At 32.1% G+C, this 115,343-nt stretch carries 110 protein-coding genes, 2 tRNA genes, 3 rRNA genes and 1 other RNA gene (2 of these 116 running past the window's edge); 44 read left to right on the top strand and 72 right to left on the bottom strand.

Annotated features, from left to right (window positions below; all coding sequences use genetic code 11):
* The 3 genes in view from ACY2IJ_RS04630 to ACY2IJ_RS04640 are tightly spaced (at most 3 nt apart) and all read left to right on the top strand, a layout consistent with a single transcriptional unit that may run on beyond the window.
* Nucleotides 1-433: the 3' portion of an aldehyde dehydrogenase family protein gene (locus tag ACY2IJ_RS04630; protein ID WP_476725988.1), read on the top strand. It extends 1,010 nt beyond the left edge of the window; the window shows 433 of its 1,443 coding nt (coding positions 1,011-1,443); its start codon lies off the left edge, out of view; the stop codon is at nt 431-433.
* Nucleotides 434-436: 3 nt separating this feature from the next.
* Nucleotides 437-1,378, top strand: a complete 942-nt coding sequence (locus ACY2IJ_RS04635) for a 2-dehydro-3-deoxygalactonokinase (RefSeq protein WP_476725989.1) — start codon at nt 437-439, stop codon at nt 1,376-1,378.
* Entirely contained in the window at nt 1,371-2,006 is a 636-nt protein-coding gene (locus ACY2IJ_RS04640) for a bifunctional 4-hydroxy-2-oxoglutarate aldolase/2-dehydro-3-deoxy-phosphogluconate aldolase (protein ID WP_476725990.1), read from the top strand. The genes ACY2IJ_RS04635 and ACY2IJ_RS04640 overlap by 8 nt, the downstream gene beginning before the upstream one ends.
* A gap of 39 nt (nt 2,007-2,045) precedes the next feature.
* Here the strand turns inward: ACY2IJ_RS04640 and recR are convergent, their stop codons facing one another.
* On the bottom strand, nt 2,046-2,663 hold the full coding sequence (recR, locus tag ACY2IJ_RS04645; protein WP_476725991.1) for a recombination mediator RecR: 618 nt from the start codon (nt 2,661-2,663) through the stop codon (nt 2,046-2,048).
* Between the two features lie 75 nt (nt 2,664-2,738).
* Here recR and ACY2IJ_RS04650 point away from each other — a divergent pair, with 75 nt between their 5' ends.
* From ACY2IJ_RS04650 to ACY2IJ_RS04670, 5 genes are read left to right on the top strand one after another with little or no spacing between them, the layout of a single operon-like run.
* Nucleotides 2,739-4,202, top strand: a complete 1,464-nt coding sequence (locus tag ACY2IJ_RS04650) for a sodium:solute symporter (protein WP_476725992.1) — start codon at nt 2,739-2,741, stop codon at nt 4,200-4,202.
* On the top strand, nt 4,195-4,842 hold the full coding sequence (gene pdxH, locus ACY2IJ_RS04655; protein ID WP_476725993.1) for a pyridoxamine 5'-phosphate oxidase: 648 nt from the start codon (nt 4,195-4,197) through the stop codon (nt 4,840-4,842). The genes ACY2IJ_RS04650 and pdxH overlap by 8 nt, the downstream gene beginning before the upstream one ends.
* 19 nt (nt 4,843-4,861) lie before the next feature.
* The gene (locus ACY2IJ_RS04660; protein ID WP_476725994.1) at nt 4,862-5,353 is read left to right on the top strand and encodes a SixA phosphatase family protein; all 492 of its coding nucleotides are present in this window, start codon (nt 4,862-4,864) and stop codon (nt 5,351-5,353) included.
* A gap of 32 nt (nt 5,354-5,385) precedes the next feature.
* A complete protein-coding gene (locus ACY2IJ_RS04665) occupies nt 5,386-6,285 on the top strand; it encodes a Ppx/GppA phosphatase family protein (protein WP_476725995.1) in 900 nt (299 codons plus the stop codon).
* Complete coding sequence (locus tag ACY2IJ_RS04670) at nt 6,266-7,048, top strand: peptidylprolyl isomerase (RefSeq protein ID WP_476725996.1); 783 nt, start codon at nt 6,266-6,268, stop codon at nt 7,046-7,048. The genes ACY2IJ_RS04665 and ACY2IJ_RS04670 overlap by 20 nt, the downstream gene beginning before the upstream one ends.
* Nucleotides 7,049-7,055: 7 nt before the next feature.
* On the opposite strand, the gene ACY2IJ_RS04675 is transcribed toward ACY2IJ_RS04670, so the two are convergent.
* The 3 genes from ACY2IJ_RS04675 to ACY2IJ_RS04685 form a co-directional block, all read right to left on the bottom strand.
* Nucleotides 7,056-7,892: an inositol monophosphatase family protein gene (locus tag ACY2IJ_RS04675; RefSeq protein WP_476725997.1), complete on the bottom strand. Its 837-nt coding sequence runs from the start codon at nt 7,890-7,892 to the stop codon at nt 7,056-7,058.
* Between the two features lie 75 nt (nt 7,893-7,967).
* A complete protein-coding gene (locus ACY2IJ_RS04680; RefSeq protein WP_476725998.1) occupies nt 7,968-8,129 on the bottom strand; it encodes a hypothetical protein in 162 nt (53 codons plus the stop codon).
* 88 nt (nt 8,130-8,217) lie between these two features.
* On the bottom strand, nt 8,218-9,534 hold the full coding sequence (locus ACY2IJ_RS04685) for an aspartate kinase (protein ID WP_476725999.1): 1,317 nt from the start codon (nt 9,532-9,534) through the stop codon (nt 8,218-8,220).
* 145 nt (nt 9,535-9,679) lie between these two features.
* Between ACY2IJ_RS04685 and ACY2IJ_RS04690 the strand changes: the two genes are divergently transcribed.
* The gene (locus tag ACY2IJ_RS04690) at nt 9,680-10,339 is read left to right on the top strand and encodes a hypothetical protein (protein WP_476726000.1); all 660 of its coding nucleotides are present in this window, start codon (nt 9,680-9,682) and stop codon (nt 10,337-10,339) included.
* Between the two features lie 94 nt (nt 10,340-10,433).
* Here the strand turns inward: ACY2IJ_RS04690 and ACY2IJ_RS04695 are convergent, their stop codons facing one another.
* Both ACY2IJ_RS04695 and ACY2IJ_RS04700 read right to left on the bottom strand, forming a co-directional pair.
* A complete protein-coding gene (locus ACY2IJ_RS04695) occupies nt 10,434-12,350 on the bottom strand; it encodes an FAD-dependent oxidoreductase (protein WP_476726001.1) in 1,917 nt (638 codons plus the stop codon).
* A gap of 13 nt (nt 12,351-12,363) precedes the next feature.
* Nucleotides 12,364-13,995: a sulfatase gene (locus tag ACY2IJ_RS04700; RefSeq protein ID WP_476726002.1), complete on the bottom strand. Its 1,632-nt coding sequence runs from the start codon at nt 13,993-13,995 to the stop codon at nt 12,364-12,366.
* Nucleotides 13,996-14,217: 222 nt separating this feature from the next.
* Here ACY2IJ_RS04700 and ACY2IJ_RS04705 point away from each other — a divergent pair, with 222 nt between their 5' ends.
* Nucleotides 14,218-15,753: a hypothetical protein gene (locus ACY2IJ_RS04705; protein WP_476726003.1), complete on the top strand. Its 1,536-nt coding sequence runs from the start codon at nt 14,218-14,220 to the stop codon at nt 15,751-15,753.
* A gap of 53 nt (nt 15,754-15,806) precedes the next feature.
* Here ACY2IJ_RS04705 and ACY2IJ_RS04710 read toward each other — a convergent pair whose 3' ends face one another.
* The 14 genes from ACY2IJ_RS04710 to ACY2IJ_RS04775 all read right to left on the bottom strand — a co-directional run bounded on the left by ACY2IJ_RS04710 (nt 15,807) and on the right by ACY2IJ_RS04775 (nt 28,287).
* Nucleotides 15,807-16,637, bottom strand: coding sequence for a prohibitin family protein (locus tag ACY2IJ_RS04710; protein WP_476726004.1), 831 nt, complete (start codon nt 16,635-16,637; stop codon nt 15,807-15,809).
* Nucleotides 16,638-16,639: 2 nt separating this feature from the next.
* Entirely contained in the window at nt 16,640-16,912 is a 273-nt protein-coding gene (locus ACY2IJ_RS04715) for a hypothetical protein (protein ID WP_476726005.1), read from the bottom strand.
* A 3-nt stretch (nt 16,913-16,915) separates the two neighbouring features.
* Nucleotides 16,916-17,380, bottom strand: a complete 465-nt coding sequence (locus tag ACY2IJ_RS04720; RefSeq protein WP_476726006.1) for a MaoC family dehydratase — start codon at nt 17,378-17,380, stop codon at nt 16,916-16,918.
* Between the two features lie 35 nt (nt 17,381-17,415).
* Entirely contained in the window at nt 17,416-17,994 is a 579-nt protein-coding gene (locus ACY2IJ_RS04725; RefSeq protein WP_476726007.1) for an NUDIX domain-containing protein, read from the bottom strand.
* A gap of 83 nt (nt 17,995-18,077) precedes the next feature.
* Nucleotides 18,078-18,827: a 3-oxoacyl-[acyl-carrier-protein] reductase gene (gene fabG / locus ACY2IJ_RS04730; protein ID WP_476726008.1), complete on the bottom strand. Its 750-nt coding sequence runs from the start codon at nt 18,825-18,827 to the stop codon at nt 18,078-18,080.
* A gap of 16 nt (nt 18,828-18,843) precedes the next feature.
* Nucleotides 18,844-19,728 carry a succinate--CoA ligase subunit alpha gene (gene sucD / locus ACY2IJ_RS04735; RefSeq protein ID WP_476726009.1) on the bottom strand — a complete coding sequence of 295 codons (885 nt, stop codon included), beginning with the start codon at nt 19,726-19,728 and terminating at the stop codon, nt 18,844-18,846.
* A 171-nt stretch (nt 19,729-19,899) separates the two neighbouring features.
* Nucleotides 19,900-20,685, bottom strand: coding sequence for a 3-keto-disaccharide hydrolase (locus tag ACY2IJ_RS04740; RefSeq protein WP_476726010.1), 786 nt, complete (start codon nt 20,683-20,685; stop codon nt 19,900-19,902).
* A gap of 11 nt (nt 20,686-20,696) precedes the next feature.
* Nucleotides 20,697-21,332 (bottom strand): gluconate 2-dehydrogenase subunit 3 family protein, encoded by a 636-nt coding sequence (locus ACY2IJ_RS04745; protein ID WP_476726011.1) that lies wholly within the window; start codon nt 21,330-21,332, stop codon nt 20,697-20,699.
* A 15-nt stretch (nt 21,333-21,347) separates the two neighbouring features.
* Complete coding sequence (locus ACY2IJ_RS04750) at nt 21,348-23,033, bottom strand: GMC oxidoreductase (protein ID WP_476726012.1); 1,686 nt, start codon at nt 23,031-23,033, stop codon at nt 21,348-21,350.
* Between the two features lie 45 nt (nt 23,034-23,078).
* Nucleotides 23,079-24,305 carry an MFS transporter gene (locus tag ACY2IJ_RS04755; RefSeq protein WP_476726013.1) on the bottom strand — a complete coding sequence of 409 codons (1,227 nt, stop codon included), beginning with the start codon at nt 24,303-24,305 and terminating at the stop codon, nt 23,079-23,081.
* Between the two features lie 6 nt (nt 24,306-24,311).
* A complete protein-coding gene (locus tag ACY2IJ_RS04760; RefSeq protein ID WP_476726014.1) occupies nt 24,312-25,112 on the bottom strand; it encodes a 6-phosphogluconolactonase in 801 nt (266 codons plus the stop codon).
* Between the two features lie 36 nt (nt 25,113-25,148).
* Nucleotides 25,149-26,066, bottom strand: coding sequence for a sugar phosphate isomerase/epimerase family protein (locus ACY2IJ_RS04765; protein WP_476726015.1), 918 nt, complete (start codon nt 26,064-26,066; stop codon nt 25,149-25,151).
* A 19-nt stretch (nt 26,067-26,085) separates the two neighbouring features.
* Nucleotides 26,086-26,838 (bottom strand): 3-keto-disaccharide hydrolase, encoded by a 753-nt coding sequence (locus ACY2IJ_RS04770; RefSeq protein ID WP_476726016.1) that lies wholly within the window; start codon nt 26,836-26,838, stop codon nt 26,086-26,088.
* Nucleotides 26,839-26,850: 12 nt separating this feature from the next.
* Nucleotides 26,851-28,287 carry a Gfo/Idh/MocA family protein gene (locus ACY2IJ_RS04775; RefSeq protein WP_476726017.1) on the bottom strand — a complete coding sequence of 479 codons (1,437 nt, stop codon included), beginning with the start codon at nt 28,285-28,287 and terminating at the stop codon, nt 26,851-26,853.
* A gap of 165 nt (nt 28,288-28,452) precedes the next feature.
* Between ACY2IJ_RS04775 and ACY2IJ_RS04780 the strand changes: the two genes are divergently transcribed.
* Nucleotides 28,453-30,093, top strand: a complete 1,641-nt coding sequence (locus ACY2IJ_RS04780) for a helix-turn-helix transcriptional regulator (RefSeq protein ID WP_476726018.1) — start codon at nt 28,453-28,455, stop codon at nt 30,091-30,093.
* A 106-nt stretch (nt 30,094-30,199) separates the two neighbouring features.
* Here the strand turns inward: ACY2IJ_RS04780 and efp are convergent, their stop codons facing one another.
* Genes efp through ACY2IJ_RS04805 form a run of 5 tightly spaced genes read right to left on the bottom strand, consistent with a single transcriptional unit; the run spans nt 30,200 to nt 35,247 of the window.
* Nucleotides 30,200-30,763 (bottom strand): elongation factor P, encoded by a 564-nt coding sequence (gene efp / locus ACY2IJ_RS04785; RefSeq protein ID WP_476726019.1) that lies wholly within the window; start codon nt 30,761-30,763, stop codon nt 30,200-30,202.
* A gap of 18 nt (nt 30,764-30,781) precedes the next feature.
* Nucleotides 30,782-31,564, bottom strand: coding sequence for an acyl-ACP--UDP-N-acetylglucosamine O-acyltransferase (gene lpxA, locus ACY2IJ_RS04790; protein WP_476726020.1), 783 nt, complete (start codon nt 31,562-31,564; stop codon nt 30,782-30,784).
* A gap of 4 nt (nt 31,565-31,568) precedes the next feature.
* Nucleotides 31,569-32,957 carry a bifunctional UDP-3-O-[3-hydroxymyristoyl] N-acetylglucosamine deacetylase/3-hydroxyacyl-ACP dehydratase gene (locus tag ACY2IJ_RS04795; protein WP_476726021.1) on the bottom strand — a complete coding sequence of 463 codons (1,389 nt, stop codon included), beginning with the start codon at nt 32,955-32,957 and terminating at the stop codon, nt 31,569-31,571.
* 22 nt (nt 32,958-32,979) lie between these two features.
* The gene (gene lpxD / locus ACY2IJ_RS04800) at nt 32,980-33,984 is read right to left on the bottom strand and encodes a UDP-3-O-(3-hydroxymyristoyl)glucosamine N-acyltransferase (RefSeq protein ID WP_476726022.1); all 1,005 of its coding nucleotides are present in this window, start codon (nt 33,982-33,984) and stop codon (nt 32,980-32,982) included.
* A gap of 30 nt (nt 33,985-34,014) precedes the next feature.
* Nucleotides 34,015-35,247, bottom strand: coding sequence for an HD domain-containing protein (locus tag ACY2IJ_RS04805; protein WP_476726023.1), 1,233 nt, complete (start codon nt 35,245-35,247; stop codon nt 34,015-34,017).
* Between the two features lie 75 nt (nt 35,248-35,322).
* On the opposite strand from ACY2IJ_RS04805, the gene porX reads away from it, so the two are divergent.
* Nucleotides 35,323-36,873 (top strand): T9SS response regulator signal transducer PorX, encoded by a 1,551-nt coding sequence (porX, locus tag ACY2IJ_RS04810; RefSeq protein WP_476726024.1) that lies wholly within the window; start codon nt 35,323-35,325, stop codon nt 36,871-36,873.
* A gap of 1 nt (nt 36,874) precedes the next feature.
* Complete coding sequence (locus ACY2IJ_RS04815; protein WP_476726025.1) at nt 36,875-37,363, top strand: acyl-CoA thioesterase; 489 nt, start codon at nt 36,875-36,877, stop codon at nt 37,361-37,363.
* Between the two features lie 105 nt (nt 37,364-37,468).
* On the opposite strand, the gene ACY2IJ_RS04820 is transcribed toward ACY2IJ_RS04815, so the two are convergent.
* The 12 genes from ACY2IJ_RS04820 to hisG all read right to left on the bottom strand — a co-directional run bounded on the left by ACY2IJ_RS04820 (nt 37,469) and on the right by hisG (nt 46,941).
* On the bottom strand, nt 37,469-38,125 hold the full coding sequence (locus ACY2IJ_RS04820; RefSeq protein WP_476726538.1) for a protein-L-isoaspartate(D-aspartate) O-methyltransferase: 657 nt from the start codon (nt 38,123-38,125) through the stop codon (nt 37,469-37,471).
* A gap of 84 nt (nt 38,126-38,209) precedes the next feature.
* A complete protein-coding gene (gene hisIE, locus ACY2IJ_RS04825; protein ID WP_476726026.1) occupies nt 38,210-38,803 on the bottom strand; it encodes a bifunctional phosphoribosyl-AMP cyclohydrolase/phosphoribosyl-ATP diphosphatase HisIE in 594 nt (197 codons plus the stop codon).
* 138 nt (nt 38,804-38,941) lie between these two features.
* Nucleotides 38,942-39,697, bottom strand: a complete 756-nt coding sequence (gene hisF / locus ACY2IJ_RS04830; protein ID WP_457829281.1) for an imidazole glycerol phosphate synthase subunit HisF — start codon at nt 39,695-39,697, stop codon at nt 38,942-38,944.
* A gap of 73 nt (nt 39,698-39,770) precedes the next feature.
* Nucleotides 39,771-40,202 carry a hypothetical protein gene (locus ACY2IJ_RS04835; RefSeq protein ID WP_476726027.1) on the bottom strand — a complete coding sequence of 144 codons (432 nt, stop codon included), beginning with the start codon at nt 40,200-40,202 and terminating at the stop codon, nt 39,771-39,773.
* A 56-nt stretch (nt 40,203-40,258) separates the two neighbouring features.
* Nucleotides 40,259-40,987, bottom strand: a complete 729-nt coding sequence (hisA, locus tag ACY2IJ_RS04840; protein ID WP_476726028.1) for a 1-(5-phosphoribosyl)-5-[(5-phosphoribosylamino)methylideneamino]imidazole-4-carboxamide isomerase — start codon at nt 40,985-40,987, stop codon at nt 40,259-40,261.
* A gap of 40 nt (nt 40,988-41,027) precedes the next feature.
* Nucleotides 41,028-41,378 (bottom strand): four helix bundle protein, encoded by a 351-nt coding sequence (locus tag ACY2IJ_RS04845; protein ID WP_476726029.1) that lies wholly within the window; start codon nt 41,376-41,378, stop codon nt 41,028-41,030.
* 24 nt (nt 41,379-41,402) lie between these two features.
* Nucleotides 41,403-41,984 carry an imidazole glycerol phosphate synthase subunit HisH gene (gene hisH, locus ACY2IJ_RS04850; RefSeq protein WP_476726030.1) on the bottom strand — a complete coding sequence of 194 codons (582 nt, stop codon included), beginning with the start codon at nt 41,982-41,984 and terminating at the stop codon, nt 41,403-41,405.
* 96 nt (nt 41,985-42,080) lie between these two features.
* Nucleotides 42,081-43,220: a bifunctional histidinol-phosphatase/imidazoleglycerol-phosphate dehydratase HisB gene (hisB, locus tag ACY2IJ_RS04855; protein ID WP_476726031.1), complete on the bottom strand. Its 1,140-nt coding sequence runs from the start codon at nt 43,218-43,220 to the stop codon at nt 42,081-42,083.
* A gap of 43 nt (nt 43,221-43,263) precedes the next feature.
* Nucleotides 43,264-43,539, bottom strand: coding sequence for a GIY-YIG nuclease family protein (locus tag ACY2IJ_RS04860; protein ID WP_476726032.1), 276 nt, complete (start codon nt 43,537-43,539; stop codon nt 43,264-43,266).
* Between the two features lie 40 nt (nt 43,540-43,579).
* A complete protein-coding gene (hisC, locus tag ACY2IJ_RS04865) occupies nt 43,580-44,623 on the bottom strand; it encodes a histidinol-phosphate transaminase (protein WP_476726033.1) in 1,044 nt (347 codons plus the stop codon).
* A gap of 89 nt (nt 44,624-44,712) precedes the next feature.
* A complete protein-coding gene (gene hisD / locus ACY2IJ_RS04870; RefSeq protein ID WP_476726034.1) occupies nt 44,713-45,996 on the bottom strand; it encodes a histidinol dehydrogenase in 1,284 nt (427 codons plus the stop codon).
* Nucleotides 45,997-46,083: 87 nt separating this feature from the next.
* Complete coding sequence (gene hisG, locus ACY2IJ_RS04875) at nt 46,084-46,941, bottom strand: ATP phosphoribosyltransferase (protein WP_476726035.1); 858 nt, start codon at nt 46,939-46,941, stop codon at nt 46,084-46,086.
* A 289-nt stretch (nt 46,942-47,230) separates the two neighbouring features.
* On the opposite strand from hisG, the gene rimK reads away from it, so the two are divergent.
* Nucleotides 47,231-48,601 (top strand): 30S ribosomal protein S6--L-glutamate ligase, encoded by a 1,371-nt coding sequence (rimK, locus tag ACY2IJ_RS04880; protein ID WP_476726036.1) that lies wholly within the window; start codon nt 47,231-47,233, stop codon nt 48,599-48,601.
* Nucleotides 48,602-48,856: 255 nt separating this feature from the next.
* Nucleotides 48,857-49,069 carry a hypothetical protein gene (locus ACY2IJ_RS04885; RefSeq protein ID WP_476726037.1) on the top strand — a complete coding sequence of 71 codons (213 nt, stop codon included), beginning with the start codon at nt 48,857-48,859 and terminating at the stop codon, nt 49,067-49,069.
* A gap of 304 nt (nt 49,070-49,373) precedes the next feature.
* Here the strand turns inward: ACY2IJ_RS04885 and rrf are convergent.
* From rrf to ACY2IJ_RS04910, 5 genes are all read right to left on the bottom strand, one after another.
* Nucleotides 49,374-49,483: ribosomal RNA gene (rrf, locus tag ACY2IJ_RS04890) — 5S ribosomal RNA — on the bottom strand.
* A gap of 151 nt (nt 49,484-49,634) precedes the next feature.
* Nucleotides 49,635-52,427: ribosomal RNA gene (locus ACY2IJ_RS04895) — 23S ribosomal RNA — on the bottom strand.
* Nucleotides 52,428-52,644: 217 nt separating this feature from the next.
* A tRNA-Ala gene (locus ACY2IJ_RS04900) sits at nt 52,645-52,718 on the bottom strand.
* A 110-nt stretch (nt 52,719-52,828) separates the two neighbouring features.
* A tRNA-Ile gene (locus ACY2IJ_RS04905) sits at nt 52,829-52,902 on the bottom strand.
* An 86-nt stretch (nt 52,903-52,988) separates the two neighbouring features.
* Nucleotides 52,989-54,510, bottom strand: a 16S ribosomal RNA gene (locus ACY2IJ_RS04910).
* The 16S, 23S and 5S rRNA genes sit together here with 2 tRNA genes alongside, the layout of an rRNA operon.
* Before the next feature lie 636 nt (nt 54,511-55,146).
* Here ACY2IJ_RS04910 and ACY2IJ_RS04915 point away from each other — a divergent pair.
* Entirely contained in the window at nt 55,147-56,490 is a 1,344-nt protein-coding gene (locus tag ACY2IJ_RS04915) for a glycoside hydrolase family 1 protein (protein ID WP_476726038.1), read from the top strand.
* Nucleotides 56,491-56,500: 10 nt separating this feature from the next.
* Here ACY2IJ_RS04915 and ACY2IJ_RS04920 read toward each other — a convergent pair whose 3' ends face one another.
* Nucleotides 56,501-57,454, bottom strand: coding sequence for a YihY/virulence factor BrkB family protein (locus ACY2IJ_RS04920; protein WP_476726039.1), 954 nt, complete (start codon nt 57,452-57,454; stop codon nt 56,501-56,503).
* Between the two features lie 18 nt (nt 57,455-57,472).
* Complete coding sequence (gene nadC / locus ACY2IJ_RS04925) at nt 57,473-58,333, bottom strand: carboxylating nicotinate-nucleotide diphosphorylase (protein WP_476726040.1); 861 nt, start codon at nt 58,331-58,333, stop codon at nt 57,473-57,475.
* Between the two features lie 161 nt (nt 58,334-58,494).
* Between nadC and ACY2IJ_RS04930 the strand changes: the two genes are divergently transcribed.
* Genes ACY2IJ_RS04930 through ACY2IJ_RS04955 form a run of 6 tightly spaced genes read left to right on the top strand, consistent with a single transcriptional unit; the run spans nt 58,495 to nt 62,972 of the window.
* Nucleotides 58,495-58,863 (top strand): SnoaL-like domain-containing protein, encoded by a 369-nt coding sequence (locus ACY2IJ_RS04930; RefSeq protein WP_476726041.1) that lies wholly within the window; start codon nt 58,495-58,497, stop codon nt 58,861-58,863.
* A gap of 58 nt (nt 58,864-58,921) precedes the next feature.
* Complete coding sequence (gene rlmH, locus ACY2IJ_RS04935) at nt 58,922-59,395, top strand: 23S rRNA (pseudouridine(1915)-N(3))-methyltransferase RlmH (RefSeq protein WP_476726042.1); 474 nt, start codon at nt 58,922-58,924, stop codon at nt 59,393-59,395.
* A gap of 40 nt (nt 59,396-59,435) precedes the next feature.
* Nucleotides 59,436-60,008: a non-canonical purine NTP diphosphatase gene (locus ACY2IJ_RS04940; protein ID WP_476726043.1), complete on the top strand. Its 573-nt coding sequence runs from the start codon at nt 59,436-59,438 to the stop codon at nt 60,006-60,008.
* A 1-nt stretch (nt 60,009) separates the two neighbouring features.
* A complete protein-coding gene (locus tag ACY2IJ_RS04945) occupies nt 60,010-61,035 on the top strand; it encodes a FecCD family ABC transporter permease (RefSeq protein WP_476726044.1) in 1,026 nt (341 codons plus the stop codon).
* Nucleotides 61,035-61,811: an ABC transporter ATP-binding protein gene (locus ACY2IJ_RS04950; RefSeq protein ID WP_476726045.1), complete on the top strand. Its 777-nt coding sequence runs from the start codon at nt 61,035-61,037 to the stop codon at nt 61,809-61,811. The genes ACY2IJ_RS04945 and ACY2IJ_RS04950 overlap by 1 nt, the downstream gene beginning before the upstream one ends.
* A 12-nt stretch (nt 61,812-61,823) precedes the next feature.
* Nucleotides 61,824-62,972, top strand: a complete 1,149-nt coding sequence (locus ACY2IJ_RS04955; RefSeq protein ID WP_476726046.1) for a glycosyltransferase 87 family protein — start codon at nt 61,824-61,826, stop codon at nt 62,970-62,972.
* A gap of 85 nt (nt 62,973-63,057) precedes the next feature.
* Here ACY2IJ_RS04955 and ACY2IJ_RS04960 read toward each other — a convergent pair whose 3' ends face one another.
* The 6 genes from ACY2IJ_RS04960 to holA all read right to left on the bottom strand — a co-directional run bounded on the left by ACY2IJ_RS04960 (nt 63,058) and on the right by holA (nt 71,971).
* Nucleotides 63,058-65,328: an aconitate hydratase gene (locus ACY2IJ_RS04960; protein ID WP_476726047.1), complete on the bottom strand. Its 2,271-nt coding sequence runs from the start codon at nt 65,326-65,328 to the stop codon at nt 63,058-63,060.
* A gap of 177 nt (nt 65,329-65,505) precedes the next feature.
* Nucleotides 65,506-68,280 carry a bifunctional aconitate hydratase 2/2-methylisocitrate dehydratase gene (locus tag ACY2IJ_RS04965; RefSeq protein ID WP_476726048.1) on the bottom strand — a complete coding sequence of 925 codons (2,775 nt, stop codon included), beginning with the start codon at nt 68,278-68,280 and terminating at the stop codon, nt 65,506-65,508.
* Between the two features lie 235 nt (nt 68,281-68,515).
* An RNA gene (gene rnpB, locus ACY2IJ_RS04970) (RNase P RNA component class A) lies at nt 68,516-68,856 on the bottom strand.
* 190 nt (nt 68,857-69,046) lie between these two features.
* On the bottom strand, nt 69,047-70,177 hold the full coding sequence (gene dnaJ, locus ACY2IJ_RS04975; RefSeq protein ID WP_476726049.1) for a molecular chaperone DnaJ: 1,131 nt from the start codon (nt 70,175-70,177) through the stop codon (nt 69,047-69,049).
* 60 nt (nt 70,178-70,237) lie between these two features.
* Nucleotides 70,238-70,807, bottom strand: a complete 570-nt coding sequence (locus ACY2IJ_RS04980; protein WP_476726539.1) for a nucleotide exchange factor GrpE — start codon at nt 70,805-70,807, stop codon at nt 70,238-70,240.
* 159 nt (nt 70,808-70,966) lie between these two features.
* Nucleotides 70,967-71,971 carry a DNA polymerase III subunit delta gene (gene holA / locus ACY2IJ_RS04985; RefSeq protein ID WP_476726050.1) on the bottom strand — a complete coding sequence of 335 codons (1,005 nt, stop codon included), beginning with the start codon at nt 71,969-71,971 and terminating at the stop codon, nt 70,967-70,969.
* Nucleotides 71,972-72,022: 51 nt separating this feature from the next.
* Between holA and ACY2IJ_RS04990 the strand changes: the two genes are divergently transcribed.
* From ACY2IJ_RS04990 to rluF, 4 genes are read left to right on the top strand one after another with little or no spacing between them, the layout of a single operon-like run.
* Nucleotides 72,023-72,472, top strand: coding sequence for a type I restriction enzyme HsdR N-terminal domain-containing protein (locus ACY2IJ_RS04990; RefSeq protein WP_476726051.1), 450 nt, complete (start codon nt 72,023-72,025; stop codon nt 72,470-72,472).
* A complete protein-coding gene (locus tag ACY2IJ_RS04995) occupies nt 72,469-73,449 on the top strand; it encodes a glycosyltransferase family 2 protein (protein ID WP_476726052.1) in 981 nt (326 codons plus the stop codon). Before ACY2IJ_RS04990 ends, ACY2IJ_RS04995 begins: the two co-directional genes overlap by 4 nt.
* 19 nt (nt 73,450-73,468) lie before the next feature.
* Nucleotides 73,469-75,034: a hypothetical protein gene (locus tag ACY2IJ_RS05000; protein ID WP_476726053.1), complete on the top strand. Its 1,566-nt coding sequence runs from the start codon at nt 73,469-73,471 to the stop codon at nt 75,032-75,034.
* A gap of 5 nt (nt 75,035-75,039) precedes the next feature.
* Nucleotides 75,040-75,768: a 23S rRNA pseudouridine(2604) synthase RluF gene (gene rluF, locus ACY2IJ_RS05005; protein WP_476726054.1), complete on the top strand. Its 729-nt coding sequence runs from the start codon at nt 75,040-75,042 to the stop codon at nt 75,766-75,768.
* 7 nt (nt 75,769-75,775) lie between these two features.
* On the opposite strand, the gene ACY2IJ_RS05010 is transcribed toward rluF, so the two are convergent.
* The 8 genes from ACY2IJ_RS05010 to ACY2IJ_RS05045 all read right to left on the bottom strand — a co-directional run bounded on the left by ACY2IJ_RS05010 (nt 75,776) and on the right by ACY2IJ_RS05045 (nt 83,094).
* The gene (locus tag ACY2IJ_RS05010) at nt 75,776-76,540 is read right to left on the bottom strand and encodes a hypothetical protein (protein WP_476726055.1); all 765 of its coding nucleotides are present in this window, start codon (nt 76,538-76,540) and stop codon (nt 75,776-75,778) included.
* Nucleotides 76,541-76,646: 106 nt separating this feature from the next.
* Nucleotides 76,647-77,942, bottom strand: coding sequence for an LVIVD repeat-containing protein (locus ACY2IJ_RS05015; protein ID WP_476726056.1), 1,296 nt, complete (start codon nt 77,940-77,942; stop codon nt 76,647-76,649).
* Between the two features lie 133 nt (nt 77,943-78,075).
* Nucleotides 78,076-78,792 (bottom strand): hypothetical protein, encoded by a 717-nt coding sequence (locus ACY2IJ_RS05020; RefSeq protein ID WP_476726057.1) that lies wholly within the window; start codon nt 78,790-78,792, stop codon nt 78,076-78,078.
* Nucleotides 78,793-78,797: 5 nt separating this feature from the next.
* Nucleotides 78,798-79,418: an L-threonylcarbamoyladenylate synthase gene (locus ACY2IJ_RS05025; RefSeq protein ID WP_476726058.1), complete on the bottom strand. Its 621-nt coding sequence runs from the start codon at nt 79,416-79,418 to the stop codon at nt 78,798-78,800.
* 47 nt (nt 79,419-79,465) lie between these two features.
* On the bottom strand, nt 79,466-79,693 hold the full coding sequence (locus ACY2IJ_RS05030) for a hypothetical protein (RefSeq protein ID WP_476726059.1): 228 nt from the start codon (nt 79,691-79,693) through the stop codon (nt 79,466-79,468).
* A 9-nt stretch (nt 79,694-79,702) separates the two neighbouring features.
* Nucleotides 79,703-81,100, bottom strand: coding sequence for an MATE family efflux transporter (locus ACY2IJ_RS05035; RefSeq protein WP_476726060.1), 1,398 nt, complete (start codon nt 81,098-81,100; stop codon nt 79,703-79,705).
* Nucleotides 81,101-81,161: 61 nt separating this feature from the next.
* Nucleotides 81,162-81,497: a tRNA-binding protein gene (locus tag ACY2IJ_RS05040; RefSeq protein ID WP_476726061.1), complete on the bottom strand. Its 336-nt coding sequence runs from the start codon at nt 81,495-81,497 to the stop codon at nt 81,162-81,164.
* A 1-nt stretch (nt 81,498) separates the two neighbouring features.
* Nucleotides 81,499-83,094, bottom strand: a complete 1,596-nt coding sequence (locus ACY2IJ_RS05045; protein WP_476726062.1) for an ABC transporter substrate-binding protein — start codon at nt 83,092-83,094, stop codon at nt 81,499-81,501.
* Between the two features lie 117 nt (nt 83,095-83,211).
* Here ACY2IJ_RS05045 and mtaB point away from each other — a divergent pair, with 117 nt between their 5' ends.
* From mtaB to ACY2IJ_RS05100, 11 genes are all read left to right on the top strand, one after another.
* Nucleotides 83,212-84,570, top strand: a complete 1,359-nt coding sequence (mtaB, locus tag ACY2IJ_RS05050; protein WP_476726063.1) for a tRNA (N(6)-L-threonylcarbamoyladenosine(37)-C(2))-methylthiotransferase MtaB — start codon at nt 83,212-83,214, stop codon at nt 84,568-84,570.
* An 8-nt stretch (nt 84,571-84,578) separates the two neighbouring features.
* A complete protein-coding gene (locus ACY2IJ_RS05055; RefSeq protein WP_476726064.1) occupies nt 84,579-85,229 on the top strand; it encodes an alpha/beta hydrolase in 651 nt (216 codons plus the stop codon).
* A 30-nt stretch (nt 85,230-85,259) separates the two neighbouring features.
* Nucleotides 85,260-86,153: a lytic transglycosylase domain-containing protein gene (locus ACY2IJ_RS05060; RefSeq protein ID WP_476726065.1), complete on the top strand. Its 894-nt coding sequence runs from the start codon at nt 85,260-85,262 to the stop codon at nt 86,151-86,153.
* 86 nt (nt 86,154-86,239) lie between these two features.
* Nucleotides 86,240-86,812, top strand: a complete 573-nt coding sequence (locus tag ACY2IJ_RS05065) for a Crp/Fnr family transcriptional regulator (RefSeq protein ID WP_476726066.1) — start codon at nt 86,240-86,242, stop codon at nt 86,810-86,812.
* A gap of 88 nt (nt 86,813-86,900) precedes the next feature.
* Nucleotides 86,901-87,515 carry a hypothetical protein gene (locus tag ACY2IJ_RS05070; RefSeq protein ID WP_476726067.1) on the top strand — a complete coding sequence of 205 codons (615 nt, stop codon included), beginning with the start codon at nt 86,901-86,903 and terminating at the stop codon, nt 87,513-87,515.
* A gap of 10 nt (nt 87,516-87,525) precedes the next feature.
* Complete coding sequence (locus ACY2IJ_RS05075) at nt 87,526-87,915, top strand: DUF6326 family protein (protein WP_476726068.1); 390 nt, start codon at nt 87,526-87,528, stop codon at nt 87,913-87,915.
* Nucleotides 87,916-87,974: 59 nt separating this feature from the next.
* Complete coding sequence (locus tag ACY2IJ_RS05080; RefSeq protein WP_476726069.1) at nt 87,975-88,670, top strand: ABC transporter ATP-binding protein; 696 nt, start codon at nt 87,975-87,977, stop codon at nt 88,668-88,670.
* 4 nt (nt 88,671-88,674) lie between these two features.
* A complete protein-coding gene (locus ACY2IJ_RS05085; RefSeq protein WP_476726070.1) occupies nt 88,675-89,904 on the top strand; it encodes an ABC transporter permease in 1,230 nt (409 codons plus the stop codon).
* Between the two features lie 3 nt (nt 89,905-89,907).
* Nucleotides 89,908-91,140, top strand: a complete 1,233-nt coding sequence (locus tag ACY2IJ_RS05090) for an ABC transporter permease (RefSeq protein ID WP_476726071.1) — start codon at nt 89,908-89,910, stop codon at nt 91,138-91,140.
* Between the two features lie 27 nt (nt 91,141-91,167).
* Nucleotides 91,168-92,292, top strand: coding sequence for an efflux RND transporter periplasmic adaptor subunit (locus ACY2IJ_RS05095; protein WP_476726072.1), 1,125 nt, complete (start codon nt 91,168-91,170; stop codon nt 92,290-92,292).
* 4 nt (nt 92,293-92,296) lie between these two features.
* Nucleotides 92,297-93,619 carry a TolC family protein gene (locus tag ACY2IJ_RS05100; protein WP_476726073.1) on the top strand — a complete coding sequence of 441 codons (1,323 nt, stop codon included), beginning with the start codon at nt 92,297-92,299 and terminating at the stop codon, nt 93,617-93,619.
* 40 nt (nt 93,620-93,659) lie between these two features.
* Here the strand turns inward: ACY2IJ_RS05100 and ACY2IJ_RS05105 are convergent, their stop codons facing one another.
* The 7 genes from ACY2IJ_RS05105 to ACY2IJ_RS05135 all read right to left on the bottom strand — a co-directional run bounded on the left by ACY2IJ_RS05105 (nt 93,660) and on the right by ACY2IJ_RS05135 (nt 102,907).
* Nucleotides 93,660-96,746 (bottom strand): beta-galactosidase, encoded by a 3,087-nt coding sequence (locus ACY2IJ_RS05105; RefSeq protein WP_476726074.1) that lies wholly within the window; start codon nt 96,744-96,746, stop codon nt 93,660-93,662.
* An 80-nt stretch (nt 96,747-96,826) separates the two neighbouring features.
* Entirely contained in the window at nt 96,827-97,342 is a 516-nt protein-coding gene (locus tag ACY2IJ_RS05110) for a hypothetical protein (RefSeq protein WP_476726075.1), read from the bottom strand.
* A 15-nt stretch (nt 97,343-97,357) separates the two neighbouring features.
* Nucleotides 97,358-97,831 carry a YehS family protein gene (locus ACY2IJ_RS05115; RefSeq protein ID WP_476726076.1) on the bottom strand — a complete coding sequence of 158 codons (474 nt, stop codon included), beginning with the start codon at nt 97,829-97,831 and terminating at the stop codon, nt 97,358-97,360.
* A gap of 5 nt (nt 97,832-97,836) precedes the next feature.
* Entirely contained in the window at nt 97,837-98,775 is a 939-nt protein-coding gene (locus ACY2IJ_RS05120) for an NAD(P)H-dependent flavin oxidoreductase (protein WP_476726077.1), read from the bottom strand.
* The gene (locus tag ACY2IJ_RS05125; protein ID WP_476726078.1) at nt 98,775-100,424 is read right to left on the bottom strand and encodes a S8 family serine peptidase; all 1,650 of its coding nucleotides are present in this window, start codon (nt 100,422-100,424) and stop codon (nt 98,775-98,777) included. The genes ACY2IJ_RS05120 and ACY2IJ_RS05125 overlap by 1 nt, the downstream gene beginning before the upstream one ends.
* Nucleotides 100,425-100,448: 24 nt before the next feature.
* A complete protein-coding gene (gene mnmA / locus ACY2IJ_RS05130) occupies nt 100,449-101,639 on the bottom strand; it encodes a tRNA 2-thiouridine(34) synthase MnmA (protein ID WP_476726079.1) in 1,191 nt (396 codons plus the stop codon).
* Between the two features lie 113 nt (nt 101,640-101,752).
* Nucleotides 101,753-102,907, bottom strand: coding sequence for a toxin-antitoxin system YwqK family antitoxin (locus tag ACY2IJ_RS05135; RefSeq protein ID WP_476726080.1), 1,155 nt, complete (start codon nt 102,905-102,907; stop codon nt 101,753-101,755).
* A 173-nt stretch (nt 102,908-103,080) separates the two neighbouring features.
* Here ACY2IJ_RS05135 and purB point away from each other — a divergent pair, with 173 nt between their 5' ends.
* From purB to ACY2IJ_RS05150, 3 genes are all read left to right on the top strand, one after another.
* On the top strand, nt 103,081-104,424 hold the full coding sequence (gene purB / locus ACY2IJ_RS05140) for an adenylosuccinate lyase (protein ID WP_476726081.1): 1,344 nt from the start codon (nt 103,081-103,083) through the stop codon (nt 104,422-104,424).
* A gap of 3 nt (nt 104,425-104,427) precedes the next feature.
* Nucleotides 104,428-104,799, top strand: a complete 372-nt coding sequence (locus ACY2IJ_RS05145) for a hypothetical protein (protein ID WP_476726082.1) — start codon at nt 104,428-104,430, stop codon at nt 104,797-104,799.
* 113 nt (nt 104,800-104,912) lie between these two features.
* Nucleotides 104,913-106,535 (top strand): M1 family metallopeptidase, encoded by a 1,623-nt coding sequence (locus ACY2IJ_RS05150; protein ID WP_476726083.1) that lies wholly within the window; start codon nt 104,913-104,915, stop codon nt 106,533-106,535.
* Nucleotides 106,536-106,585: 50 nt separating this feature from the next.
* Here the strand turns inward: ACY2IJ_RS05150 and ACY2IJ_RS05155 are convergent, their stop codons facing one another.
* Entirely contained in the window at nt 106,586-107,380 is a 795-nt protein-coding gene (locus ACY2IJ_RS05155) for a M48 family metallopeptidase (protein WP_476726084.1), read from the bottom strand.
* 94 nt (nt 107,381-107,474) lie between these two features.
* Between ACY2IJ_RS05155 and msrB the strand changes: the two genes are divergently transcribed.
* From msrB to ACY2IJ_RS05170, 3 genes are all read left to right on the top strand, one after another.
* Entirely contained in the window at nt 107,475-107,939 is a 465-nt protein-coding gene (msrB, locus tag ACY2IJ_RS05160; RefSeq protein WP_476726085.1) for a peptide-methionine (R)-S-oxide reductase MsrB, read from the top strand.
* A 229-nt stretch (nt 107,940-108,168) separates the two neighbouring features.
* A complete protein-coding gene (gene ffh / locus ACY2IJ_RS05165; protein WP_476726086.1) occupies nt 108,169-109,515 on the top strand; it encodes a signal recognition particle protein in 1,347 nt (448 codons plus the stop codon).
* A 106-nt stretch (nt 109,516-109,621) separates the two neighbouring features.
* The gene (locus tag ACY2IJ_RS05170) at nt 109,622-110,497 is read left to right on the top strand and encodes a bifunctional 5,10-methylenetetrahydrofolate dehydrogenase/5,10-methenyltetrahydrofolate cyclohydrolase (protein WP_476726087.1); all 876 of its coding nucleotides are present in this window, start codon (nt 109,622-109,624) and stop codon (nt 110,495-110,497) included.
* Nucleotides 110,498-110,571: 74 nt separating this feature from the next.
* On the opposite strand, the gene ACY2IJ_RS05175 is transcribed toward ACY2IJ_RS05170, so the two are convergent.
* The gene (locus ACY2IJ_RS05175; RefSeq protein WP_476726088.1) at nt 110,572-111,132 is read right to left on the bottom strand and encodes a hypothetical protein; all 561 of its coding nucleotides are present in this window, start codon (nt 111,130-111,132) and stop codon (nt 110,572-110,574) included.
* Between the two features lie 125 nt (nt 111,133-111,257).
* Here ACY2IJ_RS05175 and ACY2IJ_RS05180 point away from each other — a divergent pair, with 125 nt between their 5' ends.
* Nucleotides 111,258-111,884 carry a 7-carboxy-7-deazaguanine synthase QueE gene (locus ACY2IJ_RS05180; protein ID WP_476726089.1) on the top strand — a complete coding sequence of 209 codons (627 nt, stop codon included), beginning with the start codon at nt 111,258-111,260 and terminating at the stop codon, nt 111,882-111,884.
* Here the strand turns inward: ACY2IJ_RS05180 and cmk are convergent.
* The 5 genes from cmk to yajC form a co-directional block, all read right to left on the bottom strand.
* The gene (cmk, locus tag ACY2IJ_RS05185) at nt 111,881-112,570 is read right to left on the bottom strand and encodes a (d)CMP kinase (protein ID WP_476726090.1); all 690 of its coding nucleotides are present in this window, start codon (nt 112,568-112,570) and stop codon (nt 111,881-111,883) included. The two genes, ACY2IJ_RS05180 and cmk, sit on opposite strands and share 4 nt — an antisense overlap.
* Nucleotides 112,571-112,573: 3 nt before the next feature.
* Nucleotides 112,574-113,581, bottom strand: a complete 1,008-nt coding sequence (porQ, locus tag ACY2IJ_RS05190) for a type IX secretion system protein PorQ (RefSeq protein ID WP_476726091.1) — start codon at nt 113,579-113,581, stop codon at nt 112,574-112,576.
* 66 nt (nt 113,582-113,647) lie between these two features.
* A complete protein-coding gene (coaE, locus tag ACY2IJ_RS05195; protein WP_476726092.1) occupies nt 113,648-114,232 on the bottom strand; it encodes a dephospho-CoA kinase in 585 nt (194 codons plus the stop codon).
* Nucleotides 114,232-115,185, bottom strand: coding sequence for a YbbR-like domain-containing protein (locus ACY2IJ_RS05200; RefSeq protein WP_476726093.1), 954 nt, complete (start codon nt 115,183-115,185; stop codon nt 114,232-114,234). The genes coaE and ACY2IJ_RS05200 overlap by 1 nt, the downstream gene beginning before the upstream one ends.
* A 107-nt stretch (nt 115,186-115,292) precedes the next feature.
* Nucleotides 115,293-115,343: the final stretch of a preprotein translocase subunit YajC gene (gene yajC / locus ACY2IJ_RS05205; RefSeq protein ID WP_476726094.1), read on the bottom strand. The gene runs 243 nt beyond the window's last position; only the last 51 of its 294 coding nucleotides appear in the window; the start codon falls outside the window, past its right edge; the stop codon is at nt 115,293-115,295.

Consider the following 115,343-nt stretch of genomic DNA (forward strand, 5'->3'; position numbering starts at 1 on the left):
TAGAGTTCAAAATATTGTAAACCAAGCTGTTTCCGAAGGAGGTAAAATTATTACAGGAGGAAAAGCAATTGACAAGCCTGGATATTTCTTTGAACCTACAGTTATTAAATTAAGTAACCCAAAATCAGAAGTTTTAGAGCACGAAATTTTTGGACCTGTTGCTTTAATTGTTCCTTTTACCTCTAAAGAAGAAGTATTAGAATTGGCCAATAATACAGATGCTGGATTGGCATCGTATGTATTTACAGAAGACAAAGAAACTCAAACTTATTTCTCTCAAAAATTAGCTTTTGGAGAGGTACAAATAAACGGTGTAAAATACGATATCTACTTGCCACATGGTGGAATTAAAAATAGTGGTATTGGTGTAGATTGTTCTGAATTTGCCTTAGAAGATTATTTAATCAGAAAAAGAATTAGCGTACAATTATAACCTATGTCTTTACCAAAAACATTTATTAGTTGCGATTGGGGAACCTCTAATTTTAGATTGCGTTTAGTAAACACCTCTACTTTAGAAGTAATAGCTGAACATAGTACAAATGTGGGTGTAAAAAAACTACATCAACAATATACAGAAAATCATCAAGCAGAAACGCAAACATCCTACTTTGCTAATTATCTAAAAACTGAAATTAAAGCCTTAAAATTTACAGGGGCAACACCAATTATTGTTGCTTCTGGAATGGCTACTTCTAGTATTGGTATGGTTGAACTGCCTTATGTAGACATGCCTATTCATTTTGATGGAGCTAATTTACTTAGCAAAACAATATCAGAAAATGGATTGGAGCTTATTTTAGTATCGGGAGCTAAAACTACTGCAGATGTTATGAGAGGTGAAGAAATCCAAGCCATTGGATTGTCTAAACACATTCCAACAGATAAAGAGGGTGTGTTACTACTACCAGGAACACACAGCAAGCACATTGCTTTCAAAAATGGTGTTTTCACATCATTCACTACTCACATGACGGGTGAATTGTTTGATGTGATCAGTAAAAACACACTTTTAACAAATTCTATCATTAAAACAGATTGGAGCAAAGAATTGGAACCTGCCTTTATACAAGGAGTCCATAAAGGTTTGGAGAACCAACACCTTTCTTCTTTATTTTCTATTAGAGCTAATGATTTATTGAAAAATAAAACCAAAGAAGAAAACTTTTACTTTTTATCAGGTTTGTTAATTGGTGGAGAATTGGCTTATTTAAAAAACAATCAACAACAAGTGTACATTGCCACCACAGGTATTTTGTACAAATTATACAAACTAGCTTTAAATCAAACTCATCAAACAGTTATTTGTTTTGATGCAGATAGGATTGACAAAGCTTTATTAATAGGACACAAAAAAATAATCGCATCACATGTCTAAATCAACATTTTCTTGGGAAAAATATAACGAAACCCCTGTTGTAGGAATTATGAGAGGGTTTTCTATGGAACAAATTAGAGAAATTATACCTGTATACATAGATAGTGGTTTTTACACAGTAGAAATTACTATGAATTCTGAAAACGCAGAAGCATCTATTACTACTTTAATCAAAGAATACCCAACTTTAAATGTTGGTGCTGGTACGGTTTGCAATATGGATGATTTAAAACGTGCTTTAAATGCAGGGGCTCAATTTATTGTTACTCCTGTAATTGATGAAGACGTAATTCGTTACTGTGTAGCTCATAAAATTCCTGTTTTTCCAGGAGCTTATACTCCTACCGAAATTTACAAAGCTTGGTCTTTAGGGGCTAGTGCAGTTAAAATTTTTCCGGCAACACAATTGGGAACCAAATACATTAAAGATATTTTAGGACCTTTAAACACCATTAAACTATTGCCTACAGGTGGGGTGGACAAAAACAATATTGCAGACTTTTTTAACGTAGGTGTTGTTGGTTGTGGAATGGGAGGTTCTTTGTTTGATAAAAATATTATTGCTTCTGGAGACAAATCAGCTTTAAAAGCCCATTTTAATGCCATTAAAAAAGCTACTAAAATTTAATTTATAAAAAATCCTCTTTGTAACTAAAGAGGATTTTTTTTATTGTCTTAAACTATTTTCAAACGGAATTCTATTCAGAATACTTCTTCCTAAAGTAACCTCATCGGCATATTCCAACTCATCTCCTACAGAAATTCCTCTGGCAATGGCCGATATTTTTACATCTAAATCTTTTACTTGTTTGTAAATATAAAAGTTGGTTGTATCTCCTTCCATGGTAGAACTCAATGCAAAAACCAATTCATTTACTTTTCCGTTTTTTACTTTTTCTACCAAACTATCAATTTGCAAATTGTTAGGACCAATTCCCTCCATAGGAGATATTTTTCCTCCTAAGACATGATACATTCCTTGAAACTGAGCTGTATTTTCTATAGCCATAACATCACGCACATCTTCTACCACACAAATAGTGGTCTCATCTCTTTTAGGGCTTGCACAAATTTCGCAAAGCTCTACATCCGATATGTTATGACAGTTTTTACACAACTTAATATCATTTACCAAATTGTTTAACGCATTGGTTAAAAAACTAGTTTGTTCTTTAGGTTGTCTTAATAAATGTAGTACCAAACGCAAAGCTGTTCTTTTACCAATTCCTGGCAATTGAGAGACTTCGTTTACTGCGTTTTCTAAAAGTTTTGATGAAAAATCCATAAGTACACAAATGTACATATATAGCGGAATAGATTAAAAAAAATATTTAATTTGTAATGGAATTAAATACATTGAATGACACCTACAACCATTGCTATAATTATAGGACTTTATTTTATTGTTTTATACACAATATCTGTAATTACAGGAAAAGACAACAACAACGATACTTTTTTTAAAGCCAATAAAAAAGCCCCTTGGTACATTGTTGCTTTTGGAATGATTGGAGCCTCCTTATCTGGAGTTACTTTTATTTCTGTTCCAGGTTGGGTAGCCACTAGTCAGTTTAGTTACATGCAAGTTGTTTTTGGTTATTTTTTAGGATATGTAGTTATTTCGTACATTTTACTTCCTCTTTACTACAAATACAACATTACCTCTATTTATAGCTATTTAGAGCAACGTTTTGGAACAAACAGTCACAAAGTTGGAGCTGCTTCTTTTTTGGTTTCTAGAGTCCTTGGAGCATCGTTTAGACTGTATTTAGTTGCCATTGTTTTACAGTATTTTATTTTTGATTCTTGGAACATTCGTTTTGAGTTTACTGTTGTTTTTTCTGTACTGCTAATTTGGATTTACACCTTTAAAGGAGGAATTAAAACCATTATTTGGACAGATACGTTGCAAACTCTTTTTATGTTAACAGCCCTAATTGTAATAGGATACTTGTTGTTAGAAAAATTAAACTCCACCCTTTTTGATTTTATTAGTTCTCAAGAATATAGCAACTACGGAAAAATATTTTTTACAGATGATGTAAACACCAAAAACTATTGGTTAAAATCTGTACTAGGTGGGGCTTTTATTGCTATTGCAATGACAGGATTAGACCAAGATATGATGCAAAAAAACCTAACTTGTAAAAACACGAAAGAAGCACAATGGAATATGATGTCTTTAGCACCCTCTCTCATCATTATTAACTTTCTGTTTCTAACATTAGGAGCTTTGTTGTTTACATATGCTCAACAAGAAAACATTAGCATTCCTATTATAGATGGTAAATCTAAAACCGATTTGCTTTTTCCAGAAATTGCTTTAAACGGAAACTTAGGATTAGGAGCCTCAATTCTATTTATTTTAGGATTGGTTGCTGCCGCTTATTCTAGTGCCGATAGTGCTTTAACATCTTTAACAACATCCTTTTGTATTGATTTTTTAAAAATTGAAACCAAATCAAAAAAAGAACAAGAAAAAATTAGAAAACAAACACATATTTACATGTCTTTCATTCTAATTTTAACCATTATTTCTTTTAAATATATTTTAAACGACAATGTAATTAGCAATCTTTTAAAGGTCGCATCTTTTACCTACGGTCCCTTATTAGGTTTGTTTTCTTTTGGTATTTTTACCAAACATAACATTAAAGATAAATGGGTCATATTTATAGCCATTATTGCTATTATTTTTAGTTATTTTATAAATGAATACAGTGCTAGTTTGTTCAATGGATTTGAGTTTGGTTACGAATTATTACTAATCAACGGAATCATCACATACATAGGACTTTATATGATTAAACACAAACATGAATAAGGATTTAAGCGATTATAGAAAAACTTATCAAAAGGGAGAATTGTTAGAAACAACAATTCCAGAAACACCAATTGAGCTTTTTCAGCAATGGTTTTACGAAGTGGAAGCTGCCGAAACTGGCCTAGAAACCAACGCTATGAACATTGCTAGCATTGGTTTAGATGGATTTCCTAAAAACCGTATTGTATTGTTAAAACGTTTTACCTGGGAAGGATTTATATTTTATACCAATTACAATAGCGAAAAAGGAACAGCCATTGCTAACAACCCAAACATATGTGCTTCTTTTTTTTGGGAAACACAAGAAAAACAAGTTATAATAAAAGGGAAAGCTGAGAAAATACAGGCAAATTTATCTGACGGATATTTTGAATCTAGACCCGAGGGTAGTAAATTAGGTGCATGGGCATCTAACCAAAGTCAAGTGGTTGCCTCTAAAGAAGAATTAAACAAACAATTAGAAAACTACACACAAAAATTTAAAGGAAAAGAAATTCCAAGACCAGAACATTGGGGAGGCTATATTATAAAACCTATTTCTATTGAATTTTGGCAAGGTAGACCTAATAGAATGCATGATAGAATAAGATATACTTTATTAGAAAATTTTGAGTGGAAAATAGAAAGACTAGCTCCTTAACCCCTAGTAGCAAACAACTATGAAAACAATATATATTGTAAGACACGCTAAATCTTCATGGGAATATGAAGGTATAGATGATATAGACAGACCTTTAAAAAAACGAGGAATTAAAGATGCGTATTTAGTAGCCAAAGTTTTAAAAAACAAAATTCCTAAACCCGATTCTTTTATTTCTAGCTGTGCTAACAGAGCACTACATACTGGAATTATTTTTTGTAATGTACTAGGGTTTCCTATGGCACATTTAAAAATAAGCAAATCATTATATAGCTTTAGTGATGGCTATTTGGTCAAAACAATTAGAGCTTTAGATGATGCTTATGATTCTGCCATTGTTTTTAGTCATGATCATGGAATTAATACCTTTGTAAATTCTTTTGGAAGCGAACCTATAGCCCACGTACCTACATGTGGTGTTATTGGAATTCAGTTTGATACACAACATTGGAAAAACATAAAACCAGGTAAAACAATTTTAAAAGAGTTTCCTAAACATCATAAAAAATAAAGGAAACCTATATTAATTAAAAACAATTTATTTTGATTAAAATTCAAAAATACGGAGCCATAGATATTGGATCTAACGCTGTTAGACTTTTAATTATGGATGTCATAGAAAAAGAAGATGGTACGAGTGTAAAATTTAAAAAAGCAGCTCTTATTAGAGTACCCATTCGTTTAGGAGAAGACACTTTTGTAACCGGAGAAATTTCTGAAAAGAAAATCATCAGGCTTACAGATGCTATGAATGCTTTTCAACTACTAATGAGTATCCATGGAGTTGTCAAATACAAAGCATGCGCAACATCGGCTATGAGAGATGCTTCTAATGGTGACTATGTAATTGATAGAATTTTAAAAAAAACCGGAATTAAAATTGATATTATAGACGGTAAAATTGAAGCAAAAATTATTGCCACTACAGATTTGGGAGAATTGTTAGACAATAGCAAATCTTACTTGTATGTTGATGTTGGTGGTGGTAGTACAGAAATGACTGTTTACAAAAACGGAAAACTCAGCCGATCTAAGTCTTTTAAAATGGGAACCGTAAGAATGTTAAACCAAAAAGACAGCCTAAAAGAAGAGTGGCAAGAAATGAAAGAATGGGTTAAAAAACATACTTCAGATATAAAAAACATATCATTAATTGGGTCTGGTGGTAACATTAACAAAATATACAAAATGTCTGGTAGAACAGATGGATCTCCACTTTCTTACATATACATGAAAGCAAATTACAGGTATTTAAAAACCATGAGTTATGATGAACGTATTTCTGAATTAAACTTAAATCAAGATAGAGCCGATGTAATTATACCGGCCACTAAAATATATTTATCTGCCATGAAATGGTCTGAAGCAAAACGTATTTATGTTCCTAAAATTGGATTGGCAGACGGAATTGTAAAAAGCTTATATGCAGGTATTATTGAATAGACATATCTCTTTTTTTATTAAAGTTCTATGCATTTCTTTTTGGGTCTTTAGTTGTTCTTCTAAGTCTAAAAAACCAAAAGCAGAAACGCAAACTGCTGTGGTAAATGTTATTAAAAAAGAAAGTCCAAAACAAGAACCTAAAAAACCAACGCTACAAGAAATAAAAGATTCTTTATTGGCACAAATTCCTAAAAAGGAGCTATTGGTTAAAGACATTATTAACCATAAAAATGTTAAAAGTTTTTTTTTAGAATACGGAAGAAAAAACCCAGAAACTAAACTTTTATTAAAAACTAGACTTGGTAACATACATATTACGCTGTATAAAGAAACTCCATTGCACAGAGCTAGTTTTATTTATTTAATTAAAAACGGATATTACAACAAAACCTGTTTTCATAGAATTGTAAAAGATTTTATTATTCAAGGTGGTTGGTCAGAAAAAACTATTGTTGACACGTATAGAATACAATTGAACAATTATAAAATTCCGCCAGAATTTAGAGACGGAATTACTCACAAACGCGGAGCTTTGTCTGCTGCCAGAAGATGGGTTAACAACCCTGGAAAAAAATCAAATCCGTTTGAATTTTTTATCATACAAACAAAATTAGATTGTAGTCATTTAGATGGAGAACACACTGTATTTGGACAAGTAACCAAAGGATTTGATGTTATAGATAAAATAATAGATGTTAAATTAGATGGACACTCAGAATGGCCAGAAGTGGATGTAAATATTGAGTTTGAAATTTTAGAATAAACTTATACTACCACACTTCATATTTAATTCCTTCATTGTTCATATAGGTATTTTCCTCTTTGTTTAAGTTAATTTTATTTCCAAAATAATCTGTAGGCTTGCATCCCGCTGCTTCGGCAATACACATCGTTGCTGCAAAATCCCAAGCACAACCTCCCCCTAGTTTATCTCTGTGTGGTTTTATATATACTGCAGGAGCATTTTGCAACACACACATGGCATTTATCACTGCTCCCTGATGTGTTACCAATTCTAAGGGCTTTTGATACTTTTCTAAAGAAATTCTTTCTAAAGATTGTACCAAATATTTATGAGCTCCTGAAGAAACAAAACTTAAATCGCTATAAAAAGTTAACCCCTTATTTTTGTGATATTGAATTGTAAGCAGTTCTCCATTCTTATAAGCTTTTCCTCCTTTTATAGCCTCATACAAATCATCATGATAAGGATCATAAGCTACACCAATAACTGCATTTCCGGCTTTAGAAACCAAAGCAATAGACACCGCAAATCCAGGGCTTTTTTGAGTAAAAGGCAACGTACCATCAATAGGGTCTACGGTCCAAAAATAATCTTTAACCAATCTACTTTTATCATCTTCAGACTCCTCTCCTAACCAACCTAAATCATACTTTTTAATACTATCTTGTAATGTAGAATAAATTATTTCTTGAGATTTAAGATCTACCTCTGTAACTACATCGGCTGCCAAACTCCCTCCTTTGTTTTTACTACCTATTTTAAAATCTGTACCAAAACAAGCAATTACATGAGCTCCTGCTTTTAAAGCAGCGTGTTTTGCTATTGTTCGTAAAGTTTCTAATTCTGTTACGCTTAATTTCATTTGTTTATTTTTAACAAAAAAAGCCTAATAGAATAAATGTCTATTAGGCTTTTAAATATATTTTAAATAAAATATTTACGATTTCTTTTTAGCGGCTGCTTTTAGTTTTATGTTCTCTATAACAGTTCCTGTAATCCAATAAGGCACTACAAATGTTAATAAGAAAATTAACAACCAAAAACCAGCTGTAAATACAAATAAGAATGCTAAAAATCCTGAGAATTGTGAAATATCCATTTTATTCTAAATCTTTTGTTCGTGTTTAATAAATGCAAAAATAAACTATTTTTTGATTTTAGCACTTAATTTCTATAATTATTACAGCTTAAAATACTCCGTTATTTAAAGCTATTAAAGCTTCTTTTTTATTTTCTGTGTTAATCAACAAAGACACATTGTAATCAGAACCACCATAAGATATCATACGAATAGGAATGTGAGACAAGCTATTTAAAATAGCAGTACTAGCTCCTGTTCTTTTAGATGAAAAATCTCCTGCTAAACATACTATACTTAAATCTGTATCAACATCTACATTTCCAATTTCTTGCAACTCTGCTACAATTTCTTTTAAGTGTGTTGTATCATCTATTGTTAAAGATACTGCTACTTCTGAGGTTGTAATCATATCTATAGAAGTTTTGTATTTTTCAAAAACTTCAAAAATCCCTTTTAAGAAACCATAAGCCATTAACATTCTAAAAGACTTGATCTTTATAGCAGTAATTCCATCTTTGGCAGCAATAGCTCTCACTCCACTAGGCACCTCACAATTTTTAATAATTGTTCCAGGAGCATTTGGTTCAAATGTATTTTTTAGCAATACAGGTACATTTGCTTTACGTGCCGGAATTACAGATTGTGGATGCAAAATTTTAGCTCCAAAATAAGCCAGCTCAGCAGCTTCATCAAAAGAAATTTCTTTTAAAGAAAAGGTGTTTTCTACAAAACGAGGATCGTTGTTATGCATTCCATCAATATCTGTCCAAATCTGAATTTCTTCAGCAACAATAGCAGCACCTATTAAAGAAGCAGAATAGTCAGAACCTCCTCTTTTTAAGTTGTCTATTTTACCTGTATGGCTGTTACAAATATATCCTTGTGTAACAAAAATTTCTGTAGATGGATTGTTTGCTATAATTTTTCCATACTCTTCTGTAATTTTAGATAGTACAGGTTCGTTAGATTCATCTATAGCCATAAAATCAAAAGCAGAAACTAGCAAAGCATTGGCTCCTACTTCTTTTAAATGAAAATTAAATAGGTTGGTAGACAATACTTCTCCTTGAGCTACAATGTTTTTTTCTATTTGAGAAGATGGAATTTCTATACCAATATGTTCTCTAATAAATTCAAAACGATTAGAGACTAAAGCAATCGCTTCATTTTGATTTTCTTTTTCTGTCAACAATTCGTTAACAACATCAACATATTTTTCAATCAAATTGTTGATCAAATTGTTAGCTTCTTCTTCTCTATAGTTGATGATATGATCTGCTACTTCGTGTAAAGAATTTGTTGTTCCAGACATGGCAGATAAAACCACCGTTTTTTTCCCTTCTATATTTCTAACAATGTTAGCTACCTCTTTTATACTCTTTGGACTTCCTACAGAAGTACCTCCAAACTTTAATACTTTCATAATAGTTGTTTCTAGTTTCAGTTATTTTAATTTACTCCAAAAAATATTTGCAATAAAAATGCAAAGGTTTCACAAATGTGTTATTTGAACAAAAAAATAATAATATCTTTACATCTTAATACGAATTGTTAAAATTTGAACACGTATGAAAACCATACAAGAATCTGTAGAAGGAATTATTAGAAAAACACCTTTTTTAGAAGAGGCTTTAAATGATAAATTAATCAACGTTTCATCACTGGCCAGAGTCATTCAGCCAGACGTTGAAAAAGATTTAAACAAAGATGTAAAGTCTGGAGCTATCATGATGGCTATCAACAGACTATCTCCTTCTAGCATTTTAAAAATCAGAAAAAACATCAAAAAAATAACTCTTACTTTAGGAGATTTTATTGTACGTTCTGATTTGGGGAATTTTACCTTTAAAAACACCCCAACCTTATTAAAATGTATTTCTGATTTAATTCACGAGTTTGGAGAAGACAAAGATTATTTCTTTACCATTTCTCAAGGAATTTTTGAAACCAATATTATTACTAGTAAAAAATTACACGATAAAGTTTCTGATATTTTTAAAACTGAACAATTACTATCTTCTTCTAAAGAATTAGCTTCTATTACCATTAAGTTGCCAAAGTCTAATTCTCAGCAATCTGGAATTTATTATTTTATTTTAAAACAATTGGCTTGGGCAGACATTCCTGTACAAGAAATTATATCTACCACACACGAAATTACTATTGTGGTAAAAGAAGAAGATATTAACAAAACTTTCTCTATTTTAATAGACATGAAAAAGAATTAATTTTTTTATTGATTTAATAACTATAAAAGCTCCAATCCTTAAATCTATAGAATTGGAGCTTTTTTATCATAAAAAAATAAAATTAGGTGCCTTTTTAAGAATTATAACACCTTACTTCATACAAACGAATGTTTTTAGCACCATAAGTATCTTTTACATTTATTCTAATAGCTGTTGTTTTCACCTTCTCAAAACTAAACTTAATCAATCGTTTTCTGTTTTTATTAAGAGTTCCTACCTTTAGCCACGTACCGTTTACACGAGCTTCTACATCTAAAGATTTTAGCAACTCAATAGGTACTGTATTGGTAAACCTATCATCATTTCTAGAATCTTTACGCATTAAAATATTACGTCTCACGTTGGTATCGCATTTAATTACGATATTAGATAATTGAATGGGTTTGTCCCATTCTAATTGTACGTTTGCATTTTTACCTTCAGACTCCCAGTGATGAATTTCATCTTGTACATCTCTAGAATACCCATCAACTAGTAATTTTGCATCACCCGATGCAGTAGAAGAAGCAAAAATAAAACTTGCTTTTTTAGCCAAATCTTTATCGTCTCTAGAAGGTCTATTTGGAATATAAGCATCATCTAACAACAATTGTTCTTGCAAGTTGTTTATGTATTTTTTATAAATATCTCTAGGTAAAACATTTTTTTGTATACACATGGCTGCAGCAGTTCCAACAGCTTGTCCCATAGTTGCACAAGTACCTTGCAATCTTGTTGATGACAGAGCAATATGTGTTTGACTGATATTTCTACCTGCAAACAATAAGTTTTTAATATTTTTAGAATACAAACTTCTGTAAGGAATTTGATATACTTTTTCGAACTTTTGATGAAAATAGCTAGGAGGTTCTGTAATATTTTCTATTCCTCCAGGGTTGTGTTCATCTAAAGACCACCCCCCGTAACCAACAGCATCTTCAAAATCTTTGTACGTTAACAAATCTGGTTCGCATAAAATATAATCACCTATAAAACGTCTAGACTCTCTTTTTCCTGGTAAAGAACACACCCAATCTAAGGCATGATTTTTTGCTTCTGGATTCGTTTTTTTTATATGATCCCAAACTCCATAAGCATAGCCCATTAATTTTTCTCTATTCTCTTCAAATTCTGCAATAATATCCTTATCGCTACCTACTTCTACCCACCAAATACCCTGAGAAAAATGTTTCAATTTTCTGTGTTTGTGAGCTTCTTTGTAATTATATGGTATGGTAAAGTGTGGGGCTTCATAAGGCATTGGTTTTCCCATGTCTTTAGAACTTAATAAAATGGTTGCCCCCATTTGCCATCCATCAGCTTTGTCTGGAGCATACTTCTCATTAAACTCTGCTTTTCCTTCTCTACCTGTTTTGTAAAGAGCTCCTGCTGTGGCCGCCATCAAACCATCACCTGAACAATCTATAAATACATCGGCATAAATGGTAATTTCTGTTTCTGTAGTTAATTGCCAACATTTTACCGATTTAATTTTAGACTTTTCGGTTTTTGCCTGAATAGCTTGAGTGTTTAGCACTACTTTTAAATTAGGAACAGACGTTGCATAATCATAAATAATATGGTCCCAAACAGTATAAGACTCTTGAGGGTTGTGAAATCTATTATGTAATAAAATTTCTTCTACCACTCCTGTTTCTCGTTCTGGAGTACCATTTTTTAAATGTGTAACTCCGTTCAAATGTACTCTAATTTCACTAGATGCATTTCCTCCTAATACAGGTCTGTCTTGTACCAAAATAGTTTTAGCTCCATTTCTTGCTGACGATACTGCTGCACAAACTCCGGCAACACCACCTCCAATAACAGCTACTTCGTAATTATATGATTTTTTTCTAATTACGTTTGATGAATCCTCAAAAATCCCTTCTGATACTTTGTTTACATCGTTAGAGTCTATAGACAATTCAGAAGCATTGATTCCCGTTATTGGAATTATACTAGCTGCCACAGCTCCTTTTACACCTTTTTTAAAAAATTCTCTTCTTTCCATGATTGTTATGTGTTTAGTTAGGACTATTCCCCACCCATCCTTTGTTAAATTGTTTCATTAATTTCTTTACCAATTTGGGTGATGTATCCGCTATATTTACTGTTTCTGTAGGGTCTATTTTATGGTTGTACAACTCATAAAAAACAGGTTCTCTTTTAGGGTTTGTTCTATCTTTCCAAACAATAAAACGATAATCCTTAGTACGCATAGCGTAACCCATTAAGTTGTTTTCAAATAAAGTTCTATTCCATTTCTCTTTTTGCTGATTCTTAATTTTATCTTCTACCTCTTTTAGCAATGGACCAAAGTATGTTTCTCGCATAGCAGTTCTAATAGGGTAAGCTCCCCACTCTCTAAGTGCTGGTGTTGGAAATTGGCTAAACGCTGCTTGTTTCCATTTTTTATTTGGCTTAGTTAACAAGGGTTTAAAGCTGATTCCTTCTATATGTTTAGGAGTTTCCAAATCAGCCAAATCACATAAAGTAGGATACATATCTACCAACTCTACCAAGGCCTCTGAAACTTTACCTCTATTCTTTTTCAACATATCTGGAGTCCAAATCATTAAAGGAACTCTAGTTGCTATTTCATAATTTGTAGCTTTTCCCCATATTCCTTTATCTCCTAAATGCCAACCATGGTCACTCCAAACAATAATAATTGTATTGTCTCTAATCCCAGCTTTATCTATGGCTGTAATCATTTTTCCTATTTGTGCATCTACATAACTAACACAGGCTAAGTATGCGTGTTTTAACGTTCTTGCCAACTCCTCGTCTATTTCTCCTATTTTAGGAATGTCACTACGTACCCTTAACTCAAAAGATGGATGCAAGCCCATAGTTGCTCCGTTTTTTGGGTGACTTGCATCTGTAGTTAATGGTATTTTAGTTTCATCGTATAAATCCCAATACTTTTTAGGAGATGTCCAATTTAAATGTGGTTTACGAAACCCTAACCCAAGAAAAAAAGGTTTATCGCTGGTCTTCACCATTTCATGCATGGTAGCAATAGCCAATTCTGTATTGTAGCCATCGCTGTACACATAATCTTCTACATCTGCACATTCATACGCTTGTCCCATTGCCAAACCATATTTTGCTACTTTCCCGTATTTATCAAACATTACTTTTCTAGTAGCAGCACGTTCTTTGTTGTTTTTTTCCAAAGCAAAACCAACAGGTTTAGGGATTCCTTTTACTTTTAAGCTATCATAAGCTGGTTTTCTACTCCACGATAATTCGTCATCTAGATCTCCATGATGGAATATTTTACCTGTATAAACAGTTTCGTATCCGTTGTTTCTAAAATGTTGTGGTAAGGTTATTACATCAGGATTGGCTTCTCTAAACTTTATATAGTTATGAAACACACCGCTTGTTTCTGGTCTTATTCCTGTTAATAGACTTGCTCTAGAAGGACCACAAATAGCCTGCTGACAATATGCTTTGTTAAACAACAATCCTTGTTGTGCCAATTGATCTAAATTGGGAGTAACTGCTATAGGAGAACCATAGCAACCTAACTCTGGTCTTAAATCATCAATTCCAATAAAAAGTATATTGGGTTTATGTTTTTTTAATGTTGTTTGTCCTGAACAAAACACAAAGAACAAACAGAGTAATAAATGCAAAACTGTTTTCATTTAGATTGATTTTATTTACAATTTGAATTCATTTCAAATCGACCCATCCAAATCTATATAATATTCTGTATTTTTGTTAAAAACACCGATTACATAAACTTAACACCTCTATTACTACAGATTAAAAAACTAAACAAAAAAAAACATAAGAAACTAATTTACAACAACTTGAACAACAGAACAATTACAACATTTATAAAAAAAGCACTATTCCTACTTAACATGTTAGGAATACACTGTTTGTATGGTCAGCAGTTTAAAACTTGTGTTTCGAATCCTATTAAAATTGATTCTCTGATTGTTGCTACTCAAAAAAACTATCAATCATCCGTTCAAAAAAAAGATAGCATCACTATAGTTCAAAACCTTATCTACCTAAGTTACTTACATAGGTCTTCTCAAAAGTTTGACAAAGCTTTTAATTTTTCTGGAGATGCTCTTTTTATTGCCGATCAGCTAAAAAGCCCAATTTCTAAAGCACTAGCCTATGAAGAACTAGGAGTTTTAAATTATTTATTTAAACAAGATGTAGAAGCTGGTAAAAACTTTAAAAAAGCACATGAATTGTATTTGCTTTTATTTAAACAAAAACAAATAACCAAAGAAGAGCTTTATCAGTCTTATTACAATTTAATATTATATTATCAAAGGATTAGAAACATTCCTAAATTGTTACAATCTATAGATCGTTGTGCTTCTATACACATTACTCCTAGTAAAGATAAAGTACACAGGGCTTACTTAAACGAAAAAAGAGCTACGGTTTATAGACAAGAAAAACAATCTCAAAAAGCTTTAGCTTTATTGAAAGAATCTATTCATATTTTAGAAAACTTACCTTTATCTAACGATCATCAAAAACAACAGAGTTTTTTAATTATTCTATACACCTCCATTGCAAATATTTACAGACAAGAGCTCGATTTTTTAACTGCAAAAACATATTATGAAAAAGCGTTAAGCACTAAAGACTATTTAAATGAACACACATTTTATTTAGCCTATGTATATAATTGTTATGCTGAAACATTATCTAAAATTGGAGATTATAAAAATGCTTATGCCAACAGTCTAAAATCTATTGCCATAAATACTAAATTTTTAAACCCTAGAAATGAAGAAACCCAAGGCTTGTTAAAAATTAAGAATTTTTATAGCGAACAACTACGTAAAAAAACTACATCTTTAAAAAACAAAGAATTAGAATTGTCTAAACAAAGACAAAAAGTTTTAACATTTAAAATAGCACTGTACGGAATTGTATCTATACTTATTATTATTGCTCTTTTAACATATACAAGACTAAAACAGATAAAAATAGAAAAGCAAAAGAAACTTGCTAGAGAAATTTTAGATAAAAAAAATAAGGAATTAACAACCAATACACTACAATTAATAGAACGAGAACAAATTATTAACTCCTTAAAAAACTTTTTAACAACAAACCACAAAAACAGCTCTACAAAGGCTTTTCTTAAAAACATAAACAATCAATCTTCCAACCTTTGGGAGTCATTCAACACACAATTCTCTTCTGTTAACAAAGGTTTTTATGATAGGTTGCAACAAAAATTCCCTAATTTAAGTGTTGCCGATTTAAAATTATGTGCTTTAATTAAACTAAACTTTACTGGTCAAGAAATGGCATATTTATTAGGAATATCCTTAGGTAGTATACACGTAGCTAGACACAGACTGAGAAAGAAATTAAATCTTTCTAGAGATCAAAATTTAACAAGTTATATTAACTCCATATAACGAAAAAAGCGGCTACAATGTGTAGTCGCTTTTTAATTGTATGCACTTGTGATTTATTGATTTCCCAAAATAATAGGCAATCCATCTTTACCAGAACCTATTACCACAATTTTAGCGTTAGGAGAAGCTCCTAATTCTTTAGTAGCTTCAATTCCTTTTTCCATTAAAATTTTATCGGTTAACGATTCACTCAAAATTTTATTCGCAATGGCCTTCCCCTCAGCATCTATTTTTTGACGTTCAGCTTCTTTACGAGCTTTTTCTAACCTAAACTCATACTCTAAAAACTCTTGCTCTTGTTTTAATTTATTTTCAATAGCTGTTTTAATCGTAGGAGGTAAAGTTACATCTCTAACCAAAACATCGTTTAACTGAATAAATTGATTGTCTAAAATCTTTTTAGTCTCTGTATATATTTCTTCTTGAATAACATCTCTTTTGCTAGAATAAATCTGTTCTGGAGTATATCTTCCCACTACAGAACGAGCAGCAGATCTTAAAGAAGGTTTGATAACAGACTCTAAATACATCTGTCCTTTTTGCTGATGTAACTTACCTATTTTGTCCTTTTGTGGCAAATACCAAGCGGTAACTTCTAATATAATATCCAATCCATTAGAAGATAAAACTTTCATTTTCTCAAACAATTCTTGCTGTCTAACTTCATAAACAATTACTTTATTCCAGGGAGCTATTAAATGAAATCCTTCTCCCAAGGCTGGTTCATCTGTAACTACACCGCCTCCAAAGGTTTTATACAAAACCCCTGCTTTTCCTGAATCTATAGTTAATGCAGATTTAGAAATAAAAACAATAACTACAATTACTACTACAATTAATAATAATAAACTCTTAGGTATGTTTAAGTTTTGATTTTTATTCATGATTATAAAATTTTAACATCGTTATTTTGAATTGTTACCTTTTTGGGCAACCTCATATGTTGTTCTTGACCAGGAATAAAACAACATCCTGCCTTGTCTACCGTATATAAAATGTGTAAATCTATAACTTCGGTACCGTTGTTTTCTGTTTGGTTAAAAACAGCCACATCTATATCTTCTATATTCGGCCAACCTCCTTCAGCAACAAATTCACTAATTTTTATTTGATGAATGTTTTGCTGTACCAATTGTTTTATTTCTTTAGTACTACGCATTTCTTAATTTACAAAATGATACAAGAATACAATATCTGCATCTAAAGCTGTTTTGCGTTCTCCTTCTATTTCTATATTAATAGACAATACAGTTTTAGAAATTCCTCTTAAATTATCTATTGACTTTAACTTTGCTTTTAAACGAACTTTACTATTTACAGGAACGGGTTTGTTAAACTTTAATTTTTCAATACCATAGTTCACCAACATTTTACTGTTGTTTACTTCTATAATTTGCTCCCATAAATAAGGCATTAAAGACAAGGTTAAGTATCCATGTGCAATAGGAGTTCCAAAAGGCCCTTCTTTTGCTTTCTCAGCATCGCAGTGAATCCATTGATGATCTAATGTAGCATCTGCAAATTGATTGATTCGTTCTTGAGGAATTTCTAAATATTCAGAAACCCCAATTAATTTTCCTTCGTATGCTTTAAAATCATCAAAACTATTGATTATTACTTTTGCCATTTTGTAGTTTATTTTATTATTTTTTATTGTTTCTTTTATTCTTCTAACAAATTATGAATCCATGCATATTGTAACAAAATTAATGTTTTTGCATCTTTAATTTCGTTGTTCTCTACTAATCTTTTGGCTTCACTAAAACTTATTTCAAAAACCAAAATATCTTCTTGTTCATTTGCTACTCCACCACCTTCTGCAATTTTCATAGATGCATCATATTCAGCTATAAACATATGTGTTATCTCGGTAACTGCTCCAGGGGTCATAAAACAATCTCTAACCTTTATAACCTTTGGTACTTTATAACCTGTCTCTTCTTCTATTTCCCTAATAATACATGTTTCAGGATCATCTTTATCTAACATACCTGCAGGCACCTCTGTTACAATACCTCCTTTTAAACCGTTTATATAAGCTGGCATTCTAAATTGTTTGGTTAACAGTACTTTTTTTTCTTTTTTGTTATACATAAATACTGCTGCTCCATCTCCCTTATCATAAACCTCTCTTACTTGTTCCCATTCTTTGCCATTGGTTCCTTTGTACTGATAAGAGAACAGTTTTAAAGGCTTCCATTTGTTTGATAATATTTTTTCTTTTATGTCAAAAATAATCATGTTGATTTGCTTTTTATAAATATAAAAAAACTGCCCTAAAGAGCTTTACTTTAGGGCAGTTTAATATTATTATTTTAGTTGTATTATGCAGTAATCATACCACCATCAACGTTTAAAGTTTGTCCTGTAATATATGCAGACATATCAGAAGCTAAAAACACACATGCATTTGCAATATCTTCTGGCTGACCTCCTCTTTTTAAAGGAATAGCTTGTCTCCATCCATCTACAACAGCCTCATCTAACTTAGCTGTCATTTCTGTTTCAATAAAACCAGGAGCTATAGAGTTACAACGAATGTTTCTTGATCCCAATTCTAATGCTACAGATTTAGAAAAACCTAACATTCCTGCCTTAGAAGCAGCATAATTTGTTTGACCTGCATTTCCTTGAACACCAACAACAGAACTCATATTAATAATAGATCCAGCTCTTTGTTTCATCATTGGACGAATTACAGCTTTGGTTAAGTTAAATACAGACTTTAAGTTAACTTCTAATACTTTATCAAAATCTTCTTCTGATATACGCATTAATAAATTATCTTTTGTAATTCCTGCATTGTTAATTAACACATCTATTGTACCAAATTCTTTTAACACATCTGCAGCCAAAGCTTGTGCAGCATCAAAATCTGCTGCGTTAGATTGATATCCTTTGGCTTTTACACCCATTGCAGTCAATTCAGCCTCTAATGCATTTGCAGCTTCAACAGATGAGCTATAAGTAAACGCAACATTGGCACCTTGTTTTGCAAATTCTAGTGCAATTCCTTTACCAATACCTCTAGTTGCACCAGTAATAATTGCTGTTTTATTCTCTAATAATCCCATTCTTAAACTCTAATATTTATTTTGCTACTGCTGATAAAACTTCTGCAACAGCCTCTCCAATTTTTGCTGGTGATGCAACCACATGAATTCCGTTCTCTGCCAAAATTTCCATTTTAGCAGCTGCAGATTCACCTTCTCCACTTACAATTGCTCCTGCATGTCCCATAGTACGACCTGCTGGTGCAGTTTGTCCTGCTATAAATCCTACCACTGGTTTTCTGTTTCCATCAGCTTTGATCCATCTAGCAGCCTCAGCTTCTAATTGACCTCCAATTTCACCAATCATTACAATCGCTTCAGTTTCTGGATCGTTCATCAACATTTCTACAGCTTCTTTTGTTGTAGTTCCAATAATTGGATCTCCACCAATACCAATAGCTGTAGTAATTCCGTAACCTTGTTTTACAACTTGGTCAGCAGCTTCGTAAGTTAATGTACCTGATTTAGATACAATTCCTACATTTCCTTTCTTAAAAATAAAACCTGGCATAATTCCAACCTTAGCTTCTTCTGGAGTAATAACTCCAGGGCAGTTAGGTCCTACTAAACGAGCTTCTTTTCCTTCTAAGTATCCTTTTACTTTTACCATGTCGGCAACAGGAATTCCTTCTGTAATACAAATAATTACTTTAATACCAGCATCTGCAGCTTCCATAATAGCATCTGCAGCAAAAGCAGGTGGTACAAAAATAATAGATGTATCTGCTTGAGCTTTGTCTACAGCATCTTGTACTGTGTTAAAAACTGGTTTTCCTAAGTGCTCTTGTCCTCCTTTACCTGGAGTAACTCCACCTACGATATTGGTTCCGTATTCAATCATTTGAGAAGCATGAAAAGTTCCTTCACTCCCAGTAAATCCTTGAACAATAATTTTAGAATTCTTATTTACTAAAACACTCATTTAATTTTATTTTTTTTATTGAAAATTCGTTGCGAACAAATATAAATATTTGTTCACAATATATCTTGTTTTATTTTTTTTATCACAGAATTGTTAAACTGTACTAATTTTATAACAAAAGCCCAAAACTTTCTGTTTTGGGCTTTTGTGATCTATGTTGTATATTAATTATTACAATTCTTTTAAATAAATGTTTCTAAACTCAACAGGGTGACTCTCACTCTGTAATGAAAAATAGCCTTTTCCCAACAATGTTCCAATATATTGTCTCCAATAAGGTTTGTTTTCCAACATGGTACCTCCTATTTCAGGTTTAGTATACCTTATCACTTCTTCTTCATTAATTTTATGAATAATTAAATCACTACCATGTACTTCTACTTCTACTTGAACCCATTGATCTCCATAAAAAGTTTTTGAATTAGAACCAATACAGTGAGTTGTTTCAAAATTACCATTCATTACAATATTTGTTCCTGGTGTACATACATTAGCTGTAGGTCTCTCTTTTTTGTTGTTTAAGCCTCCCAAAAGCTGTACTTCAATAGACACGGGAAATAATTGATCTTGAAGCATATTATAGGGGTTTTCACCATGAATCATAATTCCACTATTACGTTCTGCCCACGCTTCTCCTCCTTTTATCTGATTTCCCAAAAATCTATATTCTAATTTTAATTTATAATGTGACAATTCTTTGTTGTAAAAAATATGCCCAAAGGTCTTGTTAAAATTATAATCTTTTTGATACTGAACACATAAAACTCCATCTTTTATCTGAAAAGTATTTTTATAATTTTCTCCTACCGGATGTTTAGCTATTTTAACTACCCAATTATTTACTTCTTTTCCTTCTAAAAGATTTACCCATTTATTTTTTTTATTCTTAAATATATTAGAACAAGAACTTAAAAAAATAACTATTATTAGTACACAAAAACGTTTTATAATTTTCATTTAATTTTATTTTATCGCAAAGACCATACATTTTTAACTTGTTCTACTGATATATCTGGCAAGTATTCTCCAGGAATTGGATCGTAACTCAACACAAACTCTCCTATATATTCTGATGTAGCAAAACCAAACATAGCTAAAGAACGTAAAGTAATTAAAAACTTATATAAAGAATATTCATCTGCTTGCTCTCTAGAAACGTTAAAAATGTTCTGCCTTTGTAATTTATATATTCTTTCAGCTTCTTTTTGGTTAACCTGAAAAAAAATAGCCAGAAGACCTTCTATTTCATTTTTAGTTCCTTCAAAAATAGGTTTATGAAACTTTTTCTGAAAATTAATTGCAAATAATTCAGCCCCTCTTTTAAATTGATTTCTATTAGTATCACTTTCTATATCTTTTAACATCAAATCTATAAATTGAGGAACATTTACAGCAACAGCACCTTTAACATCTGTTTCTGGAATAATAATATCCACCAAATGAGTAACAATAAACTTTTCTTTAGGTGTTAAAACAGAAGCATGCCAGTCTTTATAATTAGTTTCTTGTGAGGAGCAAGAATATAAAATATCCAAGAGTACTGGAGCTGCTACAACCCCCCCCATTCCCATAGCCAAATTCTTTAATACTTTTCTTCTATCCATTATTAAATTCAATTTTTATTTTTCGTAAAAGTTTTGAATAGCATGTTCTACTGCTCTAACAGTTAAAGCCATATAAGTTAATGATGGGTTTTGACAAGCTGAAGAAGTCATACAAGCTCCATCAGTTACATACACATTTGGAACAGTATGGATTTGATTGTATTCATTTAACACCGATGTTTTTGGATCTCGTCCCATTCTAGCTGTACCCATTTCATGAATAGCAATACCTGGGTTAGATTTTCCTTTAAAAGGTTTTACATTATCAAAGCCAGCGGCAGTCAACATTTCAACTGCTTGTGACACCATATCTTTTCTCATATTTTTTTCATTATCACCAAATTTCACATCAAATTCAACTGTTGGTAATCCCCATTTATCTAACTTGTTATAATTTAGAGTTATTTTATTGTCATGATAAGGCAAACATTCTCCAAAACCATATACCCCTATCTTCCAATCACCAGGCTTTAATAATTCTTCTTTCAATTCTTTACCAAAACTAAATTCCGCTATATTTTTACTCCAATTATCTGATCTACTTACCCCCCCTTGGTATCCATAACCTCTAATAAAATTCTGTTGTTTCGTTTTGTCGTCCAAATTTCTAAACCTTGGTATATAAAAACTCGTGGGCTTTCTTCCTTTGTAATAACGATCATCAAAGCCTTTTACTGTAGCAGAAGCACCAACTTTCATATGGTGATCCATTAAGTTTCTTCCCAACTCACCACTATCATTCCCTAATCCATTTGGAAAACGTCTTGACTTGGATTGTAATAAGATACTTGCAGTACCTACAGTAGATGCATTACAAAAAATAATATCTGCTTCAAAATAAAGTTTTTCATGTGTCTCGGTATCAATTACTTTTACACCTGAAGCTTTTCCTGTACGTTCATTATAAACAATCTCATATGCAATTGAATTAGGACGTAAAGTCATATTTCCTGTTCGTTCTGCTGCTGGTAAAGTTGAAGCGTTACTGCTAAAATATCCCCCAAAAGGACATCCTCTAACACATCTATTTCTATATTGACATTTTGATCTACCTTCATATTCTTTATCTCCTGTAATATGTGCTACTCTAGAAGGCATTACTATACGATCACTATATTTCTTTTCAATTTGTTTTTGAAACTCTTTTTCAACTGCATTAAAAGGCATTGCTGGACTGAATTTCCCATCGGGTAAATGTGGCAACCCTCTATTTTCTCCACTAACTCCAATATATTCTTCAACCAAATCGTACCACTTTTCTACGTCTTTATATCTTATTGGCCAATCAATGGCAATTCCATCTCTTTTATTGGCTTCAAAGTCTAAATCACTCATACGATAGGTTTGTCTTCCCCACATAATAGATCTTCCACCCACATGATAACCTCTAATCCAACTAAAAGGTTTCTTTTCGGTATAAGGGTGTTCTATATCATCAACAAACCAATGTGCTGAAGACTCCTTTCTTACTTGACCATTTGCTATTTGTTTATGCTGTCGTTCTAAATCTTTTGGTTGTCTCTTATCTCTATATTTAAAGTCCCAAGGATCCTTATACATTGTTGGATAATCTTTAATATGTGTAACCATACGTCCTCTCTCAAGCACCAATGTTTTTAAGCCTCCTTCGCATAATTCTTTTGCTGCCCATCCTCCAGATATTCCTGTACCAATAACAATCGCATCATATTTTTTATTCATAACTGTCTTTAATAATATATAGATAAATTTTAGTCCTATATTTTTTTAATTACCAACTCTTTTATATTCTCCTTTAAAAAACAACAACACAAATACCAATACAAAGACAGAGATACCCACAGGTACAAACCATATTTTTAACCAATCTGTATTATTATCATTTGTTGTACATAAATCTTTAACCCAACCCGCAATAAATGAACCTATTAGCATTCCTACACCATAAGTGGCTAAACTAATTAAACCTTGTGCTTGAGATTTAATTCCTTTACTAGCTTTTGCATCTGTATAAATCATTCCAGAAACAAAAAAGAAATCGTAGCATATTCCATGTAGAAGAATTGCTATATAAAACATCCATTCATAGGAAGTTGCATTTCCATATCCAAAAAACAAGAAACGAGCAATCCATGCCAATAATGCTACGATTAATATTTTTTTTACTCCATATTTTTTATAAAAAAAAGGAAGAATTAACATAAACGAAACTTCTGATATTTGACCTAAAGACATTTTATTTTCTATCCTAAACTCCATCATGTTTTGATTTGGGAAGGCCAACGTATATGCATCTGTTAAAGATGGATTTGTCCATGTAAAATAAAATGCTAGAGGTATACACGTTAAAATTGACGATATAAAAAATATTAAGTATGATTTATCTTTAAGCAAAGAAAAAACATCTTTTCCGAAAACATGAGCTATTGTAAATTTATCGGAAATAGTTGGAGATGTCTCTGGCAGAAAGAAAGCATAAATTCCTAAAAACAAGGAACATAGCAATGACACTTTAAAAATCATTACATCTCCTCCGACTCCCATCCAACCAATAACATTGACAATAAAAACCCATGCAATAGTACCAAAAACTCGAATAGATGGAAAGTCTTTCTCTGGATCCTTCATTTGTCTCATTGCTATAGCACTAGTTAATGCTAGGGTTGGGGTGAATGTTAAACAATAGAGCATCATTACCCAAAAAAACAAATCTGGATTATCTACACTTATTAACCAACTTAGAATTAGTGCTCCAGCTAAATTTAAAAAACCTAATACTTTTTGTGCAGAAAATAACCTATCCGCTAGTACTCCTGTAAAAAAAGGTGATAGTATCATAGCTATAGAAAAACCTGCATAAGTTTTTCCTACTTGGCTTCCTGTTGCTCCTAATTCTAACAACATATACTTACTCATTTGTCCATACCAAGCTCCCCATATACAAAACTGTATAAACATCATTAAGGACAACTTTATTCTTAATCTTATTTTCAATTTTTTCTATTTTTCGTTATTGAAGTTTTTTAATAAACGTAAACTAGCATATTGATCTAAGTAAACAATTGCACTGGGATGAGTTTGTAGAAATGTGGCTGGTAAATTAGCTGTTACTTCTCCTCTCAACATTTTACTTACAATAGGAGCTTTTTCTCTTCCCCATGCAACTAAAGCTATTTGTTTTGCTTTACATACTGTTTGAATCCCCATAGTAATTGCATAATCTGGTACATTCTCAGAACTTTTAAAAACCCCTGAATTATCTGATTTGGTTAGTGAATCTAACTCTACTAAACGTGTTATTGTATGTACTTGTGAACCTGGCTCGTTAAAACCAATATGTCCTGTTCTCCCTATACCAAGTAGCTGAAAATCTATTCCTCCATTTTTTTCTATTTCCTCTTCATAATTAGCACAGTACACCTCTAATTCATTTACTTTTATTTCCCCATCAGGAATAAAAATTTGATCTTTTGGAATATCTATAGAATTAAACAAATGCTTATACATAAAGTAATGAAAACTATTAATATTGTTTTTCTTAATTGGATAATACTCATCTAAATTAAAACTCACCACATTATAAAAACTAAGATCTTCTTCTCTATGTAATCTTATTAATTCTTTGTAAACCATTACAGGTGAATTACCTGTGGCTAAACCTATTACGCATTTTTCACCTAATTTTTGTTTCTTTATAATTAAATCTGCTATTTCTCTAGCTATTGCAATAGATGCTAAATCTGCAACTTTATAAACTTTAACCAGAAGCTTCTTGAACTTTATTCTTTTAATTGGTTCCATACTTTTAGACAGTTTATAAGTTGGTCTTTACTATACTTAACTCAAGAACTGATTTAAATAATTTCTACTTGTTAAAATTGCAGAAATAATATCTTCTCTTGAATCTTCATAAGCTTTGTCCTCTATTTCTACAACAACAGACCCTTTGTACTTTACAGATGTTATTGCTGAAAAAAAACTTCTCCAATTAACATCGCCTAAGCCTGGGATTTTTGGCGAGTGAAATTCTAAAGGATAAGCCATTATACCAACTTTATTTAATTTATCTCTATAAACCTTTGCATCCTTCAAGTGTATATGAAATATTTTTTCTCTAAAATCATAAATAGGCTGTATTTCATCCATTTGTTGCCAAACCATATGAGAAGGATCATAATTTAATCCAAAATATGGACTTCGGATTATTTCAAACATTTTTTTCCATATAAAAGGGGTAGTTGCTAAATTTCTCCCCCCAGGCCATTCATCTTTGGTAAAAATCATTGGGCAGTTTTCAATAGCTATTTTAATACTATATCTCTCCGCTTCTTTAATAATAGCTGGCCATACTTTCGCGAAAGTCTCTAAATTATCTTCAACGTTTCTTAACGGATTTCTACCTATAAAAGTATTTACAATAGGTATTCCTAACCGAGATGCAGCTTTAATTACTTTTATAATATGATTTCTATAATAAACAGCTTGTACTTCATCTGCATCCATAGGATTAGGGTAATATCCAAGTGCAGAAATATAAATCTCCTTTTCTTTTAATATCTTTTTTATTTCTTCTGTCCTCTTATCATCTAATTCATCTACATCAATATGTGTAACTCCTGCATATCGTCTTTCTGCAACTCCTTTTGGCCAACACATTACCTCTATACACTTAAACTGATTCTTTGAAGCAAATTCTATCACATTCTCTAAACTATCATCAGCTAAAATTGCACTTACAAATCCCAGATCTAACATTTTGTAGGTTTTTTTGTTATTAAAGTTCCTTTATCCAAAGGTTTTTAAATTGTACCAAACTAGATGTTGGCCCATATCTTCCTGATTTATGTCTGTTCCCATGATGTTGTAACCCTATTGGCCCCTTTTTATCAATTCCAGGATGATATGCATTATCTATAACAATAATTCCATTATTAATTACTGTAATTCGATTGCCTACAACATATATATCCATTGCGTTCCATGAACCTACTGGGTTATCTTGATTTGAACTAGGTACAGCAGCCGCTATTTGTTTTGGTGTTAATTTTTTATTTTTTCTAACCTCCCATAATTCACCAGAACCTACACCCCAACACCACAAATTGACCTGTCCAAGTCCCTTAATCATAATCCCTGAATCTGCATTAGGGGCTTTTTTTGTTATTTTTTCTCCTTTTTCATCTAACAAATACTCTCCATTAGGTAAAATTGTAGGCATATCGAATAAGAAGTCTCCATAACCTTTAAAACGCCATTCTACATGTAAAGCAAAATCTTTAAAGGATTCTTTCGTAAACAAATGTCTTTTTCCTTTCTCTGCTTTGGAATCTACAGCACAATCGATAACTCCTTTAAACGCTGTCCAGTTGCCACCGTCATTCTCTGGAATTACAAAACTAGACAAGTCCTCACCGTTGAATAACGATTTATATCCTTGACTTTTATAAAAAGAAGTATTTTGAGCCAATAATACTTTAAATGTTAACAAAAAAATTAGAGTGCTTATTTTCATTATATTCAAATTCATTTTAGTTATATTTTAATTATTTTTCCACAAGTTTTCACCAAAAGACCATCCTTCTCTAACCTCTTCCTTAATATACTGATTTAAAGCTGGTTGATTGGTAATCTTCATATTTACAGCATCGTATTCTATCCTAGTATTAAAACGTTGTGCTAATGCTCCTAACAATGCCACTTCCGTTAAATCCGCACCATAACTAAAACTAGAGCCTGGTGTTGGACCTGTACCTCTAATAGCTGCTATAAATTCCGCATGAGGATCTTCATTTGGTATTCTTCTAATAGTCTTTTCCCAACCTTTCTTGTTAAATTCTTCCCAATTAGACTTAGACATTAACATTTTAGGATTATAGGGTTTTCCAGCAGTCATAACTGTTTCCTTTTCACCAATCATTAACATACCAATACTAGGAACTTTATTTAACCCCCATTCAGGTCTATTTTCTGGTTTTTTACCTCCTTCATACCAATTCATTGTTATTGCTGGTTTATTTCCTCTTTCTGGGAATTGATATCTTAATATAGATTGATCCGGTCCAAACATAACAGGATTAGGACTTAAAACGGAATGCAAGGGTTCTATTACTGTAGGCATTCCCATTTCTAAAGTCCAAAAAGGTGCATCCAATGTATGGCATCCCCAATCCCCCAACATTCCTGTACCTAAATCAAAGTATGATCTCCACCACTTTGGCAAATAACTATTGCTAAAAGGTCGCTTTGATGCAGGACCTAACCATAAATCCCAATCCAATCCATTTTTCATTGTTTCTTCTTTTGGAGGGTATGTTGTTGGTTTATTAAACCACTTTTTAGGACCATATTTAGGACCATTAAACCATGCATGTACTTCTTTTACATCTCCAACTATTCCTTGGTCATACCATTCTTTTACATTTCTAATCCCATCAGATGCATGTCCCTGGTTTCCTAACTGAGTTACAACATTATAATATTTCTCTGCTTTCTTTAAAGTTCTTAGTTGCCAAATATTATGTGCTAAGGGTTTTTCTACATATACATGTTTTCCCATTTCCATTGCTGCCATTGTAGCTGCAAAATGAGTATGATCTGGTGTTGATATAATAACTGCATCAATATCTTTATGCATTTTGTCTAACATCACTCTAAAATCTTTAAACTTTTTAACATCTGGCATCATTTTATATGACTCTGCAGCTCTCTCTTCATCAACATCACACATAGCTACAATTCTTACGTGTTTATGTGCTTTTCTTGGACCACCAGGTTCTAAACCGTCCTTTATTCTTCTATAATCCCCTCTTATTCCTAATGTTTCAGTCCAATTTCTTAACCCTCTACCATTTACTCCTATAATAGCCACGTTTACAACACTATTTGGAGAAGATGCTAAAATATTAGGTAATATCATACAGCCCGCAGCTACAACCCCAGTATTTTTAATAAAATTTCTTCTTGATAAATTTTTCATACTATTTATAATATTTGGATACTTTCATAATTAATTCTTCATATCAATATTTCAAATCTAAACACAAACCTTTAGTAAAAAAAAATATAGAGACTATATAAAGACTACACAATAAGATAAAAATTTATATTTACAATAAATTTAAACTATACAACGAACACATAAATGACTATTAAAGAAAGAATTACCTATATAGTATTTCTATACATATGCTTATTGGTAAATATTACAACTATTGAAGCACAAAATAATAAACAAATAAAGGATTCAACTTATATATATATAGAAAACATAAAAAAAACGTATTTAACTGTTAGAAAACAACCTATTCAATCTTCAAAAATTATTACAGAGAGTCTAAAATATTTTAAGAAAAAAAAAGATTCTATTAATATAATTTTTTCTTATATAAATCTCTCTACTGCTTATCAACATCAAGGAATCCTAAACAAAACATTTGATTGTTTATGGAATGGATTATTCCTATCACAAAAAACTAATAATTTTTATTATGAAAGTATAATACATAGAAAATTATCCGAACTGTATCACTTATACAAGATCGAAAGAAAATCATTATTTCATATAAATCAATCTCTCCAAGCCTCTAAAAAAATAAATTATAAAAACATAAATAAAAAAAACACTCAACTAAATGCAAGCTACCTAGCAATGGCTGATAGAAATTGTTTCTTAAAAAATTATGATATTGCTTTAAAGTATCTGGACTCTTGCCAACCTTTAGAAAACAATAAAAAGAATTATATTTCTGCTTTAATTAATGCAGAAAGAGGTCATCTTATGCTTAAAAAGGGTAATTATAGTTTAGCTCATAAATTCTTACATGTATCAAAAAAAGAACAAGAAGAATTAAGCTTAAATTATCGTGCTGGAGTTTATAATTACTTAGGTGAATTAAAAACTATAATAAATCAACCTGATAGTGCCTTTTATTATTTTGATAAAAGTTTAAAAATTATAGATCAAAATCACTTACCAAGAACTATGCTTGCTGATGTTTTATACCACCTTAGTAAAACTCAAGTTTCTCAACAAAAAATTAAAGATGGTTATTTTTCACTTTTAAAATCAAAAAAAATATCTGATAGTATCTCTGAAAAATTAAATAGCACTAACAATGATTTTTTAGAAATTAAAAATTCTTATTTTAAAAAAACAAAAATACAAGAACAGCTCTTAAAAAAACAACATGATTTATTAAAAAAAAATGAACTAATTCAAATCCGTTTAAAAATTGGCTTAGTAGTTTTCTTTGTTCTTTTTTTAACGTTTTTGATAGTTGTAAAAATGAAATTACACTTGAAAAAAACCATTGAAGCTAAACGTATTTTTGAAATCGAAAGCCAATTAAGAGAACAAGAAAATAAATCAAAAATAATCACTAAAAACAAAGAATTAGTTTCTTATGCTTTACAACTTATAGATAAAGACAATTCTATAGAAGAACTATTAAATACTATTAAGGAAGAAGCCCCTAGTAAATATAAGTATTTAAATTACAAATACAAAAAAGGGTCTGATGATTTATGGAATCAGTTTAACAAGAGGTTCACACAAATTAATAATAGTTTCTATAACACACTGGAAAAGAAGCATCCTGAATTAAGTAATACTGAAAAAAAGCATTGCGCATTAATTAAGTTAAAGTTTACTGTAAAAGAAATGGCTAAAATTTTAAAAATTGAACCTCATAGTATTCATGTTTCAAGATCTAGAATTAGAAAAAAAATTGGATTAGGTCGTTCCGAAAGCTTAGAAAAATACATAGATAATTTATGTCCTTAATATGGGTTCATAACCTCTTCTTATTTTTCTAAAAACTCTTTCACAAAAAAGGGAAGAAAAAACTCACACTTCTCCTTCCCTTTTTAATTTATGTATACCGAAACTATTACTTAACTCTTTCTTGATAAGTTCCTTTTGCTGTTTCTATTTTTATCATATCTCCTTCATTAATAAATAAAGGTACATTAACAGAAGCTCCTGTTTCTACAGTTGCTGGTTTGGTAGCGTTTGTTGCTGTATTTCCTTTTACACCTGGTTCTGTATAGGTTACTTCTAAAATTACAGACTGAGGCATTTCTACAGCCAATGGTAACTCGTCTTCTGATCTAACAATTACTGTTACAACTTCTCCTTCTTTTAACAAATCTGGAGCATCTAAAACACTTCTTTCTAATGTAATTTGGTTGTAATCATCCGTATTCATAAAATGAAAAGTTTCCCCTTCTGCATATAAATATTGATACTTTCTTGTTTCAACTCTTACCTCTTCAATTTTATGTCCTGCAGAAAAAGTATTGTCTATAACCTTACCTGTTGTTAAACTTTTTAATTTAGTTCTTACAAAAGCAGGTCCTTTTCCTGGTTTTACATGTTGAAATTCTGTTATTTTATATGTATCGCTATTGTATACAATACACAATCCATTTCTAATATCTGATGTAGTTGCCATCTATCCTTATTTTTATTCTTAATTACTAAAATATCCTTTCATAATTCCTCTTTGTGAATTTTGGATGAATTTGATAATATCATCTCTTTCACTTGTAGCTTCCATTTCTGCTTCAATAATTCTAATTGCTTGGGTGTTATTGTAAGAACTTTGGAATAGGATTCTATATATGTTTTGAATTTCTCTTATTTTTTCTGTAGAAAAACCTCTTCTTCTTAATCCTACAGAATTAATTCCTACATATGATAATGGTTCTCTTGCTGCTTTTACAAACGGAGGAACGTCTTTTCTTACTAATGAACCACCAGTTACAAAAGCATGATCTCCTATTGAACAGAATTGATGAATGGCTGTCATTCCTGCTAAAATCACATTATCTCCTACATTGGCATGACCTGCTAACGTACTTCCGTTAGAAAATATACAGTTATTACCAACAATACAATCGTGTGCTACGTGGCAATATGCCATAATTAAACAGTTATCTCCTATAACTGTTTTCATTCTATCTGCCGTACCACGGTTAATGGTTACACATTCTCTAATGGTTACATTGTTACCTATAATTGTGGTCGTTTCTTCTCCATCGTATTTTAAATCTTGAGGAACTGCTGAAATTACTGCTCCTGGAAAAATTTTACAATTTTCACCAATTACAGCTCCTTCCATAATCGTAACATTAGACCCGATCCAAGTTCCAGAACCTATTTTTACATTGTTATGTATTGTTGTAAAGGGTTCTATAACCACATTACGAGCTATTTTTGCTCCTGGGTGTACATATGCTAATGGTTGATTCATATTTTTAGTTTTTCTTTGCTATTTGAGCCATTAACTCGGCTTCCACTACTATTTTACCATTCGCATAACCTACAGATCTCATGTGACAAATTCCTCTTCTTATTGGAGAAATTAATTCTGCTTTAAATATTAAGGTGTCTCCTGGTAAAACTTTTTGTTTAAATTTAACATTGTCCATTTTCATAAAGTAAGTCAAATAGTTTTCTGGATCTGGTACAGAACTTAATACTAATATTCCTCCACATTGTGCCATGGCTTCTATTTGCAATACTCCTGGCATTACTGGTGCTTCTGGAAAGTGACCTACAAAAAATGGTTCATTCATAGATACGTTTTTCATTCCCACAACAAAGTCATCTCCTAAATCTAAAATTCTATCAATTAATAAAAATGGAGGTCTGTGTGGTAATAATTTCATGATTTGATTGATGTCCATCAATGGTGGCTGATTCAAATCATAAGTTGGAACGCTTTTTCTTTTTTCTTGTTTAATGATATTGGCCAATCGTTTTCCAAACAGGGTGTTTATTTTGTGTCCTGGTTTGTTTGCAATTACTTTTCCTCTAATACGAGTTCCTACCAATGCCAAATCACCTATTACGTCTAACAATTTATGTTTTGCAGCTTCGTTAGCCCAATGCAACTCTAAATTGTCTAAAATTCCGTTAGGTGTTACTTTTATTTCATCTTTACCAAAGGCTTTCTTTAATTTTTCTAAAGTTTCTGGAGATATTTCTTTATCTACATACACAATAGCATTGTTTAAATCTCCTCCTTTAATTAAATTGTGTTCTAGCAACATTTCTAACTCGTGTAAAAAACTAAAAGTTCTGGCTGCAGAAATCTCATTTTTAAAGTTTGAAATATTATCTAATGTAGCATTTTGAGTTCCTAAAATTTTAGTTCCAAAATCTACCATTGTTGTTATTTGATAAGTGTCTGCAGGCATTAATATTATTTCGCTACCTGTTGCCTCATCTTTATAAGAAACTACATCTTTAACTATATATTCTTCTACAGCTGCGTTTTGTTCTACAATTCCTGCAGATTCTAATGCTTCTACAAAATATTTAGAAGATCCATCCATTATAGGTGGTTCTGAAGCATCTATTTCTATAATTAAGTTGTCTATTTGTAAACCTACTGCTGCTGCTAAAACGTGTTCTGACGTATTGATACTAACACCTTTTTTTTCTAGATTGGTACCTCTTTCGGTTTCGGTAACATATTCTACTTTTGCTTCAATAGTAGGATTTCCTTCTAAATCTACACGTACAAACGCATATCCATGGTTCTCTGGAGCTGGTTTAAATACCATAGTAACATTTTTACCTGTATGTAATCCTATACCTGTTAAGGTTACTTCCTTTTGGATTGTTCTTTGTTTTAGCATCCTTTTACTTTTTAAAAGCGTTTTATTTATTTCTTAGTTCTTCTACAATTTGTGGTAGTTTTCTAAAATAAATATATGATTTATTGTAATCGTTATAATTCATTGCAGGAATTCCTCTAATTACAGAATTGTCTTTTATATTTTTACCTACCCCTGTTTTTCCGGAAATTTTAACGTTATTTCCTATTTCTATATGTCCTGATATTGCTACATGCCCACCTATCATACAGTTTTCGCCTACTTTACTAGAACCTGCTATTGCTGTTTGGGCAGCTATTACGGTGTTTTTTCCTACAACTACGTTATGACCTATTTGAATTAAGTTGTCTAACTTAACTCCTTGTTTGATAACTGTAGATCCCATAGTAGCTCTATCTATGGTAGTATTAGCTCCTACGTCTACATGATCTTCTATCACCACATTTCCTATTTGTGGAATGCTTTTATAATCTCCTTCACTTGTTGGGGCAAAGCCAAAACCATCGGCACCAATTACGGCTCCTGCATGAATTTTACAGTTGTTTCCTATTTGACAATCTGCATATATTTTTACTCCAGAAAAAAGTGTGGTATTGTCTTTTATAACAACATTATCACCAATATAACAGTTAGGGTATATTTTAACATTATTCCCTATAAACACATTAGCCCCTATAGATGTAAAGGCTCCTAAGTAAATATCATCTCCTAATTTTGCGGAGTCGTTAATACTTACGGGTGCTTCTATTCCGCTTTTTTGATTTTTATATTCGTTATAAAATTCTAAAACTTGCGTAAATGCCTGATAGGCATCTTCTACCTTTATTAAAGTCGCAGCTATAGACTCTGTGGGTTCAAAAGTTTTATTTACTATTACTATTGAAGCTTTTGTTGTGTATATGTATTTGGTGTATTTAGGGTTTGATAAAAATGTCATCGTCCCTTTTTCTCCCTCTTCTATTTTAGCTAAGGTAGAAACAGTAGCAGATGCATCTCCAACAATTTCTCCTCCTAAAATTTCAGCTATTTGTGTTGCTTTAAATTCCATTATTCGCAAAAATATAAAATTAAAATCTATTTAGGCCATTTTGATCCCTTTTGGATAACAAAGAAAGTGTTTTATTACTGGCTTGGTTAAAGCCTGAATGTTTAGTTGGTCTGATGCTTCTACTAAATCTATGATTTGACCATTTTTATAATACAAATATATTTTGCTTGTGGTATCGTTATATGCCTGATTTGTAATGGTATCTTGAATAAAAAAATAGTTCATTTCTTCTTGAGTCCAACCTTTTTGTTCCATGCTGTTTTTTATTAAAGAAATAGATTCTTCATTAAAAGGCTCGTTACTTAATTGAACTTTTAACAATTTTCTATTGATAATCATTTCAGAAAGTTGAGAAAGAATTTTATCGTTATGACTAATCCAGTCTTTTATGGCAGACAAAATATCGTAATCATCTAATCTAGAAAACGTTTTTAAGGTTTCTTTGCTAAAGTCTTTGTCTATATCTTTATATAAAAAATAATGCAAAGCTTTACTAGAAGGTAATTCTACACCATTGCGTGCTAAAAATTTTGCTCTAGCCAATAGATTTACCAACATTTTCTCGGCAACCACTCCTGCTTTATGCAAATAAACCTGCCAATACATTAATCTTCTACCTACAATAAATTTTTCTACAGAATAAATTCCTTTTTCTTCTACTACCAACTGATCATCTACCACATTTAACATATCTATCAAACGTTCAGAACTAATGTTTCCTTCTGCAACTCCCGTATAAAAACTATCTCTTTTTAAATAATCCATTCTATCAATATCTAACTGACTAGAGACCAACTGGTTTAAAAACTTACGCGAATACTTTCCTTCAAATATTTCTAGTGCCAAGTCTAATTTTCCTTTAAACTCTTTATTTAAAGCTTTCATAAAAATTAGCGAAATACTTTCATGACTAATTCCATCTACAATACTATGTTCTAAAGCATGTGAATAAGGTCCGTGACCAATATCGTGCAATAAAATAGCAATGCAAACCGCATTTTTTTCTTCTTTAGATATTTGAACACCTTTGGTTTGTAAAACCGTAATGGCTTTTTGCATTAAATGCATACACCCTACAGCATGATGAAAACGTGTGTGATGTGCTCCTGGGTATACCAAGTTAGACATTCCCATTTGCGTAATTCTTCTTAATCGCTGAAAGTAAGGGTGTTCTATTAAATCAAAAATTAATTTGTTCGGAATTGTAATAAATCCATAGATTGGATCGTTTATAATCTTAACTTTATTGGACAAGCTTTTCAATTTTTGTACTTTTAAGGTAATGCAAATATAAAAATCTAAATCCTTTATAGTTTGTAATTAACAGATTCTTACCACATGAACACAATTCAAATTTTATGGGTTGATGATGAAATCAACTTATTAAAACCACATATTCTTTTTTTAGAAAAAAAAAACTATCAAGTAACCCCCTGTACCAATGGTGCTGATGCTTTGGATTTGGTAAAAGAAAACAATTATGATGTTATCTTTTTAGATGAAAACATGCCCGGATTATCTGGTTTAGAAACACTTACAGAAATTAACAATATGGTGTCTAATGTACCTATTATTATGATTACCAAAAGTGAAGAAGAATATTTAATGGAAGAAGCCATTGGTTCTAAAATTGCCGATTATTTAATCAAGCCTGTCAACCCAAACCAAATACTTTTAAGTTTAAAAAAGAATTTAGATCACAATAGACTAATTAGCGAACGCACAACCATAAACTACCAGCAAGAATTTAGAAAGATTTCTATGGAATTGGCTTCTGTAAACTCTCATGAAGCTTGGGTAGATATTTACAAAAAATTGGTGCATTGGGAACTTGAATTAGAAAATATTGATGATGCAGGATTGCTGGGAATTTTAGAAAGTCAGAAACAAGAAGCCAATCAAATCTTTTTTAAGTTTATTAAAAAAAATTATGCCGATTGGTTTTATGATGATGATGCTCCTATTTTATCGCACCAGCTTTTTAAAAATGTAATTTTACCCGAAATAGAAAGCACCGAAAAAAGTTTGGTTATTGTAGTAGACAATCTTCGTTACGATCAGTATTTAATGATTGAAAGAAGTATTTCTAACCATTACAAAAAACAAGAGGAAATTCCTTTTTATAGCATTTTACCCACAGCTACACACTATGCAAGAAATGCCATTTTTTCCGGATTAACTCCTTTAGAAATGGATCAAAAACATAAAGACATTTGGCTAAACGAAAATGATGAGGGCGGTAAAAACATGCATGAAGAAGAATTCTTAAAACGTCAATTAAAAACATTAAAAAAAGATTATTCTTTTTCTTACCATAAAATAGGAAATCAGAAATCTGGAAAAGAATTGGTACAAAACTACAATCAATACAAAGACAACAAATTTAATATTGTCGTATTCAATTTTGTAGATATGTTATCACATGCCAAAACAGACACTAAGGTAATTCGTGAATTGGCTTCTGATGATAAAGCTTATAGAGCTTTAACTGAAACTTGGTTTCAAAATTCTTCTATGTTAGAGCTCATTAAAAAAGCACAAAAAGACAATGTTAAATTAATTTTAACTACCGATCATGGAACCATAAATTGTAACAAACCTACACAAGTTATAGGAACCAAAGCCATAGCTTCTAACCTAAGATACAAAACAGGTAGAAGTATTACCTATCAAGAAAAAGATGTGTATGCAGAACATGATCCTAAACAAATTTTTTTACCACAAGAACACATGAATAGTTCTTTTATTTTTGCCAAAGACAATTTGTTCTTTGTATACCCAAACAACCAAAATCACTACACTAAATATTTTAAAAACACCTATCAACATGGAGGAGTTTCTTTAGAAGAAATGATTATTCCTTGTAGTATTTTTAAACCCAAAAACTAATATGGAAAAACCAAAAGTATTAACAAGCAGTACCAAAATCCGTTTTCAAGATTGTGATCCCTTTAATCATTTAAACAATGGTCGTTATGTTGATTATTTCATCAATCAACGTGAAGACCAAGTGTTAAACGCTTATGGGATTGATATTTTTAAAATGATTCGTGAAGAACACATTGGTTGGGTGGTTTCTAATACACAACTAGCCTACATTCTGCCTGTTTATACTATGGAAGAAATTGCTTTTGAATCTCAGACCTTAGAATATTCTAAAAAGCACATGAAAGTAGAAATGAGAATGTTTAACAAGAAAAAAGACAAATTAAAAGCGTTTGCTTGGATTACCTTTGTTCATGTTGATTTGAAGAAAAATACCACCAGAGAACACAGTTCTAAACTAATGGAATTATTTAACGACGTGGTTTTACCTGTTAAAGAAACTTCTTTTGATGAACGCGAGAAAAATATAAGAATGCTTCAGAAAAAAAGTTAACTACTTTTACTCTTAAAAAGTTGTGCTTTTAAAGGTTGATCAATAAAAACTTTTAACCGAAAAATTATTTTGACAAAAGTTCTCTAAAAACAGAGAACAACTAAATCATGAAAAGTTCTTAAGACTTTTATCTGTAAGCATTGGTACAAAAGCACATTCTTCAATAATTTGCTTGTCAAATTCTTTGGCAGAATTTCGTATTATTAAAGTCATCATTTGTTGTGCATCTCCAACAGGAATTACCATTCTTCCTCCTATTTTAAGCTGAGCTAACAAAGCTCTAGGTATTATTGGAGCTCCACAAGTCACTATAATTTTATCATAGGGTGCAAATTGCGGAAGTCCTTTGTAACCATCTCCAAAATACATGTGCTTGGGTTTGTACCCTAATTTAGGTAACAACAATTGTGTTTTTTTAAACAGTTCTTGTTGTCTTTCTATAGTATATACATGTGCTCCTAAACTAACCAACACACTGGTTTGATAGCCAGAACCTGTACCAATTTCTAAAACTTTTTCACCTGGTTTTATTTCTAATAATTGTGATTGAAAACCTACCGTATAGGGTTGTGATATGGTTTGTTCTGCAGCAATTGGAAAAGCAACATCTTGATAGGCATATTCTTCAAAACTAGAGTCCATAAACAAATGTCTTGGAATTGTTTTTATAGCAGATAATACAGCAGTATCTGTTACTCCTTTAGTTTGTAAAACAGTAATCAATCTGTTTCGTAATCCTTGATGTTTAAATGTGTCTTTCATCATAATTGTAGTACACAAATATAAAAAACAAAAGCCCTAGAACATAGAATTTCTAGGGCTTGAATGTACTATTTATAAACAATTTTACTTTTGTCTTTTCTTTAATTCAGCTGTAATATCTGTTAAAGTAAATCCTTTGGCTTGTAGTAGCATTAAGTAGTGAAACAACAAATCTCCAGCTTCGTATAAAAACAATTCATCGTTATTGTCCATTGCCTCGATTACAGTTTCTACCGCTTCTTCTCCAACTTTTTGAGCAATCTTATTAATTCCTTTGGCAAACAAACTTGCAACGTAAGATTTTTGAACATCTTTATTCTTAACACGCTCTGCAATTACATTTTCTAAGGTCGATAAAAAACCAAAATTCTCTGTATTATCTTCTCCCCAGCAATTCCCAGTTCCTTTATGGCAAGTTGGCCCTGCAGGTTTGGTTTGAATTAACAACGTATCTTTATCACAATCGTTTTTAATAGATACCAATTCTAAAAAGTTTCCACTTTCTTCTCCTTTGGTCCACAATCTGTTTTTAGATCTGCTGTAAAAAGTAACTTTATTCGTGCTTATTGTTTTGTCAAATGCTTCTTGATTCATGTATCCTAACATCAATACATTTTTTGTTTCAGCATCTTGTATAATTGCAGGAACTAGTCCTTTTTCGTCAAATTTAATTTCCATTTGATTTATGTTTTGTTCTCGAATTGTATATTTTCATCTTGACTACGCTCGATGGTCAAATCAATTCAAAATGACAATTTATTTTCTAATTCTAAAAAGATCATCGAGCGGAGTCGAGATGTTTTTCAAAATTTTTATTTATAATCTTACAGGAATTCCCTGTTTTTTTAACTCTTGTTTTAAATCTGGAATTTCAATTTCTTGAAAATGAAACACACTTGCTGCCAAAGCTGCATCTGCTTTTCCATCTTTAAAAGTATCTACAAAGTGTTGCATATTTCCTGCTCCTCCACTTGCAATAATAGGAATGTTTAATTCTTCTGACAAACGAGCCAAAGCCTCATTAGCAAAACCGTCTTTGGTTCCATCGTTATTCATAGAAGTAAACAAAATTTCTCCTGCTCCTCTTTCTTCTACTTCTTTTGCCCAATCAAATAAATTCAACTCTGTAGGAACTTTACCTCCTACCAAATGAACAATCCATTCTCCATCTATCTTCTTAGCATCAATTGCTACAACTACACATTGACTTCCAAATTTTTGTGACAATTCGTTCACCAATTTTGGTCTTTTTACTGCCGATGAATTGATAGAAACTTTATCGGCTCCATTTTGCAATAAAATATCTACATCTTCTACAGATGATATTCCACCACCTACCGTAAACGGAATGTTTACTTGTGCTGCAACATCACGCACTAAATTCACCAAAGTTCTTCTGCGTTCTTCGGTTGCAGAAATATCTAAAAACACCAATTCATCTGCTCCTGTTTCTGCATATTTTTTGGCTAATTCTACAGGATCTCCAGCATCACGCAAATCTACAAAATTGACACCTTTTACAGTACGTCCATTTTTTATATCCAAACAAGGAACTATTCTTTTTGCTAACATTCTTTTCTTAGTATTGAGTACAAAGTACAGAGTACTGAGTACTATTAAAACTTAATACTTATTCTTTGCTTATTTATTTTATCAACTCTTTTGCTTTATCAACTGCCAAACAACAAATATTTCTATAAGATTTATCTGTTAAAGAAATATCATAAGCATTTACAAAATTAAAATAGGCTTTAACAGCTTTTGGTTTTCCTTTTGCTTTAATTAAAATTTCATATGATCTTCCCCTATAACCTTTTCTAAAAACATCATCAACATATTCTCTTAAAAGAGCATCTGACACATAATTTTCTCTATCTAGTTTTTTATGGAAAATCTTACGCTCTAATTTATTTGTACGACTAAATGAATCTTTAACAATTCCTTTTTTTAAAGCAATATAATCTTCTTTACTACTTTTAGGAAAAGCCATAATTCGACCACCTTTTTCATCTGCAGGATATAGCCAAAGTTTACCTTCTAATTTTTTCTTTGTTTTTCTAGGTAATCTAAACTTCATTTTTACCTAGTATTAAGTATTCTCTGAGAAACTATTTAAAAACTTTGTACTCAGTACTAACTACTCTGTACTATAAAACTCTCCAATTGTTTTAAGCTGATTCTGTTTTCGTAAATCGCTTTTCCAACAATGGTTCCTTCGCATCCTAATTCTTTTAATCTTGGTAATTCATCAAAAGTAGAAATTCCTCCACTTGCAATTAATTTTACCTTAGGACATTCTTTTAAAATTTTCTCATACAAATCAAAAGAAGGACCTTGCAACATTCCATCTTTAGCAATATCTGTACAAATTACATATTCAATTCCTTCTTTTTGATATCCTTGAATAAAAGGAATTAAATCTTCATCAGATTCTTCTAACCAACCGCTTACTGCAATTTTTTCGTTATTTGCATCGGCTCCTAAAATAATTTTATCTGCTCCAAATTTAGAAATCCAACTTTTAAAAACATCCGAATTTTTAACAGCAATACTTCCTCCTGTAATTTGGTTGGCTCCAGATTCAAAAGCAATTTTTAAATCTTCATCGGTTTTTAAACCACCTCCAAAATCAATTTTTAAGGTTGTTTTGGTTGCAATTTCTTCTAATACTTTATGATTTACAATATGGCTTGCTTTGGCTCCATCTAAGTCTACCAAATGTAAATGCTCTATTCCGTGAGCTTCAAACTGCTTGGCAATTTCTAAAGGATTTTCGTTGTATACTTTTTTAGTATTGTAATCTCCTTTAGACAAACGAACACATTGTCCGTTAATAATATCTATGGCTGGTATAATTCTCATTTATATATAGTATTAAGTACTGAGTACAAAGTAATAAGTTTTAACTTAAACTTTTTTGAAGAGCATAATTCATCTTCCTTATTTCAGCACATAAATTTAATATTTCTTGAACTTCTTTTTTATCAACTAGATTTAATCTTACAGTTAATAATAGTTGAGTTTCTAACTCTGTTGTTGATCCATTAGTGATACTTAAAAAATGTTTGAATTCATTTTTTGAATTTCTACCAGCTCCTTCGGCTATATTTGAAGGAATTGATACACTACATCTTTTAATTTGACTAATCAATCCAAATTTTTCATCATCAGGTAATAGTTCCATCAACAGATAAGTTTTTTCAACCAACTCCATTGCTTTATTCCATATTTTTAATTCCTGATATTTATTCATTACTCTTTACTTTGTACTCTTAATCTAAAGATTAAGGAAATTCTCTAATATTTTAGCTCCGTCTGTACTACTTTTTTCTGGGTGAAATTGCACTCCATAAAAATTAGCTTTTTGTAATGCTGTGGAATATTGTACTCCGTATTCTGTAGTGGCAATGGTTTCTTTAGTAATAGGTGCATAGTAACTGTGTACCAAATACATGTAAGCACCTTCTTTTACATCGTTAAAAATTTTAGAACCCAATCCTTTAATTTGATTCCATCCTATTTGAGGAACTTTTACAATGTTTTCAAAACGTTTTACATCTACATTAAAAATACCTAAACCTTTGGTATCTCCTTCTTCAGAATAGTTACACATTAATTGCATACCCAAACAAATACCTAAAACAGGTTGTGTTAAGGTTGGAATTACAGCTTCTAATCCGGTAGCTTTTAACATTTTCATGGCAGAACTTGCTTCTCCCACTCCTGGAAAAATAACTTTGTCTGCACTTTTTATTTCTTCAACATTGTTGCTTAAAATAGCTTCATACCCCAATCGCTCTATTGCAAATCGGATAGATTGTATGTTTCCTGCTCCGTAGTTTATAATTACTATTTTCATATATTTTAGTATTGAGTACATAGTACAAAGTACAAAGTTAATACAGTAGCACTGCTAAAACTTAATACTCTTTACTCAGTACTTTGTACTGGTTTGCTAAAGCAAACCTTTTGTACTTGGTAAAAACATTTTATTAGCATCTCGTTTTACGGCCATTTTCATTGCTTTGGCAAAAGCTTTAAAAATTCCCTCAATTTTGTGATGCTCATTTTTTCCTTCTGCTTTTACGTTTAAATTGCATTTAGCTCCATCTGTAAACGATTTAAACAAGTGGAAAAACATTTCGGTTGGCATGTCTCCAATCATTTCACGATTAAATTCAGCATCCCACTCAATCCAAGGTCTTCCTCCAAAATCAACAGCAGCTTGTGCCAAACAATCATCCATTGGTAAACAGAAACCGTAACGTTCTATTCCTAATTTATTTCCTAAGGCTTTGTGGAATAATTCTCCTAAAGCAATCATAGTATCTTCTATAGTATGATGTTCATCAACCTCTAAATCTCCATCTACTTTTACGATTAAATCCATAGAACCATGACGACCTATTTGGTCTAACATATGATCAAAGAATTTTACTCCAGTATCAATATCATTTTTACCAGAACCGTCCAAATTTAATTTGATGTAAATTTTAGTTTCGTTAGTATTTCTTGTGATTTCTGAAACTCTATCCTCCAATTTTAAAAACTCATAAATTTCTTTCCAATCGGTAGAAGTTAAGGCAATACAATCGTGAATTACTTTTACATCAGACTCTACTTCATCAGCTCCCAATTCTGGATTTTCCGATAAAAAGATTCCTTTTGCTCCTAAATTTTTAGCCAATTCCATGTCAGTAATTCTATCACCTAACACAAAAGAGTTTTCTAAATCGTATTTTTCTTTATCAAAATACTGCGTTAACAAACCTGTTCTAGGCTTGCGAGTTTCAGCATTTTCATGCGGAAACGTTTTATCTATATGTACAGCAGCAAACTCTACCCCTTCGTTTTTAAAAGCTTGAATCACCTTGTTTTGAGCAGGCCAAAATGTATCTTCGGGAAAAGAATCTGTTCCCAATCCATCTTGATTGGTTACCATGACCAATTCATAATCCAATTCCTCGGCAATTCTTGCTAGGTAACGGAAAACTTTTGGGTAAAACTCTAACTTTTCTAAACTATCTAATTGATAATCTACAGGCGGTTCAATGCAAAGCGTACCGTCTCTGTCTATAAATAAAACTTTTTTCATGATTAACTTGTTAATCAACCCTGAACTTGTTTCAGGGTATTTGTTATAATTGAATTGTACTTAAATTAGGATTAGAACTTTTTACCAAATTCCATTTCCATTCTTTGTGCCAATTCTTTAATTGTTTTTCTCTTAATTTAGCTGTTTTCATTTCATCAAACTCTTCAAAATACACCAAATCATATACATTGTATTTTTTAGTAAAAACAGCTCCACTTCCTTTTTTATGTTGATTTATTCTTGTTTCAAGATTACTCGTATATCCTATGTACAATAAACTTCTATTTTTATTAGATAGTATATAACAGTAATATTTCATATCATTCAACATTTCCTGAAACAAGTTCAGGAATTCGCTTCTACCGAAGCTCTTTCAAAGCTTTCATTAGAGCAACGTTTTCCTTTATCGTACCCACTGTAAATCGTAAGGTATTTTCACACAATACTTGAGTGGTTCTATTACGTACCACAATTCCTTTTTCTATTAGTTGAGTGTAACGCTTTGTAGCATCATCTACTTTTACTAACAAAAAATTGGCATCACTTGGATATATTTTCTCTACAAAAGAAACCTCTTTTAACGCAATTTCTAAATTGTCACGTTCTACCAAAATAGCCTCTATTTCTTCTTGTACATCTTCATAAGCCAACAAACGCTCTAAAGCTTTTTGTTGTGTCAACTCATTTACATTGTACGGAGGTTTAATTTTGTTTAACACTGCAATAATTTCGACAGATGCATAACAAACTCCCAAACGTATTCCCGCCATACCAAATGCTTTAGATAGGGTTTGACTCACAATTAAATTCGGATGTTTTTCTAAACGAGCCACCCAACTTGGTTCCGATGCAAAATCTATATAAGCTTCATCTACCACCACCAATCCGTTAAAACCTTCTACAATGGCTTTTACATTGGCATAATCAAACAAATTTCCTGATGGATTGTTTGGAGAGCACAAGAAAATCACTTTGGTATTGGCATCAACTGTTTCTAATATTTTGGCAACATTAGGCTGAAAATTCTCTTTTAAAGGAACTTCTTTAATACTGATATTATTCAAATTAGCCGACACATCATACATTCCGTATGTAGGTGGCAAAGTAATGATATTGTCTTCTTTAGGTTCACAAAAAGCACGTAAAATTAAATCAATCACTTCATCAGAACCATTTCCTAACAAAATGTTTTCTTGGGCAACTTCTTTAATTTTTGCCAATTCAGACTTAACGGTCTTTTGCATGGGATCTGGATAACGATTCACCCCATTTTCAAACGGATTTTCATTCGCATCTAAGAAAACCATATCATCTGTAGCTCCAGTAAATTCATCTCTTGCTGACGAATATGCTTTCATGTTGGCTACATTTTCTCTTACTATCTTGTTTAAATTGAAACTCATAATTTAATTAGTATTAAGTATTGAGTACAAAGTCCTAAGTTTCTTTGTTACTAAATACTTTGTACTCCGTACTTTGTACTTTGTACTAATTATCTCAAACTCTTTAATCTTAAGGTTACTGCGTTTTTATGTGCATCTAAACCTTCGGCAGCAGCCATTAATTCAATAGCAGGCCCAATATTCTGAATTCCTTCTTTTGTTATTTTCTGATACGTAATTTTCTTAGTAAACGCATCTAAATTTACACCACTATACATTCTAGCATATCCGTTTGTAGGTAAAGTATGATTGGTTCCTGATGCATAATCACCTGCACTTTCTGGAGTTAAAGGTCCAATAAACACAGATCCCGCATTTACAATTTCACTTAAATACACATCCTCATTCAATACATTTAAAATTAAATGTTCTGGAGCATATTCGTTAATCAACTCATTTTGATCTGCAATATTCTCTAATAAAATAGCACTAGAATTTTCAATAGCTCCTAAAGCGATTTCCTTTCTTGGCAACTCATCCAATTGCTTTTCCAACTCAACTTGTACATTATCTATCAGTTGCTGAGACTCAGTTACCAAAATTACTTGACTATCAGCTCCATGCTCTGCTTGCGATAATAAATCTGCTACCACAAAACTAGCATCTGCATTTTTATCTGCAACTACCATAACTTCGCTAGGTCCTGCAGGCATATCAATAGCCAAACCTTGTGTTAAAGCATATTGTTTAGCTGCAGTTACAAACTGATTTCCTGGTCCAAAAATCTTATACACATTGGGCACAGACTCCGTTCCATAAGTCATAGCAGCAATGGCTTGAATTCCACCTAACTTATAAATTTCTGTAACTCCCACTAATTGGGCAGCAAACAAAATTGCAGGATTGATACTTCCATCTTTAGATGGTGGTGTACATAAGACTATTTTACTAGCTCCTGCTATTTTTGCAGGAACCCCCAACATTAAAATGGTAGAAAATAAGGGTGCAGAACCTCCTGGAATATACAAACCTACTTTTTCTATAGGTTTCATTTCTTGCCAGCAATCTACCCCATTAGTTGTAGAAATTACTTTTTTCTCTATTTTTTGAGAAGCATGAAATTTTTCTACATTGTTTTTAGCCAATACAATGGCATCCTTTAATTCTTGTGAAACCAAAGGAATTGCTTGGTCAATTTCTTGTTGAGAAACTTTTAAATCTGACAAAGTAACGCCATCAAATTTTTGAGTGTATTGTTTTAACGCAACATCTCCATTCTCTTTTATATCATCAAAAACAGCTTTTACAGTAGCACCTAACGTATTAGCCTCTTTGGCTGGACGTTTGGTAATTTCTGCCCATGTATTTTTTGCTGGATTATTATATGTTTTCATTTGTTTACTAGTACTGAGTACTGAGTAGTTAGTAGTTAGTACAGTAGCTACGCTAACTTTGTACTTTGTACTTTTTACTTTGTACTATTATAAAACCATTTTCTCTATCTCTGTCGTTAAAATACCCTCGGCACCTAAAGCTTTTAACTCATCTAAAATATCCCAAAATTTATCTTTAGGAATTACGGTGTGTATAGAACTCCATCCTTCTTGTGCTAATGGTAATACCGTTGGAGATTTCATCCCTGGAATTACTTTTATAATATCATCTACCTTATCATTAGGAGCATTCAACAATACATATCTGTTAGCACGTCCTTTTAAAATTGCCTGAATTCTAAATTGTAATTTATCTAACAAAGCTTGTTTTTCATCAGATAATTTAGGTGATGATGTCAATACTGCTTCAGACCAAAACATTACTTCTGCTTCTTTTAATCCGTTGGCAAACAACGTTCCTCCAGAACTAACAATATCACAAATTCCATCAGCCAAACCAATATTTGGAGCAATCTCTACAGATCCTGCAATTTTATGGTAACTAGCTTTTATCTTTTTTTCTTTTAAAAATTTCTCTAAAGTATTGGTATAAGAAGTGGCAATACGCTTTCCTTCAAAATAGGAAATATCAGTATAATCTACATCTTTAGGAACTGCTAAAGAAACTTTACATTTAGAAAAACCTAAACGTTCTACAATAGGTAAATTTTCACCTTTTTCAATCAAAGTGTTTTCTCCTAAAATTGCAATATCCACGACTCCATCTTCTAAATATTGAGGAATATCACCATTTCTTAAGTAAAAAACTTCTAAAGGAAAATTTCTTGCTGTAGCTTTTAGCTGTGCATTACGATGATCTATTGAAATACCACATTCTTTTAACAGTTGTAAAGAATCCTCGTTCAATCTTCCAGATTTTTGAATGGCAATTTTAAGTGTGCTCATTAGTATGATAATTTATGTCAATTTTTAAAATAAAAAACCCGTTCGAGACAGCTCAAACGGGTTTAAAAATATATGTTCCTATTACAACATAATCCTTCCACCTCGCTTAAGCGCAGTACAAGTTGTGATGATGATGTAATGTTACTAAATTCATTTTCTTAATTTTCTTCGACAAATATAACAATTCATTATGATTTAAAAAGTATTAAAATAAAGAAAATACTATATCTTTAATTTTATTTTAGTGCAAGTTAAATACTTGTCTTTATTTAGAACAAAACACAAAATCATGAGTGAATTAAAACTTGTAGGAAATCAAGAATGGTGTCATTTTGAACAACTAGGAATTCCGGCAATAAAAGCTAGAATAGATTCTGGTGCTAAGACATCTTCCATTCAAGCTACGGACATCACAACCTATAAAAAAAACAAAGAAAATTGGGTTCGTTTTCATATACAACCATTAACAGAAAATAGAAGTATATCTATTGAATGTGAAGCCAAAATTGTTGGAACTAAAATTGTAAAAAGTTCTTCTGGTATTCCTGAAAAAAGATATGTTATAAAATCTCCTGTAACAATGGGAGAAGATACTTGGGAAATTGAACTTACTCTTGCAGACAGAGACAATATGGAGTTTAAAATGCTCCTAGGTAGACAAGCTATGGAAAATAGAATTGTTGTTAACCCTTCTGAAGAGTTTGTGTTGGGCAAATTAACAAACGAAGAAATAGATCAAAAGTACAAATCTTTTGTCTTAAAAAAGTCAGGTTTAAAAATAGCTGTACTTGCTAGTAATCCAGAGCTTTACTCAAACAAAAGACTAATGGAAGCTGGACGTGCAAGAGGACATGAAATGGTCTTTTTAAACGTGCAACAATGTTATATGAAACTAGATACAGCAACACCAGAAATTCGTTACAGAGGTGGTAATGTTATCAATGATTTTGATGCTGTAATTCCAAGAATCAAAACAAGTATGACTTTTTATGGTTGTGCCTTATTAAGAATGTTCAAAACACTTGGAACTTATTGTTTAAACGATGCTGAATCTATTAGCTCTTCAAGAGATAAACTGTACTCTTCACAATTATTCTCTAAAAACGACATACACATTCCAACAACAGGTTTTGCAAAATCTCCATTAGACACTAAAGATTTAATCCACATGGTGGGCGGAGCACCATTAATTATTAAATTGTTGGAAAGTACACAAGGAAAAGGTGTTGTTCTTGCCGAAACAAACAAAGCTGCAGAATCTGTAATCAATGCTTTCAAAAGCCTAAATGCCAATATTCTTGTACAAGAATTTATTCGTGAAGCTAACGGAAAAGACTTAAGATGTTTTGTTGTAGATGGAAAAGTAGTTGCTGCAATAGAAAGAACAGCAGCTAAAGGTGAATTTAGAGCCAATATACATCAAGGAGGTTCTGCCTCTATTGTTAAAATTACTGCTGAAGAAAAAAAATTAGCATTAAAATCAGCTAAAATTTTAAATCTACCTGTTGCTGGTGTCGATTTAATTCGTTCTAACAAAGGTCCTTTACTATTAGAAGTAAATTCTTCTCCTGGCTTAGAAGGTATAGAAAATGCAACGGGAAAAGACATTGCTGGTAATATTATTCAAGCTATAGAAAAAAGATTAAAATACAATATATAATTTTCAAAAAGCATCTTTTTCATTTAAGATGCTTTTTTGTTTTATCATCTTCGAGTGTAATTCAAAAAGAATACATCTATCTTTTGGGCATTCCCTTATCAGGTCGGGCTTTCATTACTCGCTTTTTTTAATATTCAACATCTTTCAAATTATTTTCTTATCAATCAAGTAATTTATTAAGACGTTACTTCTTAATTTTAGTAAAAAAGAGCTCAAACAAATCATTCAATCCCTAATGCTAACGTTCTAACTATTATGAAACTGACAAAGACTACTAATTTAGAAGAAATACTAACCAACCATAATTCAACTGTAAAAAAGAAAGTATTTATAAAAAAAGGATACATTCCTAATCTTATGATGTTTGGTTCTGCCACATTTAAACCAGGAGAAACTATAGAAGAACATACACACCCAACCATGTATGAAATCTTTTACATACAAACTGGAAAAGTATTTTATTATTAATAAAAATACAATTACTGCATCAGCTGGAGATTGCATTACTGTAGTAACCAAAAGAAATACACTCACCATACAACAATTATTCAGAAAATTATACTTGGATTTATTTTAGAATAGCTACAGAACAATAATTTATAATCTTCTACACAATCCAGCAAGAAACTACTAAGATACTTAAATCAACTCACCACATTTTCATGCAAACTAAATTTCAAAAAAGTTAGGCTCTCAAAACCCATCACTACAATGTTAATGAAGGTTATATAAAACAAAAAATCCCGATTCTAATAAAGAATCGGGATTCAAAAAAAGGCGATGACATACTCTCCCATCTAACGATAGTACCATCTGCGCTAATAGGCTTAACTGCTCTGTTCGGAATGGGAAGAGGTGAGCCCTATTGCAATAATCACCTTAAGATTATTCAATTACAAACTAGTCAATTAATAATTACGATTTTTTTTCATAATTGTACATTGCCAATTGTAAATTGATTATGTGTTAACATATTGATACCAATATTATACTTTTTTTATTACTCGATTGTATACGTTATTAAAGCCCGCAAGTACATAAGCCTATGGGTTATTAGTAATACTCGGCTATGACATTACTGCCTTTACACCTGTATCCTATCAAGGTCGTGATCTACAACCACCCTTTAAAGAAATCTCATCTTGTGGTGGGTTTCGCGCTTATATGCTTTCAGCGCTTATCCCTTCCCAACGTAGCTACTCAGCAATGCTCCTGGCGGAACAACTGATACACCAGAGGTTAGTTCAACTCGGTCCTCTCGTACTAGAGTCAAATCCACGCAAATTTCTAACGCCCGCTACAGATAGAGACCGAACTGTCTCACGACGTTCTGAACCCAGCTCGCGTGCCACTTTAATGGGCGAACAGCCCAACCCTTGGGACCTTCTCCAGCCCCAGGATGTGACGAGCCGACATCGAGGTGCCAAACCCCCCCGTCGATGTGAGCTCTTGGGGGAGATCAGCCTGTTATCCCCGGAGTACCTTTTATCCTTTGAGCGATGGCCCTTCCATGCGGAACCACCGGATCACTATGCTCTTGTTTCCAACCTGATCGACTTGTAGGTCTCGCAGTCAAGCACCCTTATGCCATTGCACTCTACGTACGGTTACCAAGCGTACTGAGGGTACCTTTAGAAGCCTCCGTTACTCTTTTGGAGGCGACCACCCCAGTCAAACTACCCACCAAGCACTGTCCCCATCGCTGGGTTAGAATCTAGATAAGCAAAGGGTGGTATTTCAACAATGACTCCACAACACCTAGCGATGCCGCTTCAAAGTCTCCCACCTATCCTACACATTACTTATCCAAACACAATACTAAGCTATAGTAAAGGTTCACGGGGTCTTTTCGTCCCGTAGCGGGTAATCGGCATCTTCACCGATACTACAATTTCACCGAGCTCATGGCTGAGACAGTGTCCAGATCGTTGCACCATTCGTGCAGGTCGGAACTTACCCGACAAGGAATTTCGCTACCTTAGGACCGTTATAGTTACGGCCGCCGTTTACTGGGGCTTCATTTCAGATCTTCGCTAAAAGCTAAACCCTCCACTTAACCTTCCAGCACCGGGCAGGTGTCAGGCCCTATACATCAACTTTCGTTTTAGCAGAGCCCTGTGTTTTTGATAAACAGTCGCCTGGACCTTTTCACTGCGGCCCTGAATTTATTCAGGGCGACCCTTCTCCCGAAGTTACGGGTCTATTTTGCCTAGTTCCTTAGCCATGAATCACTCGAGCTCCTTAGAATACTCATCCCAACTACCTGTGTCGGTTTACGGTACAGGACGCAGCCCTCGCTTTTCTTGGAACTTCTTACTTTTACTCGCTTCGCCCGAAGGCTAAGCTCTCCGTACTATTCCGTCAGTACGAGTAAATCTGGGAAATCCGTCACTTTTAATGGGTGCGTGTACAGGAATATTAACCTGTTGTCCATCGACTACCCCTTTCGGGTTCGCCTTAGGCCCTGACTAACCCTCAGCTGATTAGCATCGCTGAGGAAACCTTAGTCTTTCGGAGGGCGGGTTTCTCACCCGCCTTATCGTTACTTATGCCTACATTTTCTTTTCTATCCGTTCCAGCATCCCTTACAGAACACCTTCAGCACAAATAGAATGCTCCCCTACCACTTATAAAGTCCATAGCTTCGGTAATATGTTTATGCCCGATTATTATCCATGCTCGTTCGCTCGACTAGTGAGCTGTTACGCACTCTTTAAATGAATGGCTGCTTCCAAGCCAACATCCTAGCTGTCTGGGCAAACAAACCTCGTTTATTCAACTTAACATATATTTGGGGACCTTAGCTGATGGTCTGGGTTCTTTCCCTCTCGGACATGGACCTTAGCACCCATGCCCTCACTGCTGTAAATCATTATATAGCATTCGGAGTTTGTCAGGAATTGGTAGGCGATGAAGCCCCCGCATCCAATCAGTAGCTCTACCTCTATATAACTAATACAACGCTGCACCTAAATGCATTTCGGGGAGTACGAGCTATTTCCTGGTTTGATTGGCCTTTCACCCCTACCCACAGGTCATCCCAAGACTTTTCAACGTCAACGGGTTCGGTCCTCCACTCTGTGTTACCAAAGCTTCAACCTGCCCATGGGTAGATCACCAGGTTTCGCGTCTACTCAACCTAACTAAAACGCCCTATTAAGACTCGCTTTCGCTACGGCTCCGGATCTTAAATCCTTAACCTTGCTAGATAAAGTAACTCGTAGGCTCATTATGCAAAAGGCACGCCGTCACCCAGCTTGTGGGCTCCGACCGCTTGTAGGTGTACGGTTTCAGGATCTGTTTCACTCCCTTACTTAGGGTTCTTTTCACCTTTCCCTCACGGTACTAGTTCACTATCGGTCTCTCAGGAGTATTTAGCCTTACCGGATGGTCCCGGCAGATTCAGACAGGGTTCCTCGTGCCCCGCCCTACTCAGGAATCTGATACAATTACTTCTCTTACTTATACGGGACTATCACCCTCTTTGGTTAACCTTTCCAGGTTATTCTAATTCGATTGTTTCTTGATGTTTCAGTCCTACAACCCCGATCTTGCCGTAACAAAATCGGTTTGGGCTCTTTCGCGTTCGCTCGCCACTACTAACGAAATCATTTTTATTTTCTCTTCCTCCGGTTACTTAGATGTTTCAGTTCACCGGGTTTGCCTTCTTTCGAATACTATGCCTTCAACATAGTGGGTTGCCCCATTCGGAAATCTACGGATATAACTCTTATGTGCAAATCCCCGTAGCTTATCGCAGCTTATCACGTCCTTCTTCGCCTCTGAGAGCCTAGGCATCCGCCATACACCCTTAATTAGCTTATTGTACTCTTTTGCGTCTTTAATTTTTACAATCTTGCGATTGTTGTATTTTTATTAATCGTCTATCTAAATGATAAACGATAATGTCTACTCAAGTAATATTATTTTTATAATATTATTATCAATATGTCAATGAACTTTCTTTCAATTTTCAATCTTACAATGTGCAATGAACAATTTTTTAATTGCTAATTCCCAACTGTTAATTGTTAATTGAATCGTGGAGAATATCGGAGTCGAACCGATGACCTCTTGCGTGCAAGGCAAGCGCTCTAGCCAGCTGAGCTAATCCCCCATTACTAGTAGTTAGTAATTAGTTTTTAGTCATTAGTAATTACTAATTCGTAATTGTAATTATTTCTGCTTCTAGAATTTCCTGTTTCACAAAAACACATACTATAGTTGTAGTCTCGGGCAGACTCGAACTGCCGACCTCTACATTATCAGTGTAGCGCTCTAACCAGCTGAGCTACGAGACTCAATATGTGATTGTGTATATATATAAAAATTAACAGCTAATTAAAAAGTAAATAGACTTCTCATAACATACATCTCTTTTCTCTAGAAAGGAGGTGTTCCAGCCGCACCTTCCGGTACGGCTACCTTGTTACGACTTAGCCCTAGTTACCAGTTTTACCCTAGGCGGCTCCTTGCGGTGACCGACTTCAGGCACCCCCAGCTTCCATGGCTTGACGGGCGGTGTGTACAAGGCCCGGGAACGTATTCACCGCATCATGGCTGATATGCGATTACTAGCGATTCCAGCTTCATGGAGTCGAGTTGCAGACTCCAATCCGAACTGTGACAATGTTTAAAGATTCGCATCCTGTCGCCAGGTAGCTGCCCTCTGTCATTGCCATTGTAGCACGTGTGTAGCCCAGGACGTAAGGGCCGTGATGATTTGACGTCATCCCCACCTTCCTCTCGGTTTGCACCGGCAGTCTCTCTAGAGTCCTCAGCTTAACCTGTTAGCAACTAAAAATAGGGGTTGCGCTCGTTATAGGACTTAACCTGACACCTCACGGCACGAGCTGACGACAACCATGCAGCACCTTGTAAGAAGTCCGAAGAAATGTCTATCTCTAAACAATGCATCCTACATTTAAGCCCTGGTAAGGTTCCTCGCGTATCATCGAATTAAACCACATGCTCCACCGCTTGTGCGGGCCCCCGTCAATTCCTTTGAGTTTCAATCTTGCGACCGTACTCCCCAGGTGGGACACTTATCACTTTCGCTTAGTCACTGAGCTAATGCCCAACAACTAGTGTCCATCGTTTACGGCGTGGACTACCGGGGTATCTAATCCCGTTCGCTCCCCACGCTTTCGTTCATCAGCGTCAGTATATACGTAGTAGACTGCCTTCGCAATCGGTATTCTATGTAATATCTATGCATTTCACCGCTACACTACATATTCTATCTACTTCCATATAACTCAAGACTAACAGTATCAAAGGCAGTTCCATCGTTAAGCGATGGGATTTCACCTCTGACTGATTAGCCCGCCTACGAACCCTTTAAACCCAATGATTCCGGATAACGCTTGGACCCTCCGTATTACCGCGGCTGCTGGCACGGAGTTAGCCGGTCCTTATTCGTAGAGTACCGTCAGTGTGGTACACGTACCACAGTTTCTTCCTCTATAAAAGAAGTTTACAACCCATAGGGCAGTCATCCTTCACGCGGCATGGCTGGTTCAGAGTTGCCTCCATTGACCAATATTCCTCACTGCTGCCTCCCGTAGGAGTCTGGTCCGTGTCTCAGTACCAGTGTGGGGGATCTCCCTCTCAGGACCCCTACCTATCGATGTCTTGGTAAGCCGTTACCTTACCAACTAACTAATAGGACGCATAGCCATCTTAAACCGATAAATCTTTAATTAATAATCCATGCGAATTATTAACACCATAGGATATTAGTCCACGTTTCCATGGGGTATCCCCTTGTTTAAGGTAGGTTCTATACGCGTTACGCACCCGTTCGCCGGTCGTCAGCAAATTGCAAGCAATCTCTGTTACCCCTCGACTTGCATGTGTTAAGCCTGCCGCTAGCGTTCATCCTGAGCCAGGATCAAACTCTTCATCGTTATTTTGTTTGACATATTGCTATGCCTTAAATTATGATGATGCTCAAAAAAATCTTCATACTCAATATCTGAAAAACTAATCCCAAATATCAGCATGTAATTTACTCTTTAATTTTACGCTGTCAATTTTCAATAGTATCAATGAACTTACGTCTTTTCAGACTCTTCATACAACTAACTCCCTTAGAAGTTAGTAACTTAGCTGCTTCGCTAAGCGGATGCAAATATAAGAACTTTTTTCTTTCTAAAACAAATAAAATTTAAAATATTTTTAAATCTTTTTTCTTCTATCGCGAAGCTTGTTAAAACCTCTTCTAAAAACCCTTAAAACCTTATATGAACTTCAACTTTAAACTAGTTGCCTAGTCGCTGTTGCGGCTGCAAAGATACGCACCTTTTTTGCTTTTTTCCTAATCTTTTTTAACCTTTTTTTATTTATTTTTTTCTCAAATATCTAAACCCCTTATTACTCGCATTTTATACACTAAACTTAACGCTTTCTTTTTTTAATATGGCTGTTTATTTAACAGAAAAATATTTTGAGTTTTAACAATATCTTATCAATAATAATACGTTTGGCATATATATATGTAGTAGTATCGCTTTTACAAAACACACAACCTATTTAATTACTCTATGAATTCCATAATATTAAAAGCTAAGAATTTTCCAAAAAATTTTAAATGGGGTGTTACTATTTCTGCTTATCAAAACGAAGGTAAATGGAATACTTATGGTAAAGGGGTTTCTATTTGGGATACATTTACGAATGATCTTAATTTTAAAAATGGGAATGGAAATGTAGCTACTAATTTTTACCACTACTATAGAGAAGATATCAAAAGAGCTAAGGACTTAAACTTAGACGTTTTTAGATTTTCCTTTTCTTGGTCTAGAATTTTTCCAAATGGTATAGGTTCCATCAACCCAAAAGGAGTTAAATTTTACCATGAGGTTATAGACACTTGTATTGAGTTTGGTTTGGAACCATGGGTTACTTTGTATCATTGGGATTTGCCTCAGGCATTAGAAAACGAAGGTGGCTGGATTAACAGAAGCATTATTGATTGGTTTAGTGAATATGTTGAATTTTGTAGTAAAGAATATGGATGCAAAGTAAAAAAATGGATTGTTCTTAATGAACCTATGAGTTTTATAGGACTTGGATATTTTATGGGAATGCATGCTCCTGGAAAGAAAGGAATTCTTAATTTTTTACCTGCAGCACATCATGCTACATTATGTCAGGCTGTTGGTGGAAAAATTCTACGAAAAAATATTCCTGATGCATATATTGGAACTACTTATTCTTGCTCTGTAGTTAAACCTGTTAATAGATTGATTAAACATAAAAAAGCTGCACAAAGGATTGATGCTTTACTAAATAGATTTTTTATTGAACCTGCTTTAGGTCTTGGCTACCCTACAGATGTTATTCCTGGATTGACACAAATTGAAAAATACTATAAAGATGGAGATTCTGAATTAATGAAATTTGATTTTGATTTTATTGGAGTACAATATTATTTTAGAATAGTAGCCAAACACAGTCTACTTCCCCCTATTTTGTTTGCAACAGAAATTCCAGCAATTAAAAGAAATGTAAAAGTAAATAACATGGGAATGGAAATTTACCCTAGAGGTTTGTATAAAATACTTGAAAAATTTAGTAGTTACGATAATGTAAAAGACATCTATATAACAGAATCTGGGGTTTGTTTTGATGACACTATAGAAGATGATAAAATTAAAGATAAAAACCGTATTAAATACTTGAAAAAAACTTTTTACTACACTTTAAAAGCCATTGATAACAATATAAACGTAAAGGGTTATTTTGCGTGGACTTTGGTTGATAATTTTGAATGGGCAGAAGGGATTAAAGCTAGATTTGGGTTATATTATACTGATTTTGTGACTCAAAAAAGATACCTTAAAAAATCAGGAAAATGGCTTAAGAAATTTTTAAACAACAAATAACACCTAAAATTTATTGCTTGTTCTTTTGTTCATTTCTAAGTCTTGTAATACTTGCATTTAATTCAAAACCTAATAAAAGTATAATTGCATTTAACCAAATAAACAACATTAACACTAATAGTGTTCCTATGGATCCATATAATTCGTTGTACTTAGAAAACTTGACTACATAAATTCCAAATCCATAAAATGTAAGTAAAGAAAGTATGGTTGTTAACACAGATCCTGCAGAAAAAAACCTGGTTTGTTTCCCTTCTGAGGTTCCAAAATAATACAACATAGAAACTGTGCAAAAGATTAAAAACATAAATAACAAGTAACGCAAACTACTTAACCATATTAATTCTTGCGAAACCCAACCTTTTGTGGTTAAAAAATCTAATCCGAATTCAAAAAAAATAGTAGCTGCTACGGTTACTATCAACATAAAAGACATGGTTAACGATGTTCCTAATGAGATTAAATATTGTTTTACTACGTTTCTTATTTTTTTAACATGTACAGAATATTCAAATGCTGCAAAAACAGCATTTACACCATTGGTCATTAAAAAAATAGAAACTAAAAATCCAAAAGAAAGTAATCCTCCATATTTATTATTAGCAATATCTGACAATACAGAATCTACAGCATTGAATGTATCTGGAGGTAACAACTCGGAAATTAACAACATAAAGTTTTCCTGAAACCCATCTATAGGTATATAAGGAATAAGTGTTAACATAAATAACATAAAAGGAAACAAAGCCATAAAGAAACTATATGAAATTCCTCCAGCTCTAGAAGTTAATGCTCCTTTTAATATACCTATAAAGTACATTTCCAAAAGATCGTACAAACTCATTCCTTCTAAACCGGGTACCGGAATTTTTTTTCCTGTTCTTACAAACCAGTTTACAACAGGAACTTCTTTTAACTCCTCTTCTACAGAATCGTTTTTAGATATGTCTTTTGTTTCTTGCACTTTAATACTTTATCAAAATTAATCAACCGCTTTCAGGCTTAAATCTAGGTTATAAACAGAATGCGTTAATGCTCCTGATGAAATGTATTGTACTCCACATTCTGCATATTTTCGAAGTGTTTCTTCGTTAATTCCGCCCGATGATTCTGTTCCTGCTTTATTTCCTATTAAAGCTACAGCTTTTTTAGTGTCTTCGTAATTAAAGTTATCTATTAATATTCTATGAATCCCATCAAACTGAATAATTTCTTCAATTTCCTTTAAATCACGAGCTTCAACAATAATTTTTAGTTCTTTATTGTTTGCTTTTAAATAGTCTTTTGTTTGTTGAATGGCTTGAGACACTCCTCCTGCAAAATCAATATGATTGTCTTTTAACATAATCATATCATACAACGCAAAACGATGGTTTTCTCCTCCCCCTATTTTAACTGCCCATTTTTCTATAGCTCTAATACCAGGTGTGGTTTTACGAGTATCTAATATTTTAGTTTTTGTTCCTTTTAACAAAGTAACATATGATGCTGTTTTGGTGGCAATAGCACTCATACGTTGCATGGCATTTAGTACCAAACGTTCTGCTTTTAAAATAGACAAAGAACTTCCTGTTACATATAAAACAATATCTCCGTGTTTTACATACTCACCATCTTTAATTAAAATATCTACTTTTAAGTTTTTATCTACGTAAGCAAACACCTTTAAAGCAAAATCTACCCCAGCAATCACTCCTTCATCTTTCACCAATAACTTAGCTTTACCTTGTGCTGTACTTGGAATACAAGCTAAAGACGAATGATCTCCATCTCCTACATCTTCTCTTATGGCATTGGCTATAATTAAATCAATTTCTTTATCAAATTGTTCTTGACTAATCATCTATTTTAATTTTAAAGCAAATATAAGGTTCTGTACTTAATATAAAACTTAATTTGAGTAGCAAAAAAGACAAATAACATGCGAAAAAACAGTTGTAGTTCTCTTTTCTATCAGTAAGAAAACAGAAAAGTACTTATATTTTTATGTAAAAATTAGGAACTATGACTACAGAAGAAATTGCGGAAAGACTTGTTAGTTTGTGCAGAAGAGGTCAAAACGCTTTGGCACAAGTTGAACTTTATGATGATGACATAGAAAGTATTGAAACTCAAAACTCTAGATATAAAAAAACAAAGGGAATTAAAAAAGTACAGCGTAAAACCGCTATGTTTTTTGAGTTGGCACAAAAAATTCATCACTACAACATTTCGGATCCGCTTGTGGTTGCTAATTATTTTTGCTTTAAAATGTCTATAGACGTTACTGTAAGAGGTTTAGGAAGAGTTCAGCTAGAAGAACTTTGCGTATACCATGTAAAAGACGAAAAAATTATTAAAGAAGAATTTTATTACACACCTTCTCAATTATAAGAAACCTCCCAATCAATAGTTCTTAGTACCTTTGTGTTTTTATAGAAAATAAAAACACATGAAAATTCGTCTTTTAGCCATTGGAAAAACTGATGACAAAAACTTACTTCAATTAATAGAAAACTACCAAAACAGACTTAAGCATTACATTAGGTTTGAATTAGACATTATTCCAGACATTAAAAATGTTAAAAACCTTTCCGAAAGTCAACAAAAAGAAAAAGAAGGAGAACTAATTTTAAAAAAACTACAACCTACTGATGTCCTTATTCTTTTAGACGAAAAAGGAAAAGACTATAGATCTGTAGGTTTTGCTGATTATTTACAAAAAAAGATGAATACAGGTATTAAAGAACTTGTATTTGTTATTGGGGGACCCTATGGTTTTTCTGACACAGTATACAAAAATGCTCAAGGAAAAATTTCTTTGTCTAAAATGACTTTTTCCCACCAAATGATTCGTTTATTTATGGTAGAACAAATATATAGAGCATTTACTATTCTTAAAAACGAACCTTATCATCACGAATAAAAACAAATATTCCCTAGTTTTATACTAAAAAAAACAAATTATGAAAATAGTTTTTGCTACCCACAACCCAAACAAATTAAAAGAGGTTGCTGCCTTACTACCTAATATAGAGCTGCTGTCTTTAACCGATATTGGATGTACTAAAGAAATTCCTGAAACCGCCAATACATTAAAGGGAAATGCACAAATAAAAGCCAATCATGTTACTCAGAAATATGGATATCCATGCTTTGCTGATGATACTGGTTTGTTAGTTAATGCTCTAAACGGAGAGCCAGGAGTTTATTCTGCCAGATATGCAGGTGAAGCAGGAAATGCAGAAAAAAATATGGATTTGCTTTTAACAAACCTTAAAGGGCAAACTGACAGAAGCGCACATTTTAAAACGATTATTTGTTTGAACCTAAACAACGAACAACATTTATTTGAAGGTATTTGTTACGGAGAAATTTTAAAAGAAAGACAAGGTTTGGAAGGTTTTGGTTACGATCCTATTTTTAAACCTAATGGATTTGATACTTCTTTTGCAGAAATGACCTTAGCAGCCAAAGGAAAAATTAGTCATAGAGGTTTGGCTGTACAAAAACTAATTCAATTTTTACAAAAATTATAACGTGCATTCAACACAAAAAACATATTATTCTTCTTTTAGTATTTTAATTCTTGTATTGCTTTTTCTTGTATTTACAAATATTAGTACAGGTAGCTTATCTATTCCTTTTAAAGAAATTTGGAATGCTTTTTTTTATGCACCAACTACTAACGAAAACTATCAATATATTATTACCAATTATAGATTACCCAAAAGTATTACTAGTATTTTAACAGGGATTGGTTTAGGAATTAGTGGTTTGTTGATGCAAACCTATTTTAGAAACCCTTTAGCAGGTCCCTTTGTTTTAGGAATTAGCTCAGGAGCAAGTCTTGGCGTTGCTTTGCTAATTATGGGAGGAAGTTTTATCGGTTTTTTACCTTATCTAAACAACTTATCTATTCCTATAGCGGCAAGCTTAGGTGCTTTTTTAGTACTTAGTATTGTAATAATTACTGCTAGAAATATTAGAAATACCATGTCTATTTTAATTATTGGGTTAATGTTTGGTAGCTTTACTACAGCTATTATAAGCATTCTATCTTACTTTAGTTCTGCATCGGAATTACAGCAATATATTTTTTGGAGCTTTGGAAGTTTGAGCAACCTACAATGGAATGAGATTTACTTGCTTTGTTTTTTAATTTTTATAAGTTGCCTAGGGTTGTTAACCATAATAAAACCTTTAGATGCTTTATTATTGGGAGAAAACTATGCTAAAAGTTTAGGAATTTCATTAAAAAAAACACAAAACACCGTTTTTATTATTACAAGTTTATTAACCGGAAGTATTACTGCATTTGTAGGTCCTATTGCTTTTATAGGTTTGGCTATTCCTCATATGACTAAACTTGTTTTTAAAACCTCTAAACATCAAACCCTACTACCTGCTGTAGCCATTATTGGTGCTATTGTTATGTTAATTTGCGATACTTTGTCTCACATTTCTTTAGGAAACAAAAATTTACCTATTAACGCAATCACTTCTTTATTTGGAGCTCCAGTGGTTATTTGGTTATTGGTTTCTAAATCTAAAAAAACAGTATAATGAATACAATTGTTTTAAATGTAGAAAATTTATCTATAGGGTACGAGTCATCCAAAAAACAACATATTATTGCCAAAGACATTAATTTTAACCTACACAAAGGTGAGCTAATATGTTTATTAGGAAGAAATGGTGCTGGAAAATCAACTCTATTAAAAACAATTGGTAATATGCTTCCTGCTATAAAAGGAACTATTAAAATTAATAATACTAAATACGCTGATTTAAATTCTATTGATTTTGCTAAAAATATATCTGTGGTACTCACCGAAAGTTTACCCGAAAGCTCTTTGACCGTTTTTGAAACTATTGCTTTAGGTAGACAACCATACACAAATTGGTTGGGAAAAATTACAGAAAAAGATAAAGAAATTGTATTAAACGCTATGAAGTTAACAGATACAATTGCTTTACAAAAACAACATGTAAATCAACTAAGTGACGGACAATTACAACGAGTAATGATTGCAAGAGCTTTGGCACAAGATACTCCTATTATTTTACTAGACGAACCAACATCTCATTTAGACATTCATCACAAAATAAATGTTTTTAAAATATTAGGAAAAATTAGTCAAGAAACTCAAAAAACAATCTTAATTTCTACTCATGAAATTAACTTGGCTTTGAAAAACGCGCATCGTCTTTTAATTATTAATAATAATGATTTTGAAATAGGAAACGTTACAGAAGATCTAATTCAGAAGAACTTAGCATGTGTTTTTAATTCTGATGATATAACATATGACATACATAAAAATCAATTTATTTTTTAACTTTAATATGTTATGAAATTCAAAGAATTGCTTTTGCAAATAGAAACCTTTCCTATTTTAAAAAAGAAACTCTTCTTTTTTAGTGTAAGTGGTATTTTAATTTTACTTGCACTTATAACTCCATACTTACATGATTATCATTTTTACGTGGAACAATGGAGTGTAATTAGAAACGGATTAGACCCTTATAAAAACACCAACAATGCATATGGTTTAATATACAATTTATTTGCTTATACAGACTTATATAAGAGTATTACAATTCCTAGAATGTTGTTTTTGTTAACTTATTTAATTGCTTGTTATGGCATTATTTCTAATGCTAAAAAAAACAACACCTTATATTCTAACTCAATTCTATTACTTCTATTATTCAATCCATTAGTTTGGTTATACTCTATTGTATACGGAAGTAATGACACTTTTTTAGCTGGAATTACAACACTAGCTATTCTTTGTTTTTACCATAAAAAAAAATATTTATCTGGTTTTTTATTTGCTTTGGCAGTAGGCTTTAAATTCACCCCAATACTAATTGTTTCTTTCTTTTTTATCAATCCAAAAGGAAAGTTGAATTTTAAATCTATTATCACCTTTAGTACTACTCTATTGATTACTTATGGTTGGGGTTATTTAAATTATGGAAACAGCATTTTTAAACCTTTTCTTTTTGGCTCTTCAAGACCTTCCAAACTTCTTTCTATCTTTAGATTTATAAGAGGAGATGTTCAACCCCTATCTTTTTTAAACATACACAACTTAGATAAATACAGTACTATTCTTGTTCTATTATCTGTTTGTTGTTGTTTTGTTTTGTATATCTATTATAAGTTAGACAGAATGCTTATTGCTTTTTTATGTTATTCTTATGTTGTTTTATTTTATAAAGTTGGAAATCATCAATTCTATTATTTATTATTCTTATTAGCTATTCTTGCCTTTATTAAAAATGAACAAAAATTAATAAATAGTCCTAAAACATTATATGCTTTTACACTTTTCTTTAGCTGGTATTTTGGATGTGTTTTATTATACGGGGCAACTTCTGGTCATTTTGGAAAGTTTTTATTTTTAAGAGAATATATAGGGTTGCCTATTTTTTTAATACACCTAACGGCTAATTTTATTTTAACAAAAAACATAATTTTAAGACGTATTTAACCCATCTATTTTAGTCACAATCATCAAAAAGCCCCTAATAATAAATATTAGAGGCTTTTTAAATTTTTAAACAATGGTTCTTAACTTATGCTACATTGTGTTTTTTAATTAAGTTTAATGCAGATCCTTCTTTATACCAAGCTATCTGACTTTCATTGTATGTATGATTTAACTTTATTGTATCACTTGTTCCATTAGTATGCACAATTTCTAACGTTAATTGTTTTCCAGGTGCAAAACTATCTAAATCTGTAAATGTAAAAACATCATCTTCTTGAATCAAGTCATAATCATTTTCATTGGCAAATGTTAACCCTAAAATTCCTTGTTTTTTAAGATTTGTTTCGTGTATACGTGCAAAAGATTTTACAATAACAGCAGCTACTCCTAAATGACGAGGCTCCATAGCTGCGTGCTCTCTAGAAGAACCTTCTCCATAGTTATGATCTCCAACAACAATAGATGGTACACCTGCAGCTTTGTATGCTCTTGCGGTTGCAGGAACTGCCCCATACTCTCCCGTTAATTGATTTTTTACCATGTCTGTTTTTTGGTTGAATGCATTTACAGCTCCAATTAAACAGTTATCCGATATATTATCCAAATGTCCTCTAAATCTTAACCAAGGCCCTGCCATAGATATATGATCTGTAGTACATTTACCAAATGCTTTAATTAATAATTTTGCGTTTTTTATGTTAGTACCCAACGGAGTAAAAGGTTCTAAAAGTTGTAATCTTTCAGAATCTGGAGACACCACAACCTCTACACTAGAACCATCTTCTTTTGGGGCTTGATAGCCTGCATCTTCAACAGCAAAACCTTTTGTTGGCAATTCATCTCCTGTAGGTTCATCAAACATTACTTCTTCTCCATTCTTATTCACTAATTTATCCTTTGTTGGATCAAAATCTAATCTTCCAGAAATAGCTATGGCCGCTACCAATTCTGGAGAAGTTACAAAAGCATGAGTATTTGGATTTCCATCGGCACGCTTAGCAAAGTTTCTATTAAAAGAATGTACAATAGAGTTTTTTGGTGCATTTTTAGGATCAGAGTAACGAGCCCATTGACCAATACAAGGCCCACAAGCGTTGGTAAAAATAGTAGCCCCTAATTTTTCAAAAGTTCCCAACAAACCATCTCTTTCTGCAGTATAACGTACTTGCTCCGATCCTGGATTTATTCCAAATTCTGCTTTTACTTCAATTCCTTTTTCAACAGCTTGTTTCGCTATAGAAGCTGCTCTAGACAAATCTTCATAAGATGAATTTGTACAAGAACCTATCAATCCCCACTCTACATCTAATGGCCATCCGTTTTTCTCTGCTTTAGCTCTTACATCTGCTCCTGCTTCAGAAGCCAAATCAGGAGAAAAAGGTCCATTGATGTGTGGCTTTAATTCATCTAAATTGATTTCAATAACTTGGTCAAAATATTTTTCTGGATTCTCATATACTTCGTCATCACCTGTTAAGTAAGAAGCAACTTTGTTTGCTGCATCGGCAACATCGGCACGATCTGTAGCTCTTAAATAACGATCCATCGATTCATCATATCCAAAAGTTGATGTAGTTGCTCCAATTTCTGCTCCCATATTACATATGGTTCCTTTTCCTGTAGCTGAAAGATTCTTAGCTCCTTCTCCAAAATATTCTACTATAGCTCCAGTTCCTCCTTTTACGGTTAAAATTCCAGCTACTTTTAAAATTACATCTTTAGATGCAGTCCAACCAGATAATTTACCTGTTAATTTTACACCTATTAATTTTGGAAATTTAAGTTCCCAAGCCATACCGGCCATTACATCTACAGCATCGGCACCACCTACACCCACAGCAACCATTCCTAAACCACCTGCATTTACGGTATGTGAATCTGTTCCAATCATCATTCCTCCAGGAAATGCATAATTTTCTAACACTACTTGATGTATAATACCTGCTCCTGGTTTCCAAAAACCAATACCATATTTATTTGAAACAGAAGATAAAAAATCAAACACTTCTGCACTTGTCTTGTTGGCAAATTTTAAATCTTGAGCAGCTCCTTCTTTTGCTTGAATTAAATGGTCACAATGTACAGTTGTAGGAACTGCAACTTTCTTTTTTCCTGCTTGCATAAATTGTAACAGGGCCATTTGTGCCGTTGCATCTTGACAAGCAATTCTATCTGGAGCAAAATCTACGTAATCTTCTCCTCTTTTAAATGCTTTGGTTGCGTTACCATCCCATAGATGATTGTACAAAATTTTTTCTGCTAGTGTTAAAGGTTTTCCTACAATGTTTCTTGCAGTATCTACTCGTTCGGTCATGCGAGCATAAACCTCTTTAATCATTTCAATATCGAATGCCATAAGATTTATTTATAATTGTTTTGTTTTTATTCCTCCTAATATACAAAATATAGAGTGGCTAAAAAAGATTTCTTACTTAGTAAGATTCTAAACTAGTGATGTTTATAATCAACTTTTATAAAAAAGAAAAAGCCTAAGTTTAAAACTTAGGCTTTTTCTTTTTTATGATGATAATTTTTACTTTATCAATTGCTTTTGTGAAGGGGCAAATTTAGTTAATACAATTCCTTCTACTGCAGCTTCGTATTCTGACATTGTAGGAGTTCTACCTAAAACAGTAGACAAAACTACTACTGGTGTAGATGATAATAATGATTCTCCTTTTTTCTCTCCAGAATCTTTTACAACTCTTCCTTGGAATAAACGAGTAGATGTTGCCATTACAGTATCTCCTGGTTCTGCTTTTTCTTGGTTCCCCATACATAAGTTACAACCTGGACGTTCTAAATACAACATGTTTTCATATTTGGTACGTGCTGCTCCTTTTGGTGCATTATCGTCAAATTCAAAACCAGAGTATTTTTGCAACACTTCCCAATCTCCCTCTGCTTTTAACTCATCAACAATATTATATGTTGGTGGTGCAACAACTAAAGGTGCATTAAATTCTACTTTTCCTTGTTGTGACTCTATGTTTTTTAACATTTGAGCCAATATTTTCATATCTCCTTTGTGAACCATACAAGACCCTACAAAACCTAAATCTACTTTTTTAGTTCCTCCGTAATAAGATAAGGGTCTAATTGTATCGTGAGTATAACGTTTAGAAACATCGTCATTATTTACATCAGGATCAGCAATCATTGGCTCTATAATTTCATCCAAATCAATAATTACCTCTGCATAATATTTAGCACTTGCATCTGGTCTTAACGCAGGTTTTTCTCCTGTTTTAATTTCGTTAATTCTTTGATTAGCTTTATCTATTAAACCCTGTAATACTTGTTGCTCATTATCCATTCCTTTATCGATCATGATTTGAATTCTAGATTTTGCAATCTCTAATGATTCGATTAAAGTATCATCTTCTGAAATACAGATAGATGCTTTTGCTTTCATTTCTGCTGTCCAGTCTGTAAAAGTAAATGCTTGATCGGCAGTAAGTGTTCCAATATGTACTTCTATAACTCTACCTTGGAATACGTTTTCTCCTTTGTACTGCTTTAACATTTGCTGTTGGGTTGCATGTACTACATCACGGAAATCCATGTAACCTTTCATTTCTCCTTTAAAGGTTACTTTTACAGATTCAGGAATTGGCATTGTTGCCTCTCCTGTTGCCAATGCTAAAGCTACTGTTCCAGAATCTGCTCCAAAAGCAACTCCTTTAGACATTCTTGTATGAGAATCTCCTCCAATAATAATATCCCAATCGCTTACAGTAATATCATTTAATACTTTGTGGATTACATCTGTCATTGCAGGATAAACTCCTTTAGGATCACGAGCAGTAATCAATCCGAAGTCATTCATAAACTTCATTAACCTAGGAATATTTGCCTTTGATTTGCTATCCCACACAGATGCTGTATGGCATCCTGATTGGTATGCTCCATCAACAATTGGTGAAATTGTAGTAGCAGCCATGGCTTCTAATTCTTGAGAAGTCATTAAACCTGTCGTATCTTGAGATCCTACAATGTTTACTTCTACACGAACATCAGAACCAGTATGTAAAGTTTTTCCTGATGTACCTACAGCATTTTTATTAAATATTTTTTCTACAGCTGTTAATCCTTGTCCTTCTATAGATATTTCTTTAGAAGTAGCATATACCTGAGGAGCTTCAATTCCTAAAACTTTTGCAGCAAATGTTTGTAGTTTTTTACCAAATACTACAGCATAAGATCCTCCTGCTTTAATAAACTCTACTTTTTGAGGTGTTAAAGAAGCTGAAATATCAATCAACTCTTTATCTCCATTGTATAATTTTTTCTCTTTTGTATTGATTGTTAAAACGGTTCCTGTTTGTACAGAATAAGTTTCTTCCAAAACAGGTTCTCCATCAGCATCTACCACTACGTTTCCTTCTGCATCTGTCTTTTTAACCCAGTTTTTTAAATCAATACCTATTCCTCCTGTAACTCCTACTGTTGTTAAAAATATTGGAGAAATACCATTTGTACCAGCAATTACTGGTGCTATATTTATAAAAGGTACATAAGGACTTGCTTGTACTCCTGTCCATAATGCAACGTTATTAACTCCTGACATTCTTGAAGACCCCACTCCCATGGTTCCCTTTTCTGCAACTAACATAACACGCTTGTCTGGGTGCTGTTCTTTTAATTCAGAAAGTTGTTGTTGCATTTCTTTGTTGTGCTCAAAAATACATTGTCCGTGTAACTCTCTATCTGATCTAGAGTGTGCATCAGCTCCTGGTGACAACAAGTCTGTAGAAATATCTCCTACACCTGCAATAAATGTAACTATTTCTATTTCCTCTTCTACTTCTGGTAGTTTGGTAAAAAACTCTGCTTGTGCATAACTTTCTAAAAGCTCTTTAGCTATTGAGTTTCCTTCTTTGTATGCTTTTTCAATACGTTCTGTATCTGCATCATATAAGAACACTTGTGTTTTTAACACATCTGCTGCTGCTCTAGCAATTTCTACATTGTTTCCTAATGCTAAATCTAACAACACCTCTATAGAAGGTCCTCCTTTCATATGAGATAAAAGTTCAAAAGCAAAATCAGACGTTATTTCTTTAACAACAGATTCTCCAAGAATAATTTCTTTTAAGAATTTTGCTTTTACTCCTGCAGCACTAGTTGTTCCAGGCAAAGTGTTGTAAATAAAAAATTTAAGAGAGTCTTCTCTATATTCATTATCCACATCTTTGATTTGTTCAATAATTTCGCTTAGCAATTCAGCTCCATCAATTGGCTTAGGGTTTAGACCCTGATCTTTTCTCTCATCGATCTCCTTGATGTAATCTTTATAAGTACTCATAAAAAAAGAAGTAATTTAATTGTTCGTTTTTGGTGCGGCAATATACAAAATATCAATCCCATAATAAAAGATGAGAATAGACTGTTTTAGTCAAAAATGGTATTTTTAACAAATTCACATAATTTCAATTATTTTACCACACAAAACTACGTACAATTACGTAGTTTTATATCTCTATAAATAAGAATTTTTGTGTATTGTAAAAAAACAACGTTGTTATCTGTTATAATTCATTAATAAAAGTAGGTCTATAAGCCGAGTTCTGTTTCTTGAAACAAGTTCAAGACTCTTATCATTTATCTAGAATTGCTATTGCTAACAATTTCAATCTGTCTACCCCTTGGAATTGAGCGAACGACTCTTACCTTAATTAAAAGGACTCCAATATACATGACATTGCACCGCATAGAGTTTACCTGGTTTCACTACAGCCGAACTGTACTTGCTTTCTGTTGCACTTGTCCTATACCGATCCCGAAACTTCGGGACGGTATGACGGATGTTATCCGCTATACTGTTCTATGGTGCTCGGACTTTCCTCTCCGTTATACACGCAGCGATAAGATGACCTACTATACTATTAATGAACTTATTTTTTTATCATAAAAAAACCCACCTAGTAAACCAGGTGGGAAAAATTGCTATGAAAAAGAAAAAGTGTGTTATAAATAACACAACGGTACAAATATATAAACTTTGTTGATTACAACAATAAAAAAGAGAGAAAAAATAATAATTTTTTCTCTCTTTTTTAACATTTGTATTGTTATGAAAACATATCCTTAACCTTTTCAAAAAATGATTTATCTGATTTTGTTGGATTTGGTTTAAAATTATCTTCATCTAGATTGGCTTCAAAGAACTTAACTTGATCTTTATTAAGTTCTTGTGGAGTCCATATATTTACATGAACCATTAAATCTCCAGAACCATATCTTTCTAAACTTGGTAATCCTTTACCTTTTAATCTTAATATTTTTCCTGATTGGGTACCCGCTTCTATTTTTATTTTAACCTTTCCTGATACGGTTTCAATTTCTTTACTAACACCTAGTATTGCTTCTGGGAAACTTATATACAAATCGTAATGTAAATTAACCCCTTCTCTTTTTAATGTTGCATGTGGTACTTCCTCTACTAACACTAATAAATCTCCAGCAATGGAATTATTTCCAGGTGCTTCGTTACCTTTTCCTGAAACTTTTAACTGTACTCCATCTGTTACTCCTGCAGGAATGTTTATGGTTACTGTTTCCTCTTCTACAATCAAACCTTGAGCATCTGCACCTGATGGTTTGTTTTTAATAGTTTCTCCTGCTCCACCGCAAGCGTTACAAGTAGTTGCAGTTTGCATTCTACCTAAAATAGTATTGGTAACCTGCATTACTTGACCTGAACCATTACAGGTTCCACAAGTAGTATAAGTTACTCCTTTTGCTTGTTTTTTTCTGCGTACTTTTATTTTTTTATCAACCCCGTTGGCTATTTCTTCTAGAGTTAATTTTACACGAATTCGCATGTTGGTTCCTTTCACCATTCCTCTACGGCCTCCGCCACGTTGACCTCCGCCACCAAAGCCACCAAAACCACCTCCGCCAAAAATGTCTCCAAATTGGCTAAAGATATCGTCCATATTCATGCCTCCAAAGCCACCGCCACCGCCATGACCTCCTTCAAAAGCTTGGTGTCCATATTGATCATATCTAGCTTTTTTGTTCTCATCACTAAGAACTTCATATGCTTCTGCTGCTAATTTAAATTTTTCTTCAGCCTCTGTATCTCCTGGGTTTTTATCAGGATGATATTTAACGGCCATTTTACGATACGCTTTTTTTATCTCAGCTGCAGTTGCTCCTTTAGATATTCCTAATACTTCGTAAAAATCTTGTTTTGCCATATCTTTGTTCAATTAGCAATTGACATTTTGTTTATTGTCAACTGTATCTTGTTACTTGTTTTATGATTGTCCTATTACTACTTTAGGAAAACGAATAATAGTATCACCTAATTTGTATCCTTTTTCTATTACATCAATCACCTTACCTTTTAAATCTTCAGTTGGTGCTGGTATTTGTGTAATTGCTTCTTGAGTATCTGCATCAAAGGCATCACCTTGCTTAACTTCTACCTGAGTTAATCCTTTTTGCTCTAAGGTTTTGATTAGTTTGTCTTGTATTAAAAAAACTCCTTTAATTAATTCTTCGTTTTCGCTTTTTGCTATTTCTACCATTCCTCTGTCAAAATCATCTACAACTGGCAAAAGAGACACAATAATGTCTTTCCCTGCAGTTTTAAATAACTCTATACGCTCTTTAGAGGTTCTTTTTTTGTAGTTTTCAAACTCAGCAAATAGCCTTAAGTATTTGTCTTTTTCTGCTTGAATTAATGTTTCTACAGATGGTTCTTCTTTTACCTCTTCTTGTGTTGCGCTTTCTTCAGTAGTTTCAACAGTTTTTTCTACTTGTTCTGCAGTTACTTTTTCTTCTACTGCTTTTTCTTCTTGTTGAATATCTTCTTTCTTACTCATGGTAATTAAATTATCATATTTTATTTGTAGTAACTCTGTCAAAAGATTTGCCAATTATCACGCTGTGTCAAATTGACATCTTTTTTAAGGCCATGCAAAAGTACAATTTTATTATAGTTTTAACCAATAAATAAAAAGTATGAATTTTGTTTTGACTTCTTAATGTAAAATTTTGAACAACAGTTCTTTTAACAAGTCTTGATCTGAAATGTTAGAAGCCCCAACTCCTTTACTCTTTACATCGGCTTCTCGTAACAAAGCTATAATTTGAGAAACTTTTCTCATAGGATAGTTTTTTGCGGCCACTACATAATCATCTACAAAATATGGACTAACTCTTAATGCTTTAGACACATTCATTTTTGATTTGTCTTTTAAACCATGATACATTAATAATTGTGTAAAGTAACTATTGATTAATGAGATGGTCATTACCAAAGGATTGCTTTTAGGGTTTTCGGAAAAGTATTTAATGATTTGATTGCATTTTAGAATGTCTTTTTTACCTATTGCTTTACGCAATTCAAAAACATTAAAATCTTTACTAATTCCTATATTTTCTTCTATATGTTTTGGGGTTATAATAGTTGATTGTGGCAAAATCAACATTAACTTATCTAATTCGTTACTTATTTTACTTAAGTTGGTTCCCAAAAACTCTACTAACATTTGAGATGCTTTGGGTTCTATTTGGTATTGTTTTCCTTTTAAGACTCCCAAAATCCAATCTCCCACTTGGTTTTCGTATAATTTTTTAGATTCAAAAACAACTCCTGTTTTTTGAATTGTTTTGATTAATTTTTTTCGTTTGTCTAAGGTTTTGTATTTGTAGCAAAGTACCAACACTGTACTTTCTAAAGGTTTTTCTGCATAACTTACTAAATTCTCTATAGTGCGAGACAAATCTTGAGCTTCTTTAACAATAACAACTGTTTTTTCGGACATCATAGGGTATTGTTTCGCCTGTCCAACAATGTCATCAATACTTACATCTCTACCATATATAATGGTTTGATTGAATCCTTTTTCTTCTTCTGTTAAAATAGTTTTTTCAATAAAATCAGCTATTTTGTCTATATAGTATGGCTCATCTCCCATTAAAAAGTAAATAGGCTTTGTATTCCCATTTTTAATATCGGCAACTAACTGTTTTACTTCTACCATTTTTACTGTAATTGTCTCTAAATTGCTAAGAAAGTTTGTTTATTTTTGAGCATGCAAAAATTAAATCTTCCAGATGTTGAATTAAAAATCAAAAGTAAAGAAAATAAGCTATTTATTTTTGACCCATTCAGGAAAAAAAACATTCTATTAACTCCAGAAGAATGGGTAAGACAACACTTTGTTAATTATTTAGTTGTCTATAAAAACTATCCGGCTTCTTTAACTGTTTTGGAAAAAGAGCTAACCTTAAACAACACAAAAAAAAGAACAGACATATTAATTTACAACACTTTAGGAACACCCGAAATTATTGTAGAGTGTAAAGCAATGGATGTTCAAATAACTCAAAAAACATTTGACCAAATAGCAAGGTATAATTTGCAATTAAATGCCAACTATTTAATTGTTACAAACGGATTGGAACATTACTTTTGCCAAATGGATTTTAAAAACAAACAATACGTTTTTTTAAAAGACATTCCTAACTATAGCCCATCATGAATATTGCACTTGTTATTTTAAACTGGAACGGCAAAAAATTGTTAGAACAATTTTTACCTACAGTTGTTAAATATAGTTCTAAAGCAAACATATATGTTGCAGACAATGCTTCTACAGACGGTTCTGTTTCTTATATAGAGCAACATTTTACCAACGTTACTGTTCTTAAAAACACAAAAAACGAAGGTTATGCTAAAGGCTATAACACAGCATTACAACATATTAAAGAAGATGTATTGGCTTTGGTGAATTCTGACATTGAAGTTACTGAAGGTTGGCTAGATCCTATTCTTGAATTTTATAAAAACAATTTAAAAGCTAGTATTGTTCAACCTAAAATATTAGACTACAACCACAAAAACTTATTTGAATATGCAGGAGCTGCAGGTGGGTTTATTGATAAGTATGGTTATTCATTTTGCAGAGGTAGGATATTTAATAGTATTGAAAAAGATCAAAATCAATATGCTTCTTCTCCTATTTTTTGGGCTTCAGGAGCTTGTTTTTTTATTAAAACAAAAGATTTTAAAGCTTTAAATGGTTTTGATGAACACTTTTTTGCTCATTACGAGGAAATAGATTTGTGTTGGAGAGCACAAAACAAAGGTTTTCATGTAGATTATGTTTCCAATAGTACAGTATATCATATTGGTGGTGCTACTTTAAAAAACTCTAGCCCCTTTAAAACCTTTTTAAATTTTAGAAACTCCCTGTTTACACTGGTAAAAAATCTTCCTAAAAAACAATTGTTTCCTATTATTTTTACAAGAATGGTTTTAGATGCTGTGGCTGGCTTTAGGTTTCTTATGTTAGGACAACCTCGTCATTTTTGGAGTATATTAAAAGCCCATGGTTCTTTTTACTTGAACCTTGTAAAAATGTACCAGAAAAGAGACACACATCAAAAAACAAATTATTTCACTAAAAAAAGTATTGTTTGGAATTATTTTGTAAATAAACAAACTAGCGTTCATTAAGTTTTATTAAATAATAAAAATGAAAAAATCAATAACTTATAAAACATTTGCTATTCTTTCTGTTTTCTTATTGATTTCTTTATTTCAATTAAAACACATAAATGATAAACCCGAAAATAGACATTCTTGGGCTTTAGCTGATCATTATGCAATTGCTTTAAATTTTCAATCAAATAATTTTGACTTTTTTCATCCTGAAACCTATTGTTTAAATCCTCAATTTCTTGCTAGTAAATTTAGAACTACAAATTCTGAATTTTCAAACAAAGAGTTCTTTAACTCTAAACTAGAAAAACCTTTAGGTATTACTGCTGTAGATTTCCCTATTCATCAATACGTATCTGCCATTTTAATGGAGCTTTTTAAAACTTCTGATCCGTATGTTTATAGACTCTACAGTTTATTTATTAGTATTCTTGGTTTGTTTTTTTTATTTAAAACGTCGTTACTCATTAACGAGTCTTATAAACTGAGTTTGGCTATTATCTTTTTTGTTTTGTTATCGCCAACATACAACTACTACTCTTATTCATTTTTACCAACAGCACAGTCTTTAAGTTTACTGTTTATAGCATCTTATTTTTACTGTAAACATTATAAAACAAAGAATTTCTCAAGCTGGTTATTTGCTATCATTCTTGTTTTAATAGCCAGTTTGGCAAGATTGCCTTTTGTTATTTATCTAATCGCTATTTTATCTCAACAACTATTAACTTTAATTCTAAAAAGAAAAATTTCTATACCTAAAACAATCCTCTCTTTTGGATGTATTTTAATAGTGCTTGTTTACTTTTTGTATAACAAATTTGTACTATCATATAAATATGGATCTAATTTTTTGAACTATCCTTTAATTCCTCGTAATTTTAAAGATGTATACACTTCTATTTATTACACGCTAAAACATGAAGTTTGGAGATATTTTACCCCAATACATTATTTTATAATTCTATTTGCTACAATTTCCTTTATTAACAATAGGAGTAAAATTAACATTACAAAAACCGCTACAGTTTTATACATCTCATTAATGGGTTTTATATTGTATAGCTGTTTAATGCTTAGACAATTTCCTGCTCACGATTATTATTTGTTAGATACTTTTTTTGCGTTGATTGTGTTTTTAGTAATCAATTATAGTAGAAGTTTAAAAGATAACATCTCTAATCATAAACTCCTGACTTACGGAATATCTTCATTTTTATTTTTTATTGTTATCACAGAATTTGGCTACAATTATTTCTTAAAAAAAACTCCCGCTAAAGCAACAACCAAAGCCTTCCTTAATTCTAAAAAAACATTAGATAGCTTACATATAACTCCTAAAAAAAATATTTTACTACTAGGTGCAGTAAGCCCCAACAATGCTTTTATAGAAATGAACAGAAAGGGATTTATAGATATGTACTGTACACCCTATACAATACAAAGGGCTTTGTCTTGGGATATTGATTATATTATTACTCAAAATTTTAATTTTAAGAGTAAAATATTAAAGAACTACCCTAACTTTGCAACGGAAAATAAATTGATTTTTAAAAATCAGAATTTTTCTATCTATAAGCCATTAGCTAAGCACAAATAAATTACATGCCACAAGAATTAAAAAGAATTAATAAATATTTAAGCGAAATTGGTTATTGCTCCCGTAGAGGTGCAGACAAATTAATTGACGAAGGTAGAGTAACCATTAACGGTAGTGTTCCAGAAATGGGAACTAAAATTACAGATAATGATGAAGTTCGTGTAGACGGAAAATTAGTAGCTACTCCTACAGAAGCACATACGTATATTGCCTTTAACAAACCTGTCGGAATTGTATGTACAACAGATCAAGAAAGAGAAAAAAACAATATTATTGATTATATAAAACACCCAAAAAGAATTTTCCCTATTGGTAGGCTAGACAAACCTAGTGAAGGATTGATTTTTTTAACAAGCGATGGAGATATTGTCAACAAAATTTTACGAGCTAGCAACAATCATCAAAAAGAATATTTGGTAAGAGTTAAACAACCTATTACCCCTGATTTTATAACTAAAATGGGAAACGGAATTCCTATACTAGGAACAGTAACCAAAAAATGTAAAGTTGAAAAAGTAAATACTTATGAGTTTAAAATAACTTTAACCCAAGGTTTAAACAGACAAATTCGTAGAATGTGTGAGTATTTAAATTATGATGTGGTTAAACTGAAACGAATTAGAATTATGAATATTTTTCTAGACATGCCGGTAGGACAATGGAGAAATTTAACCAAAGAAGAATTAAAAGAATTAAACAAACTCACTTCTGATTCTAAAAAACATTTTGAGTAATCTTTTTTTATTCTTTACTAAATTTAGCATTATACTCTTTACTCTGTTCCACTAAAAAATCTATCAATTCTAATTTGTTACCATTAAAATACATAGCAGTAATGTCTTTTTTTCTTTTGCAATAAAGTAAAAATTCATCTATAACAACTTCAGAGATTTTCAAATCGTCTGTAAAAAAAGAAAGACCAAACTCCTTTATCAATGCCGGTTTTAAACTTAACCACCTTTCGTATTTTTGCGATATTGTTAAAGGAGTATCTTTCTTTTTTCCTTTTATCAATTTGGCTAAAGCAGAAATTCCTCCTATAATATTTACTCCTTGAAAATTTCTGATAGGGTCTGTGTTTGACAAATGACTTAATTCATCTTTTCGTAACCTTATCTGATCTGGGTTTACAGTAGGCCCCACATTAAAATTTAATGCCGATTTTGACAAAATATTATTTAGCACCACTGCACCCATATTGTTAATGTCACTTTGTACAGCAACCTCAATCCCTCTTCTATTTAAAATTCCTTGATCTATAAATAATGACAAATCTTTAAGGTGAATAGCAGATATCAATATAGAATCTCCCAATCTAACAGGGATTTCAAAAACTCCCAACTCATTAGTTGTAGTGCTTACCTTTAATTTTCTATTGGTAACGGTTACACCTGTAACATCAACAGTATCGTTTACAACAAGTCCTTTTATATTAGTTACGTTTTCTTGAGAAAATATATTAGGAACAACTAAGACAACAAGAATCAATACAATTAGTTTTTTCAAAAGATATTTTTTAAACCTAACTGCAAAAACAAAACCAAACTACTTAGCCCTTTGTCTTTATTTAGTTATTTTATGTAACTCATCATAGATTACAATAAAATTAGTTCTAAAATAACAATTCACTTGTTACAGTAATTTTTAGAGTAGATGAATTTTCTAAATCATATTGATACACCCCATGATCTCCAATAGCAAATAAATGATTTTCTCTAATAATTAAATCACTCACATTTTGATCTATTTTAGTAACATAGCTAATGTTTTTATTTTCTACACCAGAAACATCAAAAACTCTAATAGCAGTATCTGCTACAAAAAGATAGTCACCATACAAAGCCATTCCTTTGGGCTCCACCAATGTTTTTTCTATTAACAACAACGGATTTTCAACATCAATTACATCGTACACCATTAACTGGTTGCTAGCTCCTCCACAAGCAGAACCACCATGTATGGTTACAAAAGCAAAATTCTGATTGGCAATTACAGGATCACAAGCTCTAAAATGATTAGAAATAGATTTAAAACTTGGAGTAGCAGGATTTTCTAAACCATAAATATACATTGCATTGTTACTTCCTATAAATAAGTTCTCTCCAAAACCAGATAATGTTTCTATTCCAAAACCTACATCTATGGCACCAACAAAAGCTGGATTTTCTTTGTTTGTTCCCTCTATTAAAAAAGAGCTTAACTTTTTATGATCTACCGTGTATAAATAATTTCCTTTTAAACTAAATGTAGCCAAAGAACCTCCTTGCCCATCACCACTATTGTCTCTAGCTCCATCAGAAGCTAATGCATACTCATAACAATCATTTTGTAAATAAGATGGATATTCTGGTTTTACAAAATTTTCTTTTCTAATAAAACCCGTTATTACTTTTCCTTCGGATGGTACAAAGTAATAACCGTCTGGAGATACACTATAGTAACCTATTACATGTGTAAATACATTTTTTTCTCTACCTGTTTCTTTAAATGTAAAATTGGTTGTATCTATTTTTAAAGTAACCAAATCGTTGTATTGATTGATGTAAAAATAATCTTCTCTTATAGCAATATCAGAGGTTTTATCTATTTCTAAATACTTTTTCTGAATTGGATTTTCTGGATCAGAATTGTCGTAAAAATGAAAACCTTTTCCTTTTTCTTCAATAATCAACAAATCTTCTTTTATATAAATTTTTCCTGCTTGTTCTACTTCAATCGGTTCTTTAAAAGCAATTAAACTCCCCAAACTATCTACAGATATTTCTATAGGAATGTATTCTGAATACACATTGGGATCTAAATAATAACTTGACGAAGTATAATAATATTCTGGACATTTACTATCCTCGTTTTCTGTGGTACAAGCAATAAATAATAACACTGCTAAAAAGGGTAACAACTTTTTCATCGTATAATTTTTAAGTTCTATTAAATAGAGTCATTTGCTAAAAATAGGTTGCGTATTTTTATATAAACATTCCGAAAAAAAAATTATAGTACATAAAAAAACAGCTCAAAAGAGCTGTTTTTTTTATATAAACTTATAACACTGTAGCTTTTCTTGTTCTTTTTCTGAGCTTTAACAACCTATCGGCATAATACTCTTTTAACTCTACTAAATACTCTTTAGGATTTGAATAACTCGTTAAAACTATATAGGTAGAACGTTTTTGTAGTTGACCTAATTCCTTTTGTAAACATAGTTTTTGCTCTTGCAAGCTTGCTATAGTAGCTACCTGAACTACGGGAGAAATTGTAATTTTTGACAAGTCTTTTTGTGAAACAATTTCTGCGTGAATTTGTTCTAGCTCTGCTAAACTACCTTCTTTATAAATCTGAATTAATTGGGTTGTAATTTCTGTAGCCAACAATTCTTCTTCTTGATTTTTAGAAAACCGGTCTGGATGCACACACAGCATTGCAGCCCTATACAAGCTTTTTTTACTTTGCTGTATTTGCTTTTCTTCTACCGTTAAAGTCTTAGAAACAGATGGTAAAACATTAGGTTCTTTGTAATTTTTTCCTTTCTTTTTCTGAGCGAGTCTTTTCTCCTTTTTTGCTTTCTGAATTTTTTTATAAAGAATTGATAGTTCTTGAACCTCTATAATAGCATCTTCAAGTTCAGACCTAAGAAAGTCTTCAAACTCATCAATTTTTAATTGGGTTTGATGAATTTGTTTTTTTAGTTGATTGATTTCTATTTGAAGACTGTGAAATAGAAAATCATCTTCTACACTTAAGTTTTTTTTGGTAGACACAATGTTTAAAGAATATCTAAACTTCCTTTTCCTTCACGTATAACTTGGGGAGTTCCATCACTTAAATCAATAACAGTAGATGCTACATTGTCTCCATAGCCACCATCAATCACTAAGTCTACAATTTCATCCCACTTTTCGTAAATCAATTCAGGATCTGTAGTGTATTCAATCACCTCATCATCATCGTGAATAGAAGTAGACACTATAGGATTTCCTAACATGGCAACAATATCTCTTGTAATATTGTTGTCTGGAACTCTAATTCCTACCGTTTTCCTCTTTTTAAAACCTTTAGGTAAGTTGTTAATGGCAGGCAACACAAATGTGTAAGGTCCTGGCAAAGCTCTTTTTAAAATTTTAAAAGTACTTGTATCTATCGGTTTAACATAATCAGACAAATGACTTAAATCGTTACAAACAAAAGAGAATGTGTTTTTTTCTAATTTAATTCCTTTTATTTTGGCCACTTTTTCCATGGCTTTGGTATTGGTTATATCGCATCCCAAAGCATACACAGTGTCCGATGGATAGATAATTACCCCTCCATTTCTTAACACCTCAACCACTTTTAAGATTTCTCTTTCGTTAGGGTTGTCTGGATATATTTTTACAAATTTTGCCATCATCAGGTAATTTAATCGTTGGTCTAAAAATTCAATAGTTTGGGAAACTATTCAGAATATTTTTCCATTTCTTCATCGTAAAAAGCAGAAGCATCTTCTATAAATTGTGCTACTTGTACAGACAATTCTTCTTCATCTGCTCCTTCTAAATCATCCCACAATTCTATTTCATCATCCTTTAAGTTAATGATAAATCTTGGAAACTCTGTATGAATCACAAAAATATCATCATCACACGCAGTATTATCTGCTAATAAAAACCTAGGTAATTCCATGTTTTGTATTTATTTAATTTCTGACAAAAGTAATCTTTTTGTTAGATGTTGAAACCTTATATATAATAATATCGATGAAACCGTTAAGCCCACCAACAAACCAATCCAAATTCCAAACGTCCCTAAATCTGTTAAAATTCCTAAATAATAACAAACAGGAAACCCTATTACCCAATAAGAAATAAACACCAACCACATAGGCACCACCATGTCTTGCAAGCCTCTTAAAGCACCCAAAACCACAACTTGTATTCCATCGGATATTTGAAACAATCCTGCTATAATCAGCAATTTAGCTGCAATGTCTACTACTTCTTTATCATCTATATAAATCCACGGTAAATAAGTCCTTAAAGTCATAAAACCAAGGGCTGCTACTATGGCTATAATTATCATTAACAACATGGTAGAAACGGCTATTCTTTTTAAGTTTACATAGTCTTTTAATCCTTTTTGGTTTCCTACTCTAATAGTAGCGGTAACCCCCATTCCGGTAGCTATCATAAAAGTCATGGTAGATAAATTTAACGCTATTTGATTGGCCGCTTGTTCTTGCGTTCCTAACATTCCTGCCAACAATACTCCTGATGCAAAAATTCCAATTTCAAAAAACATTTGCAACGCAGCAGGATATCCTAATTTTACAATTTTAAGCACACGTACTTTTTCTATTTTCCACCAAGAAATGGTCATATTGTATGGTTTAAACTCTTTCTTTTTACTGATGAAATACAACAATACAAAAATCATTAAAATTCTTGACAGTAGAGTTCCATAAGCAGCCCCATCAATTCCTAATTTAGGAGCTCCTAGTTTTCCATAAATTAGCATGTAGTTTAATAGAATATTGATAGAGTTGGCTCCCAAAATAGCAATCATAGCATATTTGGTTTGACTCAATCCATCTGTAAACTGCTTAATGGCCTGAAAAATTAACAAGGGCACCATGGAATACGCTATAATTCTATAATAAGGCAAAGCCAAGGTTACTACCTCTACAGGTTGATCTATCATAGAAATAATAGGCTCTATTGCTAACAGAATTGCTGCCAACACTACACCAATAATTGTAAGCAACACCACTCCGTGTTGGTAATCTTTTTTTCCTTCTATGAAATTCTTAGCACTGTCCGATTCTGCAATTAAAGGAGTAATGGCAAACGAAAAACCTATTCCCAACCCCATTAAAATAAAAAAGATAGAATTGGCTAAAGAAACGGCAGCCAAAGCAGGAGCTCCTAGTTCTCCCACCATAATATTATCGGCAAAACCTACCAATACATTTCCTAACTGTCCTAACATTACAGGAATTGCAATGTTAAAATTGGTTTTAAATTCTGACGTGTATTGCTTTAAATTCATGGGAGGTTGTAAGTAAATTTCGCGCAAAGATACAAACTTACTCATGCAGATGCCTTAACTAACCAAAAGAAGTATTTCTTAAGTTTTGGTTAATTTAAAAACCGCCTTAGGCTATTTTTGTTCCGTTTTCCACCCCTCTTTCTGGTTGCAACAAAGTAACTTCTCCAGGATTTCCCAATCCTCCTAAAATTAAACACTCGCTCATAATATTGGCAATTTGTTTGGCAGGAAAATTTACAACAGCTACCACTTGCTTGCCAATTAAATTTTCTGGCTGATATAGTTTTGTTATTTGTGCCGATGTCTTTTTAAGTCCCAACGCTCCAAAATCTACAACTAACTTATACGCAGGATTTCTAGCTTCTTTAAAAACCTCTGCACTTACCACAGTACCAACTCTCATATCTATTTTAGAAAAATCTCCCCAAGTTATTTCTTCCATACTATTCTGTTTTATACACTCTTTTTAATTCTAAAAGATTGGTAGCATTTGTAGTTAATCCTTTTACATTGTTATGTTTAAAACGAACCACTTCATCATAAAACAAAGGAACTACAGGAATATCTGCCATAATAATGCTATCCATTTGTTTGTAAATTTTTATACGCTCTTTTTTATCGGTAAGAGCCAAAGATTTTTCATACAATTGATCAAAAACAGGATTGCTGTAATGGGTGTAATTGGGACCTTGTGGAGCAAAGTTTTTACTGTAAAACAAAGACAAAAAGTTTTCTCCATCCGGATAATCTGCAATCCACCCTACTCTAAACGTAGGTAATTTTCCATTGGCCTTTAACTGTCTTAGCACAGGTGATGGCAACACTTCTAATTTTACAGCAAGTCCAACCCCTTGTAATTCTCTCTGAATAAATTCAAACAAATCAGTATAACTAGAAACTGTGGTTATTTTTATTGTTGGGTTGTTGTCTCCCGTTTCTTGTTTGTATTTTTCTATCAGTTGTTTGGCTTTTTCTGGATGATAAGTATTTAATTCTCCCTCATAATGCGATGGCAATCCTTTAGGAATAAAACCTGTGGCTGGAGTTCCAATATTGTTTCTTAAATATCGTAACATTTTAGCTCTATCAAAACCTAAACTTATTGCTTTTCTGATATAGGGATGATTGTCTACTGTATTTTGATCCATTAAAAAAGCAATGTATTCTACAATTAAATAAGGAGCTTTGTCAATAGCTAATTTGTTTTTGTATTTAGGCAATAAATCTCCTGTAGGCGATAATAACTCGTCTTTATAAGATGTATGCAAATCATACAACACATCGGAATTTCCTTGAATAAATTGTAAAAACTCTGTTTGCTTATCTGCAAAAAAAGTAACTGCAATGGCTTCTAAATACGGAAGTTGTTTTCCATTATCATCTTTTTCAAAATACAAAGGATTTTTACGAAACACCAATTTTGTGTTTTCTACCCACATTTTAAACTGAAAAGGTCCAGTTCCCACTGGGTTAGATCTAAATTCTGTTCCATAAAACTCTACTGCCTCTTTAGGAACTACCGAGCAATACTGCATAGACAATAAACCTAAAAAAGGAGGAAAAGCTTTGTACAATTCCATTCTAAAAACAGAATCGTTTAGAGCCTTAAAACTTTTAACGTTTTGCATGACCCATCTTCCGGAAGAGGCCACTTTAGGATCTAACAAACGACCAATGCTATATTCAAAATCATGAGCGGTAACGGTTCTGGTACTATCTTTCCCAAATACTGCGTTTTTATGAAAGTAAACATCGTTTCTTAAAGTAAAATCATACACTTTGTTGTCTTTAGAAATGTTCCACTTTTTAGCAATACTAGGGACTACATTTAGTTCATCATCAAAAGAAACCAAGCCATTATATAGCTGATTTGTTGCCCATACAATGGGTTCGTTTTTAGCAAAAGCCGGATCTAAAGTGGTAATATTATCTTTTTCGTTGTATCTAAAAACTTGCGAAGTCTTGTATTTACTGGTTTTATCTTTACAGGCTATCAATACAAACAACAAGCACAAAAAAGAAAGTATATTTTTAATCATTGGGTTAATTTACTACAAATGAATTTATTACAATTTTAATATCACAAAAATCAAACATCCTTAAACAAGTACATATCGTTAAAAAAACCTACCTTTGTGCCCCGTAAATTTACAAGAATGAGTGCGCAAAAAAAAGTAGCTTTTTACACATTAGGATGTAAACTTAATTTTTCTGAAACTTCTACCATTGCTCGTAACTTTCAAGACGAAGGTTTTACACGTGTAGATTTTGAGGAACAGGCTGATATTTATGTAATTAACACCTGTTCTGTGACAGACAATGCAGACAAACGTTTTAAAACCATTGTTAAAAACGCATTAAAGAAAAACGAAAATGCTTTTTTAATTGCTGTGGGATGCTATGCACAGTTAAAACCCGAAGAATTGGCTGCTGTAAATGGAGTTGATTTGGTTTTAGGGGCTACAGAAAAATTTAAAGTTACAGATTACATTAACGATTTGTCTAAAAACGATTTGGGAGAAGTACATTCTTGCGAAATTGAAGAGGCTGATTTTTATGTGGGATCTTATTCTATTGGAGATAGAACTCGTGCTTTTTTAAAAGTACAAGATGGTTGCGATTACAAATGTACTTACTGTACCATTCCTTTGGCTCGTGGAATTTCTAGAAGTGATACTTTGGAAAACGTCTTAAAAAATGCCAAAGAAATTTCGGAACGTGGCATTAAAGAAATTGTACTTACAGGTGTAAATATTGGAGATTACGGTAAAGGGGAGTTTGGTAATAAAAAACACGAACATACTTTTTACGAATTGGTACAAGCTCTAGACAAAGTTGATGGTATTCATAGACTGAGAATTTCTTCTATTGAGCCCAACTTGTTAAAAGATGAAACGATTGAGTTTGTAAGCACTTCTAATAGTTTTGTACCTCACTTTCACATTCCCTTACAAAGTGGTAGCGATACCATTTTGAAAAAAATGAAACGTAGGTATATGAGCGACTTGTATGTAAACCGTGTTGCCAGAATTAAAGAAACCATGCCCAATGCTTGTATTGGGGTTGATGTAATTGTTGGTTTCCCTGGAGAAACTGATGAAATTTTCTTAGAAACCTATAAGTTTTTAAGCGAATTAAATATTTCTTACTTACATGTATTTACTTATTCTGAGCGTGACAATACCGAAGCAGCAAACATGGAAGGTGTAGTTCCTAAAAATGTAAGAGCCAAACGTAGTAAAATGCTACGTGGTTTGTCTGTTAAAAAACGTAGAGCTTTTTACGAAAGTCAATTAGGAACCACACATACGGTTTTGTTCGAAAGTGAAAACAAGGAAGGTTACATTCACGGATTTACAGAAAATTACGTAAAAGTTAAAGCTCCATGGAATCCTAAGTTGGTAAACGAACTGCATGAAGTTACGTTAACAGAAATTGATGAAGATGGTTCGGTTCGTTTTGATTGGGTACATCAACCTGCAGAAAAAAATGTAAATTTGAGTGAATTGATTTAAAATTCATTTTGAAAAAACACATTTACTTTATTCCAGGAATGTCTGCCAATTCAAAAATTTTTGAACGCATTCAGCTACCCAAAGATTTGTATCAAATCCACTTGTTAGAATGGATACAACCTTTGCATAAAAACGAATCTTTAGAAAGTTATATCGGTCGAATTTCTGTTTTTGTTAAAGAACCCAACCCTATTTTTATAGGAGTTTCTTTTGGAGGAATTATTGCACAAGAATTATCTAAACACTTTAACAACGCTAAAGTAATTCTTATTTCTAGCATCAAACATCATAATGAAGTGAGTCCTTTGTTAAAATTTATAAGAACCACTAAACTATACAAACTGTATCCGGTTTCGTTCATTAATTTGTTAGAAAAAATATTGTATCAATTAGCATCTAAAAACTTAAAAAGAACCTTAATATCTTACCGAATTTATTTACCTATTAGAAACAAGGTTTATACAAAATGGGCTATACAATCGTTTTTAAATTGGAAACAAAATCAACCTACAACTATTTTACACTTACATGGAAACAAAGATGTAGTTTTAAACATTAAATTCATTCAGAATCCTACCATTATTAAAGGAGGAACACATGTTATGATTCTCACAAAAAGTTCTACAATTACCCATGAAATTCTTAAGCATTTGGCTTGATTTTTGTAAATTTAATGTAAACTTTACTTTATGAAAAAACACATTTCTTGGATTCTACCCATTGTAACTATTTGTGCCATTATTCCTTTTTTAATTAAGGCTGTTCCTTCTACCAAAAAGACCGGAGAAACCTATATTATTAAAGCAATTAAAACTCCTGTTGGATTAGATTTTGCCGATGAAAGTGTACCCCTCCATAAATACGATATAAAAGAAAGAATAGATAGAGAGTTTTTAGTAAACACCTACTGGCAATCTAACGGATTGTTATTAATTAAAAGGGCACACAAATACTTCCCTATTATAGAACCTATTTTAGCAAAAAATAACATTCCTGATGATTTTAAATATTTGGCAGTTATAGAAAGTGGATTGCAAAATGTAACCTCTCCTGCCGGTGCAAAAGGTTTTTGGCAATTAATGCCTACAACAGCTAGAGAATATGGTTTAGAAGTAAACGACAATGTAGATGAACGTTACCATTTAGAAAAAGCGACTGAAGCAGCTTGTCAATATTTATTAAAAGCTAAAGAAGAATTTGGTACTTGGACAGAAGCGGCTGCAGCTTATAATGTTGGAATGAACGGTTTGTCTAGAAGAATGGAAGAACAACAAGTAACCTCTTATTACGATGTACTTTTGCCTGATGAAACCGCCAGATATTTACCTAGAATTATTGCTATTAAAGAAATTTTAAGCAAACCCTATGATTATGGTTTTGTGTACGAAAAAAACGATTTGTACTTATTGCCTAAATACAGAACCGTAAAATTAGATTCTGTAATACACAATATTGCTGGTTTTGCTAAAAATTTTAATACCAATTACAAAGAATTAAAGTTATTAAATCCCTGGCTTAGAGAGAATAAGCTAAACAACAGGACAAGAACAGAATACGAAATAAAAATTCCTGTAAAACAATAACACACAAAACCCTTTGCAAACCGCAAAGGGTTTTTAAGTATCTTTAAAACATAAATAACCCGTTCTAAAACCAAAGCTAAATTTAAATGGAGAGAGAGTTAGTGAATTATATTTCAAGCCACATGGACTTGTCAGAAGAACTTGAAAAAATTATTATTAAAAGTTCTAATCTTAAAAAATACCCAAAAGGAACTCTCCTGTTAAAAGAAAACCATATAGCTAATGAAAGTTTTTTGGTGCTGAAAGGATGTTTAAGAAGTTATTTATTGATAGACGGAGATGAAAAAACAATTGAATTTTATACAGAAGGGCAACCTGTAGTTCCTAAAAATTATGGCAAAAAAATTCCCACAGAACAATATTTAGAATGTGTAGAAGAAACCATTGTAAATGTAAATTCTCCTGAACATGAAGCCGAAATGTTTCAAAAACATCCTGAGTTTGAATCTGTTTGTAGAATTCTTGGAGAAATTATTCTAGAAAAACAACAAGAGCTATTTGTAAACTATAAAATGGCTACCCCAGAAGATCGTTACACACATTTAAGAAATACCAGACCCAATTTATTACAAAGAGTTCCTCAATATCAAATAGCAAGTTACTTGGGGCTTACTCCACAATCTTTAAGTAGAATTAGAAAAAGACTGTTAGATAAATAACCTAAAAAACAGATTCTTTATTACCTTAAGTGAATGAATCTTTCCTGACACTCAATTTATTTTTGTTCTCATATTAAATTCTATTTTTATGAAAAACAAAAACATTATTCTCGCATTTCTTTTTTTTAGCACTTTGCATGTATCAGCACAATACCATAAACAAGACCTTAACTACAAAGAATGTTTTGTTGGAAGTACCTTTGCTATGTTAGGAAACTTATTTCCCAATGAAAAGCCAGATTTTATACAGCTCAACATTGGTTATCGTATAACCGAAAAAGATGTTGTTTCTTTAGAGCTTAAGACTTGGAGATACCATCAACCTTTAGGCCTTCCATATGGTGACTCTTTTGAGGATCCCAATGAAAAATTTCCAGGTTATATTCGTGAAAAAGGATTTGCTTTGGCTTACCAACATTTTTGGTGGAAAGGATTATATACCGGAGTTCATGTAATGAGTGCTTGGCAATCTTTTGTAAATACCAAAGGAACTAAAATAGACAAAGGTTTTCAAATATTTAACACCTATAGATTAGGTTATCATGTTAAACTTTTTAAAAATCGTTTTTTTATAGAACCTTCCATAGCTATAACACACAGACCATACCACACCCAAATGCCCAATTCTTTTAAAGCACAAGACCGTAAATATTCAAAATTCTTTTTTGGAGAACCTGGATTGCATTTTGGTTATAATTTTTAAAACAAAACCTATGAAAACACAAAACAAACTATCAACCTTATGGATTATAGTAATGATGAATTTACTGTTTGCCGATGTTTTATCTATTATGGTAGAGCTTGTCAATAAAAATACACTTGATGATATTCTAGGAGAAGTAATCTCTACCATGGCAATTGCAGCCGTTCTTACCAACATTCCCATTTTAATGATTTATTTTTCTAAATCTTTAAGCTTTTCTATAAACCGTAAGTTGAATATGCTTGCAGGTTTTATAACCATCATTTTTGTGATTGGAGGTGTAAGTTTACTCCCCCACTATTTAATTTGTGCTAGTATTGAGGTAATTACTTTGCTAATCATTATAAAAATTGCTTGGGCATGGAAAAACAATCCTAACCCAGAGCAAATAGATTCGTAGCCCTAAAACAGCTACAAATGTTAATTAATGATTATATTTAGTACTGAAAAATAAACACTATGATTCAGATAGAAAACCTACACAAATCTTATAAAGTAGGGAATGATTCTTTGCACGTACTAAAGGGAATTAATCTTCATGTTAAAGAAGGTGAGTTTATTTCTATTATGGGTTCCTCTGGTTCTGGAAAATCTACTTTTTTAAATATTATTGGTTTGTTAGATACTCATGATGAGGGACTTTACAAATTAAACAATGAAATTATAAAAGATTTAAACGAAACCAAAGCTGCATTATTAAGAAATCACTTTATCGGATTTATTTTTCAATCTTTTAATTTAATCTCCTACAAAACAGCGGTAGAAAATGTTGCGCTACCTTTGTATTACAAAGGAGGATACAACAAAAAAGAACGTCAAAAAATAGCCTTAGAATATTTAGACAAAGTGGGCTTAAAACCTTGGGCTACGCACCTACCTAACGAATTATCTGGAGGTCAAAAACAACGTGTTGCCATTGCAAGAGCCTTGGTTACACAACCTAAAATTATTTTAGCTGATGAGCCTACTGGTGCACTAGATTCTGTAACAACGCAAACAACAATGGAGTTGTTAAAAAACATCAATAAAGAAGGGATGACCGTTGTTATTATTACACACGAAGAAGATGTTGCTTTACAAACCAATAGAATTATTAGGTTAAAAGACGGTGTAATTATGAGCGATGATGCTGTAAAATCTAATATAAACGTATAAAAATATGTTTGATAGAGATTTATGGTCCGAAATTTTCCAAAGCATTCGTAAAAACAAATTAAGAAGTATCCTTTCTGGTTTTACCATTACTTTTGCCATTCTAATATTCACGCTACTATTTGGAATTTCAAACGGACTCCAAAATACATTTTCTAGTTTTTTTGTAAACAACACTCCAAACGCAATTCATATTTATTCTGGTAAAACTTCTATTCCTTACAAAGGAAAAAAATCAGGAAGAAAAATACATTTAAGCAACAAAGAAACTAAAGCAATTAAAGATATTAATGGAAACAAAGTTGATTACTTATCTTCTAAAATAAATAAGAATTTTAATGTTAGTTATCAGCATTACAAAAACAACTATGCTATAAATGCAGTCTTGCCCGATGATCAATTTATTGATACCTATAAATTAAGTGAAGGCCGTTTTATAAACGTTAGCGACATTCATCAAAACAAAAAAACAGCTGTTATAGGGCAATTGGTTAAAAACGATTTATTTAAAACCAAAAATGCCATTGGAAAATACATCAACCTACAAGGCATTAATTTTAAGGTTGTGGGAGTTTTTAGCAAAGAAGGAGATGACAATGCCGAAAGAATCATTTACATTCCATTAAGTACAGCCCAAACCTTATATGCTAATAACGATTATGTCAATCAAATATCTTTAACCTACAATAAAAACATGAGCTACCCAGAGATAGTGGCTTTTAGCGAATCGTTACAGACTCAATTAAAAGAATTACTGGTTATTTCTCCAAACGATCAAAGTGCTATTAGGGTACGAAACGTTGCTGAATCTGTTAAAAAAACCAACATGATGATGATGGTTTTAACTGTATTAATCTTTTTTATTGGCTTTGGAACTCTAATTGCTGGAATTGTAGGAATTAGCAACATTATGATTTATGTGGTTAGTGAACGTACAAAAGAGCTAGGAGTTAGAAAAGTACTAGGGGCTTCTCCAAAATCTATTGTAGCTTTAATTTTATTAGAATCTATTACCATTACCTCTATTGCGGGTTATGTTGGAATTTTAATAGGTCTTGGCTCCGTAAAATTAATAGGAAACAGTTTAGAAAAATATTTTATTACAGATCCAAGTGTAGATAGTTCTATTATTATAGGAGCTATGATTACCTTGGTTATTTCTGGTTGTATAGCAGGTTATGTACCTGCCAAAAGGGCTTCTAGAATAAAACCCATTGTAGCACTAAGAGACGAATAACTTATGAAGTTTTTATTTGAAAGAGATACCTGGCAGGAAATATACGAGAGTGTTCGCAAAAACAAAATGCGAACCTTTATTACGGTTATTGGAGTTACTTGGGGAATTTTCTTGTTAGTTACGCTATTAGGATGTGCAAGAGGAATGGAAAATTCTTTTAACAGATTGTTTGGAGATTTTGCTACCAATAGTGTTTTTATTTGGGGCCAGTCCACAGAAAAGGCTTTTCAAGGTTTTCAAAAAGGAAAAAGAATACTCTTAAATTTAAATGATGTTGAAAGCATTCAAAAAGAAATTAACGGAATTGAATTTGTAGTTCCTAGAAATAGAAGAAACGGTACCATTATTAGAAATTTTCAATCGGGAGATTTTACTATTAATGGAGATTTTCCAGTGCTAGATAAAGTGCAGAAAAAAAATCTTACCCTAGGTAGATTCATTAACCAAACAGATATTACAGAAAAGAGAAAAGTAATTGTTATTTCCGAGGAAATTTACAAACAATACTTTGATAAAAAAGAAAACCCTATAGGAGAAAACCTAGAACTCAATCAAATAAATTTTATTGTAATTGGAGTTTTTAAAAACGGAAATATTGGAATGACTTCCGATATTCACATTCCATTTACAACCTTTCAACAAATTTACAATACAGGTCAAGATATTGGAATGATGATGGTGACAGGTAAAAGCGATAGTGATATTAAACAAGTAGAAATAGACACCAAACTATTACTTAAAAACCTACACAACATTCATCCACAAGATACACGTGCTATTGGTGGTTTTAACCTTGGAAAAGAATTTGAAAAAATGAATGGTTTCTTAACCGGAATGCAATTTTTAACCTGGTTTGTAGGAATTGCAACACTAATTGCTGGAGTATTTGCTATTGGAAATATTTTATTAATCACGGTTAAAGAACGTACCAAAGAAATTGGAATAAGAAGAGCTATTGGAGCAACCCCATTAATGATTAAAAGACAAATAATACTAGAAGCTGTAACACTTGCCTTAGTTGCTGGTTTTTTGGGAATTTTTGGAGGAGGATTGGTCTTAATGGTTATTGATAAAATATGGGGACAAGGAGAAGATGCAGTTTTAGTAAATCCATCTGTATCCATTCCTACTATATTTGTATCCGTAGGAATTTTAGTGATTTTAGGAACCCTAATTGGGTTAATACCTGCAACCAAAGCCACGCAAGTAAATCCAATAGAAGCATTAAACAGTTAACAAAAGAAATTACATACATACAAAGCCATGAAAAAAACAATCAGAATCATCTTCATTCTAGCCTTACTAGGAGCATTCGGTTTCGTTATCAAATATTTTATAGATAAGAATAGTAAATCTGCCGTAGAATTTAAAACAGAAACTCCTTTTATCACCACTATCGAAAAAAAATCGGTAGCTACAGGAACCGTTATTCCAGAAGATGAAGTGGAAATTAAACCTCAAATATCTGGAATTATTGAACAAATTTTTGTGGAAGAAGGTAAGTATGTTAAAGAAGGAGATTTAATTGCTAAAATTAAAGTTGTTCCCAACGAGCAGTCTTTAAACAGTGCCAACGGTAGAGTTATAAACGCCAAACTTAGTTTGGAAAACATTACCAAAGAATACAACCGAAACAAACAGTTATTTAACAAAGGAATTATTGCTACTCAAGAATTTAATACTGCTGAACTACAATACAATCAAGCTAAGCAAGATTTAGAAAATGCAAAAAAAGACTATCAAATTATAAAGTTAGGATCTGCAAACGGATCTTCGTCTGCAAACACCAACATTAGAGCAACCATTTCTGGAACTATTTTGGAAATTCCTGTAAAACAAGGAGATCAAGTAATAGAAAGTAACAACTTTAACGCAGGTACTACTATTGCTTTTATTGCCGATTTAAAGAAAATGATTTTTGAAGGAAAAGTTGATGAAGCCGAAGTAGGAAAGTTAAAAGAAAATACCACTTTAGAAGTTACTATTGGTGCTATTGACACTCAAAAATTTAAAGCCAACTTAACTTTTATTGCTCCAAAAGGAGTAGACGAACAAGGTGCTGTGTTATTTAAAATAAAAGCTAGTTTAGACTTATCAGATAATGTAACTATTAGAGCAGGTTACAGTGCCAATGCGGCTTTAATTTTAGATAAAAAAGAAAACATTTTAGCCGTAAAAGAATCTTTAATTCAATACGATAGAAAAACAGAAAAACCTTACTTAGAAATAGAAACCGAAAATCAAGCATTTGAACGTAAAGAGGTAGTTCTAGGAATTTCTGATGGAATTAATGTAGAAATTACAGAAGGCATTTCTAAGGATGATAAAATTAAAGTTTGGAATCAGGTAACTGGAAAAGAGTCTGACTATTCTAAAAAGAAAAAATAAGCACATGAAAACAAAATTATTACTCACCCTTATTCTATATACTTGTCTTAGCAACGCTCAAACCAAAAAATGGACGTTAAAAGAATGTGTGGCTTATGCATTGGAAAACAACATTGCCATTCAAAAATCTGAACTAGAAATAGAAACTGCTAAAATTGATGTATCAACCTCAAAAGGAAACTTTTTACCAAACTTAAATGCCAATATCAATCATTCTTGGAGAACAGGTTTAAACACAGACCCTATTACCAATACAAACGTAGTTGCCACCACACAAAGCACTGGGTTTGGTGTAAGTTCTAATATTACTTTGTATGATGGAATGAGAAACATAAAACAACTACATAAATCCAACTTAAACTTGTTATCTAAACAATATCAGTTAGATGATATGAAGGATAATATTTCTCTAAATGTATGCAATGCTTTTCTACAAATTTTATTCAACAAAGAATCTCTTAAAGCCTTAAAAACTCAACAAGAACTAAGCGTTAAAGAAGTGGAAAGAACCAAAGAATTGGTAAAAGCTGGTAGAAAACCTAAAGGAGATATTTTAGAAATAGAAGCAACACTGGCCGATCAAGAAAAGGCTATTGTAAACATGGAAAACAATATTCTAATTTCTAAACTAAGTTTATTTAATTTATTAGTACTAAAAGATTTTGATGCTTTTGATATTGCTGATGATACTTACGAATTAATTCCTACAAACATTACCTCTAACAGTCCACAAGCTATTTACAAACAATCTTTAACGGTAAGAAACGACATTAAACTATCGGAAGTTGCGATTGAAATTGCAGAAAATGATATAAAAATTTCCAAAGGAGCATATCAACCAACACTAAGCGGTTCTTATGGTTTTAATACAAGTTATTTTACATCGGAATTATTTAATTCTCCTGATTTTAAAACTCAAATAAACAACAACAAAGGACATTCTTTTGGTTTGAGTTTAAGCATTCCTATTTTTAATAGATTTCAAACAAAAAATGCAGTTAAAAAATCTAGATTACAATTAGAACAAGCACAACTAAATTTAAAACAAACTCAGTTTGATTTAAGAGATAAAGTATACCAAGCTTTTAATGATACCAAAGGAGCTTTAAAAACCTATGAAGCAAGCATAAAGGCTTTAGATGCTAGAAAACTTGCTTATGACTATGCTACCGAAAAATTTAATGTTGGAGCATTAGATTCATTTACATTTAACCAAAGTAAAACTAGTTATGTAAATGCCGAAACAGAAGTCATTAAAGCTAAATATGATTATATTTTTAAACTTAAAGTATTGGAATTCTATTTTGGAGTTCCTATCAATCTATAACCCATTTTTATACAATACTCCCAAACTTGCTAGTAAGTAATTATATAGCTACCCATACTTTTTTTAGTGTAGATTTACCTTTACTTACCACTTTTACAACATAAATCCCTGTACTAAGCAAAGGTGTGTGTATTTGCTTTTGCGTTAAATTTTGCTGATGATATACTACTGTTCCAGAAATATTGGTCACCAAAACAGTACTATTTAAAGGAGCTAGTATACGTATTTTTCTTCCTTCTGATGTAATTTCTACATTCTTTAACCCTACAGGGTCTGTTGCAGATAAAGAATCGGATTTTTGAATGGTAATTTCATCAAAATAAATTTTACTCCCTGCACTTGGAGCTGTATTTAGCCCTGTCATAATAAAAGAAAACCAGTTATTTTCTATAGCCTCTGAAGAAACCAACTTCTCAGTAGCTTCAACTTGTACCCATTGATTTTTGGCTATGTTTCTTAAATCAAAATTAGCTTGGGGTTTGGCTGCTTGACTATCTAAAGTAAGTCTTACCCCATTAGGTGTATCTCCTTCTAAATACACCCACATTTTTACATCGTAATTTGCTACTTCTGTAGTAAATTCATGTTCTTTATTTGTGTTTGTTCTCCACGTTTGTAGTTTGGGATTATTTCCTTTTGTAGCAACCAAATCACACATCATACTATATGTTCCTTCTTTAGCCCTATCAGGTGTTTGAACAAACCCTTCATTTTGTGTCCAAGCTTCTACAATATTCCCAGCCACAGTAACGTCATGCCCTCCACTAGACCAAAACACATTAGTGTTTTCAAAACCATACGGATTTTTGGGTAAAATACTTTGCGTTAAAGCAGAATCTGTAAGTTCTACAAACAGCATTTCATAAGGTTTTAATACTTTGTTGGTTTGTACCGGAATTCCTTTTAACAAATCTAACATTTGGGTTTGCCCTTGTACATTTTTAAGCGCTATAGATATGTTTGAATTGATTTTTCCTAAATTTACAATAGATAAAACCAAATTTCCTTTGTTATTTTTTACCGTTTTCCAAACACAGGTTTTAACATTACTTTCGTTACTTTCTGTTACAACAACCTCTGGCAAGTTATTTTTTGAATCTAAAATAGTAAAAGCTTTTGTTTGATAATCTGACAGAGATGAAGCGGTAAGTAACATTCCACCATTATTTGTATTTAATGCAGGAATGGTAGATTCTCCATATTCATTTGTTGTTAAACTAATAGCATCCGTAATAATGGTTCCTCCATTATCTAAATAGGCTTGTAAGCTTGCTTGTTCCTCTGGAGTGATGAACTGATTTTTATGCACTAACACTACATCCCACAAAGAATTATCCTGATTGTTAAGTACATTTTTGGTTACAAAACCAATTGGAACTCCTTCAAAATGTAATTTTTCATACAAATGAAACAAATCATCCATATGTGATTCTTTGTTAATTGCTGATGTTTTTGAATAAAATATGCGAATTGGCTTTCTTTGCCTTTGCATTTTCATGATGATATCTGAGTGTGTATTTAAATCTAACATGGTTAAAGCAACCTCATTAGTTACTCTAGGCTGATGATTGTTTGACCCAGCATATCCATTTCCTACTGCCAAACCATTTCTTGGAGAACCATCTTCTCTTCTTGCCCAAAACCATGTTTGACTTGCTGTTAATCCTAAAGTATGTGCTATCCAAAAGGTAGCTCTGGCATATGCAGGCTTCATGTACAAATCTCTAGACCTACCGGTAGATAAATAATGTAGTTCTGTATTGTAATTTATTTTATTTGGAGCTATTGATTTCATAAAATCGTATCCCATGCAAAGTTCTCTCCAATCAAAACCATAATGCTCTTGCCACTCTAAATTATTCTTCCACATATGTGTATAATCTGCTCCTGAGTCGTTCCCTACAATGGCACTTATTTCGGTCAAAGCTTCAAAATCAATTCCATGTATTCTTTGATTTTCTGTCCATAAATTGGGCATAATTTTTAAATGCACCTTGGCATCATCATCATATTTTCTAATTTCTGTTTTTAAGAACTGATACCATTCTGTAACTCTATGCATATTAAACAAAGCCCAATCGTACCACATGGCAGAACCTTTAAGACTTGTGTCTATAGGAATTTCTATAGCAACATTGTTAAAAGACGTAAAACTTGTTCCCCATAAGGTATTTAATCTAGCAATAGTTGTGTGTTTAGTTGCTAGCCAAGTTTTAAATTTATCAATTGTATAATTTGATACAGGCCCCGATGCCCATGCTAATTTATCGCCTGTTTTCTGAGTAAAAAAGTGAGGCTCGTTACACAACATGTATCCTAATTCTGAATATTTTTGATGAGCCATATAAGGAACTGTTCCTGCTATTAAAAGCCCCATCATTTCTTTGGCTCCAGGATGATCAATATCATATCCTGTATAGGTATCCGTACGCATTTCAAAATTTTCACCATATTTGGCTTTTGACCATGCAGGAACATTTTTATTATTTAAAAATATAAATCCTAAAGCACCCGATTCTTTAGCACTTAAATCATTCAAAATATATGACTTTATCGTTCCATTTTCATCGGTAACATATGAAGGTGTTAAAAAAAATCCATCTTGATTTCCGTGGTATTCTGTTAGCAAATCTGTTCTTGGTTTCCAGGTATAATCTGCCACAAACACAGGTTTTCCATTAAACGTTAACTGATCATTGGTGTGGTTTACTTGAGTCCAGTCTATAGCAGGTGCAGTGCTTCTTGTATATTCTTTGTTGATGAGTTTGGTTAAAAAATCAATAGATTCATCTAACATTGCAATTACATCATTTCTCTCAAAATTGGGTAATAAATTTGCCATTTCAGATGCGTTGTTTTTATAGGCTGTTACCATAGCAAACAAATCTGTATTCATAGTTATATTGGCTTCATCCCAATTGGCATAATCTAAAAATATTTCGGCAGTTCTTACCGTTGTTTTTTCGGCTAGTGTTTGAATCCCATTCGCTTCTGCTTGGGTAATTAATGTATTTAATTCTGTAATTTTTGCTTGTGCTGTTTCTTCTATAGTTTGAGAATACAAACTGATAGGAACTAGTAAATAGACAAAATTGAAAAAAAATTGCTTTAGTAATTTTAAAACCATTAGGACTGTTTTTTTCAAAAATAAAATGAATTTAAAACAGTTGATTTCTTAAATGTACATACTTTGTGCTTGTGAATAAACTATTTACATAGTTGTAAAGATTTCCATCTACCTCTTGCCGTGGCTGTTAAAGTTCCTTCTGGCACAAAACCATTGGTGGCATTGGTAAATTCTACTTGAATTACATCTCCTTTATTAAGGGTTATTTTTTTGGAATTTATAGGATGTGCCTCTAAAGTGTAATCTTTAATTATTGTGTTATAAATTCTAGTATTTACCACCTTTCCTATTTGTTTTCCATTTATTTTTACACAATAAGTAGATTCTCCATCTGTTTCTTGTAATGTATGTAACCATAAATAAACACTTTGCTTTTCCCCTTTATAAACTGTACTTACTGCTGCAGTTTTTAAGCGTTTTGGAATCATTAACACCTTATTTCTTTTATCTAACACAGCCGGCTCATATCCTTTTATTGATTTGTTTTCAAAATTTATGGCTAATAATTCCTGACAGTTTTTAGGTTCAGGAGACAGGGCATACAAAGGAATGTTAATTGTTAAAAGAAGGCTGATTGTAAAAAGAAATTTTTTCATTGTGTTTGAACTTTTTTATTTTTTAGGATTGGGATTGTTCTTTAAAAAAAGCCCATTTAAAAAGTTACGCAGCACTTGATCTTGACACTGTTTGTAATGTTGATGTCCTGGTTTTCTAAAAAAAGCAGACAATTCTGATTTTCCAAAATTTAATCCTGCCAACTTTAACAACGCTAAAATATCTGTATCTTTTAAGTTTAAGGCAATTCTTAATTTTCTAAATATAATATTATTATTTATTTCTTTTTCTGCTATCGGAATTTGTCCGTCTTTTTTTCCTCGGTTTTCAATAATCATCCCATTTAAAAAATTGGCAAATTGCTCATCGGACAAAGACAAGTTTTGTTTTTCTTCGGTATCTTTTTCTAACCACTTAGAAACCTGCTCTCTTTCTACTTTAATTCCTACATGGTTAAATAGTAAAATCACCTTTTCTGGATTGTAATTAAAGGCATATTTTAACCTTCTAAACACATCGTTATTTGTCATTTTTTTTAATTTAATTGTTTTTTTACGTTTTGATATTCTGTTACCATATCAAACATAATTTCTTTTATAGGTTGTACTTGGTGAATTAAACCAGCTATTTGACCTATTTCTAACTTTCCGTTTTCAACATCTCCTTCAAAAATTCCTGTTTTTAATTTTGCATTGTCATAAAAAACCTGCAAAGTTTCTTTTGTTGGATGTGTTTTATATAGATCTATCAGTTTTTGATAATACTTGTTTTTTACAATTCTTACAGGTGCCAATTCTTTAAAGGTTAATTGTGTTGTACCATCTTGCAATTCTGTAATTAGTTTTTTGAATTTTATATGTGCTGATGATTCTTCGCTTACTGCAAAACGACTCCCTATTTGAACACCATCGGCACCTAAAACCTCAGCGGCTAAAATCCCTCTACCACTTGCAATTCCACCAGCAGCAATTAACGGTATACTAATTTGTTCTTTTACCATTGGAATTAGAGTAAAAGTAGTCGTTTCTTCTCTACCATTGTGTCCTCCTGCCTCAAAACCTTCGGCAACTACAGCATCTACTCCAGCTTGTTGAGCTTTTAAAGCAAATTTTATACTGCTAACTACATGCACAACTGTAATTCCATGCGCTTTTAATTTGGCTGCCCAGGTGTTAGGGTTTCCTGCCGATGTAAAAACAATTGTTACACCTTCTTCTATCACAATATCTACCATTTTATCAATATCAGGATAAATTAACGGAAGGTTTACTCCAAAAGGTTTGTCTGTAGCTTTTTTACACTTTTGAATGTGTTCTCTAAAAACATCAGGATACATAGAACCTGCACCTATTAAACCTAAACCTCCTGCATTGCTAACAGCCGATGCTAATTTGTAACCGCTTACCCAAACCATTCCACCTTGTATAATGGAATATTTTATACCAAATAACTCTGTAATTCTATTGTTTTGCATTAATCAATCTTATATAAAGTTATTAACTGATGTTTCCCTTGATAATAATATTTTAAATAATAAAGTCCGTTAGCATAACTACTAAGATCCACCTTATTATTAGTTTCTTTTATTTCTTTGCGTGCTAAAACACGACCTGTTATAGAAAAAAGTTCAATTTTTAAAGTTTCGGTTTGTGGTTCATAAAATTGAAACTGAATACTTTCTGAATTCTTAAAAAACAAAATATCAAAAGGAACTTTGTTTGTGTTTTCTACAGGTATTAAAGATAATTGTTGTGACAAATGCCCTACTCTTAAAATTCCATAACCTCCTTGAGCGGTTGGATGCAAATAATCATCTGAGTTTTCCATGATCATTTGACGAATTTCTAAACTTGTTTTGCTTGGAAAAGCCTGCCACAAACAAGCTGAAACTCCTGCTATAATAGGTCCCGAAAAAGAAGTACCATTGCTAGCGACTACAGTATTGTTTTCATCTACTACAAACACGTTTCCTCCTTGTGCTAAAGTTTCTGGCTTTATTCTATTGTCTGCTGTGGGGCCATAAGAAGAAAAAGTAGTTATCGTTTCATTTTCGTTTACAGCTCCTACAGAAATTACTCCATCAGCATCTGCTGGGGCTGTAATATATTTCCAGGAATCGTTTCCTGAATTTCCTGCAGAATTTACCACTATCATTCCTTTTTGAGCAGCAATGCTAGCTCCTCTAGAAATAAAACTTGTTTTTCCATCCATATCAGCATAGGTATAATTGTATTTGCTTTCATCAAACTCACTATACCCTAATGATGTATTTAAAATATCTACCCCTAAACTATCTGCTTTTTCAGCAGCTTGTACCCACAAACTTTCTTCTAAAGGAGTTTCATGAGCAACATCTTCTGTTACAAACAAATAAAAACTTGCTTTGGGTGCTGTTCCTATAAATTGATTGTCAATTATTCCTGCTATGGTTGACAATACTTTTGTTCCGTGTGTAGAACCTGTTTGAGCGTAAAAATCTGTAGTATTATTTACATAATTATGTCCTCCCAATATTTCTCCGTTGCTAGAATCTCCATCTACCAAATGATGAAAAGCACCTGCTGTATCTGTTCCAAAAAAACCACTATCCATAATGGCTATTTCTATATTACTTCCATCAAAACCCGATGCATGAAAAGCCTCTACTCCCAACATACTTGTTTGGTTGGTTGCGTTTCCATAATTATAATTAGCTATTGTTTTTTCCTTATTTATTTTTGATTTTTTTTGTTGAGAAACAGTAGTAGATGACCGAATCTCATTTTTATTCGCGAATTGAATACGATCTACTCCTGTTAAATTTTGCAGATTGGATATTGCCGATGTTGTCCCTAATACATGTACTGCATTTAACCATTTAGATCTTGCCTTTACTGTAATTCCTGAACTAGTAGCTACGGATGAAACATAGTCTGGGCACAAAGGAACATCTTGTTCATTTACCGCAATGCCTTGCTTATTTCTTCTATCTAATGCTTTTTGAGTTAGCATTAAATGAGGTGCTTGTAAAAAATAAACAGCATCGGGTTTATTTTTAAAATACACCCAAGCGTGTTCTTGAACTTCTTGCTGAGCTTGAACAAAGCCCGCGTATAGAAATATCAAAAACACAAACTTTTTCATCTAGATTTATTTTACTTCTTAAAATTAAGCAATTACTCCCGATCCTAAAAGTTCATCTTCTAAATGCCAGGCTACAAATTGTCCTTCTTGTATGGCCGATTGTGGATTTTCAAACTCAACATACATTCCCCCTTCCGTTTGGTACAATGTAGCTTTTTCTAAAGGTTGACGGTAACGAATTCTTGCTGAAACCTCCATAGATTCTCCACTTTTCAAAGCTAAATCTTCTCGAATCCAATGCAATTCTGTATTGCTTACAAACAATACTTTTCTGTACAAACCAGGATGTTGTTTTCCTTCTCCTGCATAAATCACATTTTCTTTAACATCGGTTTCTATTACAAACAAAGGTTCTTGGGTTCCCCCCACAGCCAAACCTTTACGCTGTCCTTTGGTAAAATAATGAGCTCCTTGATGTTTGGCTACTGTTTTTCCACTGTGTATGGTGTAACTGTATTTTTGACTATAAAAAGCCAATTCTTCTTCTTTATTTGCAAACGTTGGAATTTCTCTTTTATAGGTTTCATAATCTTTGGCAACTTGTACAATTACTCCTTCTTTAGGTTGTAATTTTTGCTGTAAAAATTCGGGCAATCTCACTTTACCTATAAAACACAATCCTTGTGAGTCTTTTTTATCTGCAGTAACCAAATCTAATTCTTTAGCAATTTCTCTTACTTCTGGCTTGGTTAATTCTCCCACAGGAAACAAAGCTTTAGACAATTGCTCTTGTGACAATTGGCATAAAAAATAAGATTGATCTTTGTTGTTATCTACTCCTGCTTTTAATTGATATACTTCTTTTCCGTCAGAGTTTTGAACAACTCCTCTACGACAATAATGACCTGTAGCTACATAATCGGCACCTAAATCTAATGCTATTTTCATAAACACATCAAACTTAATTTCTCTATTACAAAGTACATCCGGATTGGGTGTTCTACCACGTTCGTATTCATTAAACATATAATCTACAATACGTTCTTGGTATTCCTTACTTAAATCTACTACTTGAAAAGGAATTCCTAATTTTTCTGCTACAAGCATGGCATCATTACTATCTTCTAGCCAAGGGCATTCGTTAGAAATAGTTACAGAATCATCGTGCCAGTTTTTCATAAACAAACCAATCACTTCATATCCTTGTTGCTGTAATAAATATGCAGACACACTGCTATCTACCCCTCCTGAAAGTCCAACTACTACACGTTTCATATTCAAAAAATTGAGAGTACAAAGATAGTATAAAAATAAGAGTTAGCATTCTTAACACATGTTCAAAAACAAAGGAGCTCATCTTTATGGATGAACTCCTTTATTTTTGATATTTATTCTTTTTTAGAAGTTGCTTTTTTTCTTCTTATATTTTCCAGAATTTGTTCGTCAGACAATTTTGTTTCTTGCAACAACTCTGTTTCTTTTTGTTGTTTTTTTTCTATGTTTTGCAAAATTTCTTCGTCTGTTAACTTTCTTATTTTGTTTTTTTCTTCTTGTGCTTGTTTTAACTTTATGTTTCTTAAAATAAGTGCATCATCTAATCTTTTGTATTCTTTAATTTTATCATCCATTTTAGATGCAATACTTTCTAAAATAGCATCATCGCTTATTTTAGAGTATGTTTTTTTCTCTCCTTTTTTTCCTTTGATGTTTTTTAGTATTTCTTCATCAGATAAAGGTTGATAACTTGGTTCTTTTTCTCTTTTCCTTTCTATATTTTCTAAAATATCTTCATCAGACAATTTAGGATATACTCTCTTTTTTTCTTTTTTACCTTCTATATTAGCTAAAATATCTTCGTTTGTAGGGTGTAATCTTTGTTTGTTAGGCACTTTATAGCCCATGTATTCTCCTTTTATATAAAAATCCCACTTTCCTACTTTGTAATCTTTATAATACAGTCCTGTTTCTTTTATATCTCCATTGGTTTCGTAGAATTTGGTACGTCCGTGTAACAGTCCGTTTTCATAGGTCATTTCGTGCAACACTACACCTTTTTGAGAATATCTTGTAGAAACTCCATCTAGTTTTCCGTTTATGTATTCACTCTCCTCTGCTTTGTTTCCGTTTTTAAAAAACACAATTCTTTTTCCATGTAAAACACCCTCTTGGTATTCTTCTGTTAGAATTATATTTCCTTTTGTATCATAATATTTCCAAAGCCCAATGCGTTTTTTACCTAACATTTGCCCATCGCTTTGCAAAGTTCCATTAATGTCGTAAAAAATTACATCTGCAATGTTTGAATTGGAATTGAATATTTTTTTTATTGCAGGGTAATTGTTGATGATTTTATTTTCATAGAAATAAAAAATTCCTACTTCTTTACCATGATTGAACTTTCCTGAATATCTAATTCTACCTGAATCGTATCTTTTTTCCCAATAACCATGTCTATTTCCTTGTGCATCAAACTGATTGATTTTTTGAGCAAAAATTACAAACGGCAACAAAAACAGTAAAAAGAAAGTTGTTTTTAGCTTCATTTAAATAAAAATTAAAGGTTTATACCTAATTATTAATGATGGATTAGACGAGTGTTCATCTAGTATTTTATCAAAATAAAAAATTGAAATTACAAAGTTTAAAGTATACTAAAAAACATCTTTTAACTTTTCTTATTTTAATGTACTTTTGTCGCTTAAATATTTAAAAAGAAATGAGTTTATCCAATTTAAATGCCATCTCTCCTATTGATGGAAGATATAGAGGAAAAGTAGAATCTTTAGCTGCTTATTATTCTGAAGAAGCATTAATTAAATATAGAGTAAAAGTTGAAATTGAGTATTTTATTGCTTTGTGTGAAATTCCTTTACCACAATTAGAGGACTTTAACACTGACTTATTTGCTGAGTTAAGAAAAGTATATACAAACTTTACTCCTGCCGATGCTCAAAAAATTAAAGATATTGAAAGTGTTACCAACCATGATGTAAAAGCGGTTGAATACTTTATTAAAGAAAAGTTTGATGCTTTAGACTTGCAACCGTTTAAAGAGTTTATCCATTTTGGATTGACTTCTCAGGACATTAACAACACTGCAATTCCATTGTCTATTAAAGATATGTTTAACGAAGTATACGATGCTGAATTAGAAGCAGTAGTTGCTAAGTTAAAAGAATTGGCTACCGAATGGAAAGATGTATCTATGTTGGCACGTACACACGGACAACCTGCATCGCCTACTCGTTTGGGGAAAGAAATTATGGTTTTTGTAGAACGAATTAACCAACAAGTTAACTTGTTAAAACAAATTCCACACGCAGCTAAATTTGGAGGAGCAACAGGAAACTTTAATGCTCACCATGTTGCGTACCCAAATATTGACTGGAAATCTTTTGGAACTGATTTTGTTGAAAACAAATTAGGATTACACCATTCTTTTCCAACAACCCAAATAGAACATTACGACCATATGGCAGCTATTTTTGATGCTGTTAAAAGAATAAACACTATTATTATTGATTTAGATAGAGATGTTTGGACTTATGTTTCTAACGACTATTTTAAACAAAAAATAAAAAAAGGAGAAGTAGGTTCTTCTGCAATGCCACACAAAGTAAATCCTATTGATTTTGAAAACTCTGAAGGAAACTTAGGAATTGCAAATGCTATTTTTGAACACTTAGCAATAAAATTACCTGTGTCTAGATTACAGCGTGATTTAACAGATTCTACTGTTTTAAGAAATGTAGGTGTTCCTTTTGGACATACTTTAATTGGTTTTGCTTCTACATTAAAAGGTTTAGGTAAATTGTTAATTAATCGTGATGCTTTTGCTAACGACTTAGAAAACAATTGGGCTGTTGTAGCCGAAGCTATTCAAACTATTTTACGTAGAGAGGCTTATCCAAACCCATATGAAGCTTTAAAGGGTTTGACTCGTGTAAACGAAAAAATTACTGGAGATACTATTGCTAATTTTATTGATACATTAGAGGTTTCTGATGACATTAAAGCAGAGTTAAAAGTAATTACTCCTAGTAACTATACAGGAATCTAATTCATGAGATTTATAATATATATCTTACTAACATCCGTTTTTATTTCTTGCAACACAGGAAACAAAACGGATGTTACGCTTTTTAAAACCGGACATTTTAAAACTTACTTAGGAGAGCGTAAAGACAGTTCTAATTTTTATAGAACAGATAAATTTCAAATAGAAACCTACAAAAATCAAGTAGACACTTTTGATATTTATTGGAAATCTAGTTTTGAATATGAACTTAGAAAAGTAAATCCTACCAGTAAGTTAGATAGCATTCCTTTTGTAGTAAAAATTACTGCTATTAAAGACAATTACTATAAATTTAAAGGATCTTATTTAGGAAGCCATTTTAAACAAGAAGGTATTACCTATAAAATAAAAGAGTAATTTTTTTACTTCTACACAAAACAAAAACAAGCTAAGAAATTCTTAACTTGTTTTTTTATTTATAGGCATACCTAATCCTTTTTTAAAAGAAAAAATATTCTCAAAAAACAATTATGTACAAACCGTTTTTTTTACTTGTTTTTTTTTATTGTGGCTTGCAAGCACAGAATAACTTTACCCAACAAGACTCTTTAAGAGGAAGTATTACCAAAGAAAGAGCCTGGTGGAATGTGTTAAAATACACGTTAGACATTTCTGTATTTCCAGAAACCAAAACAATATCTGGTAGCAATACCATTACCTATAAAGTAACAAAACCATACCAAACGCTTCAGTTTGAACTGCAAGATCCTTTGGTTATAGATTCCATTATTCAACAAAAAAAAACTCTTACATATACTAAAAAAAGAATTAGTTATTTTGTACATCTTACCAAACATCAACAAACAAATAATACAGAAAACATAACCATTTACTATCATGGAAAACCCAAAGAAGCCATAAATCCACCTTGGGATGGCGGTATTGTATGGAGTAAAGACACACACAACAACCCTTTTATAGCTAGTGCCAACCAAGCCATTGGTTCTAGTGTTTGGTGGCCTTGCAAAGATCATCCTGCAGATGAAGCAGAACGTATGGAAATAACGGTAACCTGTCCTACTCCACTAATCAATGTATCTAACGGAACATGCACCCGAATTACTAGGAATAAAAACAATACGAGTTCTTATACTTGGGAGGTTAACAGCCCTATTAATGATTATGGTATTAGTTTAAACATTGCTAATTATGCTCATTTTAATGAAACCTATCAAGGAATAAACGGAAATTTAAATTGTGATTATTATGTATTGTCATCCAATTACTTAAAAGCCAAAATTCAATTTAAAGACGTTGCCAAAACCTTAAAAGCTTTTGAACATTGGATGGGACCTTATCCCTTTTATAAAGATGGATACAAGTTAGTAGAAGTTCCTTATTTAGGAATGGAGCATCAGAGTTGTATTGGTTACGGAAACCAATACAAAAAAGGCTATTTGGGAAAAAAAATGGGACTTTCTCCTTGGGGCTTAGAGTTTGATTATATTATTGTACACGAATCTGGTCACGAATGGTTTGCCAATAACATTACCTGTAAAGATGTTGCCGATTTATGGATCCATGAATCTTTTACCACCTATGCAGAAAGTTTATTTATTGATTATTATTACGGAACACAAGCAGCCAATGAATATGTACAAGGATTAAAACCATTTGTAAAAAATGACAAACCTATAATAGGGAAATTTAATGTACACAATGAAGGTAGTGGAGATATGTATTTTAAAGGGAGTTTAATGCTCCATACCCTTAGACAAATTATAAATGATGATGTTTTATGGAGAAGCATTTTAACAGGTTTGAACCAAACATTTTATCACAAAACTGTTAGCGGATCAGAAATTATAGAGTTTATAAACTCTAAGACTTCCATCAACCTAAAACCTTTTTTTAACCAGTATTTACATACCACTAAAATTCCTACACTTGTTTTAAAACAAGATGGAAATTCAATTACTTACCAATGGAAAAACACAGTCGCTCATTTTTCTATTCCCGTTAAAGTATATATAAAAAATAAAGAATTCTGGATTACTCCTAACACAAACAACAAACAAAGAATAAAAGGAAAGCTAGACGATTTAAAGGTAGATCTTAATTATTACATCCATGTTCAAAAAAATAAGCATTAAAAAAGCCCAATTGAAAATTTCAATTGGGCTTTTTTAATCTATTATAGACCTTATCTGTACTTAGCAGCTAACTTTTTAGCTTCAGGTAAATAAGATTTTAAAGTACTAATTCTAGAATCATTAGAAGGGTGTGTACTTAAAAATTCTGGTTGAGAAGCTCCACCTAATGCTTTCATTCGTTGCCAAACCGCTACAGCTTCTTCTCCGTTATATCCTGCCATAATCATAAAAACCAATCCTAATTTATCAGCTTCTGTTTCATGAGTTCTGCTATATTTTAGCATTCCTAACTGCGACCCAATACCGTAAGCCATATTCCACATTTGTTGTGTTTTTTCATCTTGAGTAGATGTACCAATAGCAACTGCAGCACCTGCATATTGTTGAATTTGAGAAGAACTCATACGTTCTTGTCCATGTTTTGCAAAAGCATGAGCAACCTCATGCCCCATAATAGCCGCAATTCCATCTGTATTTTTAGCAACAGGTAAAATTCCCGTATAAAAAACCACTTTTCCTCCTGGCATACACCAAGCGTTTAACTGATCGTCTTCTACCAAATTAAACTCCCAACGGTAGCTATCTGCTTCAGCAGACATTCCGTTTTTACGCATAAACTTATCAACCGCAGTAGAAATTCTAGCTCCAACTTGCTTTATTTCTTTTGTTTTGCTTGTGTTGGTCGATATTTTATTCTCTTTTAAAAAAGCATCGTATTGCGAAAAACTTGTAGGTAGCACACTGGCATCAGACACAAAATTTAATCTTTTTCTACCTGTAATAGGTACTGTAGAACATGCTGTTAAAAAAAAAGCGATTAATATTAATGAGATGATTTTATTCATTTTTTTGTATTTTGTTTCATTACAAATATAATATTTGAAACCTTATTAGGTAATGATTTCAATCAACAATCGACCTAATATAAAACCTTTATTTATGAAAAAATCAATTCAATCTATTGTCTTTCTTATTTTTTGTATTACAATCCCTCTATTTGCTCAAAAAAAAGTAACAAAAACAGATGCCGAATGGAAACAACAATTAACCACAAAACAATATTATATTCTTAGACAAAAAGGAACTGAACGTGCTTTTAGTGGAGAGTACAACAAACATTACAAAACAGGTATTTATTACTGTGCTGGTTGTAACACCCCTTTATTTAACTCTAACACTAAATTTGATTCAGGAACTGGTTGGCCATCTTTTGACAATCACATTGCAAAAAATGTAGATTTTTTAATAGACAAAAAATACGGAATGATTAGAACCGAAATTGTATGTGCTGTTTGTAACGGACACTTAGGACATATGTTTACCGATGGCCCTAAAAAAACAACCGGAAAAAGATACTGTGTAAATTCAGCCTCATTGGTTTTCAAAAAAAAACACTCAAACTAACATAAGTCAATCATTTTTAAATAGTTATTACATAACTTTAGAATCCCACAATTTTTATAAAGAGTTAAATCTTCATCAAAACCAAAGGGAAATAAATAGTATTTGTTTTTATGTTTTACAAATTTGACCCTCCAATTTTGGAGGGTTTTTTGTTGGGTAGAAACTCTTTAATAAGTAAGCAGATTCTTGTATATTTGCACCTTAACTTTAACAAAGTAAATTACAGCATATGTTTAATAATTTATCAGATAAACTAGATAAAGCCTTACATCTTTTAAAAGGACACGGAAAAATAACAGAAGTAAATGTAGCAGAAACGCTAAAAGAAGTACGTAGAGCATTATTAGATGCCGATGTAAACTTTAAAATTGCAAAAGAATTTACCGTAAGAGTTAAAGAAAAAGCCATTGGTCAAGACGTATTAACTACCCTAAACCCTGGTCAGTTAATGGTTAAATTAGTCAAAGACGAATTGACTGATTTAATGGGAGGAGAAACTGCAGGTGTTAATTTAACAGGAAATCCAACCGTAATTTTAATGGCAGGTTTACAAGGTTCTGGTAAAACTACCTTTTCTGGTAAACTAGCCAATTACTTAAAAACCAAAAAAACAAAACAAGTATTATTAGTGGGTGCCGATGTCTATCGACCTGCAGCCATTAATCAATTACAAGTTGTAGGAGAACAAATAGGTGTTGATGTATATGCAGAACCTGAAAACAAAAATCCTGTTGAAATTGCTTTAAACGCAATTAGCCATGCCAAAGCTAATGGTAAAAACACTGTTATTATAGATACCGCTGGTCGTTTGGCTATTGATGAAGCTTTAATGACCGAAATTTCTAACATTCATAAAGCTGTAAATCCACAAGAAACTTTATTTGTTGTAGATTCTATGACAGGACAAGATGCTGTAAATACTGCCAAGGCTTTTAACGATTTGTTAAATTTTGATGGAGTTGTATTAACAAAGTTAGATGGTGATACACGTGGTGGAGCTGCTTTAACCATTAAATCTGTAGTAAACAAACCCATTAAATTTATTGGTACTGGAGAAAAAATGGAAGCTATTGATGTTTTCTATCCAGACCGTATGGCAGATCGTATTTTGGGAATGGGAGATGTAGTCTCTTTAGTAGAACGTGCCCAAGAACAATTTGACGAGGAAGAAGCTAGAAAATTGCAAAAGAAAATTGCAAAAAATCAATTTGGTTTTGACGATTTCTTAGGACAAATTCAGCAAATTAAAAAAATGGGGAACATGAAAGACTTGGTAGGAATGATACCAGGTGCAGGAAAAGCCCTTAAAGATGTAGATATTGATGATGATGCTTTTAAAGGAATAGAAGCCATTATTAATTCTATGACTCCTTTAGAAAGAACAGAACCTAAAACTATTAACGCATCTCGTAAAAAAAGAATTGCAAAAGGATCTGGAACAAGCATAACAGAAGTTAACCAACTGTTAAAACAATTCTTTCAAATGAGTAAAATGATGAAGATGATGCAAGGAGGAGGTGCCAAAAAAATGATGCAAATGATGGGTGGTATGAAAGGTGGAATGCCTGGAATGTAATATTTTTTGTAGTTGGTACTGAGTAGTTGGTACTGAGTATTTTTACAACAATTGAATATAAAACTTAATACTTTGTACACTGTACTTAGTACTAAATAACAACAAGATGACAATATTAGACGGTAAAAAAACCTCTGCAGACATCAAAGCTGAAATTGCAGAAAAAGTAAAAGAATTAAAAGCACAAGGTAAAAAAACACCTCACTTAGCAGCAGTTATTGTTGGGAATGATGGGGCTAGTAAAACCTATGTAGGAGCTAAAGTAAAAGCTTGTGAATTGGTTGGTTTTGATTCTACTTTAGTAGAACTACCAGAAGAAACTACAGAAGCTGAATTGTTAGCTAAGATTGATGAGCTAAACAATAATGATGCGGTTGATGGTTACATTGTACAATTACCACTACCTAAGCACATTGATGAGCACAAAGTTTTATTAGCTGTAGATGCCACCAAAGATGTTGATGGTTTCCACCCTACAAACGTAGGTAGAATGGCTTTAGAATTGCCTACTTTTTTACCTGCCACTCCTTATGGAGTTATGGAGTTATTAGAACGTTACAAAGTTCCTACTTCGGGTAAAAATGTAGTTGTTATTGGTCGTTCTCATATTGTAGGTCGTCCTATGAGTATTTTAATGTCTCAAAAAAGAGCAGCAGGAGATGCTACTGTAACCGTAGCACACTCTAGAACAGCCAATTTAAAAGAACTAACTTTAAAAGCTGATATAATTGTAGTAGCCTTAGGAGTTGCTGAATTTTTAACAGGAGATATGGTTAAAGAAGGAGTAACTATTATTGATGTAGGGATTACTCGTTTAGACGATGCTACTAAAAAAAGCGGTTTCCGTTTAGCAGGAGATGTTCATTTTGAATCTGTAGCACCAAAAGCAAGTTTTATTACTCCAGTTCCTGGTGGTGTAGGTCCTATGACTATTGCTATGTTGTTAAAAAACACGCTATTAGCAGGAGAACAAAAAGCTTAGGTTTAGCTCTCTACTATGATAAAAAAAAGGCATTCTAAATTTTAGGATGCCTTTTTTATGTTCTTCAAAATTTACTATTCCTCTAACCATACAGTAAATGAAGTAAACTTTGCTTCATCTGGAATTTGAGCTTTGTCTATTTCTCCTAATGTAAATGTTTTGATTCCTAATTCTTGTTTGTCCATGGTAAAAGTTGCATTAATATCTTTTACAAAAACAGTAACAGATTTAAAGCTTGCCTCTAATTTTTCTATCGTATGATTTACGTTTACATCATTAAATGTTGAAGCCACTCCAACCTCTGCTTTTGTTTGGTAAGCTTCGCTAAATACAGTAACGCTTTTTATTTTAGAAACAGAATCTAAAGGGTTTATTGGAGATATTGACAACAACAACTCTCCTCCTTTTTTATAAATTAAATGCGTATCATTATCTAAAACATAATCACTTACATTCCCTAAATCTCCTTCACTATATCTAGACACAATAGAATCATTTTTAAATAATTCTGTCAAATCTTTAACTGTAGTTGTGTTGGTTATAGGTCCTACTTTGTTTAAAGCTATTGATGTGTTAGGTTTAGAACAAGCAAAAACCAACAAACAAATTGTGAAAAGAGAGATAATTTTTTTCATTTTTATTTCGTTTTAAGCTTCCAAAGTTACACAAATCTTATAGTTTATCTGCTTAAAACCTTTAACCAACAAATAATTTTTATTCTTTATTTTCTTGTATCTTTGCACTCCACAAAACTATACGCATGGACATTAAAACCAAAGAGCTTGTAAATAAAGGTATTATGCTTCCGTTAATGGAAGAGTTTTACACCATACAAGGAGAAGGAAATCATACAGGAACAGCTGCTTATTTTATTAGAGTAGGTGGTTGCGATGTAGGTTGTCATTGGTGCGATGTAAAAGAAAGTTGGGATGCCAATTTACATCCGCCCACACATGCAGATCTTATTGTAGAAAACGCTAGTAAATACAAAACTATTGTAATTACTGGTGGTGAACCATTAATGTGGGACATGCAATATTTAACAGAATCTTTGCAAAATAAAGGACTGCAAACACATATAGAAACTTCGGGTGCATATCCGCTAAGCGGACAGTGGGATTGGATTTGTTTGTCTCCTAAAAAAACAAAATTACCTTTAGAGGGTATTTACCCAGAAGCTCATGAACTAAAAATGATTATTCACAACAAGAGTGATTTTGAATTTGCTGAGCAACAAGCGGCTAAAGTTTCTGATAAATGTACTTTGTACCTACAGCCAGAATGGAGTAAAAAAGAAACAATGACTCCACAAATTGTAGACTATGTAATGAAAAATCCTCAATGGAAAATTTCTTTACAAACACACAAGTATTTAAATATTCCTTAAATTTTAGCCTTTACTAGTTCTAAAATTTGATCAAACTGTTGTTCTCTAGACAAATTAGAATTGTCTATTTCTATAGCATCCTCTGCCATAACTAGCGGAGAATCTTTACGTGTAGTATCTATATGATCGCGTTCTACTACATTATCATAAACCTCATCAAAAGTAACAGTTGTATTTCCTTTTTGTTGTAACTCGTTGTATCTTCTTTGCGCTCTTGTATTGGCAGATGCCGTCATAAATAATTTCAGCTCAGCATTAGGAAACACTACTGTTCCAATATCTCTACCATCCATAACAATTCCTTTAGACATTCCCATTTGCTGTTGTAAAGTCACTAGTTTTTGTCTTACTTCTGATATTGCTGCAACTTTACTCACGTAAGAGGACACTTCCATTCCTCTAATTTTAGACTCTACATTTACATTATTTAAATAAACTTCTGAAAACCCTAAAGATGGATTGTATTGAAACGTAATTTGAACATTTTCTAAATCTTGTATTAACAACTCTTTGTTTATTTGGTCATTTTTAACGTAACCATTTTGCAACGCATACAATGCAACCGCTCTATACATAGCTCCTGTATCTACATAAACATATCCTAAATATTTGGCTAATTGTTTGGCAACTGTACTTTTACCTGTTGATGAAAATCCATCAATAGCCACAATAATTTTTGATTCCATAAATTACAAATGTAGTGTTAGTCCAAAGGTACTATACTTTGCCCCTTCTTGAAATTTTGCAAAAGCATAATCAAATTTAATGTACTTGGTATTTATTCCTAAACCATAGGTTAATCCTGCTCCTGTTCTAGCTTCGTTTAATTGAAACTCTTGTGATCTACGGTGATTGTAACCTATTCTTAAATTCAACTTTTTTTCTGGCCAAAGTTCTGCTCCTACAGAAAGATGCCTTAAACCATTAGAGATCTTATTAATTTTTTCTTGAGTAACATTTCCGTTTAAATCTACTTTTTCTTTTGATGGATTTGGGGTACTTATATCCCAATTACTCAAATCATCTATAGCTCCATATATTTTAATAGGCACATGTTCTAGATTATATTCTGCTGCAATAATAACATTTTTACTTACTTGCTCTTCTCTATCTAAATACAAAGTAGTTTGTTCTCCTAAATTCCTAACAACTACAGAAACAACAAAAGGTAACTTTGGGTGAAAATAAGTTAGCCCTAAATCGTACAAAATAGCTGATGATGTATAGGTATCTATTTTTGAGGATACATATTTTAAACTTGCTCCAAAAGCAACCTGTTTATATGTGTAGCTGTACCCTAAATTAAAAGCTATATCTCTAGCAGAAAAAACACCTACTACTTCGGGTCCCGAAGCTTCTGTTCTGTCCAAATCTCCATACCCAAAATATTGAACACCTAGAAATGCAGTTCCGTATTCTGGTTTTATAGATCTGGCATATACCATAGAGCCTACATTGATATCGGAAATATAATTGACAAAATTTATAGAAACATCGTTACTAATGTTAGGATTTGCAGCAGATGGATTCCATAGAACTTGAGACACATCGTTTTTACTGGTTAAGGTAACACCTCCTAAAGCTATTTGTTTGGGAGAAGTAGGTGCATTTAAAAAAGCATAAACTGTTTCACCTCCTGTTTGAGAAAACAAGTTTTGAGAAAGAAAAATAAATACACTTACTATTAAATATCTCATGCAGATGTTAAACGTTGAACAAATATAAATGCTTCAAATTAAAATACTATTTTTTTGTCAATTAAATTACAAATCAACTTTTATTAATTGATGATGAATTGTTAACACTTGTTCTTTCAACAATTCTAGGTCATTATTTTCTATAATATAATCTGCCTTTGCTATTTTTTTTTCTTGACTCCATTGGTTTTTCATTCTTGCCAAAACGTCTTCTCTATTTACTCCATCTCGTTGCATAACCCTTGCTATTCTAGTTTCTTTAGAGGCTGTTACTACAATTACTTTATCGCATAATTTTTGGCTATTATTTTCAAACAAAATTGCATTTTCGTAAACCAAATAATGTGCGGTTTGCTCTTGAACAAATTTTTTAAAATGTTGATGTACTTCTGGATGAACAATTTGATTTAATTTTAAAAGCAATTCTTTGTTTTTAAACACCTTATTGGCAATATAAACTCTGTTTAACGTATTGTTGTTGTAAGCTTCTTTCCCTAGTAATTCTGTAATTTTAGTTTGTACACTTACCGATGTATTCATGATTTTTTTAGCTTCTACATCTGCTATGTAAACGGGTACACCTAGAGCTATAAACTCTTTAAGCACTGTACTTTTTCCACTTCCAATTCCTCCTGTTAACCCAACAACCATTATTCTTTAAGTATTAAATATTCTACTTTATCGGTATTTAATTTAGCGCTAGAAACTACATCAGATTTTTTTACCAATTCTATTTTTATATGCTTGGCTCCTCGCTTATTGTAATCACAAATTACAGTAAAGTCTTTAGGATTTACAACATTAAATTGAGAGAGACGGACCAAACATGTAACTTTTACTTTTTTAGGGTACAAAACCAAATCGTTTTCTGGTTGATTTATAATTTTAACAGGTACGGTAATTGTTTTTTCTGTTATTTTTTCTATTTCGGCCTTTATTTGTACAGCTTTTTTGTTTATTTCTAACTTTGGTATATTGGGTTTTATAAGTTTAACTGTTTCATTTATTGAGCTAACAACATCTTTTTTCTCAAATTTTTCTAACTGTATTTGCTTTACCTTTGCTACTTGCATTTCTGGCCCAGATACAATTACTGAATCTGGAACTATTTGAACTCCGTTAAATGAATTATATCCTGAATGATAGTTAATGGAAATATTGGGAATTACAGGAACTTTTTTAAAGCTTTTTTTTCCTAATTTAATTTCTACAGAATCTTCTATAACATCTATTAAATTGTTTTTTTCTTTAATAATAGCTCTTACTTGTTTTTTTAACTCTGCGTTTGGTAAAAAATATGTGTATTGATTTCTTTTTTTTATATGCTCTAAAGATAGTTTGATCTTATTTTTTTTAAATGCTCTGGTAAAAAAATAAAACCCATCGGACTCTATTCTAAGCGATAAATTTTCTGGCGGATTTTCTTGAAAAACAAATTGATTTGGTAAATCTTCGTAAACAATAGCATAGGTAACCACTTGTGTATATGTTTTTGACAACTTGTTTAAAAACCAAAAAATAAAGGTTCCTAAAACAAATATTAAAAAAATAGAATCTCTTCTTTTGTTAAACCTATATGTTCTTTTTCTTTTTTTATTTACCATAGTTGCTAAAATAACAAATGATATGCATTAATATTGTGTCTTTTAAAACAAAAAAAACGTCTTTAGAAAAGTTTCTAAAGACGTTTTTTTTATCATGTTAATTTCCCTTATTTTTTTTCAGGTGCATTGTATTTCTTTGTCAACTCAATATTTAAAGC

Source organism: Wenyingzhuangia gracilariae (assembly GCF_056387575.1).

Coding starts and splice junctions, on each gene's coding strand:
- ACY2IJ_RS04635 (WP_476725989.1), top strand. CDS start 437: ATGTCTTTACCAAAAACATTTATTAGTTGCGATTGGGGAACCTCTAAT.
- ACY2IJ_RS04640 (WP_476725990.1), top strand. CDS start 1,371: ATGTCTAAATCAACATTTTCTTGGGAAAAATATAACGAAACCCCTGTT.
- recR (WP_476725991.1), bottom strand. CDS start 2,663: ATGGATTTTTCATCAAAACTTTTAGAAAACGCAGTAAACGAAGTCTCT.
- ACY2IJ_RS04650 (WP_476725992.1), top strand. CDS start 2,739: ATGACACCTACAACCATTGCTATAATTATAGGACTTTATTTTATTGTT.
- pdxH (WP_476725993.1), top strand. CDS start 4,195: ATGAATAAGGATTTAAGCGATTATAGAAAAACTTATCAAAAGGGAGAA.
- ACY2IJ_RS04660 (WP_476725994.1), top strand. CDS start 4,862: ATGAAAACAATATATATTGTAAGACACGCTAAATCTTCATGGGAATAT.
- ACY2IJ_RS04670 (WP_476725996.1), top strand. CDS start 6,266: ATGCAGGTATTATTGAATAGACATATCTCTTTTTTTATTAAAGTTCTA.
- ACY2IJ_RS04675 (WP_476725997.1), bottom strand. CDS start 7,892: ATGAAATTAAGCGTAACAGAATTAGAAACTTTACGAACAATAGCAAAA.
- ACY2IJ_RS04680 (WP_476725998.1), bottom strand. CDS start 8,129: ATGGATATTTCACAATTCTCAGGATTTTTAGCATTCTTATTTGTATTT.
- ACY2IJ_RS04685 (WP_476725999.1), bottom strand. CDS start 9,534: ATGAAAGTATTAAAGTTTGGAGGTACTTCTGTAGGAAGTCCAAAGAGT.
- ACY2IJ_RS04690 (WP_476726000.1), top strand. CDS start 9,680: ATGAAAACCATACAAGAATCTGTAGAAGGAATTATTAGAAAAACACCT.
- ACY2IJ_RS04695 (WP_476726001.1), bottom strand. CDS start 12,350: ATGGAAAGAAGAGAATTTTTTAAAAAAGGTGTAAAAGGAGCTGTGGCA.
- ACY2IJ_RS04700 (WP_476726002.1), bottom strand. CDS start 13,995: ATGAAAACAGTTTTGCATTTATTACTCTGTTTGTTCTTTGTGTTTTGT.
- ACY2IJ_RS04705 (WP_476726003.1), top strand. CDS start 14,218: ATGTTAGGAATACACTGTTTGTATGGTCAGCAGTTTAAAACTTGTGTT.
- ACY2IJ_RS04710 (WP_476726004.1), bottom strand. CDS start 16,637: ATGAATAAAAATCAAAACTTAAACATACCTAAGAGTTTATTATTATTA.
- ACY2IJ_RS04715 (WP_476726005.1), bottom strand. CDS start 16,912: ATGCGTAGTACTAAAGAAATAAAACAATTGGTACAGCAAAACATTCAT.
- ACY2IJ_RS04720 (WP_476726006.1), bottom strand. CDS start 17,380: ATGGCAAAAGTAATAATCAATAGTTTTGATGATTTTAAAGCATACGAA.
- ACY2IJ_RS04725 (WP_476726007.1), bottom strand. CDS start 17,994: ATGATTATTTTTGACATAAAAGAAAAAATATTATCAAACAAATGGAAG.
- fabG (WP_476726008.1), bottom strand. CDS start 18,827: ATGGGATTATTAGAGAATAAAACAGCAATTATTACTGGTGCAACTAGA.
- sucD (WP_476726009.1), bottom strand. CDS start 19,728: ATGAGTGTTTTAGTAAATAAGAATTCTAAAATTATTGTTCAAGGATTT.
- ACY2IJ_RS04740 (WP_476726010.1), bottom strand. CDS start 20,685: ATGAAAATTATAAAACGTTTTTGTGTACTAATAATAGTTATTTTTTTA.
- ACY2IJ_RS04745 (WP_476726011.1), bottom strand. CDS start 21,332: ATGGATAGAAGAAAAGTATTAAAGAATTTGGCTATGGGAATGGGGGGG.
- ACY2IJ_RS04750 (WP_476726012.1), bottom strand. CDS start 23,033: ATGAATAAAAAATATGATGCGATTGTTATTGGTACAGGAATATCTGGA.
- ACY2IJ_RS04760 (WP_476726014.1), bottom strand. CDS start 25,112: ATGGAACCAATTAAAAGAATAAAGTTCAAGAAGCTTCTGGTTAAAGTT.
- ACY2IJ_RS04765 (WP_476726015.1), bottom strand. CDS start 26,066: ATGTTAGATCTGGGATTTGTAAGTGCAATTTTAGCTGATGATAGTTTA.
- ACY2IJ_RS04770 (WP_476726016.1), bottom strand. CDS start 26,838: ATGAATTTGAATATAATGAAAATAAGCACTCTAATTTTTTTGTTAACA.
- ACY2IJ_RS04775 (WP_476726017.1), bottom strand. CDS start 28,287: ATGAAAAATTTATCAAGAAGAAATTTTATTAAAAATACTGGGGTTGTA.
- ACY2IJ_RS04780 (WP_476726018.1), top strand. CDS start 28,453: ATGACTATTAAAGAAAGAATTACCTATATAGTATTTCTATACATATGC.
- efp (WP_476726019.1), bottom strand. CDS start 30,763: ATGGCAACTACATCAGATATTAGAAATGGATTGTGTATTGTATACAAT.
- lpxA (WP_476726020.1), bottom strand. CDS start 31,564: ATGAATCAACCATTAGCATATGTACACCCAGGAGCAAAAATAGCTCGT.
- ACY2IJ_RS04795 (WP_476726021.1), bottom strand. CDS start 32,957: ATGCTAAAACAAAGAACAATCCAAAAGGAAGTAACCTTAACAGGTATA.
- lpxD (WP_476726022.1), bottom strand. CDS start 33,984: ATGGAATTTAAAGCAACACAAATAGCTGAAATTTTAGGAGGAGAAATT.
- porX (WP_476726024.1), top strand. CDS start 35,323: ATGAACACAATTCAAATTTTATGGGTTGATGATGAAATCAACTTATTA.
- ACY2IJ_RS04815 (WP_476726025.1), top strand. CDS start 36,875: ATGGAAAAACCAAAAGTATTAACAAGCAGTACCAAAATCCGTTTTCAA.
- ACY2IJ_RS04820 (WP_476726538.1), bottom strand. CDS start 38,125: ATGAAAGACACATTTAAACATCAAGGATTACGAAACAGATTGATTACT.
- hisIE (WP_476726026.1), bottom strand. CDS start 38,803: ATGGAAATTAAATTTGACGAAAAAGGACTAGTTCCTGCAATTATACAA.
- hisF (WP_457829281.1), bottom strand. CDS start 39,697: ATGTTAGCAAAAAGAATAGTTCCTTGTTTGGATATAAAAAATGGACGT.
- ACY2IJ_RS04835 (WP_476726027.1), bottom strand. CDS start 40,202: ATGAAGTTTAGATTACCTAGAAAAACAAAGAAAAAATTAGAAGGTAAA.
- hisA (WP_476726028.1), bottom strand. CDS start 40,987: ATGAGAATTATACCAGCCATAGATATTATTAACGGACAATGTGTTCGT.
- ACY2IJ_RS04845 (WP_476726029.1), bottom strand. CDS start 41,378: ATGAATAAATATCAGGAATTAAAAATATGGAATAAAGCAATGGAGTTG.
- hisH (WP_476726030.1), bottom strand. CDS start 41,984: ATGAAAATAGTAATTATAAACTACGGAGCAGGAAACATACAATCTATC.
- hisB (WP_476726031.1), bottom strand. CDS start 43,220: ATGAAAAAAGTTTTATTTATAGACAGAGACGGTACGCTTTGCATTGAA.
- ACY2IJ_RS04860 (WP_476726032.1), bottom strand. CDS start 43,539: ATGAAATATTACTGTTATATACTATCTAATAAAAATAGAAGTTTATTG.
- hisC (WP_476726033.1), bottom strand. CDS start 44,623: ATGAGTTTCAATTTAAACAAGATAGTAAGAGAAAATGTAGCCAACATG.
- hisD (WP_476726034.1), bottom strand. CDS start 45,996: ATGAAAACATATAATAATCCAGCAAAAAATACATGGGCAGAAATTACC.
- hisG (WP_476726035.1), bottom strand. CDS start 46,941: ATGAGCACACTTAAAATTGCCATTCAAAAATCTGGAAGATTGAACGAG.
- rimK (WP_476726036.1), top strand. CDS start 47,231: ATGAGTGAATTAAAACTTGTAGGAAATCAAGAATGGTGTCATTTTGAA.
- ACY2IJ_RS04885 (WP_476726037.1), top strand. CDS start 48,857: ATGAAACTGACAAAGACTACTAATTTAGAAGAAATACTAACCAACCAT.
- ACY2IJ_RS04915 (WP_476726038.1), top strand. CDS start 55,147: ATGAATTCCATAATATTAAAAGCTAAGAATTTTCCAAAAAATTTTAAA.
- nadC (WP_476726040.1), bottom strand. CDS start 58,333: ATGATTAGTCAAGAACAATTTGATAAAGAAATTGATTTAATTATAGCC.
- ACY2IJ_RS04930 (WP_476726041.1), top strand. CDS start 58,495: ATGACTACAGAAGAAATTGCGGAAAGACTTGTTAGTTTGTGCAGAAGA.
- rlmH (WP_476726042.1), top strand. CDS start 58,922: ATGAAAATTCGTCTTTTAGCCATTGGAAAAACTGATGACAAAAACTTA.
- ACY2IJ_RS04940 (WP_476726043.1), top strand. CDS start 59,436: ATGAAAATAGTTTTTGCTACCCACAACCCAAACAAATTAAAAGAGGTT.
- ACY2IJ_RS04950 (WP_476726045.1), top strand. CDS start 61,035: ATGAATACAATTGTTTTAAATGTAGAAAATTTATCTATAGGGTACGAG.
- ACY2IJ_RS04955 (WP_476726046.1), top strand. CDS start 61,824: ATGAAATTCAAAGAATTGCTTTTGCAAATAGAAACCTTTCCTATTTTA.
- ACY2IJ_RS04960 (WP_476726047.1), bottom strand. CDS start 65,328: ATGGCATTCGATATTGAAATGATTAAAGAGGTTTATGCTCGCATGACC.
- ACY2IJ_RS04965 (WP_476726048.1), bottom strand. CDS start 68,280: ATGAGTACTTATAAAGATTACATCAAGGAGATCGATGAGAGAAAAGAT.
- dnaJ (WP_476726049.1), bottom strand. CDS start 70,177: ATGGCAAAACAAGATTTTTACGAAGTATTAGGAATATCTAAAGGAGCA.
- ACY2IJ_RS04980 (WP_476726539.1), bottom strand. CDS start 70,807: ATGAGTAAGAAAGAAGATATTCAACAAGAAGAAAAAGCAGTAGAAGAA.
- holA (WP_476726050.1), bottom strand. CDS start 71,971: ATGGTAGAAGTAAAACAGTTAGTTGCCGATATTAAAAATGGGAATACA.
- ACY2IJ_RS04990 (WP_476726051.1), top strand. CDS start 72,023: ATGCAAAAATTAAATCTTCCAGATGTTGAATTAAAAATCAAAAGTAAA.
- ACY2IJ_RS04995 (WP_476726052.1), top strand. CDS start 72,469: ATGAATATTGCACTTGTTATTTTAAACTGGAACGGCAAAAAATTGTTA.
- ACY2IJ_RS05000 (WP_476726053.1), top strand. CDS start 73,469: ATGAAAAAATCAATAACTTATAAAACATTTGCTATTCTTTCTGTTTTC.
- rluF (WP_476726054.1), top strand. CDS start 75,040: ATGCCACAAGAATTAAAAAGAATTAATAAATATTTAAGCGAAATTGGT.
- ACY2IJ_RS05015 (WP_476726056.1), bottom strand. CDS start 77,942: ATGAAAAAGTTGTTACCCTTTTTAGCAGTGTTATTATTTATTGCTTGT.
- ACY2IJ_RS05025 (WP_476726058.1), bottom strand. CDS start 79,418: ATGGCAAAATTTGTAAAAATATATCCAGACAACCCTAACGAAAGAGAA.
- ACY2IJ_RS05030 (WP_476726059.1), bottom strand. CDS start 79,693: ATGGAATTACCTAGGTTTTTATTAGCAGATAATACTGCGTGTGATGAT.
- ACY2IJ_RS05035 (WP_476726060.1), bottom strand. CDS start 81,100: ATGAGTAAGTTTGTATCTTTGCGCGAAATTTACTTACAACCTCCCATG.
- ACY2IJ_RS05040 (WP_476726061.1), bottom strand. CDS start 81,497: ATGGAAGAAATAACTTGGGGAGATTTTTCTAAAATAGATATGAGAGTT.
- ACY2IJ_RS05045 (WP_476726062.1), bottom strand. CDS start 83,094: ATGATTAAAAATATACTTTCTTTTTTGTGCTTGTTGTTTGTATTGATA.
- mtaB (WP_476726063.1), top strand. CDS start 83,212: ATGAGTGCGCAAAAAAAAGTAGCTTTTTACACATTAGGATGTAAACTT.
- ACY2IJ_RS05060 (WP_476726065.1), top strand. CDS start 85,260: ATGAAAAAACACATTTCTTGGATTCTACCCATTGTAACTATTTGTGCC.
- ACY2IJ_RS05065 (WP_476726066.1), top strand. CDS start 86,240: ATGGAGAGAGAGTTAGTGAATTATATTTCAAGCCACATGGACTTGTCA.
- ACY2IJ_RS05070 (WP_476726067.1), top strand. CDS start 86,901: ATGAAAAACAAAAACATTATTCTCGCATTTCTTTTTTTTAGCACTTTG.
- ACY2IJ_RS05075 (WP_476726068.1), top strand. CDS start 87,526: ATGAAAACACAAAACAAACTATCAACCTTATGGATTATAGTAATGATG.
- ACY2IJ_RS05080 (WP_476726069.1), top strand. CDS start 87,975: ATGATTCAGATAGAAAACCTACACAAATCTTATAAAGTAGGGAATGAT.
- ACY2IJ_RS05085 (WP_476726070.1), top strand. CDS start 88,675: ATGTTTGATAGAGATTTATGGTCCGAAATTTTCCAAAGCATTCGTAAA.
- ACY2IJ_RS05090 (WP_476726071.1), top strand. CDS start 89,908: ATGAAGTTTTTATTTGAAAGAGATACCTGGCAGGAAATATACGAGAGT.
- ACY2IJ_RS05095 (WP_476726072.1), top strand. CDS start 91,168: ATGAAAAAAACAATCAGAATCATCTTCATTCTAGCCTTACTAGGAGCA.
- ACY2IJ_RS05100 (WP_476726073.1), top strand. CDS start 92,297: ATGAAAACAAAATTATTACTCACCCTTATTCTATATACTTGTCTTAGC.
- ACY2IJ_RS05105 (WP_476726074.1), bottom strand. CDS start 96,746: ATGGTTTTAAAATTACTAAAGCAATTTTTTTTCAATTTTGTCTATTTA.
- ACY2IJ_RS05110 (WP_476726075.1), bottom strand. CDS start 97,342: ATGAAAAAATTTCTTTTTACAATCAGCCTTCTTTTAACAATTAACATT.
- ACY2IJ_RS05115 (WP_476726076.1), bottom strand. CDS start 97,831: ATGACAAATAACGATGTGTTTAGAAGGTTAAAATATGCCTTTAATTAC.
- ACY2IJ_RS05120 (WP_476726077.1), bottom strand. CDS start 98,775: ATGCAAAACAATAGAATTACAGAGTTATTTGGTATAAAATATTCCATT.
- ACY2IJ_RS05125 (WP_476726078.1), bottom strand. CDS start 100,424: ATGAAAAAGTTTGTGTTTTTGATATTTCTATACGCGGGCTTTGTTCAA.
- mnmA (WP_476726079.1), bottom strand. CDS start 101,639: ATGAAACGTGTAGTAGTTGGACTTTCAGGAGGGGTAGATAGCAGTGTG.
- ACY2IJ_RS05135 (WP_476726080.1), bottom strand. CDS start 102,907: ATGAAGCTAAAAACAACTTTCTTTTTACTGTTTTTGTTGCCGTTTGTA.
- purB (WP_476726081.1), top strand. CDS start 103,081: ATGAGTTTATCCAATTTAAATGCCATCTCTCCTATTGATGGAAGATAT.
- ACY2IJ_RS05145 (WP_476726082.1), top strand. CDS start 104,428: ATGAGATTTATAATATATATCTTACTAACATCCGTTTTTATTTCTTGC.
- ACY2IJ_RS05150 (WP_476726083.1), top strand. CDS start 104,913: ATGTACAAACCGTTTTTTTTACTTGTTTTTTTTTATTGTGGCTTGCAA.
- ACY2IJ_RS05155 (WP_476726084.1), bottom strand. CDS start 107,380: ATGAATAAAATCATCTCATTAATATTAATCGCTTTTTTTTTAACAGCA.
- msrB (WP_476726085.1), top strand. CDS start 107,475: ATGAAAAAATCAATTCAATCTATTGTCTTTCTTATTTTTTGTATTACA.
- ffh (WP_476726086.1), top strand. CDS start 108,169: ATGTTTAATAATTTATCAGATAAACTAGATAAAGCCTTACATCTTTTA.
- ACY2IJ_RS05170 (WP_476726087.1), top strand. CDS start 109,622: ATGACAATATTAGACGGTAAAAAAACCTCTGCAGACATCAAAGCTGAA.
- ACY2IJ_RS05175 (WP_476726088.1), bottom strand. CDS start 111,132: ATGAAAAAAATTATCTCTCTTTTCACAATTTGTTTGTTGGTTTTTGCT.
- ACY2IJ_RS05180 (WP_476726089.1), top strand. CDS start 111,258: ATGGACATTAAAACCAAAGAGCTTGTAAATAAAGGTATTATGCTTCCG.
- cmk (WP_476726090.1), bottom strand. CDS start 112,570: ATGGAATCAAAAATTATTGTGGCTATTGATGGATTTTCATCAACAGGT.
- porQ (WP_476726091.1), bottom strand. CDS start 113,581: ATGAGATATTTAATAGTAAGTGTATTTATTTTTCTTTCTCAAAACTTG.
- coaE (WP_476726092.1), bottom strand. CDS start 114,232: ATGGTTGTTGGGTTAACAGGAGGAATTGGAAGTGGAAAAAGTACAGTG.
- ACY2IJ_RS05200 (WP_476726093.1), bottom strand. CDS start 115,185: ATGGTAAATAAAAAAAGAAAAAGAACATATAGGTTTAACAAAAGAAGA.